Genomic DNA, 104,773 nt, shown 5'->3' on the forward strand with positions numbered 1-104,773 from the left:
GCCCGACGAGCTACCAGACTGCTCCATCCCGCGTCTGTGTGGCGGCATTCTACAGAGGTTCGCGAGTGTGTCAACCGTCGATCTGGATAAATCTGTTGAGGTTCAAGCGCTTAGCGTCTTTTCCGGGCGGGCGACCGGCGCGCAGGGCAGGTGGTGCAAGGCTTTCAGCTCTATTGCACCTTGATCTGTGATTGAAAAAATAAATTCAGCGGAAATCTCCTACGGTCAGAAAAGAACCTTCAACCACTGGTGCTATATACAGGTGCCAATGAGATACTGCCGCTCCGGCTTGCCACGTTGTCTTTTTCCGACATGACCCAGCGAAAAATCATCCACATCGACTGTGACTGTTTCTACGCCGCCATTGAGATGCGCGATGATCCGCGTCTGGCCGGCAAGCCGTTGGCGGTGGGTGGTTCGGCGGATCGGCGCGGGGTGATCGCCACCTGCAACTATGAAGCGCGCGCCTATGGTGTGCGCTCGGCCATGGCTTCCGGTCACGCGTTGAAATTGTGCCCGGACCTGACCATCGTCAAGCCGCGCATGGAGGCTTATCGCGAAGCTTCGAAAGAAATTCATACGATCTTCGCCGATTACACCGACCTGATCGAGCCGCTTTCGCTGGACGAGGCCTACCTCGATGTGTCGGACAGCGCGCATTTCGGCGGCAGCGCCACGCGCATCGCCCAGGACATTCGCCGCCGGGTCTCCAACCAATTGCACATCACCGTTTCCGCAGGCGTTGCGCCAAACAAGTTTCTGGCGAAGATCGCCAGCGACTGGAAAAAACCCAACGGTTTGTTCGTGATCACCCCGGATCAGGTCGAGGAGTTCGTCAGTGGTCTGCCCGTGAGCAAGCTGCACGGCGTCGGCAAGGTCACCGCCGACAAGCTCGGCAAGCTTGGCATCGTTGACTGCCAGCATCTGCGCGAGTGGGGCAGGCTGGCGCTGGTGCGCGAATTCGGCAGTTTCGGCGAGCGCTTGTGGAATCTGGCCCGTGGAATCGATGACCGGCTGGTGCACAACGACAGCCGGCGTCAGTCGATCAGCGTGGAAAACACCTACGACGTTGATCTGCCGGACTTGCGCAGCTGCCTGGACAAATTGCCCGAGCTGCTCGATACCCTGAAAACCCGCATGGCCCGAATCGACAGCAGTTATCGACCGGGCAAGCCGTTCGTCAAAGTCAAATTTCATGATTTCACCCAGACCACGCTGGAACAGGCGGGGGCAGGGCGGGACCTGGGCAGTTACCAGTTGATGCTGACGCAGGCGTTCAATCGCGGCGGCAAGCCGGTGCGGTTGTTGGGGGTAGGAGTGAGGCTGGAGGATCTGCGCGGCGGGTTTGAGCAGATGGAGTTGTTTGAGCGGTAGATTCGCGGCGTATTCAGATAGTCATCGCGGGCAAGCCCGCTCCCACATTGATCGATGGTGAAACACATATTGTGTGAACACCCATAAACCCTGTGGGAGCGGGCTTGCCCGCGATGCCTTTAGCTTTTAATTCGGTCCCGGATCAGCCACTAAACGCCCGGCATCCTTGGCCAGAGACTTGAGAAACTCAGTCTGCAACTCAGGATCATTGCGGGTCAGTTCGATCAGGCTTTGTTCCAGTTCGCTGGCTTCTTCTTCCAGGCCCAGCTCCGACAGGCGTTTGACCCGGTGTACCCACTGGCTCACCTCATCATCTTCCAGGTCGTCATAAATCAGCCCGTGCGCCTCAATCAACTTGCCGCGCAGGTGGCCGCTGAGCATCAGGGTCGAGTCGGAATGCACATCGTCCTTGGCGTCTTCGACACTGATCTGCAAGCGGCCAACATGGTTGAGGTCATGTTCGGCGAAAGGGCTGTCGAGCAGATTCAAGCGCAGCACACCGTTGCGGTCGGTGGTCATGTCGAATGTCTGCTTGCCGGCCTTGACCTGCACCGGTCGTTCGCTCCACGGCAGGCTCGAATACTCCGTGCGCTTGTCGCGCTGGACTTCGTCGATGCCCGCGAGGTTCTGCTGCGCGCGACCATTGGACTGCACGTTCATGAACGGGTTGAGCCCGGCAAAACCGTAGCTCAGCCAATCCTTGGTGACGCTGTCCGGCAGGTTGCCGAGGGCAAACACGTTGACCACGTTCGCACCGACACCACCGACCACGGCCACCGCGCCCAGCGGAATCTCGTAGACTTCGCGCCAGGGTTGGTAAGGCGTGTAGCGGTCGTAACGACGGGTGACCTCGAACTCGGTGACTTCGAAAGTCTTCTGCTCGTTGATCTTCACGCGTCGCTGCGGCAGCTCGAGCACCTTGGGCTCGCCGACATCGATCTGCAGGCTGTGATCGAGCAACTTTCGCTCGACCCGCTCTTCGTGCTCGCTGCGTTGCGACATGTGATTGGCGCAGCCGCTGACCAGCAGGGCGCCGCACAGGGCGGCGCTACCGAGGCCTAAGGTGTTTCGCTTGAACATGACGTCTCTATCTGGTTTCAGCGGCGGATACGGGCCTGAAGGAAGGACACAACATCGGCCACCGGCAGTGCTTGCGCCTCTGCTTCGGAACGACTCTTGTATTCCAGGTTGCCTTCGGCGAGGCCGCGGTCGCTGACCACGATCCGGTGTGGAATGCCGATCAGCTCCATGTCCGCAAACTTGATGCCCGGGCTGGTTTTCTTGTCGCGATCGTCCAGCAGCACTTCGAAGCCGGCCGCCGTCAGTTCGGCATAGAGCTTGTCGGTGGCTTCGCGCACCTGCTCGGTTTCATAGCGCAGCGGTACCAGCGCGATCTGGAATGGCGCCAGGGTGTCGCTCCAGATAATGCCGTTGGCGTCGTTGTTCTGCTCGATGGCAGCAGCCACCACGCGGGAAACGCCAATGCCGTAGCAGCCCATTTCCAGAGTCACTGGCTTGCCGTTTTCGCCCAGCACTTCGCACTTCATCGCCTTGCTGTACTTGTTGCCCAGCTGGAAGATGTGGCCGACTTCGATGCCGCGCTTGATTTCCAGCGTGCCTTTGCCGTCCGGGCTTGGGTCGCCGGCGACGACGTTGCGCAGGTCGGCAACGGTCGGAACCGGCAGATCGCGCTCCCAGTTCACGCCGAAGTAGTGCTTGTCGTCGATGTTCGCGCCAATACCGAAATCGCTCATCATCGCGACCGAGCGGTCGATGATGATCGGCAGTGGCAGGTTCAGCGGGCCGAGCGAACCAGCGCCGGCGCCGATCGCGTCACGCAGTTCGGCATCGGAGGCCATCACCAGCGGGCTGGCCACGCCAGGCTGGTTGGCAGCCTTGATTTCGTTCAGTTCGTGGTCGCCACGAATCACCAGCGCGATCAGCTTGCCTTCTTCTTCGGCGTGCACGATCAGGGTCTTGATGGTCTTTTCAATCGGCAGATTGAATTTTTCCACCAGAGCGGCGATGGTTTTGGTGTCTGGTGTATCGACCAGACGCAGTTCTTCGGTTGGCGCAGGGCGCGAGGTTTCCCGTGGCACCGCTTCGGCTTTTTCGATGTTCGCCGCGTAGTCGGAACCGTTGCTGAAGACGATATCGTCTTCGCCGGACTCGGCCAGCACGTGGAATTCGTGGGAACCGGCACCACCGATCGAACCGTTGTCGGCTTCTACCGGGCGGAATTTCAGACCCAGACGCGTGAAGATGTTGCAGTAGGCTTCATGCATGCGGTCGTAAGTGATCTGCAGCGACGCCTGATCAGCGTGGAAGGAGTAGGCGTCCTTCATGATGAATTCGCGACCGCGCATCAAACCGAAGCGCGGGCGGATTTCGTCGCGGAATTTGGTCTGGATCTGATACAGGTTGATTGGCAGCTGTTTGTAGCTGCTCAACTCGTTGCGCATCAGATCGGTGATCACTTCTTCGTGGGTCGGGCCCGCGCAGAAATCACGACCGTGGCGGTCTTTGATGCGCAGCAGCTCAGGGCCGTATTCTTCCCAGCGCCCCGATTCCTGCCACAGCTCGGCCGGTTGGGTGCTCGGCATCAACACTTCCAGAGAACCGGCAGCGTTCATCTCTTCGCGAACGATGGCTTCGACCTTGCGCATGACTCGCAGGCCCATCGGCAGCCAGGTGTACAGGCCCGAGGCAAGCTTGCGGATCATGCCGGCGCGCAGCATCAGCTGGTGGCTGATCACGACCGCGTCGGAAGGCGTTTCTTTCTGTGTGGCGAGCAAAAATTGACTGGTGCGCATGGTTGGCCGTTGTCGGTTGCTATGACTGGAAATGACGGAGCAGTGTACCGGCGAGTTTTGCTGACGTACAGAAGTGTGGCCGGCGGAAGGCGCCAGCGGCGGGATTCCTCCCGCCATTGGCGAAGCGTCCTACGATTCTTCGGTGACGGGCGTCGGTGCAGGCTCGGGCGTCGGTGTTTGTCCTTCGCGGCGGCGCTCCTGAAACCAGTGCAGCGCGATCAGTAGCAGCGTCGGCACGCCGAGCAGGGCAGTGATGAGGAAGAAGCTGTGATAGCCGAACTTCTCGACCAGCACGCCGGAATAGCCGCCCATCAGGCGCGGCAGCAGCAACATGATCGAGCTGAGCAGGGCATATTGCGTAGCGGAAAACTTCAGGTTGGTCAGGCTCGACAGGTAGGCAACGAACGCCGATGTCGCCAGGCCAGAGCTGAAGTTGTCGAGGGAAATGGTCACCACCAGCATCTGCAGGTTCGGGCCCATGTCCGCGAGCATGACGAACAGCAGGTTGGTCGCTGCCGAAGACACACCACCGATAAACAGGATCGGCAGAATGCCGAAACGCACGATCAACAGGCCACCCATGCCGGCACCGACGAGGGTCATGATCAGGCCGAAAATCTTGCTGACACTGGCGATCTGATCCTTGGTGAAACCCTGATCGATGTAGAACACGTTGGCCATCACGCCCATTACCGTGTCCGACATGCGATAGGTCGCGATCAGGCCCAGCAGTAACAGCGCCTGCCAGCGATAACGCAGGATGAAGTCATTCACCGGCGTGAGTACCGGCGCGAGTCCGCGCCGGCCCATGGCCGACAGACACATGCCGGTGAGCAATATATAGAGGATGGCGCGCAGAAAGGCGCGGTCTTCAAGCAGCAGATCGAGCGGGCTCATGTCACCGAACAGCACGCCAGCGAAATCGGTGTTGTACAGCTGGGTGAACATCGCCGGTACGGAAACCAGCAGAACGATCAGCACGAACACCGACATCAATTGATGCATGAACGTGTAGCGCCCGGCCTGCAACTGCGTGCGCAGCGGCACCGGTGGTTCGCGCATGAACAGCGTGGTCAGCAGCGCGGGCACCATCAATGCGCCAAACAGTACATAGGTGCCGGTCCATGCCGCGTGCTTATAGTTGAAGCCGGTTGAGCCGAAACCTTCGGCGAAGAACAGCGCGCCGGCGGTGGCGAGCAGGGCGGCAACGCGGTAGCCGGACATATAGCTGGCGGCGAGCGCGGCCTGGCGGCTGTCATCGGCGATTTCCAGGCGATAGGCGTCGACCGCGATATCTTGCGTGGCCGAGGCGAAGGCGACCACGACGGCAATGGCGATCAGCCAGGACAAATGCTTCTGCGGATCACAGAAACCCATGCCGATCAGCCCGAGAATCACCAGTGCCTGGGAGAGCACCAGCCAGGAACGGCGGCGGCCGAGCTTGCCCAGCAAGGGCAGGCGCCATTGGTCGAGCAGGGGCGACCAGACCCATTTGAACGCATACGCCAGGCCGATCAGGCTGGCATAGCCAATGGTTTCACGGGCCACGCCCGCTTCACGCAGCCATACGGAGAGCGTCGAGAACACCAGCATGTACGGCAGGCCGGCGGCAAAACCGAGCAACAACAGCACGAGCGTCGAAGGACTGGCATAGGCGGCGAGCGCGGCGCGCCAGGTTTTACGGGGCATGGGCTGAAGTCTGCCTCAAAATTGCGAAAACAAAGCGCGCACTCTAACCGCTGTGCTCTACCGGACGCCAGCCATGGCGCCGAATATCCACACGATTGTTCTGGACGGTGATGCCTTCCATGCGCAATCGCGCGCGCTGCTCGTCACCGGAAGGGCTGCCGACCGGCAGACTGATGCGCCCGCCGGCGCCGAGTACGCGGTGCCAAGGCAGCCTGGTGTCGCCGGGCAACTGGCTCAAAGTCCGCCCGACCCAGCGCGCGGCGCGGCCAAGCCCGGCAAGTTCGGCCAACTGGCCATAACTGACGACTTTGCCTTCGGGCACTTGCGCGAGTGTCGAGTAGAGTGCCGTGCGTCGGATTTGCGCATCGTTTTCGACGCTGTCGAGCGGGTCTTTCACGTACGCGGCTCCTGAGCATTGGCGTGACGATGGCGACAAGGGTAATCGCTCGTGGCGCAGTTGAGAAATGAACTCAATTGAAATAGTCCGGTCAGTCCTTGTCATGGGCAAAATCCTACGGATAATGCCGACCCTTTTCGCCAACTCCGAGCCCCCGATCTGCTTATGTTTCCCAGAACCCTGTTGTGCCTTGCTGTTTTCAGCGCGTCCACGCCCCTGCTTGCCGACACCGTCTGGTTGAAAAACGGCGACAAGCTGAGTGGCACTATCACGGTATTCGATGGCGGCAAGCTGTTGATCCAGACCAAATACGCCGGCGCAGTGGCGATTGACTGGAAAGAGGTCAAGACCCTCGACAGCGATCAGCATCTGCTGGTGAAGCAGGACGCCTATGCCGGTGAAGTATCGAAGTCGCTGACGGCGGCCGACGATGGCAAGGTCACCCTGGCCAACGGCGAGGCGCCGAAGACGGTCGAGCTGGCGAGCATTCAGCAGATCCTCAAGCCCAAGCCTATCGTCACCGACCTGGTATGGAAGGGCAACGTCGATCTGGCGCTGGACTATCAGCGCGCCGAAAAGGACACCGACGATTACGACGTTGCCTTCAAGACTTCGGCTCGCCATGGTCGCTGGCGGCATACCGGCGAGGGTGAGTACAACCGCGAAGTCCAGGATGCGGAAACCACCACCAACAACTGGCGCGCCGAATACTCCCTCGACCGCTTCCTCACCGATCAGTGGTTCTGGCAGGGGCGCATCAACTACAAGCGTGACCACATCGAAGAGCTGGCGCGTCAGCGCGTGGTCGGTACCGGTCCGGGCTACCAGTTCTGGGACGACGAACTCGGCGCGTTCTCGCTGGGCTCGTTGCTCAACCGCACCGACTATGAATACCGCGATGGCAGCAAGGACAACTTCTATTCCGTCGCGATGAAGTGGGACTACAACCGCTACCTGATCGGCAAGAAGGTCGAGTTCTTCACCAATGGCGAAGTCGGCAAGCCGCTCTCGGGCGTTGCCGATTACGCACTGGATGCCGAGCTGGGCCTGCGCTACAAGGTTACCGACTGGGCTTCGCTCAACCTCAAGGCCGAGCGCGACATCATCAGCGGCACCAACGATGCGGATCTGAACAAGACCCGTTATACCGCAGGGTTTGGCGTGGCTTGGTAAGCACAAACAAAAAATCGCAGCCTTTCGAGCTGCGATTTTTTTTGCCTGAACAAAACAGGCGCCCACAAAAAAGCCCCGCTTTTAAGGGCGGGGCTCTTTTCTAAAGAAGCTACAAGTTAGATAACTTGTACTTCTTCAGCTTGCATGCCTTTCTGACCGCGGGTAGCGATGAAAGAAACCTGTTGGCCTTCTTTCAGGCTTTTGAAGCCGTCGGATTGGATAGCTTTGAAGTGAACGAACAGGTCGTCACCGGATTGTGGAGTGATGAAGCCGAAGCCTTTTTCATCGTTGAACCACTTAACGGTACCGGTTTGGCGATTAGACATGGTGTAACTCCTTGAACAAAGATAACTGCGACTCAGGAAGAACCCTGGCCGAGACTGAGTGCAAAGAGCAGGAAAAATTCTTGTAGATGGTTGGATCGAAATTCAACATATCGTGTAGAGATTCTCAGTGACACAAGCAACACAGTGACGCCACCTTAACCCTTTTTCCGGAACGTGCCAATGTTTCTTGCAAAGGATTCTGTGTTTTAGGGATCGGCGGTGCGACGGTTCGTCGCCACAGCGCGTAAATACGGGGTGTTCGCCGAGAATTGCGTTGCGCACTTTGATCGCGGCGACGCGCCCGGTAAGATGCCGGACAGAATTTTTCCACCTCGCTATTCAGGACAAACCCGCCATGAGCATCAAATCGGACAAGTGGATTCGCCGCATGGCGCAGGAACACGGCATGATCGAACCGTTCGTCGAGCGCCAGATGCGCGGCAGCGACGACAGCCGGGTGATTTCCTACGGCGTGTCGAGCTACGGTTACGACGTGCGTTGCACCAACCACTTCAAGGTGTTCACCAACATCAACTCGGCCATTGTCGACCCGAAGAACTTCGACGCCGGCAGCTTCGTCGACATCCACAGCGACGTCTGCATCATTCCGCCGAACTCCTTCGCCCTGGCCAGCACCGTCGAGTACTTCCGCATTCCGCGCAACGTGCTGACCATCTGCCTGGGTAAAAGCACCTACGCGCGCTGCGGCATCATCGTCAACGTCACTCCGCTCGAGCCTGAGTGGGAAGGTCACGTGACGCTCGAATTTTCCAACACCACCAACCTGCCGGCGAAAATCTATGCCAACGAAGGTGTGGCGCAGATGCTCTTCCTCGAATCCGATGAAGAATGTGAAGTTTCCTACAAGGATCGTGGCGGCAAATATCAGGGCCAGCGTGGTGTGACGTTGCCGCGTACCTGATCGACCATCCGACGGATGTCGGGAATTCTTTGGCGGGCAGACACTCTATGGGGTGTACTGCCCGTTTTTGTTACACACAAATTCGGGCCTTCACTGAGGAGTGCCCTATGAAGATCGACCCGCGAATCAGCGCTGAACTGGCAAGGCTTGAGCCCAATCAGATAGGCATTCTGGCTTGGTCGTTATTGGCGCATCCGTCTTTGAGCCTGTCCGGCGGCGTGCCCGGCCAGCCCGATCCCGATACTCCCAATGAACAACCGACCGAACCAGGCGAACCGACCCTGCCGGACGAACCGCCTCCGGCACCTGTCGCCTGACCGACTGTCCTGAATATGGCCCGTCAGTCTGATCGATTTACGATCTAGCTGACGGGCCATATTTCGTTGTCGCCGATCACGAAGACTTTGCAACTGTCGTCGCGCTCGACCTGATAGCCGCCGGTAAACGCACCGAATGCCGGCATCAGGCTGATGCGCTCACCGAGTCTGAAACAAGCCAGGCGCAGACTCTGCCGACCTTTGCCGTGCAGCCGATAAACCGGGTGCACGTGGCCGGCGAGCACGTGCCGTTCCGGATGCGCATCGGGCTCGTGTTGTAAGGCGAACGGCCCGAGTAACAGCGGCTCTGGCACTACGCGGATATTCAGCGATGCCGGCGGGTCGCCCGCGCGTTTGTCATGGTTGCCGCGAATCAGCGTCATCGGCAGATCAGCGTGGCGCGCTCGCCACTCTGCCAGCGCATTCAGTGTGGTCGGGACATGTGAGCCAGGCCCATGCAGGAAATCCCCGAGAAAAATCAACTGGCGACACGGCAGCCGTGCCAGCAATGCGTCGATCACCTCGATGTTGCTCGCCGTCGTGCCATGCGGCACCGGCTGGCCGAGGCTGCGATAGGCCGCCGCCTTACCGAAATGCACATCGGCGATCAGCAATGCTTCCTGCGCTGGCCAGTACAGGGCTTTCTCCGGCAGCAGCCACAACTCCTCACCGGCCAAACGCACCGGGTAGGCACTCACGACGATTTTCCGTTATCAGCGGTTTTTTCCAGGTCACCGACCATTCTTCTGATCCTGTCAGCCAGCTTTTCCGAACTCATGCTCTCGCGCATCCGCTCCACCAGCAGTGGAAAGCCCAGCGGTGTAGGACGTTTAACCTGATGCACGTCCATTTTCATCTGATTGATGCGCTCCAATGTCTGTTCCAGACGACGAATATCCAGCTCTTCGCGCAGGACTTCTTCCCCAGCTTGGGCCAGCAGCAGGTTGTCGGCGTCGTATTGTTTGAACACTTGGAAAAACAAGCCACTCGACGCCTGCACCTGGCGGGTGCTTTTCGGTGCGCCCGGATACCCGGCGAAGACCAGCCCGGCGATCCGCGCGATTTCGCGGAAGCGGCGCAACGCCAGTTCACCGGCATTGAGACTGGCCAGCACATCCAGCAACAAGTCATCGGCGTTGAACAGGTTTGCATCGAGATGCGCGGCCCAATCCACCGGCGTGGCGCTGAGCAGTTCCAGGCCGTAATCATTCACGGCAATCGAGAAGGTCACCGGTTGCCGCTGACTGACGCGCCACGCCAACAGGCTCGCCAGTCCCAGATGCACTTGGCGCCCGGCGAACGGATAGAGGAAAAGATGCCAGCCTTCGCGGGATTTCAGTACCTCGACCAGCAGATTTTCCGTGGTGGGCAAGCCGGACCAGCGTATCTGCGTCTCCAGCAGCGGCCGCAGCGCGTGCATTTCCGGGCCGTTGAATTGACCTTGAGCAGCGGCGCTGAAGCGCGTCACCACTGCTTCGGCAAGTTCGTTGGATAACGGCATGCGCCCGCCATTCCAGCGCGGCACGGCGGCTTTTTTTGCGGTGCTGCGTTTGACGTAGGCGGTCATGTTTTCCACCCGCACCAGTTCCAGTAGGCGGCCGGCGAAGAGGAAACCATCGCCGTGTTTCAGCCGGGCGATGAAGCCTTCCTCGACGCTGCCCAGCTGTTTGCCGCCGCCGCCCTTGCTCCAGAATTTCAGGTTGATGCTCGCGTCGCTGACGATGGTGCCGATGCTCATGCGATGGCGCCGCGCCAGACGCGCATCCGGCACACGCCAGACGCCGTGTTCGTCCGGCTCGACCCGGCGGTAATCCGGATACGCTGTAAGAGACATCCCGCCATGGCGTACGAATGCCAGCGCCCAGGCCCAATCCGCCGCTGTCAGGTCGCGATAAGCCCAGGCACCACGGACTTCTTCGTACAAGTCTTCAGGAATAAACCCACCGCCAAGGGCCATGCTGACCAAATGCTGGACCAGCACATCCAGCGGCTTGTGCGGTGACAGGCGCGGCTCGATGCGCCGTTGCTCGACGGCATCGCGTGCGGCGACCGCTTCGATCAGTTCCAGGCTGTGGGTCGGCACCAGCGTCACCCGCGAGGTGCGCCCCGGTGCGTGACCGGAACGGCCGGCACGTTGCATCAAGCGCGCAACGCCTTTCGCCGAGCCGATCTGCAGCACGCGCTCGACCGGGAGGAAATCCACTCCCAAGTCCAGGCTCGAGGTGCACACCACCGCTTTCAATTGGCCATTCTTCAGCGCCTGTTCGACCCAGTCGCGGGTATCGCGGGACAGTGAGCTGTGATGCAGCGCGATCAACCCGGCCCAGTCCGGCCGCGCTTCCAGCAGCGCCTGATACCAGATCTCCGATTGTGCGCGGGTGTTGGTGAACACCAGGCTGCTGGCGCAGGCGTCGAGTTCGGCCACCACCTGCGGCAGCATCTTCAGGCCGATGTGGCCGGCCCAGGGAAAACGCTCGATGGCCGGTGGCAGCAGGGTGTCGACTTGCAGGGTTTTTTCGCTTTTGCCCTGAACACTGACGCCGCCGCCCTGTGGGATCAGCACTTGCTCGGCGTGGGATTGATTACCGAGGGTGGCGGAAACGCCCCAAACGATCAGATCGGGCTGCCAATGACGCAGGCGGGCGAGAGCCAGTTGCAGTTGCACGCCGCGTTTGTTGCCGAGCAATTCGTGCCATTCATCCACGACGATCATGCGCAGGCTCGACAACGCCGTGCGCGCATCGGCGCGGGCGAGCAACAGGGTCAGGCTTTCCGGTGTGGTGATCAGCGTCGTTGGCAGACGTCGGCCCTGGCGGGCGCGTTCGCTGCTGCTGGTGTCGCCGGTGCGCAGGCCGATGCTCCACGAAATCTGTAAATCATCCACCGGGCTTTGTAAAGCGCGGGCGGTATCTGCGGCGAGGGCGCGCATGGGCGTGATCCACAGCACTGTCAACGGCTCGGCCGGCGGTTTGCGTTTGCGCGGTGTAGCCACGGGCGGTTGCAGGCGGGCGAAGCGGTTGAGCGCAGCAAACCACACCGCATAGGTTTTACCGGCGCCGGTGCTGGCGTGGAGCAACCCGGATTCGCCGTTTTTCACCGCCGCCCACACCTGTTTCTGAAAGGCGAACGGCTTCCAGTCGCGGGCGCTGAACCAGGTTTTTGCAAAGTCGGGGGATTTCGCCATGCCGGCTGCGTGCGCTCTGGAGGTGTTGTTTCAGAGACAGCGAAGCGGGGCGACAAGTTTAACTTTGTCGGTCGGTGGATTCCCCCTGTGGGAGCGAGCCTGCTCGCGAATGCGATGTCACATTCAACATTGAGGTCGACTGATAAACCGCTTTCGCGAGCAGGCTCGCTCCCACACAGGGTTGGGTGCCAACCTTATTTAAGATTGCCGCTGAGGAACTGCTTCAGCCGTTCGCTTTTCGGATTGCCCAGCACGTCTTCAGGTGCGCCTTCTTCTTCCACCAGACCCTGATGCAGAAACAGCACCTGATTCGACACCTTGCGCGCAAAACTCATTTCGTGGGTGACCATGATCATCGTCCGGCCTTCCTCGGCCAGGCCCTGAATCACTTTCAGCACTTCGCCGACCAGTTCCGGGTCGAGTGCCGAGGTCGGTTCGTCGAACAGCATCACTTCCGGTTCCATCGCCAGTGCCCGGGCGATCGCCACGCGCTGTTGCTGACCGCCGGACAGAAACGCCGGGTATTGATCGGCGACCCGCGCCGGCAAGCCGACTTTGTCCAGATAACGTCGGGCGCGATCCTCGGCTTCCTGTTTGCTGCAACCGAGCACCCGGCGCGGGGCCATGGTGATGTTTTCCAGCACGGTCATGTGGCTCCACAGGTTGAAATGCTGGAACACCATCGCCAGCCGCGTGCGCAGGCGTTGCAGTTCATCGGCGTCGGCGACGTGCATGCCGTGGCGGTCGGTGACCATGCGGATCGCCTGGCCATCAAGGCTCATGGCGCCGTCATTAGGTTGTTCAAGGAAATTGATGCAGCGCAAAAAGGTGCTTTTGCCCGAGCCGCTGGCGCCGATCAAGCTGATCACGTCGCCGGTTTTGGCCTTGAGCGAAACGCCTTTGAGCACCTGATGATCGCCATAGCTTTTGTGCAGGCCTTCAACGGTCAGTTTGTACATGGACGAGCATCCTCAAGGCGAAAGTAGGTAGCCGCTGCGATAGGCCTGGGCGCCCGCGACGTGGGCGATGACCATGCCGGCAGTGGCCATGCGCCGCAGCGAGCGCGCATACAGCAGGCCGGCGGCGGTGCAATGAATGGGGGTGACCTTGTCATGGATCGGGTCGATGATTTCGGCGATCTGCTGGCCGGCCTCCAGGTATTGGCCGGGCGTGGCGCAGTACACCAGCAGGCCGCCGACTGGCGTGGTCACCGGTTCGACCCCGGCCAGTGGCGTGGCCGGGTACGGCAGTGGCGGTTGCGGCTTGGTCTCGCCGACGATGGCATCGAACTGGATCAGATAGTCGATCAGCGCCTGACAATCGCGGCTGGCCAGCGGGTGATTGACGTCGCCCTGGCCGCGCAATTCGACGGTCACCGAGAAGCTGCCCAGCGGAATCTCGAACTGCTCGCCGAAGCGCTCGCGCAGTTGCCACCAGAGCAGGGTGAAGCATTCGTCGAACGACTGCCCGCCGGAATCGGTAGCGAGCAGACTGGCCTGCGCTTCCATGTAGCGCGCCAAGGGCTCGACCTGTGGCCACGCCTCGGGCGTGGTGTACAGGTGCACCACCGATTCGAAGTCGCAGTGCAAGTCCAGCACCATGTCGGCATCGCAGGCCAGGCGTTGCAGGGTCAGACGCTGGGATTGCAGTTGTGTGGTCGGCTTCTGACGGTCGAGGGCACTGCGCAGGCTGGCACGGATCAGTTCGAGGTTGTGCTGCGCGTCGTCGTTGAGTTGGCCTTCGATGGCGTTGCCGATTTCTTCGCTGAGGTCGACGAACCAGCGATTGAAGTTCTGCCCACTCTCCAGGTCGTAACGGCCCAGCGGCACGTCCATCAGCACTTGTTCGAGGCCGACCGGGTTGGCCACCGGCACGAGGACGATTTCGCTGCGCAGGCGGCCGGCAGCTTCCAGCTCGGCCAGACGCTGCTTCAGGTGCCAGGCGACCAGCATGCCGGGCAGTTCGTCGGCATGCAGCGAGGCCTGAATGTACACCTTGCCCTTGGCCTGCTGTGGGCCGAAGTGGAAACTGTGAATCTGCCGTGCGGTCCCCGGCAGCGGGGCCAGCAAGTCATGAATCTGGTGGCGCATTGTTATCTCTTTATTTTCAAACCGGTGCTAGTGAGTCGGCCCGAGGAAGGCCAGCCAGCGGCGTTCGGCAAGGCGGAACAGACCGACCAGCGCAAAAGTAATGGTCAGGTAGATCAGCGCGGCGATGCCGAACGACTGGAAGGTCAGGAAGGTCGCCGAGTTGGCATCCCGCGCGACTTTCAGGATATCGGGAATGGTCGCGGTGAACGCCACGGTGGTCGAATGGAGCATCAGGATCACTTCGTTGCTGTAGTAAGGCAACGAACGGCGCAAGGCCGACGGCATGATCACGTAGGCGTACAGCTTCCAGCCGGTCAGGCCATAAGCCTTGGCCGCTTCGACTTCGCCATGATTCATGCTGCGAATCGCCCCGGCAAAAATCTCCGTGGTGTACGCACAGGTATTGAGCGCGAAAGCGAGGATCGTGCAGTTCATCGCGTCGCGAAAGAAACTGTCGAGGATCGGCTGTTCGCGCACGGCGGCGAGGCTGTAGATGCCGGTGTAGCAGATCAGCAACTGGATATACAGCGGCGTGCCACGGAACAGGTAGGTGTAGAACTGCACCGGCCAGCGAACGTAGAAGTGCGGCGAGACGCGGGCAATCGACAACGGAATCGAGACGATGAAGCCGATGCAGATCGAGGCGCTCAGCAGCCACATCGTCATCGCCAGCCCGGTGATGTTCTGGCCGTCGGTATAAAGGAAGGCGCGCCAATATTCCTGGAGAAGTTCGATCATCGTACGGCCTCCCGGGCACCGGCGGCGTAGCGGCGTTCGAGCCAGCGCAGGATGAAGTTCGAAGCACTGGTGATCAGCAGATAGATCAAGGCGGCGAGGACCAGAAAATAGAAAAGTTGATAGGTGCTTTTGCCGGCGTCCTGCGCTGCCTTGACCAGATCGGCTAGACCGATGATCGACACCAGCGCGGTGGCCTTGAGCATGACCATCCAGTTGTTGCCGATGCCGGGCAACGCGAAGCGCATCATTTGCGGAAACACCACAAAGCGAAAACGCTGGCCACGTTTGAGGCCATACGCGGTGGCGGCTTCGACCTGACCACGCGGCACCGCGAGGATGGCGCCACGGAAGGTCTCGGTGAAGTACGCGCCATAAATGAAGCCCAACGTCAGCACGCCGGCGCTGAACGGGTCGATTTCAATGTATTCCCATTCCATATAGTCGGTCAGTGACGTCAGCCAGGTTTGCAGGCTGTAGAAGATCAACAGCATCAGCACCAGATCCGGCACGCCGCGAATCAGCGTGGTGTAGAGCTGCGCGGGCAGGCGCACCAGTTTGACTTTCGACAGTTTGGCACTGGCGCCGAGCAGGCCGAGCAACACGGCCACCAGCAGCGACATCGCCGATAATTTGATGGTCATCCAGGTGCCTTGCAGCAGCAACGGGCCGAAGCCCTGCAGACTGAACGAGGCCAGCCCCAGATTTTGCAGGAGGGTTTCAAACATAAATCAGCAACCTGAGCGGATGGAAAAGGCGCCCATCGAGGATGGGCGCCGGGGCATTATTTGCCGCTGTACAGATTCAGGTCGCCAAAGTGTTTCTTTTGAATCTCGGCGTATTTGCCGTCGTCGTGTAACGCTTTGATACCTTTATCCAAAAGTGCTTTCAGCTCAGTGTTACCTTTCTTGATACCGACAGCGGTTTTGGCTGGCAGCAATTCGCTGTCGACCGGTTGGCTGATTTCATAATCAACGCCTTTTGGCGACTTCAGAAAGCCCAGTTCGGCTTGCAGCATGTCCTGGATACCGGCGTCGAGACGGCCAGAGGTCAGGTCGGAATACACCTGATCCTGGTTCTGATAGGCCTGGGTTTTCACGCCGGCCTTGTCCAGCACGGCTTTGGCATAGGCTTCCTGAATCGTGCCTTGCTCATAGCCAACGGTTTTGCCCTTGAGCGAAGCGACATCGGCGGTGATGCCGGAGCCTTTCTTGAACACGTAAGCGGTCGGGCCGGAAAACAGTTCGCTGGAGAAGTCGATGACCTTCTCGCGCGCCGGGGTCACGGTCATCGACGAGATCACGCCGTCGAATTTGTTAGCCTTGAGGCCCGGAATCATGCCGTCGAAATCGCTTTCGACCCATTTGCACTTGACCTTCAGTTCGGCGCAGATCGCGTTGCCCAGATCGATATCGAACCCGACCAGGCTGCCATCGGCCGCTTTCGACTCGAACGGTGCGTACGAAGGGTCAACGCCAAAGCGCAGCTCTTTGTATTCCTTGGCCAGCGCGGAGCCGGCGGCCATGCACAACGCCAGTGCAGAAAGGGTCAGCAATGCTTTTTTCATTATTCAATCCCTAAGAACCAATATGAGCGCTTGTGGCGCAGAATTATTGTTACTGCAACGCTTACGACCTATAGAAAGTAGCAATTTCCGAACCAGAGTGCCGAACAGGTGTTTTAAAAGGTCGAGTGCAGAGAGGCAAGGGTAGTTGAATGCACGGAAACGGGCATTGCTGTTTGCATGCACTGTTTCGGTTCAAGCGCGTGGCTGAGAGCAGGTAAAACTGTGGCAAGGGATTTGTCCCTGATGACTGATCGTTCCCACGCTCATGCGTGGGAATGCATCAACGGACGCTCCGCGTTCGGCTCTGGGGGGACGCAGAGCGTCCCGGGCTGCATTCCCACGCAGAGCGTGGGAACGATCAGTGAAAAGGGGTCAGGCCAACAGATCCTGAAGGGTAGCGAGGCTGTCGGCTTCTTCGACGGTCTTGTCCTTGCGCCAGCGCAGCATGCGCGGGAAGCGTACGGCGATGCCGCTCTTGTGTCGGCGCGACAGGGCGATGCCTTCGAAGCCCAGTTCGAACACCAGGCTCGGTTTCACGCTGCTCACCGGGCCGAATTTTTCCACCGTGGTTTTGCGCACGATGCTGTCGACCTGGCGCATCTCTTCGTCGGTCAGCCCCGAATACGCCTTGGCGAACGGTACCAGCGAGCGCTGGCTGGATTCCGGCGGACCGTCCCACACGGCGAAGGTGTAATCGCTGTACAGACTGGCGCGACGGCCGTGTCCACGCTGGGCATAAATCAGCACCGCGTCGACGCTGAACGGGTCGACCTTCCACTTCCACCACACGCCCATGTCCTTGGTCCGGCCGACGCCATACAGCGAATCGCGGGCCTTGAGCATCATGCCCTCGACGCCGAGTTTGCGTGACGCTTCGCGCTGGCGGCCAAGGTCGAACCAGTCCTCGCCGGTCAATACCGGGGAGGGCAGCAGTACCGGGTTGTTGCAGCGCGCGATCACCTCTTCGAGTTGCGCCCGTCGCTTGACCTGCGGCTGGTTGCGCCAGTCTTCGCCCTGCCATTCCAGCAGGTCGTAGGCCAGCACCACCACCGGCACTTCTTCGAGAATCTTCTTGTCGAGCGTCTTGCGACCGATGCGTTGTTGCAGCAGGGCGAACGGTTGCACGGCCGGCGGCTCATCGGATTGCGGATCGAAGGCATCTTCAGTAGTCGGATGGGTGCTCTTCCACACGACGATCTCGCCGTCTATCACCGTGCCGTCGGGCAAGCCGTGGACCAGCACATCGAACTCGGGGAAGCGCTCGGTCACCAGTTCCTCGCCGCGCGACCACACCCACAGCTTGCCGTCGCGCTTGACCACTTGCGCGCGGATACCATCCCACTTCCATTCCACCTGCCAATCGCTGGCCGGGCCGAGCAGGGCTTCAAATTCCTCGACCGGTTGCGACAACGCGTGGGCAAGAAAGAACGGGTAGGGCTGGCCGCCGCGCTGGGCATGTTCGTCGGCGGACTCCGGGGCGATGAGTTTCAGGTAACTCGCGGCGTTGGGCCGATTCGACAGATCGGTGTAACCGACCAGGCGCTGTGCCACGCGCTTGCTGTCGAGCCCGGCCATTGAGGCGAGGGCGCGGGTGACCAGCAGCTTCGACACGCCAACGCGGAAACTGCCGGTGATCAGCTTGATGCACAGCATCAGGCTCGGCCGGTCCAGTTGCGCCCACAACATCGGCAGCTGCCGCGCCAGATATTCCGGGGTTTCACCGCGAAGTGGCAGCAGCTTGTCTTCGATCCATTCGGCAAGACCGGCCTCGGAACTGTGGGGATTTTCCGGCAGCACAAGAGAAATGGTCTCGGCCAGATCGCCGACGGCTTGGTAGCTTTCTTCGAACAGCCATGGCTCCAGTCCCGAAACTGCGACCGCCAGCTCACGGAGGATGCGCACCGGTACCAGTTGCCGAGGCCGACCCCCGGAGAGGAAATACACCGCCCATGCGGCATCTTCCGGCGCGGCCTGCGCGAAGTAAGCCTGCATCGCCGCCAGCTTGGCGTTGCTCGACGTGGTGGCGTCGAGTTCGGCATATAACTCGGCGAAAGCTTTCATGGGGAAGTCTCGGCAACGGTGGGTTCGCTGGCGATGTTGTCGTCTTCGTCATCGCCGTATTCGGTGGTGAAGCCTTGTGCATCGAGGCCCTGTTCGCGCAGATGACGTACGAGCACGCCGATCGAGCCGTGGGTGACCATCACCCGCTCCGCGCCGGTCTGATTGATCGCCCACAGCAGGCCGGGCCAGTCGGCGTGATCGGAAAGGACGAAACCGCGATCGACGCCGCGCCGCCGCCGGGTCCCGCGCAGGCGCATCCAGCCGCTGGCAAAGGCATCGCTGAACTCGCCGAAACGACGCATCCAGGTACTGCCGCCTGCTGACGGCGGAGCAATGACCAGCGCCTGGCGCATGATCGGGTCGCTTTTTTTTACGTCGCCCGCATAGATCGTCGGCGGCAGGTACACGCCGGCATCGCGGTAGACGCGGTTCAGCGGTTCGACCGCGCCATGGCTGAGGATCGGCCCCAGGGTCTCGTCGATCCCGTGGAGAATCCGCTGCGCCTTGCCGAAGGAATAGCAGAACAGCACGCTGGCCTTGCCGGCGGCGATATTGGCCGCCCACCACTGATTGATCTCGGCGAAGATCTGCGCCTGCGGCTGCCAGCGATAGATCGGCAGGCCGAAGGTCGATTCGGTGATGAAGGTGTGGCAGCGCACCGGTTCGAATGGGGTGCAGGTGCCATCCGGCTCGACCTTGTAATCGCCCGATGCGACCCAGACTTCGCCGCCGTATTCCAGGCGCACCTGCGCCGAACCGAGGACATGCCCGGCGGGGTGAAAGCTCAGGGTCACGCCGTGGTGGGTCAGGCGCTGGCCGTAGTCGAGTGTTTGCAACTGGATGTCCTGACCCAGACGCGCGCGCAGAATCCCGGCGCTGGCGCTGCTCGACAGGTAGTGCTGATTACCGGTGCGCGCGTGATCGCCATGGGCATGGGTGATCACCGAACGCTCGACCGGCCGCCACGGATCGATATAGAAATCTCCGGCGGGGCAGTAGAGACCTTCAGGTCGGGCAATAACAAGATCCATGTCGTGACCGGAATGGGGGGCTTGTTAACTATGAGGCGGGCGTGAAGCTGGAAGTTCGATCGGCTTTAAAGCGCTACCCTCACCCCAGCCCTCTCCCAGAGGGAGAGGGGGCCGACCGAGGTGTCCGGTGAGGTACATCGACCTGGGGGACCGAGTTGAATATGGATCCGGCACAGCCTTGAGCCTGATCCAATATTGGATTCACCGTCTCTCTTTCAGGTCGGCGCAAGACCCAAGCATCCCCCAATCAGTCCCCTCTCCCTCCGGGAGAGGGCTAGGGTGAGGGGCTGTTGATCTTTGCTCTATTTCCCGGGGGTGAGGGTCAAGCGCGCCTTGCCATACACCCGATCAAAGTTCTGCGGCTGCATCGGCAAGCCGATGTACTGACCTTTCAGCCACGCATCGATCCCGTTCAGGTAATTCGGACTCAGTGGATTGCCCGACTGCCCCGTACCGTTCTGCGCCATCAATGGCTCGCTCTGGCCGAAGTCGACGATAAAGCGCATCGACGGCGCGCGCGTGGTGGCGAAGTCCTGGCCCCAGGCAAACGCCGAGCTGTTCAGCGTGGTGTGATCGCCACCGGCTGCCAGAGGCCCGCGCACAGTCTGACCGTTGCTGTTCTTCCACGCATAGCTGTGCAGTTTGCCCCACTGCCAGGCGCGGTGATCGCCGCCCAACTGGCTGTCGCCCGCTGTAATCGCTGCAGCGAGACTGCGGGCGAGAATCACCGCTTTGTCTTCCTTCTGCGGCGTGCGCAGGTCATCCCAGAACGGACTGTCCTCACGCCCCAAGAGATGATCGGCCTGCGCCGCGTATGACAGATCGCCATTGGCGACAAAGGCCTTCCACGCCGGGCTCGACTCAGGGCCCAGTTCATCGAGGAAGATCTGCTTCATGCTTTCCTGCAGAAACAGTTCGTAGATCGCCGCATCCGCCGAGGTCGGGCTGAGCTTTCCGTCGAACGCCATCAAGCGCATGAAGGCTTCGCGAGCCTTGCTGCGCTCGGCTTCCGGCAGGGCGTCGATCGCCTGTTTCAGCGGTTGCTTCATACCCGGTGCTTCAAAGACTTTTTTCAGCTTGGCGGCGAAGGTGGTGGTCTGGTCGTACTGCATGGCGATCACGCTGCGGCTGTCGTGCTTGCCGCTGCCAGCCATTTCCGCCAAGCGTTCGCCACGCTCCGGTGCCGCCCAGGATTTCGACAACTGCATGCCGTAGCCGTCGGGAATCACCCGCTGGTTGGCGGTGCCGAGCCAGCCTTGTGCCGGGTCCTGATCGTAGGGGTGCAGCATCGGGTCGGCGTAACCGTCCCAGTCGTAGCGACCGTCCCAGCCCGGCGAGGGCAGCAGGCCTTCGCCTTCGCGACGGTTGGGGAAGCGCCCGGTGACTTGCCAGCCGATATTGCTCGCATCGGCAAAGACCAGATTGAGGGTGATGGCGCGGATTTCGCGGCTGGCGTCCGAGGCGCGCTCGACGTTCTGCGCGCGGGTCAGATCGAAAAAGGCATCCAGGGTTTTGTCGTCGGTGAAGCTTGGCGTCTGCAGGGCGAGGCCGAAACCGCTGCCTTGCGCCGCTGCCTGGGCACTGTTGAGCAGCGCGCCGTGGCGGGTTTCGTACACGGCTTCACGAATCGGCCGCTGGCCTTTGACGAAGTAGGTTTCGTTGCGCACGCCCAGCGGCTGCCATTTGCCGTTGACCTCGTAGGTCAGGCTGCTGCCCTGACGGCGGATTTTCTCGAGGAACAGATCCTGGTTATCGCCGAGCACGCTGGTCATGCTCCACGCCACTTTGCCGTTGAAGCCGCCGAGCACCATCGGCAGACCGGCAACCGTGACGCCGGCGGCCTGATATTTCGGCGCACGTATCTGCACGAAACTCCACAGCGACGGCGCGGCCAGCGGCCCGTGCGCATCGCTGGCCAGCAGGCTCTTGCCGCTGCGGCTGCGTTGCGGGGCAATCGCCCAATTGTTCGCAGTCGGCGTGGCGAGCAGGTTCAGCGCCGACAGTTGCTGGCTGGCGCTGCTCAGTTCCGTCAGCCCCGGAATCTGCCCGTTGAGCTTGAGGCCTTGCATTTTGTCGGCTTCAGCCACTGGCAGGTTTTCATCAGGCGCCGACGGGCTCAGCCAGGCGAGTTTGTCAGTGGTGACGGTTTGCGCGAGCACCAGCGACTGGATTTCCTCCGGCAGGTTGGCCGACTGGCTGAAATTCAGCAGGGCAAAAATCAGCGCCGAATCTTCCGGTTTCCAGTATTCGGGCTTGTAACCGCTGGCGGCGAGATCGCCCGGCAACTTGTCGGCGTAGCGAAACAGGTAGGCGTTGACGCCCCGTGCATACACCTCGAAGAAGCGCTTGAGCCGTGGCGACGAGGCCTTGTACAGCTCGCCGGCGCTCTTCTTCAGATTGACCGCGCGCATGTAACGGTCGGCATCGAGCATCGACGCGCCGGACATTTCCGCCAACCGGCCCTGGGCCAACAGGCGCAGGGTGACCATCTGATTGATGCGGTCGCTGGCGTGGACGTAACCGAGACTGAACAGCGCGTCATGGAAGCTGTTGCTTTCGATCAGCGGCATGCCCATCGCATTGCGCCGCACCGAAACGTTCTGCGCCAGGCCCTTGAGCGGTTGCACGCCGGAGGTCGGCGGCAGGCTGTCCTGGGCGTTCCAGGTCTGGCAACCGGACAGGCCGAGAACACCGGCCACTGCTGCGGCAACGCCGAACCGGGGAAGAAAATGTGTAAGGGCTGGCGAGGCCATGGCGAAGCTCCTGCGGGGGTATAAGGCTGGGGGCGCAATAAAGCCGCTACGTTAGTGAGGGCGCGAGGGCCGCGCAAGCGGGGCGAGTGGTTATTTATGCAGTTGTCGGCTGATCGGTCAGAGGCGTGACAGTTGCTTGTGGGAAAGCGCTGATGTTGAACTGCGGAATGAGTCCGGAGACCTGTCAGGAGAAAGATCGCTATGGAGCTTCAAAGCAACGCTGCGCTGATCATCATCGACCAGCAGAAAGGCATTCTGCACCCGCGTCTGGGGCGGCGGAATAATCCTCAGGCCGAGGAAAGAATGCTTGAGCTACTTGCGCTGTGGCGCCTGCGCGGGCGTCCGGTGATCCACGTGCAGCACTTGTCGCGCTCACCTGATTCGGTTTTCTGGCCGGAGCAGGACGGAGTCGAGTTTCAAGAGCGTTTTGTCCCCCAGGGCGGAGAATGGCTGATCCAGAAACAGGTGCCCGATGCGTTTTGTGCGACGGGGCTGGAACGGCAGTTGCGCGAGGCGGGGATTGGTCAGGTGCTCATTGTCGGCGTGGCAACAAACAACTCGGTGGAATCATCGGCGCGCACTGCGGGTAACCTTGGTTTCGACACATGGGTGGCGGAGGATGCATGTTTTACCTTCGACAAGGCCGATTATTTCGGCACACCGCGTACCGCTGAAGAGGTGCACGGGATGTCGCTGGGCAATCTGCATGGGGAGTATGCGACGGTGGTCAGTAGTATGCAGTTGTTGGCGGCAGGCTGAAGTTTTTTGGTGAATGGACCGGCGCCTTCGCGAGCAGGCTCGCTCCCACAGTGACCATATTTCTTCAGATGAAACGCGATCCCTGTGGGAGCGAGCCTGCTCGCGAAAGCGGTGTGTCAGGCGAAGAAGACCTTCGCCAGTGACATCAAGCGCCGTGGCACTTCTTGAATTTCTTGCCGTTGCCGCATGGGCAAGGGTCGTTGCGGCCGACGTCTTTCAGGGCGTTTCGTACCGGTTCCTGGTGGGCGTGGCCGCAGTTCGGGCCGTGGACATGGCCATGGTCGTGATCGTGATGGTGGTCATGATCGTGGTTGCAGTCAGGGCCATGGACATGGGGTTGCTGGGTCATCGAGGTCACTCCGGAGTTAGATCGGCGGGGATTATCACGCCATTGCGCTCAAGGTGCACGTAGTGGGCGATGAATAAACCGGTTTCCATTTCCCCCTGCAATCGATAGGGAATCTGCTGGTTCGGATTTTTCAGCAGTTTCACCACCTGTTTGACCTTCGGCCACAGGTTGGTGCGGATCGGCACTTTGAAGTAAGCGCTGCGCTTGGGCCCCACGGTAAACCAGTGCTCATGCTCGCCTTCGGTGAGCAGCATGTCGGCCAAGTGAATCCGGTATTCGAGGCCGCGCACGGTCAGGTCGCTGTCGTTGGGATTGTCGACGCGAAAGTGCAGGATGAATTTCTGTTCGAGCAGTTTGGCCCGCACCACCTCGACTTTCACCAGATGCACGGCGGGCTCGACGCTGTCGTCGCTGAACCACGAGGCACAGCCGCCGAGGTTTACGATCAGCATCAACAGCAGAAAATGTAGTGTGCGCCGACGACCGAGCATGAAATTGACTCCCTTTGTGCCCAGTCTAGACCTTAAAAGATTTCAGCCTTCGGCTAATCCCGTGTAGGAGCGGCCGAAGGCTCGGGCCGCGATCGGACGATCTTTTGATCTTCAGCTCAAGCGCCGAAATAACCCGAACAACACTTCTTGAACTTCTGCCCGCTGCCACACGGGCAGCCGTCATTGCGCCCCAGCTTCATCTGCACCGTCGGATCGATGAAGTACCAGCGCCCGCCGTTCTGCACGAACGAGGAGCGCTCGCGATGGCTGTGCTCGCCTTGGCTGTCATGCCAGCGCGCGGTGAAGGTGACAAAGGCGTGTTCCGGCTGGCCGCCGAACACTTCCGAGCTTTCAACCTCAAGGCCGAGCCAAGTGCTTTGCGCACTCCAGTCGCTGATCGATTGTCGGTTCAGTCCCGCCTGCTGCGCGGGCAGGGTAGTCGCTACCAGATAGTCGACCAGCCCCAGCACATAAGCGCTGTAGCGCGAACGCATCAAGGCTTCGGCACACGGTGCCGGGTGGCCGTCGTGATAAGGGCCGCAGCAGGCGTCCAGCAGATTGCCGCTGCCGCAAGGGCAAATGGCTGTACTCATTGCATTACCACCAGTATTTCCCGAAGTTTTCCGGATTGGCCCAGAAGCGTGAATTGAGCCAGTCGGGGACTTGTTTGTAGTCAAGCAGATCGTAGGTGAACAGGGTCAGCACCTGCTCGTCGCGCTGGAAACGCTCGCTGGCCTGCAGGGCCAGCGAATAGAAATCGGTTTCCTGCCAGCCACTGGCCGCCAGATCCGCCAGCACCGCGATGCGACTGGCGTTGAGATTGCGGATGCCGCCCAACAGGTTCAGGCCATCGCGTTTGGGCAAATGTTCCAGGCAATCGACTACCAGCGCCAGATCGAAGCGTTGCGCAGCCAATTCGGCGGGCAACGCGCCGGGCGCGGCATGAGCGACTACGGTGTCTGGATGCGCGTCCTTGAAAGCGCTCAAGGCGGGAAATTCGCTGGCGCCAATCAGCAGCAGTCGGGCCGGGGCGTAGCGATCCAGCAAAGCGGCCAACGCCTGTTGCGGCGTGCGCGAAGAAATGGCGACGTTCATCGAAGCTCCTCAGTCAGACCGCCAAGACTAGCCTGCCAGACCGCGTCGGCAAAGCGCCCGGTGGCGGCGGTTTTCGCCAAAAGAGGCAAACCCCTGTGAACACGGTCGCAAACAGCGGTGGCCTATTGCTGGCGGAGATTAAAACTCCGGTCTTTACTCCCTGAATCGGTTTTAAGCCGATCCCTCAGGAGAAAACTAGATGAGCATAGTTCGGACAGCATTACCCTTGGTTCTGCTAACCAGTGTGTTGACTGGTTGTGCAGGTTTGCAGAAAACCGACTGGCCGACCTGTGCGGCGGTCGGCGGTGTGGTCGGTGCCGGTCTCGGCGCGACGGAAAGCGCATCGTGGGCTGGCTACGGTGCACTGATCGTCGGCGGTACGGCAGCGGCTTACTGCTGGGTGCATGGCGATGGCGATGAAGACGGCGATGGCGTGCCGGACAGTCGCGACAAGTGCCCGGGCACGCCAAAAGGCGTGCAGGTCGATGCTGACGGTTGCCCGCCACCGACGCCTGCGCCAGTGGTCGAAGAAGCGGTTGTGGTCAAGGAAGAAACCATCGTCATTCGTGATGTGCATTTCGAGTTCGACAAAGCCACGCTGACCGGCCCTGACAAGCAAGTGCTGGACAAGGTCGCCGATCGCTTGAAACAGGAATCTTCTACCGCGCAACTGACCGTGACCGGTCACACCGACAGTGTCGGCAGCGATGCCTACAACAAGAAACTGTCGGATCGTCGTGCGCACTCGGTGGTGGAATACCTGATCCAGCAGGGCGTGCCACGTGCCAGCTTCGTTTCGGTGTCGGGCCTTGGTGAAAGCCAGCCTGTGGCTGACAACAAGTCGGCTGATGGTCGTGCACAGAACCGTCGCACCGAAATCAAAATCGTCCGCTAGCCCCTCTCGCATCCGCGGCTTGTGCAGTCGCGGATGCGGGTCTTTACTCCTGTGTAACCGGTATGGGCCGGTACACAGGAGCGTTCACAAATGCGTCTTTTCTCAAGGTCCGTCTTGCCGGTGCTGCTGCTTGGCAGCTTGCTCACCGGTTGTGCCACTCACAGCGATGGCACCGCCCCCCTCAATCAACGTACGTGGCCGATCTGCAGCCTGCTTGGCGGTCTGGTCGGCGGCGGTCTTGGCGCCATTGAAAGCGCCGGCTGGGCCGGCGGCGGCGCGGCATTGGGTATCGTCACCGGCGGGCTGATCTGTTACGCCCAGGATGGCGACGAAGACAGCGACGGCGTCTTCGACCGCCGCGACCGCTGCCCCGACACCCCGGAAAACACCGAAGTCGATCACCGTGGCTGCCCGTTGCCGCAATATCCGGTGGCAGTCAAACCGGTCGAACCGGCGCCGCAAACCGAAGTGATCACCTTGAGCGATGCCGGCAACGTTCTGTTCGATTTCGACAAGTCTGATCTGACCCCGGCGGCAAAAGCCCAGCTCGATACCTTGATGGACAAACTGCGCAATGCCGATGTGGTGAGCATCAAAGTCATCGGGCACACCGACAGCAAAGGCTCCGATGCCTATAACCAGGCCTTGTCGGAACGGCGCGCGAGCAGTGTCGCGGCGTATCTGTTGAGTCAGGGCCTGGCGCCGAACAAGCTCACCAGCGAGGGTCGAGGCGAAAGTGAGCCGGTCGCCGATAACGCCACCGATGAAGGCCGCGCGGAAAATCGCCGGGTCGAGCTGCATATCAATCGTTAGGAAAGGTCTGTAGTCCGCCGGCTAGAGCTGCCGGGTCGAAATCATCGGCCCGGCAGCCATTTACCCGGCGTTTGTAGAAATTTCATTTTTCCCTCTGGCTTATCCCCCGCAGAAGCCGGTACTGTGCGTGCAAAGAATAATTCGCAACACGGGGGAGCGTATGAAGGTGTTCTGGGGGCTGGGGCGTTTGCTGACCCTGCTGTTCTGCTGCGTGGTACTGGCCAATCAACTGGTGCCGTTTGTCCATCCGCTGCATCTGCTGGTGAATCTGGCCGGCGCTCTGTTGTTGCTGATTCATCTACTCGAAATACTGCTGTGCAATCGCAGCCTCAAGGGGCGCCCGCACCCTTGGCGTGATCGTGGCCGCATCCTGTTGTTCGGCGTTTTTCACCTGCAAACCATCCCGGCCCCGGCCGCTCCGGAGGCTTCTTCCCATGCGTAAACTCTGCCTGCTCGCTGCATTCATCAGTCCACTGGCCTGCGCCCAGGTGGTCAACGTGCAAAGCAATTCGCTGATGCGCTTGCCCAACACCACCAGCACGCTGCAACTGGAGAAACTGGAAGTCGCCGATTACGGCACCTTGCTGATCCCGTCCAACGTGACTGAATTAAACATCGATGAACTGCGTCTTGGCCATGAAGCACGTATTGCTATCGTTCCGGCTGAACAAGCGCTGGAAGTGAAGGTCAAGCGCGCTGAATTGAGCGAGGGCAGCCAGATCACTGCGCGCGGCGCCCCCGGCACTTATGAGAAAGCAGCCCGGGCCGGGCGCAATCTGAATCTGCAATTTCAGGCCCTGAGCGCGCCGCAACTGACGGTCGATGCCCGTGGCGGTAGGGGCGCGCCGGGTTTCGTCGGCCTCGACGGCGGCAACGGTGAAGATCCGGGCTGCACCTATGGCTCGGCCGGCCACGGCGCCGATGGCAGTGACGGCAGCGATGGCCAGCCAGGCGCGCCGGGTGCGCTGGTGCGACTCGCCGTACCACGGGATTTCCCTGCCGAGCAGATCAAGGTCAACGTGGCTGGCGGTGCCGGTGGCCCGGCGGGTGTTGGCGGCAAGGCGGGCAAGGGTGGCAAGTCCAAGGGCTGCCTGGTGTACCGCGCTGACGGCGGCAAGAACGGCAAGGCCGGCGCGGATGGTCAGCCTGGGCCGGAGGGAGCGGCGGGTTCGGTTACCGTGCAACGCCTCTAAAACTGCGACCCACTCTCTGATCAATAAAATGCTTTGGTGAGTGAAGATCTTTGGTGAGTGAAATTATGTGGCGAGGGGATTTATCCCCGCTGGGTCGCGAAGCGGCCCCGCTCTAAAAATCAAAAGCGGGACTGCTACGCAGCCCAGCGGGGATAAATCCCCTCGCCACAACTGTGTTCACAGCAGAACAAGAGTGCGATTCAGAGCATCGGTCTCGCCGCCGCCACAGCCACCAACACCAACCCGACCAGCAGATTGAGCCCCACCACCCGGCGAATCCGCCCCAGCACCGCCGCACCCGCCGGCCAATCCTTCGCCTCAACCGCCTTGCGCAACTCTGGCAGCATCAACCCCTGAATGCGGATGAACAGTGCCGTCATCACCACATACAAACCGATCATCACCTGCACGTACTTCGGCGCGGTTTCAAATCCGACCTGCTGCAGATGCAGCATGCCCACGCCGCTGATCGGCAACAGGGTCACGGCGACCCAGACCCAACGGAAAAAACCTTGAAACACTTCCACCCACAGGGTCAGGCGAGCTGGGCCGTCCAGAGCCTTCACAGCCGCAGGGCGCAAGACCATCCAGGCGAAAAACATGCCGCCAACCCACACCAAAGCGGCAAGGACATGCAGGGGGTAAACGAGGCTAAAAGGTGTCATTCGGGCACTCCGTTCTGCGCAGGATCGATTAGGCAGGTATGATAGCCGCCGAACCAAACTACTGAAAATTTATCCAGCGTTTCCAGCGCCCGACACTCAATGATCAGCACTGAACTCAAAACCACGATCCAGGGCGCTTATTCGCGTTTTCTAGAGGCCAAGAGCCTCAAGCCGCGTTACGGCCAGCGCCTGATGATCGCCGAAATCGCCAAGGTCCTCGGGGATATCGACACCGATGACGAAGGCCGGCGCAGTGGCGACCCCGCGATTGTCGCGGTGGAAGCCGGCACCGGTACTGGCAAGACGGTGGCCTACAGCCTGGCGGCGATCCCTACGGCGAAACTGGCCGGCAAGCGTCTGGTGATTGCCACCGCGACCGTCGCCCTGCAAGAGCAGATCGTCTACAAGGATCTGCCCGACCTGATGCGCAACAGCGGGCTGAATTTCAGTTTCGCCCTGGCCAAGGGCCGTGGCCGCTACATGTGCCTGTCCAAGCTCGACATGCTCCTGCAGGAAGGCCACGCACAAACCGCCACCGCGCAGCTGTTCGAAGAAGAAGGCTTCAAGATCGAAGTCGACGAGGCCAGTCAGAAGCTGTTCACCAGCATGATCGAAAAGCTCGCCGGCAATAAATGGGACGGCGACCGCGACAGTTGGCCTAACGCGCTGGAAGACGCCGACTGGGCGCGCCTGACCACCGATCACAGCCAGTGCACCAACCGTCATTGCCCGAACTTCGGCCAGTGCGCCTTCTACAAGGCTCGCGAGGGCATGGGCAAGGTTGACGTGATCGTCACCAACCACGACATGGTCTTGGCGGATCTGGCACTGGGCGGCGGCGCCGTGTTGCCCGACCCGCGCGACACCATTTACGTGTTCGACGAAGGTCACCATTTGCCGGACAAGGCCATCGGCCACTTCGCTCACTACACGCGCCTGCGCTCCACCGCCGACTGGCTGGAAACCACCGCCAAGAACCTCACCAAGCTGCTGGCCCAGCATCCGTTGCCGGGCGATCTCGGCAAGCTGATCGAGCAGGTGCCCGAGCTGGCGCGGGAGATCAAGACCCAACAGCAGTTCATGTTCACCGCGTGCGAGCAGATCGCCGATTTCAAACCCGGCGAAGACGTCGAAGGCCGCGAGCGACCGCGTCATCGCTTTGTCGGCGGGGTGATTCCCGAGGACATGCGCGAGATGGGCATCGAGCTGAAAAAAGGCTATTCGCGCCTTAACGACCTGTTCCAGCGCCTGACCGACCTGCTCAAGGAAGGCATGGACGGTGAGGTCAATATCGGCATCGCCAGCAATCAGGCCGAAGAATGGTATCCGCTGTTCGGCAGCCTGCTGTCCCGCGCTTCCGGCAACTGGGAATTGTGGACCGCGTTCACCGCCGAAGACCCGGAAGACAGCCCGCCGATGGCGCGCTGGCTGACCCTGGCCGAAAGCGGTTCGCTGTTCGACATCGAGGTCAACGCCAGCCCGATTCTGGCGGCGGAAACCTTGCGTCGCAGTTTGTGGAATGTCGCTTACGGCTGCCTGGTGACCTCGGCGACGCTGACGGCGCTGGGCACTTTCGACCGTTTCCGCATGCGCGCCGGTCTGCCGAAAAAAGCTGTCACGGCGGTGGTGCCGAGCCCGTTCCATCATGCCGATGCCGGCGTGCTGCGCGTGCCGGATCTGAAGGCCGACCCGCGCGATGCCGCCGCCCACACGGCGGCGATCATTCGCGAACTGCCGGACCTGGTCGAAGGGTCGCGTGGCACGCTGGTGCTGTTCTCCTCGCGCAAGCAAATGCAGGACGTGTTCGACGGTCTCGACCGCGACTGGCGCAAGCAAGTGTTCATTCAGGGCAATCTGTCGAAACAGGAAACCCTCAACAAGCACAAGGCGCGGGTCGATGGCGGTGATTCCAGCGTGCTGTTCGGCCTTGCCAGTTTTGCCGAGGGTGTCGATTTGCCGGGTGCCTACTGTGAGCACGTGGTGATTGCCAAGATTCCGTTCTCGGTGCCCGATGATCCGGTCGAGGCCGCGTTGTCGGAGTGGATCGAGGCGCGTGGCGGCAATCCGTTCATGGAAATCTCCGTGCCCGATGCCTCGCTGAAACTGGTTCAGGCCTGCGGGCGTCTGCTGCGCACCGAAGAAGACCGCGGCACCATCACCTTGCTCGACCGGCGTCTGGTCACCCAGCGCTACGGCAAGGCGATCCTCAATGCGTTGCCTCCTTTCCGTCGTGAAATATCCTGAGACATGGGTGGGCCGATTGGCCCGCCGCGTTGTCTATCTCTCTGCCACCGCTTTTCCACTGGCCTTGACTGGTCGTTAGGGAGAACTCCGTTCTTATGATCCGCCGTTCGTTGCCCGCTGTTTTCGCCATGATCTTTGCCGCGCCGTTGCCGGCCGCGCCCGCCGGTCAGCAGACGCTGTTCAACTTCGTACGCCCGGCCGACGTGGTCAAGGTCGCCACGGAAAACGCCGACCTGCCCCAGGCCAATGCCGAACAGACCGCGGAAGGCGAAGTGCTGCGCCGGGTGACATTCAACCCGGTCGCGCGGCCGACCTTGCGCCTGACACCCCAAACCGGTGCCTGGGACTGGTCGCAGTCCGGCATGATGACTTTGCGTCTGCAGAGTGCGATGAACTGGGCGGTGACGGTTTATGTGCAGATCCAGAGCAACGATGGCCGCACCCTGGTCAGCCGCGTCGATCTGCCGGCCGGCCCCGCGCAGACCTTGCTGGTGCCGCTGGTGGCGTCGACGCCACTGAGCCAAGGCATGAAAGCCGGGCCACCGATGCCGATGACCGTCGATGGCCAACGCATCCTGCTGGCCAGCAGCACGGGCGAGATCGACCGCAGCCAAGTGGTTTCGGTGAGTCTGTCGCTGGATCAGCCGAAAGTTGCGCAGAGCCTGTTGCTCGAGCGGTTCGGCGTGCAGGACGGCGAATCGGTGACGCGGGCGGTGTACGGCAATCTGGTCGACGCCTACGGTCAGTCAACCCGTAGTAAATGGCCGGATAAAGTCAGCAGCGACGAACAACTGAAAAGCGCCGCCAGCAAAGAGCAGCAACAGCTGAATACGTGGCTGGCCGAGCGTGAAAAGGCTTCGCTGGACAAGTTCGGCGGCTGGAACAAAGGCCCGGCGTTCAAGGCCAGCGGCTTCTTCCGCACGGAAAAACGCGATGGCCGCTGGTATCTGGTGACCCCCGAAGGCCACCCGTTCTATTCGCTGGGCGTCAACACCGTCAGCCCGCAAGTCAACCAGACCTACGTCGCTGGTCGTGAGTACATGTTCGAATCGTTGCCGAAGAACGACGACCCGCTGGCCGCGCATTTTGGCGAGGGCGACAACCATGGCGGCAATGGTGCCGATCAGGGCCGTGGCTACGGCAACGGCCGCTGGTACGACTTCTATGGCGCCAATCTGCAACGCCTGTACGGCGAACCGTGCAAAGCGGACAGCGACAACAAGGCCGGGATTGCCGAAGCGGCGAAGGCGGGCGCGGCTGAGGCCGGCTCGGTGCAGGCTGCTGAGACTGCAGCGGTGCCTGCCGAGCCGAAATCCGGTATTGCCGAAGCGGCGCAGACCGATGCGGTGCAAGCGTCCAGCGAGGAAGCCGCCCCGTGCAAAGCCACAATTGACGAAGAACGCTGGACCCGCCATACCCTCGATCGGCTGCAAGCCTGGGGCTTCAACACGGTAGGCAACTGGAGCGCGCCGTCGCTGGCTGACGCTGAGCGCGTGCCGTACACCTTGCCCCTGTCGATCGTCGGCGATTACACCAGCATCAGCACCGGCAGCGATTGGTGGGGCGGCATGCCGGATCCGTTCGATCCGCGTTTCGCCATGGCCACCGAGCGCGCCGTGGCCATTGCCGCCCGCGATCACCGTGACGATCCGTGGCTGATCGGTTATTACGCCGACAACGAACTGGCCTGGGCTGGCCCTGGCGACGATCCGAAGGCTCGCTACGCGCTGGCCTACGGCACGTTGAAAATGACCACCGACGTGCCGGCCAAACGCGCCTTTCTCAAGCAATTGCGTGACAAGTACCGCAATCAGGCCGGACTGTCCAAGGCCTGGGGTATCGAGCTACCGGCGTGGGAGTTGATGGAAGATCCAGGCTTCGTGCCGCCACTGCCGAACCCGGAGCATCCGGAGATCGAAGCGGATTTCAAATACTTCCAGAAGGTCTTCGCCGATACCTATTTCAAGACCATTTCCGATTCGCTGAAATGGCACGCGCCGAACCAGATGCTGCTTGGCGGCCGCTTCGCTATCAGTACGCCTGAAGCCGTGGCGTCCTGCGCGCAGTACTGCGATGTGTTGAGCTTCAACATGTACACGCTCAAGCCGCAGGACGGTTACGACTTCGCCGCATTGGCGGCGCTGGACAAACCGGTGCTGATCACCGAATTCAACTTCGGCTCGGCTGACCGAGGGCCGTTCTGGGGCGGCGTGACGCAGTTGGCCAAGGAAGAAGAGCGCGGTCCGGCTTATGCCAACTTCCTCAAACAGGCGCTGAGCGAACCGTCGATTGTCGGCGTGCACTGGTTCCAGTATCTCGACCAACCGGTGACCGGGCGTTTGCTCGACGGCGAGAACGGCCATTTCGGTCTGGTCGGGGTCACTGACCTGCCGTATCAGGGCTTTGTCGAGGCGGTGCGTAAAAGCAATCTGCAGGCGCTGGAGCAGTTGGGCAAGGAGGCGCAGAAAACCCCGGCGGCGGAAGTGGAAGGCGGGCGCAAGGCCGAGGCTGGCAAAGCGCCGGGGGCTGCACAGGCGGGTGGGCATTCGGGGAATGGTCACTAGGTTTCAGACCGCGTTATCGTTCTTCGCGAGCAGGCTCGCTCCCACAGGGGAATTGCGCTGCTGTTGAGATCCAGTGTGGGAGCGAGCCTGCTCGCGAAGGGATCACCATAAATTGCCGATCAACCGTCTGGCCCGCGCCTGTTCCCAAATCCCTCAAGGGCTGGAACAATGCGGGCCACTTTGTAGAGCGTTTTCGCGGGGGAGTTGCGGGTGCAGATTCAGGGACATTACGAGCTTCAATTCGAAGCGGTGCGCGAGGCTTTCGCCGCACTGTTCGACGATCCCCAGGAACGCGGCGCAGCCCTGTGCATCAAGGTCGGTGGAGAAACCGTCCTCGACCTCTGGTCCGGTACTGCCGACAAGGACGGCGCCGAGGCTTGGCACAGCGACACCATCGCCAACCTGTTCTCCTGCACCAAGACATTCACCGCCGTTACCGCGCTGCAACTGGTCGCTGAAGGCAAGTTGCAACTCGATGCCCCGGTTGCCCGCTACTGGCCGGAATTCGCCGCCGCCGGCAAAGAATCCGTCACCCTGCGCCAATTGCTTTGCCATCAGGCCGGCCTGCCGGCGCTGCGCGAACTACTCGCGCCTGAAGCCCTTTACGACTGGCAAACCATGGTCGACGCCCTCGCGGCCGAAGCGCCATGGTGGACTCCGGGCACCGGTCACGGTTATGCCGCGATCACCTACGGCTGGCTGGTCGGCGAATTGCTGCGCCGCGCTGACGGGCGTGGGCCGGGCGAGTCGATCGTCGCTCGGGTCGCCAAACCGTTGGGCCTGGATTTCCACGTGGGCTTGGCCGACGAAGAGTTTCATCGCGTGGCGCATATTGCCCGTGGCAAGGGCAACGCCGGCGACGCTGCGGCGCAGCGCCTGCTGCAAGTGACCATGCGCGAACCGACTGCCATGACCACCCGCGCCTTCACCAATCCGCCGTCCGTGCTGACCAGCACTAACAAGCCGGAATGGCGCCGCATGCAGCAGCCTGCGGCTAACGGCCACGGCAATGCGCGCAGCCTCGCCGGGTTTTACGCCGGCCTGCTCGACGGCAGTCTGCTCGAAAGCGAGATGCTCGAAGAGCTGACCCGCGAGCACAGCCTTGGCGATGACAAGACCTTGCTCACCCGCACCCGTTTCGGCCTCGGCTGCATGCTCGATCAACCGGACGTGCCCAACGCCACCTACGGCCTCGGCCCACGCGCGTTCGGCCATCCGGGAGCAGGCGGCTCGATCGGTTTTGCTGATCCTGAGCACGATGTGGCTTTCGGTTTCGTGACAAATACCCTGGGGCCTTACGTTTTGATGGATCCGCGCGCGCAAAAGCTGGCGCGGGTGCTTGCCACTTGTCTGTAAAGCTTCAACAGAGGTTCCAGGGTCGGAACCTCAAAGGGATTTTCGTTTCAAAACGGCTGTTTATCCGGGCGAAAGTGCTCTGATTTTTCATTACTTCATTTTGTGGATTTTCAATGTCATCTAAAAAGACCCTCGCCCTGGCCCTGTGTGTAGCGATCACCGGTTGCGCACAGAACCCGAAAAACGATGCGGACGGCGGCAGTTGGTGGCCGTTCGGTTCTTCCGACAAAGTCGCGGCCAAAGATTCGGCCCCGGCTCCTGCTCCTTTGAAACCTGCGGCGACTGCGCCAGTGGCCAAGGCCGAAAGCAGCAACCCGTGGTACTGGCCGTTCGGTTCCAGCGATGAAGCGGTCAAGGCTGATCTGAAAGCCGAGGTCAAACCTGAAGCCAAACCGGTCGAGGTGGCCAAAGCCGAGGCGCAGTCCAATGGCAAATGGTGGTGGCCGTTCGGCGGCAAGGACCAGCCAACCGCCAAAGCCGTGCCGATGCCGGATCCGAAGGTGACTCAGGCCTGGCTGGATGACTACGAGCCGCGTCTGCGTGAAGCGGTGAAGGACAGCAATCTGCAACTCGAGCGTCGCGACAATGTGCTGGTAGTGACGGCGCCGGTCGAAGGCTCGTTCAATCCAGACCGCCCGGCGATGCTGCTGCCGGTCACCCTTGGCCCGTTCACTCGCGTAGCGAAAATCCTTGAAGCCGACCCGAAAACCGCAGTGCTGGTGCTCGGTCACAGTGACACCAGCGGTGCCGCACCGGCCAACGTCAAGCTGAGTCAGGAACGTGCGCAATCGGTGGCGGCGATCTTCCGCCTCAGCGGCTTGCAACGTGATCGCCTGATGCTGCGCGGCATGGGTTCCGAAGCGCCGCGTGCGGCCAACGACAGCGTTGAAGGCCGTGCCTTGAACCGTCGTGTCGAGCTGCTGGTGACTCCGCAGAACACCATGGTTGCACTGCTGAGCAAATACAACATGCCGGCGCCGAAGCCGGTGACGATGGTTGCTGCGCAAGACGTCAAGCCAGTCGCCAAACCGGTTACCCCGGCGCCTGCGGCGAAAAAAGCCGCTGTGCCGGCAGCGAAAAAGGCGCCAGCCAAGAAAACCGCCGCCAAGGCTCCGGCGAAGAAGGCCCCGGCCAAGGCTCCAGCGAAAAAGACTGCACCAGCCAAAGCCGCCGCGACCGAGAAGAAAGTCGCCGCAGCCGACGCTGCCAAGAAGTGATCCGCTAACGAAAAGGAATCCGCCATGACCCAGGCTCTGGCCGATATGCGTCGCGACTACACCCGTGACGGTTTGACCGAGGCGCAAGCCCCGGCCGAGCCGTTTGCGCTGTTTCACCAGTGGTTCGCCGATGCGGTGAAAACCGAGCAGGCGCCGGTAGAAGCCAATGCCATGACCCTGGCCACGGTTGATGCCGACGGTCGTCCGCATTGCCGCATTCTGTTGCTCAAGGGCCTGGACGAGCAGGGCTTCACCTTCTTCACCAACTACGACAGCGCCAAGGGCCAGCATCTGGCGGCCAACCCGTTTGCCGCCATGACCTTCTTCTGGCCAACCCTGGAGCGCCAGGTGCGCATCGAAGGGCGGGTGGTCAAGGTCACGCCGCAAGAGTCCGACGCGTATTATCAGGTGCGTCCGCTGGGTAGCCGCCTCGGCGCCTGGGCCTCGCCGCAGAGCCGGGTCATCAACGGTCGTGGCGAACTGGAGGATTTGCTCAAGGCCACCGAGCAACGCTTCAGCGACAGCCAGCCGCACTGCCCGGAACATTGGGGTGGTTACCGCTTGTTGCCCGAGCGCATCGAGTTCTGGCAGGGCCGTCCGAGCCGCCTGCATGATCGCCTCAACTACCGCCTGCAGGGCGCCGAGTGGATTCTTGAACGACTGGCACCCTGAGCAGTCTACCGAGCGAGATAAACGCGGATGGCGCAGGATCGCTGATTTGACGCTACTTTGAGTGGACGCTCGCGGGCATCTGTACCAGGCCTGAATGGAAGCCAATTTTATCCGGATGGTGTCGTGACAGGCGCCAGGCCACGGGGTTTAATGAACACATGTTCTTTTGGAGTTGATGCTATGCGTAAGTCTGTTCTGCTGGTTGCTTCTTTTTCGACGATGGCGATGTTGCTGACCGGCTGCCAATCGAGCCTCACCGGCGACTCCTACTCCCGTGACGAAGCGCGTCGTGTGCAGACGATTCGCATGGGCACCATCGAATCCCTGCGCCCGGTAAAAATCGAAGGCACCAAGACCCCGATCGGCGGCGCAGCAGGCGCAGTGGTCGGCGGCGTCGGCGGCAGTGCTATCGGCGGCGGCAAGGGCAGCATCGTTGCTGCGGTCATCGGCGCAGTGGCCGGCGGCCTGCTTGGCTCGGCCACCGAAGAAGGCCTGACCCGCACCCAAGGCGTGGAAATCACTGTCCGCGAAGACGACGGCAGCATGCGCGCCTATGTGCAGCAGGTTCAGGAGAATGAAGTATTCCGCGTTGGCGAGCGGGTACGGATCTCCACCGTTGGCGGAACCAGCCGCGTTTCGCACTAAGCGGGAAGCTGGGTAAAAGAAAACCCCGATCAGGTGACTGGTCGGGGTTTTTCTTTGTTTGTGAATTGCTCATTCAGTATGTGGAGCAGGTGCCCATGAAGTATTCGAGGCCCTTTGGAAAACTGACGTTGAGCAGGGTTTCCAATGCGGTTACCTGATCCTGAGTCAACAACAGCTCGCCGGGTTCCACCTCATCCAAGGGCTTGGATTCAATGAGCTGGGCCACTTTTTCATTCATCTCGCTGCCTGTGATATCCAGCTCGAATTGCAAGGAGTCGTCTTGGGCTTCGTCAGGGAAAAAACCGGTAATTAAAAGAAAGTGCATGGAGCTAATACTTCCGGGGCTGTTAGCCGTAGTCAAACGAAATTTGATAGTCGTGAACTCTCAAATCGATTTGATGTTGAAAATACGGCTGAATGGTGGCGAGCCAATTTTGAGCGACGTTGAAACTGCCATTGTTGATGTTGTCCGCGGCGGGAATCCCCAAGGCGTTTAACACTGACTCGTCACCACCCAGGTCTTTTGACGACTCTTCCCCCTGAAACTCCAAGGTTGCTGTGTCGTACCATTCCAATCTCAGTTCCAGTCCCATCTACCATTGATCCCGGTAAACGAACGATACCTGATAGTCGTAAGAAGAAAACTGAATGGAATGCTGGAAGTGGGGCTGGAGAGTCTTGATCCAATCGGCTTTTACATCAAATCCGCCGTTATTGAAGCTTTTCGACGGTAGGCCTAATGCTTCCATTAATGAGCCGTCCTCGCCAAAATCTTTCGACAGTTCCTCCCCCTCACCCAGTTCGGTTTGTTGGTCGTACCATTCGAGTCTGGCTTTGAGTCCCATGTAATCCTCATAAATATTTTTTAATACTACGGTTTTTTTTGGGTGGATCTATCTGTTCACCAGTTCTGTGGTCGTAAGAGCCTAAATGGCTGCCATCACTTGCGCGGTAGGCTTCAAGCTCGCCATGTAGATAGTCCCATTCATAGATTATTCGGCCTTTTGCGTTGATCCAGCGATCCCTAAGCCCACCGTTGAACGGTGTTTTCTTTTTCGCTCTTCTTAAATCGGGAAAGGCTGTGATATCCGACGTTTCGGGAGCGGGGTGATAGGTATGTCCCGCTTCAGCGGTGCCTTTCGCAGAGCTGACAACGATATAAATCGGTTTTACACCCGAGTCTGCGGGAAACACCAGAATCAAATCTTTGTACTCCGGCGGATAAACCGGATTCACCAGTATCCCGTCCGCCGCCTTCGTCGGTGGATACACCCAGATATGCGGTGCCTGCGGTGCGGCCTCCAGTGCTGGAATGCCGAGAATGTCCGAGCCATCCACCGCCGGGGTCCAGAGCAGTTCGACGCCTTCACCCAGATCGGCAACGAACCGGTCGCCGCGCGCAATGAACTGCACGACATCGACCATTTCCCAATCGCGGTTCTTACCGGTGTAGAAACCGTAACCCTTGAGGCTGCCATCGGCCTGTTGCTCGACGCGCAGGCGCACGCGGGTTCGAGCTTGTTTGAGTGTGTTCAGTTGCTCGTCGGTATAGAGCGCGCTGTCGCCCAGGCTTGACGGCATCAGCAGCGCAACCAGCCCCAGCAAGGGCGCAGCCACCGCACTGGAGACGAGCGCCGGTAGCACTTCAAAAGCCGAGCCTGCCAGGGCCAGACTGCCGAACCCGACCGGGATGGTGTTGGCGCTGATTTTCTTGAGAGGAATGCCGCCGCTTGGGTCGGCTTCGCGAGCGCCGAGCAGAATCAGCTCGCCGTAATCCTTCAGGCTGTCGGTCGGCACCATGGCGGAAGGATTGCTGTAATCGATAATCGCATCCGGCAACTTGCAGGACTTGGCGAATACACAGCCGGCACGCACGGCTTCAGGTTTTTTCGCCGCCACTTCACTGCTGCGCTCGAACGCCTCCTGCCGCGCCAGCATCGCGTCGTAAGCGTTTTGCCCGGCTTCGCGCTCGGCCAGTTCTGCGGCCGTCATATACCGCCAGGTAACGTGATGTCCGTCGCCCTCCGGCGGGTTTTGCACCCGGGGAATGTCCTTGTTCCGCGCCACTGATCGTCCCTTCGTTCATCATCGACAGCCCCTCGAGAAGGGGCCGCACGACGTTATCGAAGCGGGGAAAGTGTGGCTGTAGGACGGGTCGCTAATGACGTGGGGATTGTTCGCTGCGTAACTGTAAGGCTAGGAATCTGTGGCGAGGGGCAAGCTCCCTCGCCACAGGGGTTATTGCAGTTGTGAATTCTTGCGACTCGCCGCCGCCGTCACCGCATAACCAATCACCGCCGCGAGGATCGAGCCGGTGAGGATGCCCATGCGATCCATGCCGGCGTAATCACTCACGCCCGGTTCGAAGGCCAGCGAGCCGACGAACAGGCTCATGGTGAAGCCTATGCCGCAGAGGATCGCGACGCCGAGGACCTGGCCCCAGTTGGCGCCTTGGGGCAGGGCGGCGATGCCGATCTTGACCGCCAGCCAGGTCAGGCCGAACACGCCGATGGTCTTGCCCAGCAGCAGGCCGATGGCGATGCCCATCGGTACGTCGTGGGTGAAGCTTTCGACGGTGACGCCGCTCAGCGACAGGCCAGCGTTGGCGAAGGCGAACAGCGGCAGGATGCCGTAGGCGACCCAGGGGTGCAGCGCGTGTTCGAGGGTCAGCAGCGGCGACGACTCGGCGTTTTTCGTGCGCAGGGGAATGCAGAAAGCCAGGGTCACGCCGGCCAGTGTCGCGTGGACACCGCTCTTGAGTACGCAGACCCAGAGGATCAGGCCGATGATCATGTACGGGCCGAGCTTGACCACGCCGAGCCGGTTCATCGCCACCAGCGCGGCAATGCACGCAGCCGCCAGGCCAAGGGACAGGGTCGAGAGTTCGCCGGAATAGAAGATTGCGATGATGACGATGGCGCCGAGGTCATCGATGATCGCCAGGGTCATCAGGAACAGTTTCAGCGACACCGGCACGCGTTTGCCGAGCAGCGCCAGTACGCCGAGGGCGAAGGCGATGTCGGTGGCGGTCGGAATGGCCCAGCCACTCAGGGCGGCGGGGTTGTCGCGGTTGAGGAACCAGTAGATCAGCGCCGGCACCAGCATGCCGCCGATCGCCGCTGCGCCGGGCAGGACGATTTGCGAAGGCTTGGACAATTGGCCGTCGAGCACTTCGCGTTTCACTTCCAGACCGATCAGCAGGAAGAACATCGCCATCAGGCCGTCGTTGATCCACAGCAGCAGGGGTTTGGCGATTTTCAACGCACCGATCTGCGCCACCACAGGAGTGTCGAGCAGGCCGGTGTACAGCCACGACAGGGGTGAGTTGTTGATGATCAGCGCGAGAACGGCTGCGGCGATCAATAGCAGACCGCTGGCGGCTTCCAACTGAAAGAAACGCGTGAAAGTGCTACGCAGAGGCAAGGTCGCTCTCCATCGAATCAAGAAAAAGGTGAAACACCCTAACCCGTACCGTTAGTTGTTAAAACAAAAGTTATATTCTTTTTTGTTATATGTCGTTACAGGCTGTCTGGTACGGGCAGCACTGAGCCTAGCAGTTGCCTGACACATTGAGACTCAGCTGTATCTTTGCCGCCTGCGGGATTTTTTCTAAGCTTGCAGCAGACCTTTTTCAGAAGACCGATCTTCTGGCTGATTCAGCGAGAACCGAAACCATGAGCGACAACCGACAGTGGGCCCGCGAAGCCATCCGCATCATCGAGGCGGACTTCCAGCGCAGCGCCGACACCCACCTGATCCCTTTGCCGCTGCCCGGTTTTGCCGGCATCGAGTTGTATTTCAAGGACGAATCCAGCCACCCGACCGGCAGTCTCAAGCATCGCCTGGCCCGTTCGCTGTTCCTCTACGCGCTGTGCAACGGCTGGCTGAAGCCCGGCGCGCCGGTGATCGAGGCATCCAGCGGCTCGACGGCGATTTCCGAAGCGTATTTCGCGCGCATGCTCGGTTTGCCGTTTATCGCGGTGATGCCGGCGACCACTTCGAAAGAGAAGATTGCCCAGATTGCCTTCTACGGTGGCCAGAGCCATCTGGTGCAGGATCCGACGCAGATCTACGCCGAATCCGAGCGCCTGGCCCGCGAGCATGGCGGTCACTTCATCGATCAGTTCACTTACGCTGAACGCGCCACCGACTGGCGAGCGAACAACAACATCGCCGAGTCGATCTTCCAGCAGATGCGCTACGAAAAACACCCTGAACCGACCTGGCTGATTTCCAGCCCCGGCACCGGCGGCACCACCGCGACCCTCGGCCGCTACGTGCGCTATCGCCAGCACTGCACCCGCGTGTTGTGTGCCGATGCCGAGCGTTCGGTGTTCTTCGATTTTTACCAGACCGGAGATGCCAGCCTGCGCCTGGACTGCGGCTCGCGCATAGAAGGCATTGGCCGGCCTCGGGTGGAAGCGTCGTTCCTGCCCAAGGTGATCGATGCGATGGTCAAGGTGCCGGACGCCCTGTCCCTGGCGGCCATGCATTATCTGGCGCAGCGTTTGGGGCGGCATGTCGGTGGATCGAGCGGGACCAATCTGATCGGTGCGCTGATGGCGGCGCAGCAGATGAAAGCGGCGGGGCAGTCGGGGTCGATCGTGGCGATCCTGTGCGATGGCGGCGAGCGTTATGCCGACACTTATTACGACCAGGAATGGTTGAAAGCGCAGGGTTACGAACTGGGTGAGTTGATTGCAGCAGTGGCGGCGAGTGCCGAGCGCGGGGAGGCGCTGCCGACCTCGGTGCTGCGCGCGAATATCTAAAGCTGAACGCAGAAACCACTGTGGGAGCGAGCTTGCTCGCGAATGCGGAGTCACATTCAACATCTTCGTTGATTGACAGGCCGCTTTCGCGAGCAAGCTCGCTCCCACAGGGTTTGTGTTGTGTCAGCTTATGCGGATCAGGCTTCCAGGCCGAGGATATCGCGAGCCACTGCCTCGGCAATGCGAATCCCGTCGACACCCGCCGAGAGAATCCCGCCGGCATAGCCCGCGCCTTCTCCGGCCGGGAACAGGCCTTTGACGTTCATGCTCTGCAGCGACTCGTTGCGGGTGATGCGCAGCGGCGATGAAGTGCGGGTCTCGATTCCGGTCAGCACGGCGTCGTGCAGGGAATAACCGCGAATCTGCTTCTCGAACGCCGGCAAGGCTTCACGGATCGCCTCAATGGCAAAGTCGGGCAGCGCCAAGGCCAGATCGCCCAGCGCCACGCCCGGCTTGTACGACGGCTCGACTTCGCCCAGCTCGGTCGATGGAATGTCGTTGATAAAGTCGCCAACCAGTTGCGCCGGGGCCTTGTAGTCGCTGCCGCCCAGAATGAACGCGTGGGATTCCAGGCGCTCCTGCAACTCGATACCGGCGAGCGGGCCGCCCGGATAATCGACTTCCGGGGTGATGCCGACGACGATGCCGGAGTTGGCATTACGCTCGTTACGCGAGTACTGGCTCATGCCATTGGTGACCACGCGATTCGGTTCCGACGTCGCCGCGACCACAGTGCCGCCCGGGCACATGCAGAAGCTGTAGACCGAACGCCCGTTCTTGGCGTGGTGCACCAGCTTGTAATCGGCAGCACCGAGTTTCGGGTGGCCGGCGTATTTGCCCAGGCGCGCGCGGTCAATCAGCGATTGCGGATGTTCGATGCGGAAACCCACCGAGAACGGCTTGGCTTCCATGAACACGCCACGGCTGTGGAGCATGCGGAAGGTGTCGCGGGCGCTGTGGCCGAGGGCCAGAACCACATGCTTCGAATGCAGGGTTTCGCCGCTGGCCAGTTGCACGCCGACCAGTTGGCCGTCTTCGATCAGCACGTCGCTGACGCGCTCCTGGAAGCGCACTTCACCGCCCAGTTCGCGGATCTGCTCGCGCATGTTTTCGACCATACCGGTCAGGCGGAACGTACCGATGTGCGGCTTGCTGACGTAGAGGATTTCTTCCGGCGCGCCGGCCTTGACGAACTCGTGCAGGACTTTGCGGCCGAGGAATTTCGGGTCCTTGATCTGGCTGTACAGCTTGCCGTCGGAGAACGTGCCCGCGCCGCCTTCGCCAAACTGTACGTTGGACTCGGGATTGAGCACGCTTTTGCGCCACAGGCCCCAAGTGTCCTTGGTGCGCTGACGGACTTCGGTGCCGCGTTCGAGAATGATCGGTTTGAAGCCCATCTGCGCCAGCAGCAGGCCGGCGAAGATGCCGCACGGGCCGAAACCGACGACGATCGGCCGTTGGCCGAGATCGCTCGGTGCCTGGCCGACGAATTTGTAGCTGACATCCGGCGCCACGTTGACGTTACGGTCGTCGGCGAACTTGCCCAACACTCTGGCCTCGTCGCGTACGTTGAGGTCGATGGTGTAGATGAAGCACAGTTCGGAGGACTTTTTGCGCGCGTCATAGCTGCGCTTGAACAAGGTGAAATCGAGCAGATCATCACTGGCGATGCCCAGGCGTTGCACGATGGCGGTGCGCAGGTCTTCTTCGGGATGGTCGATTGGCAGCTTGAGTTCAGTGATTCGTAACATGGCGGGGATCCGGATTCGCGGGGCGCACAACTGCGCCAGGGCGTTTGAAGGCGGCGATTATAAGCCGCCGCGAGCGGATCCGTGGGGGAAAAACGATCAGTCGTTGCGTGCGCCGCCGAAATAGCCGCAGCCGCGCTGGACCTGACCGTCGATACGCAACTCGGCGCTCATGTGCTGCACGCTGCCGGTGCTGCTGTCGACGCAGCGCTGTGGCGCGACCCACAATTCGATGCGCTGGTTGTTGGCTTCGCTGCTGAGATTGAAGCGGCCGTCGCCCAGTTGCTCTTCCACATACGGCACGGCCAGTGGTGGCTGACCGTCGCGCTCGATGACCATGCCTTTGCCGCTGACCTTCACATTCCACTCCGGGCCATGGCCGGCGGCGCGCAGGATCAGCAGTTTGAAATTCGGATCGTCGCAGGCCGCGCCCGTGCGCTCGACGCGATACAACTGGCCGAGGTCGAGACGATCGCCGGAAACCTTGCCGCGCACATCGGCAAACAGCTTGCCCTGCTCGTCGGCGAGGGTGGCGGCTTCTTGCAGGACGCTGGTGCCGCCGATGTCGTTGACCACCAGTTGCCGCTGCTCCTGGCACGGCTGGAACACCAGTTTGCCGTCGGCTGCGGTCAGTTGCCCCTGCATCCGCGTCTGCCCGGCATGGGACACACTTTCACGCTGGCCGTCGAACAACTGGCAGGCGGCAAACATCGGCAGCAGGGCAACGAGGACGAACGAACGGGCAACACGCATCTTTGGCTCTCCAGACAAGTGCTGCCACGTTACGCAGCCTGACCGTTCATCACAAGGGCCTTAACCCACGTGAAAGGTCTGACCGGTTTGCAGGCCTTCGACACTTTTCGCGTAGGCCAATGCCACTTCCGCTGCAGCAACCGGCTTGAAGCCACGGAAGTAGGGCGCGTACTTGCCCAGGGCTTCGGTCAGCACGGTCGGGCTCACCGAGTTTACCCGCAGGCCACGCGGCAGTTCGATGGCGGCGGCGCGGACGAAGCTGTCGAGGGCGCCGTTGACCAGCGCTGCCGAAGCGCCGCTGCGAATCGGGTCGTGGCTGAGCACGCCGGTGGTGAAGGTGAACGAGGCGCCGTCATTGGCGAACTCGCGGCCGATCAGCAGCAGATTGACCTGGCCCATCAACTTGTCTTTCAGGCCGAGGGCGAAGCTGTCCCCAGTCATCTCGTCCAGCGCTGCAAACGTCACGTTGCCCGCCGCGCAGATTAAGGCATCGAACTTGCCGGTCTGTTCGAACAGCTTGCGGATCGACGCGCTGTCGCTGATATCCACCTGCAAGTCACCGCTGTTGCGACCGATACGAATGACCTCGTGGCGTTGCGACAACTCTTTGTCCACCGCCGAACCGATGGTGCCGCCTGCGCCTATCAACAGAATTTTCATCGAGCTGTACCTCATGTGTGAATGAGGTTTCAGTCTAGAGTGGTTTTTTCTGCGGATAAGCGCACTAATAGGCAACCTTTGGTTTTCAAATGGAAACAATCCATGAGCGAAATGGATGACCTTGCCGCGTTTGCCGTGCTGATCGAAGCCGGCAGTTTTACCCTGGCCGCGCAGCAGTTGGGCTGCAGCAAGGGCCAACTCTCCAAGCGCATCAGCCAGCTCGAAGCACAATTCAGTGTGGTGCTGCTGCAACGCACGACCCGGCGCTTGAGCCTGACGGCGGCAGGGGCGGCGCTGCTGCCGCAGGCGCAGGCGTTGGTGGTTCAGGTCGAACGCGCGCGGCAGGCGTTGGCGCGTTTGAAGGACGACATGGCCGGTCCCGTGCGCATGACGGTTCCAGTTTCGCTCGGCGAGACCTTCTTCGATGGCTTGTTGCTGGAGTTTTCCGGGCAATACCCCGAGGTGCAGATCGAGTTGGAGCTGAACAACAGCTATCGCGATCTGGCCCGCGATAGCTTTGATCTGGCGATTCGTGCCGAAGTGGCCAATGACGATCGGCTGGTGGCCAAGCCGCTGTTGGCGTGGCACGAAATGACCTGCGCCAGCCCGGCCTACCTCGAGCGCTTCGGCGAGCCGGCGACGCCGCATTCACTGGCTGAGCATCGTTGCCTGCTCAACAGCCATTACAGCGGCCGCGAAGAATGGCTGTATCACCAGCAGCACGAGTTGTTGCGGGTGCGGGTTTCGGGTCCGTTTGCCAGCAATCACTACAGCCTGTTGAAGAAAGCAGCGCTGTCTGGCGCCGGCATCGCGCGTTTGCCGTCGTATCTGCTGCAAGCGGAACTGGCGGACGGCCGCTTGCGCTGGCTGCTGCGCGATTACCAGACCCGACGCATGCCGATGTATCTGGTGCACCCGTATCAGGGTGGATTGCCCAAGCGCACGCAGGTGTTGGCGAATTATTTGATGGGCTGGTTCAAGCGCAGTGGCGAGGCGCTGGATCGACTCCAGCGCTGATGTGATTTCCCTGTGGGAGCGAGCCTGCTCGCGAATGCGTCAGTTCAGTCGATACCGATGTTGAATGACACACCGCTTTCGCGAGCAGGCTCGCTCCCACAGGGGGGATCTTATTTTGCGAAACGGCGGGCAATCAGCTGATCGATCGACAATTTGCCCGGCCCGGTCGCCATGAGGTACAGCAACACCGCCGCCCAGGTGCCGTGGGTCGAGTAGGCATCCGGGTAGACAAATAGTTGAATGGTCAGGGTCATGCCGAGAAGAGCCAGCGCCGAAAACCGCGTCGCCAGGCCGAGCAGGATCAGTAGCGGAAACACATGCTCGGCAAACGCCGCCAGATGCGCGGCAATTTCCGGCGACAACAGCGGCAGGTCGTACTCGCTCTGAAACAGCGGAATCGTCGAATCGGCCAAGCGTGGCCAGCCCAGTTCAAAGGTGCCGTCAATCAAATCCACGGCCAGTCCTTCGACCTTGGTTTGCCCGGATTTCCAGAACACCGCAGCGATGGAAAAGCGCGCGATGAAGGCAATCAGGCTGTGCGGGATTTTTTCCAACAGCGCGATGACGCGCAGGATAAAGGCGTTCATGGCAACTCCTTGTAATTCAGACGGGTAATCGCGTTATGCGCAATCAGTAAGGCGAGGGTTTGGGCGAGATCGAACGGCGGGCTGTTTTCTGCCGCCGCGAGCAGTGGCGAGCCCTGGATCAGATGACCAATGAACACGCTCGCACCCGGTTCAAGAGCAAACACCTCAACGTCGAGGCCATTGCGCAGCACCAGAGCGTGCTGGCCTTGATTGAGGCCAATGCCCGCCAGACTTTGCTCCTGCTGGTGCGCGGCCCAGATCGCGACAACGGCGTAGGCTGAGTCGAGCAGGTGCAGCGAGGGATGCAGTTCGAAACACAGTCCACTCAGCGACTGCGGATCGGCCAGTGCGGCACTGACTTGGTCAGGCCGGATCGGCTGCGCATCGGCGGCGTGGTAGGCGACAGTACGCAAATGCTCGAGTCGCGCGACATCAGCGACATAAGGCACGCCGGCAATGGGTTCGAATTGTGCGATGAAGTCGGCGAAGTCCTCGCCATAGCGGCTCATCAACGGACTGTGTGGCGGCTGACTCTGGACGAAAATCGCTGCCATGGCGCGGAAGAACTCCTCGCCGACCAATTGCAGCACCACCGGATAACTGTCGGCCAGGGCATTGATCAGCGAGCTCTGCACGTTGTTGCGATACACCGCGAAACGTCGCGACGGATCGGCGCCGTTGCGGCTGCACAGGCCCTTGGGATACGGCAGTTGCGCATTGAGCAGGGCGGCTGCGAAGTCCGCTTGCGTGCTCATGCCGCACGCTCCGCTTGGCGCAACAGCGTCTCGGCTTGCTGCGCTTCGGCGAGCAAAACAGCGAAGGCCGGCACCTGATTATCCCGTTCGATCAACGTCGCCACCGGGCCGATACGGCGCAGCACTTGCCGGTACAGATCCCAAACGGCCTGATCAACCGGCGCGCCGTGATCGTCGATCAGCAAGCGATCGCCGAGGTTGTCGCAATCTTCAGCGAAGCCGGCCAGATGAATCTCGCCGACTGCGTGCAGCGGTAACGCATCAAGGTAGGCCAAAGGATCGCGCTTATGATTGATGCACGACACGTAGACATTATTGACGTCGAGCAACAAGCCGCAGCCGCTGCGGCGGATCACTTCGCCGATGAACTCGGCTTCGTCGATCGTCGAGTGCTCAAATCCCAGATAGGTCGCCGGGTTCTCCAGCAGCATCGGTCGTTTCAGAGTGTTCTGCACCTGGTCAATGTGCGCACAGACGCGGTTCAGCGTCGGCGTGTCGTAAGCCAGTGGCAGCAGGTCATTGAGGAACACCGGGCCGTGGCTCGACCACGCCAGATGTTCGGAAAAGGCTTGCGGTTGATAGCGCTCGATCAGCTCGGCGAGGCGTTTGAGGTGCTGGCTGTCCAGCGCGCCTTCGCCACCGATCGACAGGCCCACGCCGTGCAATGACAGCGGGTACTGTTCGCGAATCAGACCGAGAAAATGATGAAAAGGGCCGCCGGCCACCATGTAGTTTTCGGCGTGGACTTCGAAGAAACCGAGGTCCGGTACGGAGCCGAGCACTTCGAGGAAGTGCCCGGTCTTGAGCCCCAGCCCGGCGCGGGCAGGGAGCTCGGTGCGAGCTGCCTGAGTGCGCGGCAGGGACGGTTCGTGATGACTGAACATGGGCGTCACTCAGGCAGGCCGTGGATCAGGACTTGGCTTTGAAGGCTTCGAGCTGACCGAAACCGGTCGGCGAGGTTTTGCTTTCGGTGGTGGCGCAGGTGCCTTTCGGAACGAGCTTCCAGGCGTTGGCCTGATAGTCCATTTTCGCCGTGCCGGCGCAGGTAGTCCCGGCACCTGCGGCGCAATCGTTCTTGCCCTTCATGGCCACGCCGAAGCATTTTTCCATGTTGGCATCGGCGGCCTGGGCGGTGGAGACAGTGGCGATGCTCAGAGCGGAACCGAGGGCCAGAACCAGGGCGGTAGCGGACAGGGTACGGGTAGTCGCAGTCATGATGTTTCTCCAGTTTTTATCAGGGTTTCTGCAAGCGGTTTGCGCTTGCTTGTCCCTCTAGAGAACGGGTGGGGGGATGCGTTACAGGCGGGGCGAGAAATTTATAAAAAAATTTCGGATTCAGCGGTATTCCTGTGGGAGCGAGCCTGCTCGCGAAGGCGGTGTGTCAGGCACCCATAATGTTGAATGACAGAGCGCTTTCGCGAGCAGGCTCGCTCCCACAGGGTTACCTTGGTGGTGCTCAGGAAATAAAAAACGGCCCGAAGGCCGTTTTGTTGTTCAGCGATAACACTCAACCGCCGAGGTACGCCTCGCGTACTTTCGGGTCGGTCAGCAGCGCTTCACCGGTGCCTTGCATGACCACGCGGCCGTTCTCCAGAACGTAGGCGCGGTCGGCGATTTTCAGCGCCTGGTTGGCGTTCTGCTCGACCAGGAACACCGTCACACCGTCCTTGCGCAGCTGTTCGATGATGTCGAAGATCTGCTGGATGATGATCGGCGCCAGGCCCAGCGATGGCTCGTCGAGCAGCAGCAGCTTGGGCTTGCTCATCAGCGCGCGGCCGATGGCGAGCATTTGCTGTTCGCCGCCGGACATGGTGCCGCCGCGCTGGTTGAAGCGCTCTTTCAAGCGTGGGAAAAGTCCGAGAACCTTGTCCATCTGTTCCTGATAGTCGCCCTTGTCGGTGAAAAATCCGCCCATCGACAGGTTTTCTTCAACGGTCAGACGGGCAAACACCCGACGCCCTTCCGGGACCACGGCGATGCTCTTGCGCATGATCTGCGACGAGTCCTGGCCGACCAGTTCCTCACCCATGTAGCGGATGCTGCCGCTGTGGGCCTGCGGCGAACCGCACAGCGTCATCAGCAGCGTGGATTTGCCGGCACCGTTGGCGCCGATCAGCGTCACGATTTCGCCCTGACGGACCTCGACGTTGACGCTGTGCAGGGCCTGGATCTTGCCATAGAAGGTGGAAACGTTTTCGAACTGCAGCATTTACGCTTCCCCCAGGTAGGCTTTGATCACTTCAGGATTGTCGCGGATCTGTTCCGGCGTGCCGTCGGCCAGGGGCGTGCCCTGGTTGATCACGACGATGTGGTCGGAAATGCTCATGACCAGTTTCATGTCATGTTCGATCAGCAGCACGGTGACGTTGTGCTCTTCGCGCAACACACCGATCAGCGCCTTGAGGTCTTCGGTTTCCTTCGGGTTCAGGCCGGCGGCCGGTTCGTCGAGCATGAGAATCCGCGGACGGGTCATCATGCAGCGGGCGATTTCCAGACGCCGTTGCTGGCCGTAGGCGAGGGTGCCGGCGGTGCGGTTGGCGAACTCTTTGAGGTTGACCTTTTCCAGCCAGTACTCGGCAAATTCCATGGCCTCGCGCTCGCTTTTGCGGAACGCCGGGGTCTTGAACAGGCCGGACAGGAAGTTGGTGTTCAAGTGACGGTGCTGGGCGATCAACAGGTTCTCGACCGCAGTCATGTCCTTGAACAAACGCACGTTCTGGAAGGTCCGCACCACGCCTTTGAGGGCGATCTTGTGGCCCGGCAGGCCCTGGATCGGCTCGCCGTCGAGCAGGATGCTGCCGCCGGTAGGCTGATAGAAACCGGTCAGGCAGTTGAACACGGTGGTCTTGCCGGCGCCGTTCGGGCCGATCAGGGCAACCACCTGCTTTTCCTTGACGGTCAGCGCCACGCCGTTGACCGCGAGCAAGCCGCCGAAGCGCATGCTCAGATTTTCGACTTTAAGGATCTCGCGGCTCATTTGCGCAACTCCATGTGTGGGCGTTGCATCGGCAGCAGACCTTGTGGACGCCAGATCATCATCAGCACCATCAGCGCACCGAACATCAACATGCGGTACTCGCTGAACTCACGCATCATTTCCGGCAACAGGATCATCACGATCGCCGCCAGAATCACGCCTAGTTGCGAGCCCATGCCGCCCAACACGACGATGGCGAGGATGATCGCCGACTCGATGAAGGTGAACGACTCGGGCGTCACCAGACCCTGACGCGCAGCGAAGAAGCTGCCGGCGAAACCGGCGAACGCAGCACCCAGGGTGAACGCGGAGAGCTTGATCACGGTCGGGTTCAGGCCCAACGCGCGGCAGGCGATTTCGTCTTCACGCAGCGCTTCCCACGCACGGCCGATGGGCATGCGCAGCAGACGGTTGATCACGAACAGCGCAGCCAGTGCGAGCAACAGCGCAACCAGGTAAAGGAAGATCACCTTGTTGATCGAGTTGTATTGCAGGCCGAAATACTCGTGGAACGTCTGCAGGCCTTCGGCGGCTTTGCGCTCGAAGGTCAGGCCGAAGAACGTCGGTTTTTCGATGTTGCTGATGCCGTTCGGGCCACCGGTGATGTCGGTCAGGTTACGCAGGAACAGACGGATGATCTCGCCGAAACCCAAGGTCACGATCGCCAGATAGTCGCCGCGCAGACGCAACACCGGGAAGCCCAGCAGGAAGCCGAACGTCGCCGCCATCAGGCCGGCAATCGGCAGGCAGATCCAGAAGCTCAAGCCGTAGTAATGCGACAGCAGCGCGTAGCTGTAGGCGCCGACGGCGTAGAAACCGACGTAACCCAGGTCAAGCAGACCGGCCAGACCGACCACGATGTTCAGGCCCAGGCCGAGCATCACGTAGATCAGGATCAGCGTTGCGATATCCACCGCGCCACGGGAGCCGAAGAACGGCCAGACCAGGGCGACCAGAATCAGCGCAATGATGAAATAGCGCTGGGTGGTTGGCAGGGTCAGGAAGTTGCTGGCCTTGGCCGGGATCAACGGCATGCCCGGCGAGGAGCGCCAGGCCTTGCTGATCTGCTGGTTGAACAGCACGCGCAGGAACATCAGCACCGAGCAGATCGCGATGGTCGCGAGTACCGCAGGGCTGGTGTTGTGCACTTCCAGATTGATGCCGACGATGGTCAGTTTCAGACCCAGTACCGGGTAGGCCACCGCCCACACCAGCAAGGCACTGAACAGTGCCTGTTTAAGATTCCTAGTCATACTTTCTCAACCTCCGGACGGCCCAGAATGCCGGTCGGACGGAACAACAGCACCAGAACCAGCAGGCCGAACGCAACGACGTCCTTGTACTGGTCGCCGAAGATATCGGCACCGAACGCTTCCGCTACACCGAGCACCAAGCCGCCGAGCATGGCCCCGGGGATGCTGCCGATGCCGCCCAGTACCGCAGCGGTGAAGGCCTTGAGGCCGACGAGGAAACCGGCGTTGGGGTTGATCACGCCGTATTGCATGCTCAGCAGCACCGCAGCGACCGCCGCCAGCGCAGCACCGATGACGAAGGTCAGGGCGATGATGTTGTTGGTGTTGATGCCGAGCAGGTTGGCCATCTTGATGTCCTCGGCACAGGCGCGGCAGGCGCGGCCCAAGCGGGAACGGGAGATGAACAGGGTCAGGCCGAGCATGGCGATCAGGGTCACCACGAACACCACGATCTGCATGTAGGAAATCAGCACTTCTTGTGCGCCACCCGGACCGAAGGCGAAGTTGCCCGGGATCAGGTTGGGGATAGCTTTGTCCTTGGAGTCTTGCGCCAGCAGAACGGTGTTCTGCAGGAAGATCGACATACCGATGGCAGAAATCAGCGGGATCAGACGGTTGCTGCCGCGCAGGGGACGGTAGGCGATCCGTTCGATGCTGTAACCGTAGGAACTGGTGACGACGATGCTGGCGATGAACGCCGCAGTCATCAACAGCGGGACACTGTCGAGTCCCATCATGGTCAGCCCGGCGATGGCGATGAAGGCCACGTAGGAACCGATCATGTACACCTCGCCGTGGGCGAAGTTGATCATTCCAATGATGCCGTAGACCATCGTGTAGCCGATGGCGATCAGGGCATACATGCTGCCAACGTTGAGGCCGTTAACCAGCTGTTGGAAGAAGTGATAGAGGTCAGGCATTACAGCGCTCCTAAAAACCTGTACGCATTTCACTGGTGGAGTCATTTTCCCGCCCGGCCCCGTGGATCTCTATCCACTTCGAATCCGGGTTTTGCCAGCGAACCGCTGATGACGGTTTTGAGATTTTCAGGTGGGCAGACTGGCGGATCACGCCAGCGCGGCCCATACATTCGCAAAACAAAGCCCACGGCACGCCGTGGGCTTTATTGGCAGTCAGTCGGGCAAGGCCTTACTGAGGCGAAACTTCGGTTTTAGGTTTGCCGTTGTGCCACTCGTACACGACAAATTTGAAGTCCTTCAGGTCGCCTTTGTCGTCGAAGCTCAGGTCGCCGGTCGGGGTCTTGAACGAACCGGCGTGGATCGCTTCAGCCACTTTGGTCGCGTCTTCGGACTTGGCCGCCTTGATGCCTTCGGCAATCACGGTCACTGCCGAGTAGGACGGGAACACGAACGGACCGCTCGGATCTTCCTTCTTGGCCTTGAACGCGTCAGCCAGGGCAACGTTGGCCGGATCCTGGTCGAAGGATTTCGGCAGGGTCACCAGCAGGCCTTCGGACGCGTCCTTGGCGATCTGGGTGATCGAGTCGTTACCCACGCCTTCCGGACCCATGAAGCGGGCTTTCAGGCCTTTTTCCTGAGCCTGACGCAGGATCAGACCCAGCTCCGGGTGGTAGCCGCCGTAGTAGACGAAGTCGACGCCGGCTTGCTTGAGCTTGGCGATGATGGCGGAGAAGTCTTTGTCGCCGGCGTTGACGCCTTCGAAGACGGCAACCTTGGTGCCTTTCTTCTCGAGGGTCGATTTCACCGCGGTGGCAATGCCTTCACCGTACTGCTGTTTGTCGTGCAATACGCCAACGACTTTCGGTTTCACGTGATCGGCGATGTAGTTGCCGGCGGCAGGGCCTTGGGCGCTGTCGAGACCGATGGTACGGAAGATCATTTTGTAGCCACGGGCGGTGATGTCCGGGCTGGTGGCAGCCGGGGTGATCATGATCACGCCTTCGTCTTCGTAGATGTCCGAAGCTGGCTGGGTGGAGCTGGAGCACAGGTGACCGACCACGAACTTGACGCCGTCGTTGACGACCTTGTTCGCTACCGCTACCGCTTGTTTCGGATCGCAGGCATCGTCGTATTCAACGGCTTCGAGTTTCTTGCCGTCGACGCCGCCCTTGGCGTTGATCTGCTCGATGGCCATTTTCGCGCCACTGAACTGCATGTCGCCGTACTGGGCTACTGGACCGGTTTTAGGACCGGCGATACCGATTTTGATGGTGTCAGCTGCGAACGAATGGCTGGCAACCCCGGCCAGAACCATAGTGGCAAACAGTTTGGAAATCTGCTTAGTAGCCTTAGTCATAGTGCTCCACTCTTACTGTTGTATTTTTTAGAGTTCTGGCGCCGTAGCAGCAGAACCGGGTCAGATATCTTTGCGATACCCTCCGGAAAATGCCCCGGCAACTGTACCGGTACAGTGTAGAGCGCCGCTTGATCAACTGGGAAGCGGGCGCCACGGGGCAAAACTTGGGGGTGTCGCATTTTTGAATGAAAGAGACAGAATTGCGGCGGGGCAATCGGGGGCATATATCCCAAAAGGCAGCATTCCCTGGCGTTCCTGCTCTTTTCGTTCGGTGCAGCGATTTGCAACCGGGTTTTTCTGACGGACCACCGACGTTATCATTCGCGTCGATTTCTTTTCCGGACAGCTCCCATGAATCAAGAACCTAGCACCCTCTATGCCAAGCTGCTTGGTGAAACGGCATCTATTACCTGGAAAGAGCTGGAGCCGTTCTTCGCCAAGGGTGCCCTATTGTGGGTCGACCCTGACCTCGATTTGATCGCCGCCGCCGAGGCCGTGGCCTCGGATGAAGGCGAGAAAGTCGCGGCCTGGCTGGCCGACGACAAGGTCGCCAAGCTGTCTGAAACGCGGGCGCTGGATATTTTCGAACGTGATCCGCAGCTGTGGGCCGTGGTGGTTTCGCCGTGGATTCTGATCCAGGAAAGGGCGGCCGTTTAATTGCCTGCACCCTTTTGGTGCCTCGATTGCCGCACCGCAAGTGTGTAGCGGAGTAGCGTGATAGCACCTTGCCGTGGAGAAATGCCACGCCTCACGGTGACGTAAACGTAACGGGAACAGTTTCTAGAGCGGCCTGAGGGCCGCTTAATTGTTTCTGGATGTTCGTAAGCTGAATTTGTCGGTGAGGTTGAGGGCGCCTTCGCGAGCAGGCTCGCTCCCACACCGGAATGCACTTTCCTGTGGGAGCGAGCCTGCTCGCGAATGGGGCGACTCGGTGCCAGATCAGACCGAGTAAGTCTTCCCGGTATGATTATTCAGCGAAATCACCTTGGTCTTGCCAATCCGGTGGCGGTAGATCTCGCGCAGGTACTTGATCGACTTCTTCACGCAATCACGTGACAGGCGAATGTCATTGATCGAGACGAACTTGTCCTTGTCGTTGATCAACTCACGGTATTTCTTCTCGTACATCGGTTTGATCGCGTACCAGTTGGTATCGAGGATCTTCGCCGGGTTCTCGAATTCGTTGAGCAGGTCGTCGATCCGCTCCTCGTCGAAGTCTTCCTGAATGATGAAGTCGAGAATCGAGTTATCCAGCGTCTCGTCGAAACGGTACGGATTCTTCGCGAAGCAGCGCTTGATGAACGCCACGATCAAGGTCAGAAAATCGTCCGACAGGCATGGGCTCTTGGCGATCAGGGTGGTCAGCGACAGGTTGGCCGAAGCGCCGATTACCAGCGCATAGCGCTTGAGGGTGGTGTTGGGGAACAGGCTGTTGAGGTGGGTCTTCAACCGGTTCAGATCCATGTACGACAGTTTGTAGTCTTTTGGCAGCGACACGATCGACACCACCGACGAGCAATTCTTGAAGAAGTGCAGGTCGTGCAGCGCGGCGGCGTCGTAGCCGGAATTCTTGTACTGCTCAAGCGAAGCGCGATAACGCTTGGATTCGATCGGCAGCAGGCTGATGCCTTCGATGGCCTGAGTGACCTTGTTGAAGTGCGGCAGGTCGATCGAACGGAAGAACAGGTCGTCGATGTTCAGGCGCTGCGGCTCTTTATCGAAGACCTTGAACTTGTCGCTGCTCGGCGGCGGGGTTTCCGGCACTACCGATTCGGCGTAGGCAATCGCCACCGGGCCGGCCAGACTCATGAACAGGTCGTTGGCATCCAGGCGGATGGTTTCGCCGATGTCGATGCCGGCGCGGCGGAAGTAGTTCTGGTCGTAGTCAGTGGTGACTGCCTGCGCCGTCAGAATATTGAAGATCTGCTGCGAGATGTACTGGTTGGCGTGCTTCTCCATGGCATTGACATCAATGTTCTGGATGTTGCCATCATCGCTTTCTTCGGCGTAACGCATGATGTCGTTGGAGATCAGCATCATCGCGTTCCACGGGCGGATACGTCCCATCACGCTGGCTTCGCTGCTGTCTTCATTGGCGAAGTTGTAGGAGAAATCCCATTCCTCCGACAGGTATTTGCACAGCAGGCGCCCGGCGTTGATGTGCAGCGCCTCGGACATTTCGCTGCGGTGGTCGGAAATGTTCGGCAGCACGCATATGCCGCTGGTGAAGATCGGCTCGAACACAAACGAATGGCCGCTCTTGCCGTCATGCTCGTCCATCGGCTTGGTGTCGAAGGTCTTGTTCATGTACGAGTGCTGCTGGGCCAGACCGAACTCCGAGGCCATGCCCGAACCGGTACCGCCGCCGGCACTGAAGATCGAGAAATACAGGCGCGACTGGTTGGCCTTGATCCCGCAGCTGTCGATCAGGTACGAGTGGATCATTTTCCAGTCGGGGCTGGAGAAGCGCTGGGTGTCCTTGTTGAGGATGATCTTCGCCAGGTACTGGCCGAGGATCGGCGCGTTACCGGCGCCACCGGCGTGGACTTCGGACAAGTCCATGATCTTCATTTTGCTGTAGTCGCGCAGGAAGCCGCTTTTCTCGCCCTTGCGCGAGAAACGGATGCGCCCGGCGATGTCCTTGTCGAGGTCGCCCAGCATCACCAGCGGTTCGACCAGAAACACCGGTTTGGTCGATTTGCTGGTGCCGATGCGCAGATTGTTCTTGATCCACTGCGCCGGGCTGTAGCCCTTGTCCGCCAGGCGCCGGTCGCTCGGGCGGTCTTCGTTGTTGAATTCGTTGAGGTAGAACTTGCGCGCGTTGTACACCAGCTCCGCCACGTCGAGGGCGATGTTGGAGCCGCAGCGACCGAGGCCGATCAGGCACACCGAGGGGAATTCCTGGTCGTTGTGCTGCTCGTTGTCGCCTTCCTGATGCGCCGGGCGCGGGAACACCGAATCGCGCAGGCCGTCGAGGTTATCGAGGATGCGGTCGGTGTTGGTTTCGGTGAAGTACAGGTATTGCTGGGTCGACAGCGGGCGCGCGGGCGGCGTCGGTCTGGATAATGACGCGCTGTTCGCGGCGGGGCTCAGGGTCAGATCGGCTGTTGCACTGGCGGGGTTGTTTTTAGAGGTCATGGTGCGCCATTTACCTGGACTGGGTTGGCCCGCCGAACAGTGCCGGCGAACCTCACGGAATAAGATCTCGCGTCTTGTGCGCGCGAATACGGCCCGGGCGTCGTAGTGCTGGCTGGTCTGATCGCCGGGCGGAATCCTTTCCTGATCGTTGATGAATCGGCCATGATTCGGTGATCTTTAATCGAAAAGAGGCGAAATGATGTCAACGCTACCTTCGTTGGGGTTTGCCGGAATCGGCCTGATGGGCCTGCCCATGTGCCGGCGTCTGCTGGCGGCGGGTTACCCGCTGACAGTGTGGAACCGCAACCCGGACAAGTGTGCACCGCTGGTTGCGGCCGGCGCCCGACAGGTATCGAGCCCGGCTGACCTGTGCGCACACGCCGACATCGTCATGCTGTGTCTGGCCGATACCGCCGTGGTGCGTGAAGTGGTGTTTGGCACTGGCGGCATCGCCGAAGGGGCGAAAAAAGGCCAGCTATTGGTGGATTTCTCCAGTCTTGAACCGACCGCGACTCGCGAGATGGCCGCAGCGCTGGCCGAGAAACGCGGCATGGGCTGGCTTGACTCCCCGGTGTCCGGCGGTGTGGCCGGCGCCGAGGCCGGCAGTCTGGCGATCATGGTCGGTGGTGCAGCGGCAGATCTTGAGCGCGTGCGCCCGGTGCTGCTCAGCCTCGGTCAGCGCGTCACGCACATGGGCGGCATTGGCGCCGGCCAGGTGACCAAGGCCTGCAACCAGATGATCGTCGCGTGTAATGCGCTGGTGATTGCCGAAGTGGTGGCATTGGCCGAGCAGGCGGGGGTCGATGCCAGTCTGATCGCCGAGGCGCTGGCCGGTGGCTTTGCCGATTCCAAGCCGTTGCAGATCCTTGCCCCGCAAATGGCCGAAAGCCGTTTCGAACCGATCAAGTGGCACGTGCGCACGCTGCTCAAGGATCTCGACGCGGCGGTGAAATTTTCCCGCGAGCAGGGCTCGGCGACGCCAATCAGCGGATTGGCCGCACAATTGATGCGCCTGCATGGGGCGCAAGGCTTTTTAGCGAAGGATCCAGCGACGCTGGTGCAAATGTATCGCGCGCCAGACTCAACGGATTGACCCCGAGGACGGGTTTGCGCTGGTTGATTTCATCGAGCACCGCGCGCAATTCGTCCAGCGGCACCGGGCGGCTGAGCAGATAACCCTGAATGAAGTCGCAGCCCGAACGCTCGAGAAACTCGTATTGCTCCAGGCTCTCGACGCCCTCGGTAACCACCTGCAGATGCAGGGTGTGGGCCATGACGATGATCGCCTGGACGATCTCCATGTCCGCCGTGGCGGTGGGGATGTCGAGGATGAACGAGCGGTCGATTTTCAGGGTGTTCAGCGGCAGGCGCTTGAGGTAGGCCAGCGACGAATAGCCGGTGCCGAAATCATCGATCGACAGCGACACACCGAGGGCGCGGATCTGCCGCAGCAGCACCAGAGTGTCGGCGATATTGCCCATCAAGGCGTTTTCGGTGACCTCCAGTTCCAGGCGTTCCGGGGCAACGCCCGCCGTGTGCAAGGCGTGCTCGATCTCCTCGGCCAGCTCTTCGCGCGCCAGATTCAGCGGCGAGCAGTTCCAGGCGATTTTCAATTCGGCACAACCATGCCGCGACAACTCGCCGAGATCCTTGCAGGCGCGGCGCAGCACCCAGTTGTCCAGTTCGGCGATCAGACCATTGTTCTCGGCGATACCGATGAAGCGATCCGGTGTGAGCAAACCGTGAACCGGATGCTGCCAGCGAATCAGCGCCTCGAGCTTGGTCACGCGTCCGGTTTTCACTTCGAAGATCGGCTGGTAGTAGAGCATCAGCGCGTGGTCTTGCCGTAGCGCACTGCGCAGTTCTTCTTCCAGTTGCAGCTCGAAACTGGCGCGGGTCTTCAGGCTGGAATTGAAGAAGTGCAAACCGTTGCGCCCGGCGCCCTTGGATTGGTACAAGGCCAGGTCGGCATGCTTGAGCAGCTCTTCGCAAGTGGTGCCGTCTTCGGGGAACAGGCTGATGCCGATGCTGGTGGTCATCACCATGCGCCGGCCGGCCAGTTCGATCGGCTCTTTCATCTTGTGCATGATGCGCTGCGCCATACCGCGCGCCTCTTCGCGGTCGCGCAGGCTGATGAGGATGCAGAACTCGTCGCCGCCAAATCGCGCGACCACGTCTTCGTGGCTGCGCACCGAGCTCTTGATGTGCTGGGCGATGACTTTGAGCAGCGCGTCACCGGCGTCATGGCCGAGGCTGTCGTTGATGCGCTTGAAGTGGTCGATGTCGAGAAACATCACCGCGAGCATGCCGCCCTCGCTGGTTTTCTGGCTGAGTTTTTCGGCGAACATCTGGTTGAATCCACGGCGGTTGATCAGATTGGTCAGCGCGTCGTAATTGGCCGCTTGCTGCAAAGACATGCGCGCCTGATCGAGTTGGCTGAGCAAGGCGTTGACCCGGCGCAGGTCGTTTTCCTTGTTCTGCAGCTTTTTGTCGGCGAGGGCGGCGCTGATCGCACTGCCGAGAATCAACAGGATGATCAGGGCTACGGTCAGGCCCAGTTGCAGATGGCCGGTGTCGCCGCCGCTCGCTGCCAGAGCGCCTTCGGGAAGCACCAGATCCAGCGCAGCCATGCCGGTGAAGTGCATGCTGATGATGCCGGCGCCGAGAATCAGCGCCGCGCTGTACTTGAGCAATTGATGCGCCACGCCACTGCCTTCGCTCAAATAGCGCGCCACCCACAGCGCGGCGAAACTGGCGCCGATGGCAATCAGCACCGACAGCGCGAACAGCCCCGGCTGGTAGTAGGCGGTGGCGCTCGACTTCATCGCTGCCATGCCGACGTAATGCATGCCAGCGATGCCCAAACCGATGACACATGCGGTCTTCAGGCAATGCAACGCGCTCGGCTGCACCTCACTGAGGGTATGCATGGCCAGCCACGAGGCGAGCAGGGCGATCAGCAACGACAAGAGGGTGATGCCGAGGTCGTACTGAATATCGATGGGGGTCTGGAAGGCCAGCATGCCGATGAAGTGCATGGCCCAGATGCCGCCGGCCAGGCAGGTCGCGCCGATCCAGCGCCAGATTCGCCGCGACCCCGGATCTTCGGCATGCACCAGGCGCTCTGCCATGTCCAGGGTGGCGAAACTCGCCGCGCAGGCGACCAGATAGGCCACCATCACCAACAAAGGGTTGTGGCTGCAATCGAGGAGAATCTGCCCGCTCGCCGGCAGCTCGGCAACAAAATGCAAACCAAGCCACTCCATAGCGTGCCCCGTCTCGGATTCATCTGGCCCTTGCGTCAATCAACGCAGGCGAATGAAAGCAGTATAGAGGCGGTTTTCCGGCTGCAAGCCGTAGTGGCACATTGGTGGTAATGATTTTGCCATTAGCCTCATAGCGATTCGCGCTAAGGCTCAGGCAATGCGCTCCAGCGGCAGGTCGTTCCAGTGTGGCGGCAAGGGCGGCAGGCCGTGGGCGGCGCGGGCCTTGTCGCAGTCGGGATTGTGCTCGCCGTTCTCCCACGACGCCTCGAACTCGCGGCAGGTGCTCGAACGTTTGTCATAGATCGTGCAGGCCACGGCGCTGCCGACTTCACCCGCCAGAGACATGCAACGCGCCGGTTTGCGATCGGTGCCGATCATTGCCACCCGGCTCGGGGTGATCTGCGCGACCAGTTCATCGGGCACCGTCCCGCCAGCGGATGAGCACTCACCCCAGAAAAAAGACACGCGAAAGTGGGAACAGCAGGCACCGCAATTCAGACACGGACTGGCTTCGGACATGGGCGGGGGTATCAAAGGGATTGATCGGAAGATCCGGACGGATCCGGCCGCCATTCTAGGCTTTGCCATGGCGTTGGGAAGGGGGGCGCGAAACTATTTTTTTGTCGCCGGATTTTGCCGCGAAAGCCCCGTATGGCGGGGGATTCCAGACTTATCAAGGGCTTACGTTTCGTTACAGTGCGATGGGTCGATATCAGGCTGACGAATGATGACAGACAGCCCCCGCGCGGCTGACTAGATTGCAGGTTCCGGGCTCGACGCGCTGGCAGTGAAGCCCTCATAACAATAAAGAGACGGACCCATGCAGAACTCGACCCAAGCGGCGAATGCCTGGCGCATTCTGTTCCTGCTGTTCCTCGCCAACCTGTTCAATTTCTTCGACCGCACCATCCCGGCGATCATCATCGAACCGATCCGCATGGAATGGCACCTCAGCGACTTTCAGCTGGGCATCATCGGCACCGCGTTCACCATCGTTTACGCGATTGCCGGCCTGCCACTCGGGCGCATGGCCGACACCGGTTCACGCAGCAAACTGATGGGCTGGGGCCTGGCCACCTGGAGTGCGCTGACTGCGGTCAACGGCATGGTCGGCAGTTTCTGGAGTTTCCTCATCGTGCGCATGGGCATTGGCATCGGCGAAGCCAGTTACGCACCAGCGGCCAACTCGCTGATCGGCGATCTGTTTCCGGCGCACCGTCGGGCGCGGGCGATGGGTATTTTCATGCTTGGCCTGCCGCTGGGGCTGCTGCTGGCGTTCTTCACCATCGGCGCGATGGTCAAGGCGTTCGACAGCTGGCGTGCGCCGTTCTTCATCGCCGCCGTGCCGGGGCTGATCCTCGCGGTGTTCATGTTCTTCATCAAAGAGCCGAAACGCGGCGCAGCGGAAACCGTGCAGGTCTCGCAAGAGAAAGTCGACAAACCGATCCGCCGCGTCCTTGCCGTGCCGACCTTCCTGTGGCTGGTGATGGCCGGGCTGTGCTTCAACTTCGCGACCTATGCCTGCAACTCGTTTCTGGTGCCGATGCTGCAGCGCTATTTCCTCATGCCGTTGCAGGAGGCGGCGGTGGCCACCGGCGTGATCGTCGGCGTCACCGGACTGGTCGGGCTGACCCTCGGCGGCTGGATTGCCGACAAGATTCATCAGCGTTTCGCCAGTGGGCGGCTGCTGTTTGCCGCGTTCAGTCTGATCATTTCGACCCTGTGTACGGCGTGGGCGCTGCATGCCGGGCGCATCGAGATCGGTGTGTTCGTCGCGGTGTTCAGCGTCGGCTGGCTGTTCGCCTACAACTTCTACACCTGCGTGTACACGGCGATTCAGGACGTCGTCGAACCACGCCTGCGGGCCACGGCGATGGCGTTGTTCTTCGCCGGTCTGTATCTGCTCGGCGGCGGGTTGGGGCCGGTGGTGGTGGGTGGGCTGTCGGATCACTTCGCGCATACGGCGATGCTGGCGGCGGGGGCTGAGCAGATGACCGAAGCGTTCAAGGCTGTCGGCCTGCATGACGCGATGTACCTGATCCCGGTGGCGCTGTTCCTGACGATGGTCTTTCTGTTTCTGGCATCGCGGTGTTTTGTTCGCGATGCGCAGCGGATGAAGGAGGGGTTGGTGGCGGTGGTTGAGCCAGAAATTTCTGCGGCGACTGCCTGACCGTTTTCGCGAGCAGGCTCGCTCCCACATGATCGTTCCCACGCAGAGCGTGGGAACGATCGGCCCGCATCACTGCGGGCCTCTTGGTTTTCAGCGGTGGAGCGGGGCGGTTAACCCGCTACCAGCACCCGAATCGCTTCCAGGCGCAGCGCCGCTTTGTCGAGCATCGCCAGACCTTGCTCACGCTGAGTGCGCAACGCCTCCAGTTCGCTGTCGCGCACGGTCGGGTTGACCGCTTGCAAGGCGGTCAGGCGCGCCAGTTCTTCGTCGGTGTCGGCGGCCAGACGACGGCGCGCTTCGGCCACACGTTCGGCGTGACGCGGGGCGATCTTTTCTTCGCCGGCGTTGATCCGTGGCGTCAGCTGATCGCGCTGGGCCTGGATGAACTTGTTGGCGCTGGCCCGTGGCACGCTTTCCAGCTGATCGTTGAGGGTTTCGAACGACACCCGTGGCGACAGGTCATTACCATTGGCATCGAGCAGGCAACGCAGCGCCGCCGGTGGCAGGTAGCGACCCAGTTGCAGCGAGCGCGGTGCAACCACTTCGCTGACGTAGAGCAATTCGAGCAACACAGTGCCCGGCTTCAACGCCTTGTTCTTGATCAGCGCGACGGCGGTGTTGCCCATCGAACCGGACAGCACCAGATCCATGCCGCCCTGCACCATCGGGTGTTCCCAAGTGATGAACTGCATGTCTTCGCGCGACAGCGCCTGATTGCGGTCGTAGGTGATGGTCACGCCTTCGTCGTCGCCCAGCGGGAAACTGGCGTCGAGCATCTTCTCGCTCGGCTTGAGGATCAGGGCGTTTTCCGAATGGTCTTCGCTGTCGATGCCGAAGGCGTCGAACAGGGTTTCCATGTAGATCGGCAGGGCGAACTGGTCGTCCTGCTCGAGGATCGCTTCTACCAGCGCTTCACCCTCGCCAGCGCCACCGGAGTTGAGTTCCAGCAGACGGTCGCGGCCAGTGTGCAGCTCGGCTTCGAGACGTTCACGCTCGGCGCGTGCTTCGTCGATCAGCGCTTGCCACTCGCCGTCATCGGCTTCTTCGAGCAGCGGCAGCAGGCGCGGGCCGAACTGATGCTGCAAGGCGTTGCCGGTCGGGCAGGTGTTGAGGAAGGCGTTGAGCGCTTCGTGGTACCACTGGAACAGGCGCTCTTGCGGGCTGGTTTCCAGGTACGGCACGTGCAGTTCGATGATGTGCTTCTGGCCGATCCGGTCAAGACGGCCGATGCGCTGCTCGAGCAGGTCCGGGTGCGACGGCAGATCGAACAGCACCAGGTGGTGAGCGAACTGGAAGTTGCGACCCTCACTGCCGATCTCCGAGCAGATCAGCACCTGCGCGCCGAATTCTTCGTCGGCGAAGTAGGCGGCGGCGCGGTCACGCTCGAGGATGTTCATGCCTTCGTGGAACACCGTGGCCGGGATGCCGGAACGCACGCGCAACGCGTCTTCCAGGTCCATCGCGGTTTCGGCGTGGGCGCAGATCACCAGCACTTTGGTGCGCTTGAGCATTTTCAGCTGATCGATCAGCCACTCGACGCGCGGATCGAATTTCCACCAGCGCTCTTCTTCACTGGCTTCCGGCTGCGCCTGGAAGCTGACTTCCGGGTACAGCTCGGCGTGTTCGCCCAGCGGCAGTTCGAGGTATTCGTCGGGGCACGGCAGTGGATACGGATGCAGTTTGCGCTCCGGGAAACCCTGCACGGCGGCGCGGGTGTTGCGGAACAGCACGCGGCCGGTGCCGTGGCGATCGAGCAGCTCACGCACGAGGCGGGCGCTGGCTTCAGTATCACCATCGTTGACGGCGGTGAGCAGGGCTTCGCCTTCGTTGCCGAGGAAACCGTGAATGGTCTTGTGCGCTTCGGCGGAGAGACGGCCCTTGTCGAGCAGTTCCTGCACCGCTTCGGCGACCGGGCGATAGTTATCGCTCTCGGCGCGGAACGCGGCCAGGTCGTGGAAACGGTTCGGGTCGAGCAGGCGCAGACGGGCGAAGTGGCTGTCCTGACCGAGTTGTTCCGGGGTGGCGGTGAGCAGCAGCACGCCGGGGATGACTTCGGCCAGTTGCTCGACCAGCGAATACTCCGCGCTGGCCTTGTCTTCATGCCAGACCAGGTGGTGCGCTTCGTCGACCACCATCAGGTCCCAACCGGCAGCGAACAAGGCGTCCTGTGCCTTCTCGTCGTCGACCAGCCACTCCAGCGCGACCAGCGCCAGTTGCGTGTCTTCGAACGGGTTGGTGGCATCGCTTTCGATAAAGCGTTCTTCGTCGAACAGCGCGACCTGCAGATTGAATCGGCGGCGCATCTCCACCAGCCACTGATGCTGAAGGTTTTCCGGGACCAGGATCAGCACGCGGTTGGCGCGGCCCGAGAGCAGTTGGCGATGGATGACCAGACCGGCTTCGATGGTTTTACCCAGACCTACTTCGTCCGCCAGCAATACGCGCGGGGCGATACGGTCGGCGACTTCGCGGGCGATGTGCAGCTGGTGCGCGATCGGTTGCGCACGCACGCCACCCAGGCCCCACAGCGAGGACTGCAACTGGCGGCTGGTGTGTTCAAGGGTGTTGTAGCGCAGGGAGAACCACGGCAGCGGGTCGATCTGTCCGGCGAACAGGCGGTCGCTGGCCAGACGGAACTGAATGAAGTTCGACAGCTGGGTTTCCGGCAGGGTGACGACTTCGTTCTGCCCGTTGAGGCCGTGATAGACCATCAGCCCGTCGACGTCGTCGACCTGCTGGACGGTCATCTTCCAGCCTTCGAAATGGGTGATGGAGTCGCCCGGCGAAAACCGCACGCGGGTCAGGGGCGCATTCCGTAGCGCGTACTGGCGGGTTTCGCCAGTGGCCGGGTAAAGCACGGTCAGCAAGCGGCCGTCCTGTGCCAGAACGGTGCCTAAACCAAGCTCTGCTTCGCTGTCACTGATCCAGCGTTGCCCCGGTTGATACTGCTGCGCCATGCTGCCTGACTCCCACCTTGAAAAAGCGGGCTATCTTAACGGAATGCGGGCTTCAGGCCAAAGAAATACTGGGGTAGGAGCTGCCGCAGGCTGCGATCTTTTGATCTGTGGGAACACTTCGGTTTTGCGTTGTCCCATAAGAGATCGCAGCCTTCGGCAGCTCCAACAGGTGCCAAGCGCATCACAAGTTTGCGACAGGCGGCTCAAGGCGCCTGCGCCCCAGCCGATAGCCTGCAGACAGGAGACCTTTATATGTTGCCACCGATGCTCCCCTTGAGCGCCGTGCCGATCACTTCCCAGCAGGATCCGATCCGCCAGCGGCCGGACATCCCGCCGGTGGTGCCGGTGCAGGAAAGCTCCAACGAAAGCACGATCGATCTGCAGAAGCGTGATCCGGAAGAGGATCGTCTGCTGGCGCGCGAAGAACAGCGTCGTCAACAGGAACGTGACCGCCGACGCCGCGAGGCGGATGAAGATCCTGAAGAGCATCTGGCCGTGCCGGGTACCGAGTTGAATGCCGACAACACCGTGCCGGTGGTGCCGTTGATAGACGATCAGCCGCGTCAGGGGCTGTGGGTCGATATCGAGATTTGAGCAGTGACTGGTCAGCGCCTGCGCCAAGCGGCATGATTGGCGCAATCCTGCCGGTGACGGCAGCTGTGATCTCTTCTGCGATGTGCCGGACGCCATGAGCCAAGACGACAAACTGATCGACCTCAGCACTGAACGCGCCAAGCGTGTGCATGACCTCAACGAGAAGCGCCTGAACGAAGTGCGCCAGGCTTTCGAGCAGGCGATGCCGTTGGGAAAAGCCAAGAAAAAGTCGAAGAACAAGCCGAAAAAGCGTTGATCTCCCGCTGCATTGGTTGATGCAGATCAGTTATTTCCCCTCCTTTATTTCCCAACGTTGCGGATATTGATCCTGGTCAATATGTGCGCCTGTGTGTTTGTTAATTTGAATCCATCGCAGCAAAGCAAAGCAAAGCAAAGCAGGGCCGGGAGGTCAGTCATGTTTTTCGATAACGTGGTGTTTGCCGGAGTTCTCACGGTGGGGCTCATGGTGCTGTTTTTTGCAGGGTTTGGATTTTTTATCTGGAAGGATGCGCATAAGCGGCGCAAGTGAGTTCTTCTGGATTGATGGGCACGCAAGGCATTTTGGGGCGACTTCGGTTGCCCCTTTTTTTTGCCTTGGCGGCCTTGGCGGCCTTTGGGCCGACCAGGCTGTTGGGGTTTTGGGTGAATATCCGTTGCTTCGGGTGTGGCGGCTGGCGGTTTCGCCCTTACGGCGAGTCACTTTTTCAGACGCCAAAAAGTAACCAAAACGCTAGCTCCTGCGTTCGGCCCTCGCAGGCTCGGGTCCCTTCGCTCCGGGACTGATCCGGGCGCAGCGGCTCCGGTTTGCTTCGCTGCACCTCCTTCCGCTGTGTCTGGCTGCGCCAGACGGTCGCTGCGCTCCCACGCCCGGATCAATCCCTCCACTCAGCCTTCCGACGTCGCCGGTGGATCAAGATCAAGAGCAGGCGAGCTGACACTCGGCCTATTGAGTGGTGAAAAGCGTGGGTGTTCGGCTTTTGATTTGCATTGTTGCTGCCCCTCACCCCAGCCCTCTCCCGAGGGAGAGGGGGCCGATTTGTGTGGTGTTCAAAACCTGCATCGACTCGGTATCTCAGGTCGGCGTACTTCGATTAAACACCTCGGTCAGTTCCCTCTCCCTCCGGGAGAGGGCTAGGGTGAGGGGCTCTTGATCTGGCTTTTGCTTTGGCTTTGATCTTTTGCCCCTTCGGCAGACTTTTTTGCCCCAATAACAAAAAAGGCGTGATCCTCACGAATCACGCCTTTTCCAATCAACAGCTAACGATCAACTACCCAATGCCTTCGAGGCCAACCAGAACAACCCGGCCGACAGCGCCACAGTCGCCGGCAGGGTCAACACCCAGGCCAGCAGAATAGTCTTCACCGTACCACCTTGCAGGCCGCTTTTGTTGGCAACCATGGTCCCGGCAACACCCGAAGACAACACATGAGTGGTCGACACTGGCAGGCTGAAGATGTTGGCCATGCCGATCAAACTGGCGGTGGTGATCTGCGCCGACATGCCCTGGGAATAGGTCATGCCCTGCTTGCCGATCTTCTCGCCAATGGTTAGCACTACGCGCTTCCAGCCGACCATGGTGCCCAGGCCCAGTGCCAGGGCGACCGCCAGAATCACCCAGAACGGCGCGTATTCAGTGGTGGTGGTCAGGTCTTTGCGCAGCTTGTCGAGGTCAGCCTTTTCACGGGCTTCAAGGCCAGGCAATTTGCCGACTTTCTTCGCCGTGTCGTCCAGGCAGAGCAGGTAGCGACGCACTTCGATGCGGCTGTCCGACGACAGCGAATGGTAGTCCGCTACACCTTTAAGGGTGTGCAGCAGGGCGGTGATGGTCGGTTCGGTCTGCTGCGGGTTGCAGCGGAATTTCTCCGGCAGGTCGCCTTCCACGCTCTTGCCCAAGGCCAGGAATTCACCCAGCGAATCGGCGTTGCGCTGGTAGAACTGGCTCAAGTGCAAGGTTGCGTCGCGGGTGCGTTCGATCTGGTAGGTGGTGCTGTTCAGATCGAGTACGAACTGCGCCGGGACGATACCGATCAGCACCAGCATGATCAGGCCGATGCCTTTCTGGCCGTCGTTGGAACCGTGCACGAAGCTTACGGCCATGGCCGAGATCACCAAGACCAGACGGTTCCAGAACGGTGGGTGCTTTTTGTCGTCGATCTTGCGGCGCTGTTCCGGTGTCTTGTGCATCTTCGACAGCGGGCGCCACCATTTCAGGCCGATCAGCACCAGTGCGGCGATGAGGAAGCCGGCCATCGGCGAGAACACCAGCGAGGCGCCGATGTCGATCGCTTTCTGCCAGTTCACGCCATCTCTCAACGGAATGTCGTTGATCAGCGCGTTGGCCAGGCCGACACCGAGGATCGAGCCGATCAGGGTGTGCGAGCTGGAAGCCGGGATACCGAAGTACCAGGTGCCCAGGTTCCAGGCGATTGCCGCGGCGAGCAACGAGAACACCATCGCCAGGCCATGGCCGGTGTTCACATTGATCAGCAGCTCAACCGGCAGCAAGTGGACGATGGCATACGCCACGCCAACGCCGCCAAGCAGCACGCCGAGGAAATTGAACACACCGGAAAAGAACACCGCCAGGTGTGGCGGCATGGCTTTGGTGTAGATAACAGTGGCTACCGCGTTAGCGGTGTCATGAAATCCATTGATGAACTCGAAGGCGAGGACAAACGTCAGGGCGAGCAAGAGGCTCACAAGCACCCAAGCATCCAGTCCGCTGAATAAATCGATCATGAAGGTTTTCTGACCCGGTCGTAAGGGGGCGCGATTATGCCAGAAAAGACAGGAAATCGATGCCCCGTCTGCTCACTGGTCACACCCTTCTTCGATTTAATTTGTTGCAGGGCGTGAAAACCAAGCAGCACGCAGGGTTTTTCAACTACTTGATTTTATTGAATAAACTATATTTTCGAGGCGTTTTTTCAGACATCGCAAAGGCTCAAACGCTTGTCTGAAATATCTCTGAAACCTGTGGGACGCTCGTTCATAAGCCGCAAAACAGCGATGCAGCCGCTGCCCGCGGTTAACGGGCGCGCGAGGTGTCGTCTTCCACCGCGCTGTGGCTCAGGCGGACGCCGACTTTCGAATGCTCAACCGCCGTGGCTCATGGCTCTTCGGCTTTGAGTTCCTTTTCGATCTTTTCGATTTCCTGCTTGAACACCTGATCCTGAACAGTAGGGCGCTTGCGCCATGCCTTGCGTTCCGGTTCCGGCTGAGCGGCGTAGGTGGTGACTTCCCCGCCGTAAACTTCCTTGTAACGTTGTTCCTGGCGCTCTAGTTCCGCGCGCAGTTCGTCTTTTGTCACGGTGCTACCTGTATGAGTTGAATTGAATATCCGGTGAAACACACTGCAACGAGTCAATTGCGCGCCCCCGCCAGTCATCCACAGCCCGATCGGGCGCGGAGACATTGCAGAGGCGATCAAGACTTCCGTGTTACAGGCGGCTACGGCACCAGATAAAAACTGACGCAGCATCAGTTTCCTGTTTCAGCGAGCGCTGGCGTTGCATGTGTGATGGGCGGCGGGCGCTGGCCGGAGCTGAGACGAAGGACCTCGTTTCAGCAAGTCGCGGGCTTTTGATTAAAGCGCCGCGACTAGGGTGCATTATAGCGGCCGATTCGGGAATGACTATCTTTGCCAAGTTAAAAACGGTTCTGAATGTGTGATGGTTTTGTTGCTGGCAACTTTTGCCGCTAGTTAGGTGTAAAGACAGCGTTATAGAACAGGCGTTCTGTTTTTGGCGCCATTAACTAGAACAACTAAGTTGCGAGCAGAATCGCTAAAGCTGCCTCAAGGATGAAGAGGAGGGCGGGGCACTGGATTGCGATTATCGGTCGGCGGTTCGATAATCGCCCAATGTTGGCGCCCCGGTGCTTGTGCATCGCGCGGCGAGCCGTTTGACTAGGCATCGATGCGTGCCGGACAAGGACAAGAAATGAACGATCAAATGCGCAACTCCTTCACCTCGGTGGCGCCGCCCATCGTCGCCTCGCCGGCCAAGCGCATTCAGGCGCTGACCGGTGATCCTGATTTCATGACTTCCCTGGCCCGCGGTCTGGCGGTGGTGCAAGCGTTTCAGGAACGCAAACGCCACCTGACCATCGCGCAGATAAGTCATCGCACGGAAATCCCCCGCGCCGCCGTGCGCCGTTGCCTGCATACGTTGATCAAGCTCGGCTACGCCACCACCGACGGGCGCACCTATTCGCTGCTGCCGAAAGTGCTGACCCTCGGCCACGCCTATCTGTCCTCGACACCGCTGGCCGTCTCCGCCCAACCGTATCTCGACCGAATGAGCGAGCAACTGCACGAAGCCTGCAACATGGCGACGCTGGAGGGCGATGACATTCTCTATATCGCGCGTTCGGCGACCACTCAGCGATTGATCTCGGTCGACCTTTCCGTCGGCGGGCGTCTCCCTGCCTATTGCACGTCGATGGGGCGCATTCTATTGGCCGCGCTGGACGACACCTCCCTTGGCGAATACCTCGACCATGCAGAACTCGTGGCCAAGACCAGCCGCACCATTCATACCCCGGACGCGTTGCTCGAATGTTTGCAGCAGGTGCGGCAGCAGGGCTGGTGCATTGTCGATCAGGAACTGGAACAGGGGCTGCGCTCGATCGCTGTGCCGGTGTACGACGCCTCCGGGCAAGTGGTCGCCGCGCTAAATGTCAGCACCCATGCCGGGCGGGTCAGTCGCGCCGAGCTGGAGCAGCGCTTCTTGCCCGGCCTGCTCAGCGCCAGTCGCGACCTCAGTGCGCAGTTGTTCGCCTGAGGAAGCTGTTCGATAAACGCACAGTGTTGCGTTTATCGAATTGACGCTAAAACCCTCGGATCATTAATGTCGCGGCAGCGTCATCCGGCGCTGATGTAAATGAGCTCGCCGGACTGTCGACCCCATAATAATGACAAGAGGCAACTCACCATGCGCTCGCTCCCCGACTGTCTGTATCCCGCCCGTTGTTGCCGGGTTCACCGCAACGCCTGATTACAACCTTCTATTCTTGTGACCGTGCCTTCCTTTGGCCGGCCGCCGTTCGACTGCGTTTTTTGCGTGGAATAAAAATAATGAACCAGCCTCAGTCCGCTGTGGGTAACTGCCTCGATGTGCAGACCTTCATCAACGCCCAACCGATCTCGCGCTATCAGTGGCGGGTGGTGATCCTGTGTTTCCTGATCGTATTTCTCGACGGCCTCGACACCGCCGCCATGGGCTTCATCGCCCCGGCGCTGTCGCAAGACTGGGGCATTGATCGCGCCAGCCTAGGCCCGGTGATGAGTGCTGCGCTGATCGGCATGGTCTTCGGCGCGCTCGGATCCGGCCCTTTGGCTGACCGCTTCGGGCGCAAAGTCGTACTCGTCGGCGCGGTGATTCTGTTCGGCGGCTTCAGCCTGGCCTCGGCGTACAGCACCAACGTCGAACAACTGCTGGTGTTGCGCTTCCTGACCGGCCTCGGTCTCGGTGCGGGCATGCCCAACGCCACGACGCTGCTGTCGGAATACACACCCGAGCGCAAGAAGTCGCTGCTGGTGACCAGCATGTTCTGCGGCTTCAACCTCGGCATGGCCGGCGGCGGTTTCATCTCGGCAAAACTGATCCCGGCGTTCGGCTGGCACGCGCTGTTGATGATCGGCGGGATCCTGCCGTTGATCCTCGCCGTGGTATTGGTGTTCTGGCTGCCGGAATCGGCGCGCTACCTGGTGGTGCGCAACCGTGGCACCGACAAAGTACGCAAGACCCTGGCACCGATAGATCCGGTTACCGTTGCCCAGGCTAGGAGCTTCAGCGTGCCGGAACAGAAAACCGTCAAGGCGCGTAATGTCTTTGCGGTGATCTTCTCCGGCACTTACAGCACCGGCACGCTGCTGTTGTGGCTGACTTATTTCATGGGCCTGGTGATCGTCTACCTGCTGACCAGTTGGCTGCCGACGCTGATGCGCGACAGCGGCGCGAGTATGGAACAGGCCGCGTTCATCGGTGCGTTGTTCCAGTTTGGCGGCGTGTTGAGCGCGGTCGGGGTGGGCTGGGCGATGGACCGCTTCAATCCGCACAAGGTCATCGGCATTTTCTACCTGCTGGCCGGGGTGTTTGCCTACGCCGTGGGGCAGAGCCTGGGCAACATCACCTTGCTGGCGACGTTGGTGCTGGTGGCAGGCATGTGCGTCAACGGCGCGCAATCGGCGATGCCGTCATTGGCGGCACGCTTCTACCCGACTCAAGGCCGCGCGACCGGTGTGTCGTGGATGCTCGGCATCGGCCGCTTCGGCGCGATTCTTGGCGCGTGGATGGGCGCAACCTTGCTCGGCCTGGGCTGGAATTTCGAGCAAGTGCTGACCGCACTGGTGATCCCGGCGGGGTTGGCGACGGCGGCGGTGCTGATCAAAGGCATGGTCAGTCATGCGGATGCGACCTGAGGCAGACCCACGATCGTTCCCACGCTCCGCGTGGGAATGCCTCAACGGACGCTCTGCGTTCGGCTGTACAGGGACGCGGAGCGTCCCCGGCTGCATTCCCAAGCGGAGCGTGGGAACGATCATTAGGGAAGCAACAATCCGTTCGATAAACGAACACTCAGTCGATTATCGGATTGTTTGGCGAATTTCCCGAGCTTAATCTTCAGTGACTCCGGCGCTGAACCTCGCGCCTTTTTATCACTGGCGATTCCTTACAAGAACAGGAGCCCGCTCCATGGCTGAGATCCTTTCGCTGCACGACGCGGTGAAGCAATTCGTCAACGACGGCGACACCGTCGCCCTCGAAGGCTTCACTCACCTGATCCCTACGGCAGCGGGTCATGAAATCATTCGTCAAGGCAAGAAAGATCTGACGCTGGTGCGGATGACGCCTGACCTGATCTACGACCAACTGATCGGCGCCGGTTGCGCGCGCAAACTGATTTTCTCCTGGGGCGGCAACCCGGGCGTGGGCTCGCTGCACCGTTTGCGTGACGCGGTCGAAAAGCAGTGGCCGCATCCGCTGGAAATCGAAGAACACAGCCACGCCGACCTCGCCAACGCCTACGTCGCCGGCGCGTCCGGCCTGCCGTTCGCGGTGCTGCGTGCCTACGCCGGCTCCGACCTGCCGAAGGTCAATCCGCTGATCAAAACCGTGACCTGCCCGTTCACCGGCGAAATGCTGGCGGCAGTGCCATCGGTGCGCCCGGACGTCACCGTGATTCACGCGCAGAAGGCCGACCGCAAAGGCAACGTGTTGCTCTGGGGCATTCTCGGTGTGCAGAAAGAAGCCGCGCTGGCGGCCAAGCGCTGCATCGTCACCGTGGAAGAAATCGTCGACGATCTCAACGCACCGATGAACGCTTGCGTACTGCCGACCTGGGCCTTGAGCGCGGTCTGCCATGTGCCGGGTGGTGCGCATCCGTCCTACGCTCACGGTTACACCGAGCGTGACAATCGTTTCTATCAGGCGTGGGACCCGATCGCTCGCGACCGTGAGACGTTTACCGCGTGGATCAACGAATACATCCATGGCTGCGCTGACTTCAGCGAATTCCAGGCCAAATTGGCCGCTGCTTCGGAGGCCAAGTAATGACTTACACCACCAATGAAATGATGACCGTCGCGGCGGCCCGGCGCCTGAAGAACGGCTCGGTATGTTTCGTCGGCATCGGCCTGCCATCGAAAGCCGCCAACCTCGCGCGGCTGACTTCATCGCCAGACGTAGTGCTGATCTACGAATCCGGCCCGATTGGCGCCAAGCCGAGCGTACTGCCTCTGTCGATCGGTGACGGCGAGTTGGCCGAGACCGCCGACACCGTGGTGCCGACCGGTGAGATTTTTCGCTATTGGTTGCAGGGCGGGCGCATTGACGTCGGTTTCCTCGGCGCCGCGCAGGTTGACCGTTTCGGCAACATCAACACCACCGTGGTCGGCGACTACCACGCGCCAAAAGTGCGCCTGCCGGGTGCTGGTGGCGCGCCGGAGATCGCCGGTTCGGCGAAAAGCGTGCTGATCATCCTTAAACAGTCGGCGCGGTCGTTTGTCGACAAACTCGACTTCATCACCTCGGTCGGTCACGGCGAAGGTGGCGATTCGCGTAAACGTCTGGGCCTGCCGGGCGCCGGGCCGGTGGGCATCATCACCGACCTGTGCATCATGGAACCGGAGGAGGGCACCCACGAATTCGTGGTCACTGCGCTGCATCCGGGCGTGAGCCGCGAGCAAGTGGTTGCCGCCACCGGTTGGGCGATTCGTTTTGCCGACTCCGTTGAAACCACCGCTGAGCCGACCGAAGTCGAGCTGACGGCGCTGCGTGATCTTGAAGCGCGCACCGCTGCCGCCCACGGTCAGGCACCGGGAGAAGCATGATGCGTGATGTGTATATCTGCGACGCAATTCGCACCCCCATTGGCCGCTTCGGTGGCGCACTGTCCGCCGTGCGCGCCGATGACCTGGCCGCCGTGCCGATCAAGGCCCTGATGGAGCGCAATCCATCGGTGGACTGGAACGTCGTCGATGAAGTGTTCCTCGGCTGCGCCAACCAGGCCGGCGAAGACAACCGCAACGTTGCGCGCATGGCGCTGCTGCTGGCGGGGCTGCCGGACAGCGTGCCGGGCGTTACGCTCAATCGTCTCTGCGCTTCGGGCATGGACGCGATTGGCACCGCATTCCGTGCGATCGCCAGCGGCGAAATGGAGCTGGCGATTGCCGGCGGCGTCGAGTCGATGTCCCGCGCGCCGTTCGTGATGGGCAAGGCCGACGCGGCGTTCTCGCGCAACATGAAGCTGGAAGACACCACCATCGGCTGGCGTTTCATCAACCCGCTGATGAAAGCGCAGTACGGCGTCGATGCCATGCCGCAGACTGCTGACAACGTTGCCGACGACTACAAGGTTTCGCGCGCAGATCAGGACGCCTTTGCTCTGCGCAGTCAGCAACGTACCGCCGCCGCGCAGGCTGCCGGTTACTTCGCTGAAGAAATCGTCGAAGTGCGCATCGCCCACAAAAAGGGCGAAACCGTGGTCAGCGAGGACGAACATCCGCGCGCCGACACCACGATCGAAGCACTGGCCAAGCTGAAACCGGTCAACGGCGCGGACAAAACCGTTACTGCCGGCAATGCCTCCGGGGTCAACGATGGTGCTGCTGCGCTGATTCTGGCTTCGGCCGAAGCGGTGAAAAAACACGGCCTGACCGCCCGCGCAAAAGTGCTCGGCATGGCCAGCGCCGGTGTCGCGCCGCGAGTGATGGGCATCGGCCCGGTGCCGGCGGTGCGCAAACTGACCGAGCGCCTCGGCGTGGCGGTCAGCGATTTCGACGTGATCGAACTCAACGAAGCGTTTGCCAGCCAGGGCCTCGCGGTATTGCGCGAGTTGGGCCTGGCCGACGATGCGCCGCAGGTCAACCCGAATGGCGGCGCGATTGCCCTCGGTCACCCGTTGGGCATGAGCGGTGCGCGGCTGGTGCTGACCGCCCTGCATCATCTGGAAAAGACTGGCGGCAAGAAAGGTCTGGCGACCATGTGCGTCGGTGTTGGCCAGGGTCTGGCCCTGGCCATCGAACGTGTCTGACGCACTGCGGCACTTACAAGAACTGAGGAAAGCGAAATGACTGACAAGCCTGGTTACCGTCGCCCACAGGCAGGCACTCAGCCTGACTACCTGCACCCGACGTATCAATCCACCAACCTGCGCTCGCCGTCCAAGCCGTTGGTGCACCTGCCGCACTCGCTGTCGGAAATCACCGGGCCGACCATCGGCGCCGAACACGTTGCCGAGAAGGACAATGACCTGACCGCCCAGCACGACGGCGAGCCGTTGGGCGAGCGCATCATCATTCACGGCCGCGTGCTCGACGAAGACGGCCTGCCGGTGCCGGGGATTCTGGTGGAGATCTGGCAGGCCAACGCCGCCGGCCGCTACAACCATGCCCGCGACCTGCACGACGCGCCGCTGGACCCGAACTTTACCGGCACCGGCCGCACCGTCACCGATGCCGATGGCTGGTACCAGTTCCAGACCATCAAGCCCGGCGCCTATCCGTGGGGCAACCACCACAACGCCTGGCGCCCGGCGCATATCCATTTTTCGCTGTTCGGGCCGAGCATCCTTACGCGTCTGGTCACGCAGATGTACTTTCCCGGCGACCCGCTGCTGGCGTATGACCCGATCTACAACTGCGTGCCGGACACGTCGGCCAAGGAACGCCTGATCGCTGCTTTCGATCTGGAAAAAACCATTCCGTCCTACGCCCTCGGTTACCGCTGGGACATCGTGCTGCGCGGCCGTGAAGCCACGCCGATGGAGAAATAAGATGACGCTCTATGCGACCACGTCCCACACCGTCGGGCCGTATTACCACATCGGCCTGACCTGGCTGAACCGCGAAACCCTGGCCAACGAGCTGACCCTCGGCGAGCGCGTGGCAATCACCGGCCAAGTGGTGGACGGCAATGGCGATGTCGTCAACGACGCCATGCTCGAAGTCTGGCAGGCCAACGCCGCCGGCAAGTACGACCACCCGGAAGATCAGCAGGACAAGCCACTCGACCCGAATTTTGAAGGTTTCGGTCGGGTGCCGGTCGACGCCGAAGGGCGCTTCCGTTTCACCACGATCAAACCGGGCTCTGTGCCGGGGTTGAAAGGCTCGACCCAGGCGCCGCATCTGGTGGTGCTGGTGTTTGCTCGTGGTCTGGTCAAGCATTTGCTGACGCGGATTTATTTTGAAGGCGAACCGGCGAACGTTGCTGACCCGTTGCTCGAGTGCGTGCCGGCGGAGCGTCGCCAGACGTTGCTGGCCAAGGCGGATGCGTCGGGTGTGTACCAGTGGAATGTAGTTCTGCAGGGCACCGATGCCGAGACGGTGTTCTTCGATTATTGAGAGAACACCCCAAATCCCCTGCAGGACAGAGTCCCTGTGGTGAGGGGATTTATCCCCGCTGGGCTGCGAAGCAGCCCCAAAAACCAGTCGGCGCGGTATTCAGATGAACCGCGTGTATCTGATTTGCGAGTGCTTCGCACTCGAGCGGGGATAAATCCCCTCGCCACAAAGGCTGATCCAGACGTGGGTGATGATCCGATGCGGAACGGGACTGTTGCAAAGTATGTCTAGACTGTGACTGTCCCTATCGAGTGAAAAAACAATGACAACCACCACCTCCCACTACACCGGCGAAGAGCGCAGTAAGCGCATCTTTGCCATCGTCGGCGCTTCCTCCGGCAATCTAGTCGAGTGGTTCGACTTCTACGTCTACGCCTTCTGCGCGATCTATTTCGCCCCGGCGTTTTTCCCCTCCGATAACCCCACCGTGCAACTGGTCAACACCGCTGGCGTGTTCGCTGCCGGGTTCCTGATGCGGCCGATTGGTGGCTGGATTTTCGGCCGCGTTGCCGACAAGCACGGGCGCAAGAACTCGATGCTCATCTCGATTCTGATGATGTGCTTCGGCTCGCTGCTGATTGCCTGCCTGCCGACCTACAAGGACATCGGCGTCTGGGCGCCAGTGCTGTTGCTGTTCGCGCGTTTGCTGCAAGGTCTGTCGGTGGGCGGCGAGTACGGCACCACCGCGACTTACATGAGCGAAGTCGCGCTCAAGGGCCAGCGCGGATTCTTCGCCTCGTTCCAGTACGTGACGCTGATTGGCGGGCAATTGCTGGCGGTGTCGCTGGTGGTGGTGCTGCAACAGTTCCTCACTGAAGAAGATCTGCGTGCCTACGGCTGGCGGATTCCATTCGTGGTCGGTGCGGTGGCGGCGCTGATTTCGCTGTTCCTGCGTCGTTCGCTGAAGGAAACCACCAATAAGGAAACCCGTGCGCACAAAGACGCCGGCAGCATCACTGCACTGTTTCGCGATCACAAAGCGGCGTTCATCACCGTCCTCGGTTACACCGCCGGCGGCTCGCTGATTTTCTACACCTTCACCACCTACATGCAGAAATACCTGGTGAACACCGCCGGCATGCACGCCAAGACCGCCAGCTACATCATGACCGGTGCGCTGTTCCTGTATATGTGCATGCAGCCGTTGTTCGGCATGCTCGCCGACAAGATCGGCCGACGTAACTCGATGCTCTGGTTCGGCGCCCTCGGCACGCTGTTCACCGTGCCGATTCTGCTCAGCCTGAAAAGCATCAGCAGCCCGTTCCTCGCCTTCGTGCTGATCACCCTGGCGCTGGCGATTGTCAGCTTCTACACCTCGATCAGCGGTCTGGTAAAAGCCGAGATGTTCCCGCCGGAAGTGCGCGCCCTCGGTGTCGGCCTGGCTTACGCGGTGGCCAATGCAATCTTCGGCGGCTCGGCAGAGTTTGTGGCCCTGAGCCTCAAGGCCGGCGGCATGGAAAACGCCTTCTACTGGTACGTCACGGCGATGATGGCGGTGGCTTTCCTGTTCAGCCTGCGTTTGCCCAAGCAGGCGAAGTATTTGCACCACGATCTGTAAACCCATGTGCGCGGGCTGCGAGGCCCGCGCCGGCAAGGACTGTTTATGACTCAGCGACCGGGCAATCAATTGTTCGATGCCTACTTCACCGCCCACGATATGCGCGAAGTGTTCTGCGATCAGGGCCGGGTGCAGGCGATGCTCGATTTCGAAGCGGCGCTGGCCCGGGCCGAGGCGCGGGTCGGGCTGATTCCTTCATCGGCCGTGGCACCGATTGCCGCAGCGTGCGAGGCGGGCCTGTATGACTTTGCGGCGCTGGGCGAGGCGATTGCTACGGCCGGCAATTCAGCGATTCCGCTGGTCAAGGCCTTGGGCAAGCAGATCGCCTCGAGCGATGCCGAAGCCGAGCGCTATGTCCATCTGGGCGCGACCAGTCAGGACGTGATGGATTCCGGGCTGGTCCTGCAATTGCGCCAGGCGCTGACGCTGATCGAAAACCAACTGGCACAACTGGCCGACTCGCTCGCCACTCAGGCACAACGTTTCGCTACCACGCCACTGGCCGGGCGCACCTGGCTGCAACATGCCACGCCAGTGACCCTCGGTATGAAAATCGCTGGATGGCTCGGCGCCGTCACGCGCAGCCGTCAGCGTCTGCAACAACTGAAAACGCGTCTGCTGGTGCTGCAATTCGGTGGCGCCTCCGGCACGCTCGCGGCGCTGGGGGCACAGGCGTTGCCGATCGCCAAAGCATTGGCCGAAGAGCTGCAACTGACCCTGCCCGAGCAACCGTGGCACACCCAGCGTGATCGCATCGTTGAATTCGGCGCCGTGCTTGGCCTGATCGCCGGCAGCCTCGGCAAATTCGGCCGCGACATCAGCCTGTTGATGCAGACCGAAGCAGCGGAGGTTTTTGAGCCTGCGGCACCGGGCAAGGGTGGGTCGTCGACCATGCCGCACAAGCGCAACCCGGTTGGCGCGGCGGTGCTGATCGGCGCGGCCACGCGGGTGCCGGGGCTGGTGTCGACACTGTTCAGCGCGATGCCGCAGGAGCACGAACGCAGCCTCGGTTTGTGGCATGCCGAATGGGAAACCCTGCCGGAAATCTGCTGCCTGGTGTCCGGTTCGCTGCAACAGGCGCGCTTGCTGGCCGACGGTCTGGAAGTCGACGCGGCGCGCATGGCCCGCAACCTCGAATTGACCCAAGGCCTGGTGCTGGCCGAAGCGGTGAGCATCGTCCTCGCCCGACGCGTCGGCCGCGACACCGCGCATCATCTGCTCGAACAATGCTGCAAACGCGCCGTGGCCGAGCAACGCCATTTGCGTGCGGTGCTCGCTGACGAGCCGCAAGTCACCGCCGAACTCAGTGGCGCTGAACTCGATGATCTTCTGAACCCCGCGCATTACCTCGGCCAGGCGCAAGTCTGGGTCGAGCGCGCGGTGGCTGAACACAACGCTTTGACTGTCTGAAGGAGAGGGCTGTGGCTTTCGTTCAACTCGCCGATGGCGAACTGCACTATGAAATTGAGGGCCCGGCGGAGGCGCCGGTGCTGGTGCTGTCCAACTCGCTGGGCACCGACCTGCACATGTGGGACGCGCAGATGCCGGCGTTCACCGAGCATTTCCGCGTGCTGCGTTTCGACACGCGCGGCCATGGGCAATCGCTGGTCACCGAGGGGCCGTACAGCATCGAACAACTCGGTCGCGACGTGCTCGGTCTGCTCGATGCGCTGCATATCGAGCGCGCGCATTTCTGCGGGCTGTCGATGGGCGGGCTGATCGGTCAGTGGCTGGGGATCAACGCCGGGCATCGTCTGCACAAACTGATCGTGTGCAACACGGCGGCGAAAATCGGCGATCCGTCGGTATGGAATCCACGCATCGAAACCGTATTGCGCGACGGCCCGGCGGCGATGGTCGCACTGCGTGATGCCTCGATTGCGCGCTGGTTCACCCCGGACTTTTCCGCAGCGCATCCCGAGGCGGCGAAGAAGATTACCGACATGCTTGCCGCAACCAATCCACAAGGCTATGCGGCCAACTGCGCGGCCGTGCGCGATGCCGATTTCCGTGAACAACTGGCTTCGATCAACGTGCCGTTGCTGGTGATTGCCGGCAGCGAAGATGCGGTGACGCCGCCGTCCGGCGGGCACTTCATCCGCGACCACGTGCGCGGTGCCGAGTACGCCGAGTTCCATGCGGCGCATTTGTCCAACGTGCAGGCCGGCGCCGCTTTCAGCGACCGTGTGCTGGCGTTTTTGCAGGCTCAGTGAGGAAGAATTTGTGGACGAGAAACAACGTTACGACGAAGGCATGCAAGTACGCCGCGCGGTGCTGGGCGATGCCCACGTCGATCGCAGCCTGACCACGCTGACCGAGTTCAACTCGGAATTCCAGGAGATGATCACCCGCCACGCCTGGGGCGACATCTGGACCCGCCCGGGCCTGCCCCGCCATACCCGCAGCCTGATCACCATCGCCATGCTGATCGGCATGAACCGCGAGGGCGAACTGAAACTGCACCTGCGCGCGGCGGCCAACAACGGCGTGAGCCGTGGCGAGATCAAGGAAGTGATCATGCAGAGCGCGATCTACTGCGGCATCCCGGCGGCGAATGCGACGTTTCATTTGGCGGAGTCGGTGTGGGATGAGCTAGGAGTCGAATCCCGGGATTGATGGCGCCCGAAATTACGCCTTCGCGAGCAAGCTCGCTCCCACATTGGAGTTGTGTCGATCACAAAACAAATGTGGGAGCGAGCTTGCTCGCGAAAGCGGCAGACGCCGTGATGTGTTAATCAGCACATGCACTCAAACCCTGGCGACAATGAATATCCGCTTGAACGCAAACAACGTATGCCCATCCTCCTCTTGCGGATAATGCTCATGCACCCGCATCAGGTAGTGATAGATAAACCGCGCCTGCTGCGCTGAATCCAGCGCCTGCATCACTGGCCTTAACGCCGAGACCTTGACCCAGTCATACACCGGCGATTTGCCGTCGACCACTTGCAGTTGTTCGGTCTCCCAAATGTCCAGCGACGCGGTCATTGGCGCGAGCAGACGGTAGTAGTCCTCCAGCGTCAGTAGCGGCCGCGCGGCCATGCGCCGGCGCAGTTCCGGCGTGCCCAATGGTGCGCCCCCGGGGCCGGCGTCCTCCAACGTTTGCAGCATCAACCGATACCACAACGCATCGCGCCAATCCGGCATGTGCGCTGCGAGGCAGCCGCCAGGATTCAAATAGCCGAGCAGGCGCGGCAGCAAGGTTTCGTGGTCATCGAGAAAATGCAGCACAGCGGCGGCGAACAGCAGATCCGCCGGTTGCTCAGGCTGCCAGTCCAGCAGATCAGATTGTTTCCACAAGGCCTTGATCGGCAGGCTTCGGGCCTCGTTGAGCATCTGCGCCGAGCTGTCGATGCCCTGCAATCGCGCACGCGGCCAACGCTTGGCCAGCAACTGCGTAGCGATGCCGGTGCCGCAGCCCAGATCGTAAATGCGTTGGGGGTTTTGCAGTTCGATACGGTCGAGCAATTCGTTGACCGGACGTTGTCTGAGACGGGAAAACTGTTGGTACGCCTTGGCGTCCCAATCGGTGGTGCGGCGCGTGATCATGAGGTGATCCTCCGGTGATCAAATGGTGTCTTCCGATGACAACCTGGTGCACAGCTGGAGACCGACTACGAAACGGAAGCGTGAAGGGGTGGAGCAGCTGAGTCCTTCAGGTTTGCTCACTGTAACTGTCGCCCGCAAAAGCGCTACATGGCCTGACCAATGGCATGCATCTGTGACGGGAATCAAATGTGGGAGCGAGCCTGCTCGCGAAGGCCATTTCACATTCGACAGAGATGTCGACTGAAGCAGCGCTTTCGCGAGCAGGCTCACTCCCACAGTGGAGCATGGTTGGTTACAGCAGGCTGATCGGGTAGCTGACAATCAAACGATTCTCATCGAACTCGTTGTTGCTGAAGTCGCGGCGCATGGTCGAATTGCGCCATCTGACGTTCAAATCCTTCAAAGTGCCGCTCTGCACCGTGTAACCGAGTTCCGATTCGCGACCCCATTCCTTGCCGTCGGTGATCGTCCCGGTGTGCACGTTGTCGCCGCTGATGTAGCGGTTCATCAGGGTCAGGCCGGGGATGCCCATGGCGGCGAAGTTGTAGTCGTGGCGCAGCTGCCAGGAGCGTTCCTGAGCGTTGTCATAACTGGCGTTGTAGCTGTCGTTGGCCAAGGTGCCGCCGCTGGTGCCGTTGACGCGCATCCAGGCGCTGTCGCCGGTCAGTTTCTGCAGGCCGAGGTAGAACGTGTTGCCGCCGTACTTGGCCGAAAACATGCCGTACCAGGTCTTGTTGTCCAGGTCGCCGGCACGCGCGCTGCCATCTTCCTTGCCGTAGAAAAAGCCGAGGTTGGCGCCCAGCGTCCAGTCGCCGAGCGGCTGACTGTGCAGCACATTGAGGTACTGCTGGCTGTAGATGTCCTTGAGTTGCGCGTTCCACAGGCCGATCTGTGTGCGCTTGTCGTTGAACAGGTATTCGCCGCCCTGGAAGTTGAAACGATCAGAGGTGAACGCGGCTTTGCCGGTCATCGACATGTCGCTCATGCTGCTGTCGTCGCGCGGGCTGTTGGCGCGGAACTGGCCGCCATAGAGGGTCAGGCCGGCGATTTCCTTGGAGGTGATCTGGCCGCCACGGAAGGTTTGCGGCAGCGAGCGACCGTCGTCCGAACGCAGAATCGGCAATACCGGCATCCACTCGCCGACCTTCACCTCGGTCTGGGACAGTTTGGCTTTGAAAGCGACGTTGGTGCGACCGAAGTTGTCCGCCGGGCGGCCGTCATGGTCCAGCGGCAACAACTGCGTGCCGCCCGTGCCTTTACCGCCATCGAGCTTGATCGAATACAGCCCGAGTACGTCCATGCCGAAACCGACCGTGCCTTGGGTAAAGCCGGATTTGGCGTCGAGGATGAAACTCTGCGTCCACTCTTCAGCCTTGCCTTGGGCCTTGGTCGGGTTGGTGAAGTTGCGGTTGATATAGAAGTTGCGCAGGTTGAGGTTGACCTTGGCGCCTTCAACGAAGCCGCCTTCTTCGGCGCTGGCTGGCAGGGCCAGACCGGCGATGGCCAGGGCGATCACAGCGGGCAATGTGTAGGGCACAGGGAAAACTGTCATGGACTTGGGTCTCTCTTGTTTTTTTAGGGCGAACGGGTGCGCTGCGGCCGGTTTTCGGGGTGCAGACTTGGAAAGTATTCAGGGGTGAAACGATGGCAATCAGCCGGACGGGGCAGGGCGCGGGAGCATGGTGTCGAACCTGTTGTTATTGGTTTTGTGGAGCGAATGGTGCGGGGGGCGGATGTTGGGATTCAATTGGGAAAAGCGGGTTTTGGGCGATTATCGAACAGCATTGAAGATCAAAAGATCGCAGCCTTCGGCAGCTCCTACAGGGCAACGCATTTCAAATGTAGGAGCTGCCGAAGGCTGCGATCTTTTGATTCTCAGGCAACAAAAAGCCCACCAATCGGTGGGCTCCTTGTATTCAGCCGATGATGATCAGAACAGCTTCATCTTCGGCGCTTCTTCTTTCAGCGCTTCGTTCTGCGCGGTCTGCGCATTCCAGCCACCGCCCAGGGCCTTGTACAGGTTGACCGCACTGGTCAGCTGCGCGAGGCGGTCGGTGATCAGCGCTTGTTGCGCGCTGAACAACTGACGCTGGGCATCGAGGAAGGTCAGGTTGCTGTCGACGCCGATGCGGTAGCGACGTTCGGCCAGGCGGTAGTAATCCTGGTTGGCCTGAACGAAGTCACGCTGCGCTTGCAGCTGCTCGGTGTAGGTCTGGCGGGCGGCGAGGCCGTCGGCGACTTCCTGGAAGGCCGTTTGAATCGACTTCTCGTAGTTCGCCACGCCAATGTCCTTCTGGATCTTGGCGTAGTCGAGGCTGGCGCGCAGGCTGCCGGCGTTGAAGATCGGCAGGTTGATCTGCGGCTGGAACAGCCACGTCCCCGAGCCACCCTTGAACAGACCGGACAGATCCGGGCTCAGGCTGCCCGCGTTGGCGGTCAGGCTGATGCTCGGGAAGAACGCTGCACGGGCCGCACCGATGTTGGCGTTGGCCGCCTTCAGGTTGTACTCGGCCTGGAGGATGTCCGGACGACGTTGCAGCAGGTCCGAAGGCAGACCGGCCGGCACGTCGCTGAGCAGATCATCGGACAGCGGTTTGGCCGTTTGCAGGTTGGCCGGAATACCGGTGCCGAGCAGCAGGGTCAGGCTGTTTTCGTCCTGTGCGACCTGGCGGGTATAGCGCGCCAGTTGTGCCCGGGCGTTTTCCACGGAAGTGCGCGACTGCGCCAGATCCAGCGCCGAAGCCACACCGACTTCGTTGCTGCGGCTGGTCAGCTTGTAGCTTTCTTCGAAGGCACCGAGGGTGTCCTGCGTCAGCTTGAGCAGTTCCTTGTCCGCCTGCCAGGTCAGGTAGGCATTGGCGACGTTGGCGACCAGACTGATCTGCGTACTGCGGCGTGCTTCTTCAGTAGCGAAGTACTGTTGCAACGCTTGTTCGCTCAGGCTGCGCACCCGACCGAACAGGTCGAGTTCGTAGGCGCTGACGCCGACGGTGGCGGAATACGAACTGCTGATCATCGACTCGCCGGTCTGCGAGGCACGGGCCGGCAGACGCTGGCGGCTGCCGGCGGCATTGGCCGACACCGCCGGGAACAGGTCGGCGCGCTGGATGCGGTACTGCGCCGCGTAAGCGTCGATGTTCAGCGCCGCGACACGCAGGTCACGGTTGTTTTCCAGGGCGACCTGGATCAGCTGTTGCAGGGCCGGGTCATGGAAAAACTGCTTCCAGCCTTGTTCGGCAGCGGCTTGCGCCGGAGCCTGGGCCGGCGAGTACGCCGGCCCCTGCGGGTACTGGCCTGCGACCGGAGCCTCAGGCTGCTGATAGTCAGGTATCAGCGAGCAACCGCTCAGCACGAAGGCGGCGACTGCGATGGAGAGTAGCGACTTGCTCATTGGCCAGCCTCTTTAGGAGTTTCAGTAGTCTCATCCGCGTCGGTCTTTTTGCGCTGACCGATGGACGACACAGTAACGAAGAACAGTGGGACCCAGAAGATCGCCAGGATCGTGGCCGTGAGCATACCGCCAATCACGCCGGTACCGATCGCGTGCTGACTGCCTGAACCGGCGCCGGTGGAGATCGCCAGCGGTACCACACCGAGGACGAAGGCCAGCGAGGTCATGATGATCGGGCGCAGACGCATCCGGCAGGCTTCGATTGCCGCTTCACGCAGGCTGCGTCCCTGTTCATGCAGTTCCTTGGCGAATTCGACGATCAGAATGGCGTTTTTAGCCGCCAGACCGATGGTCGTCAACAAGCCCACCTGGAAGTACACGTCGTTGGACAGACCGCGCAGGCTGGTAGCCATCAGTGCACCGATGATCCCCAGCGGTACCACGAGCATGACCGCGATCGGAATCGACCAGCTTTCATACAGCGCCGCCAGACACAGGAACACCATCAGCAGCGACAGGGCGTACAGCGCTGGCGCTTGCGAGCCGGACAGACGTTCCTCGTAGGACAGACCGGTCCAGGAGATACCGACACCGGACGGCAGCTTCTTGGCAATCGCTTCGACTTCAGCCATCGCTTCACCGGTGGAGTAGCCCGGCGCCGGAGCCCCGAGGACCTCGACCGCTTCCACACCGTTGTAGCGCGCCAGCTTCGGCGAACCGTAGACCCACTCGCCCTTGGCGAACGCCGAGAACGGAACCATGGTGCCTTCGGCGTTACGCACGTACCACTTCTTCAGGTCTTCGGGGCTCATGCGCGAGTCCGGTTGGCCCTGCACGTAGACTTTCTTCACCCGACCACGGTCGATGAAGTCGTTGACGTAGCTACTGCCCAGCGCGATCGACAGGGTGTTGTTGATGTCGCTGATGGTGATGCCGAGGGCACTGGCCTTCTCGTCGTCGATTTCCAGCTGGAACTGCGGCTCATCGTTCAGGCCGTTCGGACGCACCTGGGTCAGCACCTTGCTTTGCGCCGCCATGCCGAGGAACTGGTTGCGCGCTTCCATCAGTTTTTCGTGACCGATACCGGCGCGGTCCTGCAGGAACACGTCGAAACCTGTGGCGTTACCCAATTCCAGAACCGCTGGCGGGGCGAAGGCAAACACCATCGCGTCGCGGAAGCTGAAGAAGTGTTGCTGGGCACGCGCAGCGAGGTTGAACACGCTGTTGTCGGCGTTACGTTCGCCCCACGGCTTGAGCATGATGAACGCCATACCCGAGCTCTGCCCACGGCCGGCGAAGTTGAAGCCGGTCACGGTGAACACCGAAGCCACCGCGTCCGCCTCACCGCCGTCCTTGTTCGGACGCAGCAGGTACTCACGCATTTCGTCCACGACCACTTGCGTACGCTGGGCACTGGAACCGGCCGGGGTCTGCACCTGAGCGAACAGAACGCCCTGGTCTTCTTCCGGGAGGAACGCGGTCGGGATGCGGGTGAACAGCCAGATCATGCCCACCACGATCAGCAGATACGCCAGCAGATACGGCGCCTTGCGGGTCAGCATGTTGCCGACGCCGCGCTCGTAGCTGCGTACGCCACGGTCGAAATTGCGGTTGAACCAGCCGAAGAAACCTTTCTTCGGGGTGCCGTGCTCGCCTTTCGGAATCGGCTTGAGCATGGTTGCGCAAAGCGCCGGGGTGAAGATCAGGGCAACCAGTACCGACAGGGCCATGGCCGACACGATGGTGATCGAGAACTGCTTGTAGATCACACCCGTGGAACCACTGAAGAACGCCATCGGCAGCAGTACCGCCGAGAGCACGAGGGCGATACCGACCAGTGCGCCCTGGATCTGGCCCATGGACTTCTTCGTCGCTTCCTTCGGTGACAAGCCTTCTTCGCTCATCACCCGCTCGACGTTTTCCACCACGACGATGGCGTCGTCCACCAGCAGACCGATGGCCAGCACCATGCCGAACATGGTCAGGGTGTTGATGCTGAAACCGGCGGCGGCGAGGATGCCGAATGTACCGAGCAGTACCACTGGCACGGTCATCGTGGTGATGACGGTGGCGCGGAAGTTCTGCAGGAACAGGAACATCACCAGGAACACCAGCGCGATCGCTTCGACCAGGGTGTGCACCACGCCTTTGATCGACTCGGTCACCACCGGGGTGGTGTCGTACGGGAACACCACTTCCATGCCTTGCGGGAAGAACGGCTTGAGGCTGTCGATGGTGTTGCGCAGCGCTTTGGCGGTATCGAGGGCGTTGGCGCCGTTGGCCAGTTTCACCGCCAGACCGGACGCCGGGCTGCCGTTGAACTGGGCACTGATCGCGTAGTTCTCGCCGCCGAGGCCGACTTCAGCCACGTCTTTGAGGCGAACCTGCGAACCGTCCTTGTTGACCTTGAGCAGGATTTCCTTGAACTGCTCAGCAGTCTGCAGACGGGTCTTGCCGATGATCGTCGCGTTCAGTTGCTGGCCCTGCACGGCAGGCAAGCCACCGAGCTGACCGGACGACACCTGGACGTTCTGCGCAGCAATGGCGTTCTTCACGTCGACCGGGGTCAGGTTGAAGTTGTTCAACTTGGCCGGGTCGAGCCAGATGCGCATCGCGTACTGCGCACCGAAGACCTGGAAGTCACCGACACCGGCGGTCCGCGAGATCGGGTCCTGCATGTTCGACACGATGTAGTTGGACAGGTCGTCCTTGGTCATGCTGCCGTCACGCGACACCACGCCGATCACCAGCAGGAAGTTCTTCACTGCCTTGGTCACGCGGATACCCTGCTGCTGCACTTCTTGCGGCAGCAGCGGGGTGGCCAGGTTCAGCTTGTTCTGGACCTGGACCTGCGCGGTGTCGGAGTTGGTGCCTTGCTCGAAGGTCGCGGTGATGGTCATGCTGCCGTCGGAGTTACTTTCCGAAGACACATAACGCAGGTTGTCGATACCGTTGAGCTGTTGCTCGATGACCTGCACCACGGTGTCCTGCACGGTTTGTGCGGACGCGCCCGGGTAGGTCACCTGGATCGCAATGGCCGGTGGCGCAATGCTCGGGTATTGGTTGATCGGCAATTTCAGGATCGAAAGTGCCCCGACCAGCATGATCACCAGGGCGATTACCCAGGCGAAAATCGGACGGTCGATGAAGAATTTTGACATGGGTTACTCCCCTTTGCCGCCGGCGGCTTTGTCAGCTGCCTGTGCGGGGGCCGGGTTCTTGGTGCCGACGTTAGTCGCTTCGGTCGCTTTGACCTCGACGCCCGGTTTGACGTACTGCAGCCCTTCGGTGATCAGACGATCGCCGGCTTTCAGGCCGTCTTCGATCAGCCACTGGCTGCCGACGGTGCGGCTGGCCTTGAGCTGACGCAGTTCGACCTTGTTGTCGGCGCCGACGACCAGTGCGGTCGGGGTGCCTTTGAGGTCGCGGGTCACGCCTTGCTGTGGCGCGAGGATCGCTGCGCTGTTGACGCCGGCCTGCAACTGGGCGTGGACGAACATGCCTGGCAGCAGGGTGTGATCGGGGTTCGGGAACACTGCGCGCAGGGTCACCGAGCCGGTGGTCTGGTCAACCGAGACTTCGGAGAATTCCAGCTTGCCGTCGAGCTTGTACTGGCTGCCGTCTTCCAGGGTCAGCTTGACCGCAGCGGCGTTGTCGCCAGCCTTCTGCAAACGGCCGCTTTCCAGCTCGCGGCGCAGTTCCAGCAGTTCCACCGACGATTGGGTCACGTCGACGTAGATCGGGTCGAGCTGCTGAATCACTGCCATTGCATCGGCCTGGCCATTGCTGACCAGTGCGCCTTCGGTCACCGAAGAGCGGCCGATCCGGCCGGAAATCGGCGCGTAGACCTTGGTGTAGCGCACGTTGATCTGCGCGCTCTGCAACGATGCTTCCGATTGCAGGCGGTTGGCCAGTGCGGTGTCGTATTCCTGACGGCTCACGGCTTGTTCGTCGACCAGTTGCTTGTAGCGGTCGGAAATCGACTTGGTCGAACGCAGCTCGGCTTCGGCGCTTTTCAGCGTCGCTTCATAGACCGACGGATCGATCTGATACAGCTGCTGGCCGGCTTTGACGTCGGCACCTTCCTTGAACAGGCGCTTGAGAATGATGCCGTTGACCTGCGGGCGAACTTCCGCGATGCGGAACGCACTGGTGCGGCCCGGAAGTTCCGAGGTCAGGGTAAAGGCTTGTGGTTGCAGGGTGACGACGCCGACCTGAGGAGGCGGAGCGGCTGGGGCCGCTTCTTCCTTTTTACATCCGCTGAGCAGCGATGCCAGGGCGACGGCAGTGACCAGAGCGGTAACAGCTGGCTTGAATTGCATGAAGATCCTCGGGTCAGGCGCGCAAGAAGCGCACAAGAAGTGTGAAAGAGTAAAAATCGGGCACCGGGTGGATAAGTAGCTTGCTAAGTAATATACTTACGTTCATGGTTGTTTGTAAACACCTGCGCCGCGTACCCACCCTGATACAAAAGTCGTCGCAAGGTTTGAAATTGTAGGCCGGGGAGTCGATTCACGAGAGATCGCCCCCTCTTTATTCAGCGGATATTCAGCCATCCCTGAAACATCCTGTTTGAGGTTTTACTGCCATGGTCCGTCGTACCAAAGAGGAAGCTCAGGAAACCCGCAGCCAGATTCTGGAAGCGGCCGAGAAAGCCTTCTATGAAAGGGGGGTTGCCCGCACCACCCTGGCGGACATCGCGACCCTCGCCGGCGTGACGCGTGGCGCCATCTACTGGCATTTCAGCAACAAAGCCGATCTGGTCCAGGCCATGCTCGACAGCCTGCACGAACCGCTGGATGAACTGGCCAAGGCCAGCGAAAGCGAGGACGAACCGGACCCGCTGGGCTGCATGCGGCAGTTGCTGATTCATTTGTTTCATCAAGTTGCACTGGACCCGAAAACCCGGCGCATCAACGAAATTCTGTTTCATAAGTGCGAGTTCACCGATGAAATGTGCGATCTGCGCCAGCAGCGCCGGACGGCCAGTCTCGATTGCAATCTGCGCATCGGCCTGACCTTGCGTAATGCGGTGAATCGCGGCCAGTTGCCGGAAGATCTCGACACCGCCCGCGCGGCGATCAGCATTCATGCCTACATCGACGGCCTGCTGTACGGCTGGCTGCTGGCCCCGGACAGCTTCGAACTGCATGCCGAGGCTGAACGCTGGGTCGACACCGGGCTGGACATGCTGCGCCTGAGCCCAAGCCTGCGCAAATGAAACAAAATGCGCAATTGCCCGGCAGGATGTCAATCAGCCGCCATGGCTGATGATCGCGGCGGGGAGTTTAAACGTAGCGAGTCGTGGATTTTGTAGGGAAATTGTGTCGCTCTTGTGAAACCGTGTTTCGCCGCTTTCCCCTCACCCTAGCCCTCTCCCACAGGGAGAGGGGACCGACCGGGTTGTTTGGCCAAGCTGGGCCGACCTGAAATATCCCGCCGAACTCAAAGTTTGAAAAACACACCAATCGGCTCCCTCTCCCTCGGGAGAGGGCTGGGGTGAGGGGCTACGTCGGGTGCCACGCAACAAGTCTGAAGCCGAACAACGAAAAGCCCCGGACTCTCACAAGTCCGGGGCTTTCTCATTTCTGCGCTACAGCGTGATTACAAGGTCGGATAGTCGATATAACCGACCGGACCCTTGCCGTAGAAAGTCTCCGGATGCGGCTCGTTCAACGGCGCATCGGCCTGCAAACGGGCCGGCAGGTCCGGGTTGGCAATGAACGGCACGCCGAACGCTACGGCGTCTGCCTTGCCGCTGGCCAGCCACTCGTTGGCGCTTTCCTTGGTGAACTTCTCGTTGGCGATGTACGGGCCACCGAACGCTTCTTTCAGTTGCGGGCCGAGGCTGTCGGCGCCTTCTTTTTCGCGCGAGCAGATGAACGCGATGCCACGCTTGCCCAGTTCACGGGCGACGTAGGTGAAGGTCTCGGCAAGGTTGTCATCGCCCATGTCATGGGAATCGGCACGCGGTGCCAGGTGCACACCAACGCGACCAGCGCCCCAGACTTCGATCGCGGCGTCGGTCACTTCCAGCAGCAGGCGCGCACGGTTTTCCAGCGAGCCGCCGTACTGGTCGGTGCGCTGGTTGGTGCTGCTTTGCAGGAACTGGTCGAGCAGGTAGCCGTTGGCGCCGTGGATTTCCACGCCGTCGAAACCGGCGGCCTTGGCGTTCTCGGCACCAGTGCGGTAGGCGTCGACGATGTCGGCGATTTCAGCGGTTTCCAGAGCGCGCGGGGTTGGGTAGTCGGCCAGTGGGCGGACCAGGCTGACGTGGCCCTTTGGCTGGATGGCGCTTGGCGCGACCGGTGCTTCACCGTTCAGGTACGAAGGGTGAGAAATGCGGCCAACGTGCCACAGTTGCAGGAAGATCTTGCCGCCGGCGCCGTGAATCGCCTTGGTCACGTTGGCCCAGCCACGCACTTGATCGTTGGACCAGATGCCCGGGGTGTCCGGGTAGCCGACGCCCATTGGCGTTACCGACGTGGCTTCGCTGAGGATCAGGCCGGCCGAGGCGCGTTGTACGTAGTATTCGGCCATCAGCGCGTTCGGCACACGACCTTCGTCGGCGCGGCAGCGGGTCAGCGGGGCCATGATGATGCGGTTGTTCAGCTCGATGTCGCCGAGTTTGATCGGGTCGAAAATAGTCGCCATGTCTAAAAGCCTCTTTTAATAAGGAAGTTGATCAGTTGGAAGCAGGCGCCAGCTCGGCATTGCCGTTCTGACGGAAAGTAATCAGGGTCACCAGCAGGGCGAGCACTGCCAGTGCGGCGGCAGCCAGTGGCACGCTGGTCAGGCCGTAGCCGTGGGCGATGACGCTGCCGCCGACCCAGGCGCCAAGCGCGTTGCCGACGTTGAAGGCGCCGATGTTCAGGGTCGAAACCAGGTTCGGCGCAGCCTTGCCGAAGGTCACCACGTTGACTTGCAGCGCCGGCACAGCGGCGAAACACGCGGTGGCCCAGAGGAACAGGGTGATTTCAGTCGGGATCAGCGCGACGCTGGTCCAGCTCAGCACCGTGGAAACCACGGCCATGGCGATGAACACGCCGATCAGCGTGGCGGCCATGCCTTTATCGGCGAGTTTGCCGCCGATGATGTTGCCGACCGTCAGACCGAGGCCGATGAGCATCAGCGTCCAGGTCACGCCACGCGGCGACACACCGGTGACTTCCCCAAGCAGTGGGGCAACGTAGGTGAACAGGGTGAAGACCGAGGCGGCGAACAGCGCGGTCATGCTCAGCGACAGCCAGATACCGGCACCCTTGAGGGCAGCGAGTTCGGCGCGCATGTCGAGTTTCTCTTCGTCACGCTTGGCCGGCAGAAAGCGGATCAGGCCGATCAGCGCGATCACACCGATGACGGTCACCGCCCAGAAGGTCGAACGCCAGCCGGCTTCCTGACCCAATGCGGTACCCAGCGGTACGCCGAGCACGTTGGCCAGGGTCAGACCGGTGAACATCAGGGCGACCGCGGAGGCACGTTTGTTGGGCGCGACCAGATTGGCCGCCACCACCGAGCCGATGCCGAAGAATGCACCGTGGCACAAAGCGGTGACGACCCGGGCAAACATCAGCACGTTGTAGTCGCTGGCGATGGCGCAGAGCAGGTTGCCGACAATAAAGATGCCCATCAACGCCACCAGCGCGGCCTTGCGCGGCAGCTTCGCGGTGGCCAGCGCCATGAACGGCGCACCGATGGCCACGCCCAGGGCGTAACCGGTGACCAGCCAGCCGGCGCCGGGAATCGACACGCCGAGGTCCGCCGCCACGTCGGGCAGCAGGCCCATGATGACGAACTCGGTGGTGCCGATGGCGAAGGCGCTCAGGGCGAGGATCAGAAGCGAAAGGGGCATGCAGGTTTCCTTGTCGGCTGGCTGACGTTAAGGGTCAGAGCTCTTTACTGAGGGTGCTGAGAAACGCCTGGATGACGTCCTCGTTACGTTTGAAAAAATGCCACTGCCCGGCCTTCTGGCTGCTGATCAGCCCGGCCCGTTGCAACGTCGCCAGATGCGCGGAAACGGTCGATTGCGACAGGCCGCAACGCTGATCTATCTGCCCGGCGCAAATACCGTATTCATGGTTGTGCAACTGCTCGGGGAATTCGCCTTTCGGGTCTTTCAGCCAGTTGAGGATGTCTCGCCGTACTGGGTGCGCCAGGGCTTTTATTATTTCGTCGAGGTCGAGGTTCATGGCTTGGGCTCGTGGTGGCAGTAGCGATATATCGCGATGGAGCGAACTTTAAATCGTTGGATCGCGATATACCAATATGAATTCGGTCTGACGAACGCATAAATCGCTATATCGGGTTATAACGATACGAGGGTGCTGAATGTCCGAACCCAGTGCTAAGCTGCGCCCATGAACTATCTCGCGCATTTGCATCTCGGCGGCCAGCGCCCCGGTCAATTACTCGGCAGCCTGTATGGCGACTTCGTCAAAGGTCGTCTGCAAGGCCAGTTCGACCCGGAAGTGGAGGCGGCGATTGCGCTGCATCGGCGCATCGACGTCTTCACCGATCGCCATCCACTGGTCGATATTGCTTTGGGGCGCTTTACCGAGACGCGGCGGCGCTATGCGGGGATCGTCCTTGATGTGTTTTTCGATCATTGCCTGGCGCGGGACTGGACGCTGTATGCCGACCGACCGCTGGAGCAGTTCACCGCAGACGTCTATCAGGTGCTGTCCCGCGAACGGCAACTGCCGGAGCGGCTGGCAAAGATCGCCCCGCACATGGTCGCCAACGACTGGCTGGGCTCGTATCGCGAGTTTGAGGTGCTGGAACAGGTGCTGCGCGGGATCTCGCGACGGCTGACCAGGCCGGAGGAATTGGCCGGGGCCATGGTGGAGTTGCGGCGATTGTATGAGCCGCTGAGTGAAGACTTCAGCCTGTTTTATCCGCAACTGCAGGATTTCGCACAAAACTCTGATCCACTGAAGATCTGAATGTGGGAGCGAGCCTGCTCGCGAATGCGGTGTCTCAGCCAATATAGATGCTGAATGGCACGACGCCTTCGCGAGCAGGCTCGCTCCCACAGGGGATTTGTATTTTCAGGCGGCTATCAAATCGCCTGCGCGACGCGGTTCGGCAGGTTTCGCCACCTCACCAAACAGCACCTTCTGCACCGCCTGCTGCGCTTCGAACGCCAGCGCCGCACGCTCGCGGCCCTGACACTCTATTGGCTTGAGCAGATGCACCTCGACATCGCCGCAGTCATGGCTGAACAGGCGCATCAGGTGCGAGAGCAGGTCATCGTCACCAATGAACGGTGCGAGCGTGTCGATTTCGCCGTCACGCAGATAACGGATCGCCACCGGTTGCAGCATCACCTCGGAATCGATCGCCGCCGACAGCAGGCGACCATGAAAGGTGCGCAGCGAACGGCCATCGGTGGTGGTGCCTTCGGGGAACATCAGCAGCGCATGTTCGGTTTGCAGATGGCGGGTCATTTGCTTGCGGATCAACTGGCTGTCGCCCGATCCACGGCGGATGAACAGGCTGCCGGCCTTGGCTGCGAGCCAGCCGGCCACCGGCCAGGTGCGCACTTCGGCTTTGGACAGAAACGACAGCGGCGTGAGCATGCCCAGCAGCGGAATGTCGGTCCACGACACGTGATTGCTGACCCACAGCATCGGCTGTTTTGGCAGCTCGCCATGGACGCTCACGCGAAACGGCAGGGCATTGCTCAGCCGCGCCATGAAGAAGCGCGACCAGCGCTGGCGCCGCTCCATCGAGTGGGCCAGACCAATGCGTTCGAACACGCCGAAGACGCTGGCCATGGTCAGGCCCAGCGTCACCACCAGCAGCACTCGCGCGATTCGCGCGTACACCCGCAACCGGCTCATTACACGGCCGCCTTGAAGTGCTTGGCGTAGCGCGGGCAAAGTTCGTCGCGCTTGAGCAGGATGAACACGTCGGCGACCTGGAAGTCTTCGTCCCAGCACGGCTCGCCGCAGATCTTCGCCCCGAGGCGCATGTAGGCCTTGAGCAGCGGTGGCATTTCGGCGATGACGTTGGACGGGATATCCAGCGTCGGCAGCGGATTTTTCGGCTCGGCGCGCAGGTGTTCGGTGCACAGATAACGTTCGCGCAGACGCTGCATGATCGCGTGGGCCTGAATGCCGCCGTCCTGCATCGGGATGCTCGCGCAACCCATCAGGTAGCTGTAGCCGCCCTGATTGAGCACTTCGGCCAATTCGCCCCAGAGCACGGCGATGGTGCCGCCGTTGCGGTACGCCGGATCGACGCAGGTGCGGCCGATTTCCAGGATCGGGCCTTGCAGATGGGCGAGGCCGTGCAGGCTGAATTCTTCTTCGCTGTAGAACTTGCCGAGGCTGCTGGCGGCAGTGTGATCGAGCAGACGCGTGGTGGCGACCAGGCGCCCGGTATTCAGATCACGCACGCCGATGTGGCTGCAGTGAACATCATAATCATCCATGTCCAGACCCAGTTCGGCACCTTTCAGTTTGGCGTTGAACTCGCCACTGAAGACTGCGAAGCGCAGGGCCTGGGCTTGCTGCAAGGCTTCGGCGCCGATCAGGCGTTCGGCTTGCAGGCGGCGTTCATTGCCGGTGTCGCTGATGCGGGCGATTTGCGTCATGTGAATCTCCGTACGGGCCTTTAACCCGTCGTGGGTTGCAGCCGATCGACTTTCTTTATGCAGCCGTGTTGTGCAAAGTCAGGCTATGTAGCCCCGGTGTCATCGCCATGAACGTTCGGTGATGCTTATATGACAGCCCACAAGGAGGCGCCCATGCCCTGGACAGATCTGTTGTACCGCCGTGAACGCTTGCCCGCCGTTGCTGATCTGGCCGAGGGCTTTGCAACGTTGTTGCAGGCGCTGGGCAACGTCACGCCGTTCGAATTGGCGGTGGCCGGCGGGCGGCGGATGGCCACGCCGGGGCTGGCGTTTCTGGTGGGTTATCAGGCGGCGCTGCGCATGTTGTGGCCGAGCGCGCCGCTGAGCCTCGGCGCCTTGTGCGCGACCGAACAACGCAGCCTGCGTCCGGCCGATATGCAAACGCGGCTGAAAGATTTGCGCCTGAGCGGACGCAAGGATTTCGTCACCGCAGGCGACGCCGCCGACTGGCTGTTGGTGGCGGCACGCAGTGAAGAGCCTGGCGAAACACCGCGCCTGAGTCTGGCGGTGGTCTATCCCGGCGAGCCCGGCGTGAAGGTGGAAAAACTGCCGGCGTTGCCGTTGATGCCGGACATCAGCCACGGTCGCCTGCATCTGGACGGCGCCCTGTGCGAACTGCTCGCCGGCGATGGCTGGGACGCCTACGTCAAACCGTTTCGCAGTCTTGAAGATGTCTACGTGCTCAGCGCCATGACCGCGTGGCTGTACGGCGTCGGCCAGGACAGCGACTGGCCGCAGGCCCTGCAACTGCGTTTGCTGGCGCTGCTGGCCGGGTGCGCCGAGGCCAGCCGGCAAGCGCAGAACAATCCGGCGGGGCATGTAGTGCTGGGCGGATTGTTTGCGCAGTTTGAATCACTCAAGACCGAGGTAGATCAGGCGTTGGTGCAGGGTGATCCTGCGTGGGCGGCGATGTGGCAGCGTGATCAAGGCGTGATGCAATTGGCTGCAGGGGCCCGGGCCAAGCGCTTGGCCAAGGCTCTTGCGTTGGCCTGACTGGCCTCATCGCGGGCAAGCCCGCTCCCACAGGTTTCAAAGGTGTTCATGAAATGTGTGTTCACTTGGGACCCCTGTGGGAGCTGGCTTGCCAGCGATGGCAATTTCATGGACGACCAACATCTAAAATTTGTCATAAACCCCGACTAGTCTCGACAGGTTCATTCCCAGAGCGCCCACCATGTTCAAAGGCCTGTCGCTGTTCCTGCTGCTGATCAGCCTCACCGTCCGCGCCGAACAATGGCCCGGCGAGCAATGGCCCATCGCCCCGCAGATCACCGGCCCGGCTGTCGAAGCACTGGAAAGCTACGCCTTCGCGCCCCGCAACGACGCCACCCGCGAAGGCATCCGCACCGACGCCTTGCTGATCATCCACGACGGCCAGATCATCTACGAACGCTACGCCGCTCCGACCACTGCACAGACCCCACATCTGACCTGGTCAATCAGCAAAAGTCTGCTGGCAACCGTTCTCGGTGTGGCCTACGGCGAAGGCCGGTTCAAACTCGATGATCCAGCGCTGAAGTTCTACCCGGCGCTGGACAAACACCCGGCGATCACCCTCGGCCATCTGCTGAACTGGGCCTCCGGTCTGGATTGGCAGGAGGACTACGAATACGCCCCGCTGAAGTCCTCGGTGGTGGCAATGCTCTACACGCGAGGCCATCGCGACATGGCCGCGTTCACCGCCGCACACGACAGTTACGCCGCAGCGGGTCAGGCTTTCCGTTACTCCAGCGGTGACAGCAATCTGCTCGCCGCCGCCCTGAAAACCATGGTCGGCCCAGAGCGTTACGCCGATTACCCGTGGACAGCGTTGTTCGAGCCGTTGGGCATTCGCCACGCCGTGTGGGAAAGCGATGCCAGCGGTACCTTTGTCGCCTCGTCCTATGCCTATCTCACCGCGCGTGATCTGGCGCGGGTCGGTCTGTTGATGGCGCGCGGCGGGCGCTGGAATGATCGGCAGTTGCTGCCCGAGGATTGGGTGGCATTCAATCTCAAGCCCTTTGCCGTTTATAAGGCGCAGCAGGACGAAGCCGTGCCCGGCGGACATTGGTGGCTCAATCGCCCTGTCGATGGCGCACCATCACCATGGCCCGACGCGCCACCCGACACCTTCGCCGCCCTCGGCCACTGGGGCCAGGCGCTGTACGTGATGCCCAGCGAGAAACTGGTGATCGTGCGTTACGGCGATGATCGTGATGGCAGCTATAAGCACAACGAATTGCTCAAACGCGTGTTGCAGGCGGTGCGGCCATGAGGCGGTTTCTATTGTTGCTGTTGGTCGTGCTGCTCGGTTGGGGTTGGTATGAACGGGAAAACCTCTGGGCTTTCCCGGACATCATCAGCGCCTACACCGCCAAGGAATATTGCTCGTGTCGTTATGTGATGAACAACGATGCTGGGTATTGCCGTGGCTATGTGAAGCAATGGCTGCCAACCAGCGGTTTTACCGATGACGCTTCGAGCAAAACCATCACCGTCAGCGGCTTGGGCCGCAGCCACAGCGCGCAGTGGCTGAGCGAACGCCAGGGCTGTCGCCTGAATCCCTGAATTATCTGGTCTCCCCTGTGGGAGCGAGCCTGCTCGCGAAATCGTCGCAAGCCGCAATACATGCTGTGCGGGGAGCATTGCATTCGCGAGCAGGCTCGCTCCCACAGGGCTTGCAATAACTTGGCGGGCGGTTAAGGTTCGTGCAGGTTTATCGCCCCCACGAGTGTTCAATGTTCAACCGCTCCCTCTATACAACCTTCGCCAGTCTGCTGTTGACCGCCGCTGCGCTGCCGGCCCAGGCCAATTGGTACCTGGACGGCGAGTCGTCGCGGCTGTCGTTCGTCAGCACCAAAAATGCCAGCGTGTCGGAAGTGCAGCGTTTTCTGGTGCTGCACGGCAAGGTCGACCCCAACGGTCGTGCCGAGGTCGAAGTCGAGCTCGAATCGATCAACAGCGGCATCCCGCTGCGCGATGAGCGCATGCGCAAGGAGCTGTTCCAGATCGAGCAATTTCCGGCAGCGACCATCACCACCCAGATCGATCTGCGCCCGATTAACGATCTGGCCCCCGGCGCGCAGTTGGAATTGCGCCTGCCGCTGACCGTCAGCCTGCACGGCAAGCAGCACGAATACCCGGCCGAGTTGCTCGCCACGCGTCTGGATGATCGGCGTTTTCAGGTGGTGACACTGGAGCCGCTGGTGATCAACGCCGAGGATTTCGATCTGGCGCCGGGCCTGGAAAACCTGCGCAAACTCGCCGATCTGTCGGCGATCAGTCTGTCGGTGCCGGTGGGTGCGGTGCTGATTTTCACGGCGCGCTGACATGCGCGGTGCGGTGTTCCCCTGGCGTGACGGCAACCGTTTCGAACTGTTGATCGACGGCCCGCAGTTCTTTCCCCGGATGCTCGAGCACATTGCCGGGGCAAAAGAGCAAATCGAACTGGAGCTGTACCTGGTCGAGGCCGGCGCCTGCGCCGAAGCCATCGTCCAGGCGCTGGTCGCGGCGGCCGAGCGCGGCGTGCGCGTGCGTTGCCTGTTCGATGATTACGGCAGCCTCGCGTTCACGCTGCACCTGCGCCAGCGCCTGACTCAGGCCGGGGTCGAGCTGCGTTTCTACAATCGCCTGAGCTGGCGGCGCTGGGTCGGCAACTTCTATCGTGACCACCGCAAATTGCTGCTGGTCGACCAATGCCTGGCCGTGGTCGGCGGCACCGGCGTGACCGATGAATTCTGGACGCCGGGCCATGATGTCAGCGAGTGGCACGAAGTGATGGTCGAGATCAGCGGCCCGTTGGTGATCGATTGGCAATTGCTGTTTGATCGGCAGTGGATCGCCAACCGCTACCGCCGCGCCTGGCGCCCGGCCGCGCATTTTGGTCTGCCGCGTTTGCCGCGCGTACCGGACAAGGGCGAAGGCATGGGCCGTGTGGCGTATGCCGACGCCCGCCAACATCGCGACATTTTGCAGTCGTTGTTCCGTGCGTTGAACAGCGGGCAAAAACGCATCTGGATGGCCACGCCGTACTTCCTGCCGACCTGGAAAATCCGCCGCTCCCTGCGCAAGGCTGCCGCGCGCGGCGTCGATGTGCGCTTGCTGCTGACCGGGCCGCGCACCGATCACCCGTCAGTGCGCTACGCCGGGCACCGCTACTACCCGCGCCTGCTCAAGGCCGGGGTGCAGATCTTCGAATACCAGCCGTGCTTCCTGCACCTGAAAATGGTTCTGGTGGACGAATGGGTAAGCATCGGTTCGTGCAACTTCGATCACTGGAATCTGCGTTTCAATCTGGAGGCGAACCTGGAGGCGCTGGACCCGGCGTTGACGGCAGCGGTGGAGGCGAGCTTTGTGAAGGACTTCGGCTTGAGTCAGCTGGTGAGTCTGGAGGAATGGCAGCGCCGACCGTTGTGGCGGCGGGTCAAGCAGCGGGTGTGGGGCTGGGTGGATCGGTTGGTGGTGAATATTCTCGACCGTCGCGGATAACCACGATTTTGAATACACCTTGAATCCAATGTGGAAGCGAGCCTGCTCTCAAAAGCGGTGTGTCAATTGATCGTTCCCACGCTCCGCGTGGGAATGCCTCCAGGGACGCTCCGCGTCCAGTGACGCGGAGCGTCACGGGCTGCATTCCCACGCAGAGCGTGGGAACGATCAGTGCAGGGGGGCGGTGTGCTTGCTGTTACAGCAATTCAAAACTCTGCTGCGTCACCGCCTGCGAATCCAGGCCGATCTGCACGTTGAACTTGCCAGGCTCGGCCGCGTATTTGAGCTGGGCGTTGTAGAACTTCAGGTCTTCCTCGGTGATGGTGAAGTGCACGACTTTCTGTTCGCCGGCCTTGAGCATGATCTTCTGGAAGTTCTTCAGTTCTTTCACCGGGCGGATCATCGAACCGGTGACGTCCTGGAGGTACAACTGCACCACGGTTTCGCCGTCACGCTTGCCGGTGTTCTTGACCATGACGCTGGCGTCGAGCTTGCCGCTGGCGTTGAGGGTGGTCGATGACAGCGCCATATCGCTCAGGGCGAAGGTGGTGTAGCTCAGGCCATAACCGAACGGAAACAGCGGGCCGGTGGTGTCATCGAAATACTGCGAGGTGTAGTTGCCTGGTTTGCCCGGCGTGAACGGCCGGCCGATGCTCAGGTGGTTGTAGTAGGTCGGGATCTGGCCCACGGAACGCGGGAAGGTCACCGGCAGTTTGCCCGACGGGTTGTAGTCGCCGAACAGCACGTCGGCGATGGCGTTGCCGCCTTCGGTGCCGCTGAACCAGGTTTCCAGGATCGCATCGGCCGACTGGTTCTCTTCGAGAATCGTCAGCGGACGGCCGTTCATCAACACCAGCACCAGCGGTTTGCCAGTGGCTTTCAGCGCACGGATCAATTCGCGCTGGGTTTCCGGGATGTTCAGGTCAGTGCGACTCGAGGATTCGTGGGACATGCCACGGGACTCGCCGACAGCGGCGACGATCACGTCAGCATCCTTCGCCGCTTTCACCGCTTCGTCGATCAGCACGCTGGCCGGGCGCGGGTCATCGACCACTTCCGGAGCATCGAAGTTGAGGAAGTTCAGGTAGTCGAGGACCTTCTTGTCGCCCGTGATGTTGGCGCCACGGGCGTAGATCAGGTTGGCCTTGTTGCCGATCACCGAACTCATGCCATCGAACAAAGTGACCGATTGTGCCGGGCGCCCGGCGGCGGCCCAGCTGCCCATCATGTCGATCGGCGCTTTCGCCAATGGACCGACCAGCGCGATTTTCGCGTCTTTCTTCAGCGGCAGGGTTTCGTTCTGATTTTTCAGCAGCACCAGACTGCGACGCGCGACTTCGCGGGCCTCGGCGCGGTGCAGGCGACTCTCGGCGTAGGTATCGGCCGGGTCATCCTCGGCCTTGCCGATGCGCAGGTACGGGTCCTTGAACAGGCCCATGTCGTACTTGGCCGCGAGCACTTCGCGCACGGCGTTATCGATGTCTTTCTGTTCGATCTCGCCGGACTTGAGCAGCCCCGGCAGTTCTTTGCCGTAGAGGGTGTCGTTCATGCTCATGTCGATGCCGGCCTTGATTGCCAGCTTCGCCGCTTCGCGACCGTCGCGAGCGACACCGTGCTTGATCAGTTCGAAAATCGCGCCGTGATCGCTGACCGCCAGGCCTTTGAAGCCCCAGTCCTTGCGCAGCAGATCGTTCATCAGCCAAGTGTTGGCCGTGGCCGGAATGCCGTTGATCGAGTTCAACGCCACCATTACACCGCCAGCGCCGGCATCGATCGCGGCGCGGTACGGCGGCAGGTAATCCTGGTACATCTTCACCGGGCTCATGTCGACGGTGTTGTAGTCGCGACCGCCCTCGACCGCGCCGTACAGGGCGAAATGCTTGACGCTGGCCATGATGCTGTCGGCGGCGCTCGGGGTCTCGCCCTGATAGGCCTTGACCATGACTTTGGCGATGCGCGAGGTCAGGTAGGTGTCTTCGCCGAAACCTTCGGAACTGCGGCCCCAGCGTGGATCGCGGGAGATATCCACCATCGGCGCGAAGGTGATGTCGAGGCTGTCGGCAGCGGCTTCTTTCGCCGCAACGCGGCCGGACTGGCCAATGGCGTCCATGTCCCAGCTCGACGCGAGGGCCAGCGGAATCGGGAAAATCGTACGGTGACCGTGGATCACGTCGTACGCGAAAAACATCGGAATCTTCAGGCGACTGCGCATGGCAGCGTCCTGCATCGGACGGTTTTCCGCGCGGGTGATCGAGTTGAACGTGCCGCCGATGTTGCCGCCAGCGATTTCCTTGCGGATCAGCTCGCGGGGCATTTCCGGGCCGATGCTGATCAGGCGCAACTGGCCGATCTTCTCGTCGAGGGTCATTTGTTTCATCAGGTTGCTGATGAAAGCGTCCTTGTTTTCCAAAGGTACCGGGGTCGTGGCGGCCAGTACCTGATGACTGGCCAGGCTGACGAACAGACCCAGCAAACACAGCTTCTTCATGAATTTTTTCTCTAGAGCCCAAACGGTGATGCAACACCGGCCAGCCAAAATGTAGGGAGCGACTATTGTTGTTCGGGTGCCGGCGCAAAATCCTGAGCCGGAAAACCGCAGCCGACAGCGGCAACGTGAACGCGAAGGGCACTTTTTAGCCGATTAACCCGTCGCATGCCAGTGGCGGCGCCGATTATGCCCCAACCGCTGGCCGGGAATGCCCAGCGCTCGGTTTTTAAATCAAATGTGTCATGGAGCATCACTGCAATGAATATCAGCTCAACCTCCCGTTCACGGTTACAGATCGCCACGTTGCTGGTGTTCGCCACGCTGTTGACCGCGTGCGGCATCAACAATATCCCGACGCTCGACGAACAGGCCAAAGCCGCCTGGGGCCAGGTGCAGAACCAGTACCAGCGCCGTGCCGACCTGATCCCCAATCTGGTGGAAACCGTGAAGGGCTATGCCGCCCATGAGCAGGAAACCCTGACCGCCGTGATTGAAGCGCGGGCCAAGGCCACCTCGATTCAGGTCGATGCCAGCACCCTCGACAACCCCGAGAAACTCAAGCAGTTCCAGCAGGCGCAGGATCAATTGACCGGCGCATTGAGCCGCTTGATGGTGGTCTCCGAGCGCTACCCGGATCTGAAGGCCAACCAGAACTTCCTCGCCCTGCAATCGCAACTCGAAGGCACGGAAAACCGCATTGCCGTGGCGCGTCGCGATTTCATCCTGGCGGTGCAGAAATACAACACCGAGATCCGCACCTTCCCCGGTCGCCTGTGGCACAGCGTGATGTACAGCGATCTGCCAATGCGCGAAACCTTCGAAGCCACCACGCCCGGCGCGGAGAAGGCCCCGGAAGTGAAATTCTGATTCGAGGTTGCCCATGCGTGTGTTGAAACTGGGCCTGGTGCTGATGCTCTGGCTGTTCGCCGTCAGCGCCCGGGCCGAATTGACGTTTCCGCCGCTGAGCGGGCGCGTGGTCGATCAGGCGCAAATGCTCGAGCCATCGATTCGCGCGCAACTGAGCCAGCAATTGCAGGCGCACGAGCAGGCCACCGGCGAGCAATTGGTGGTGGTCACGCTGCCGGATCTGCAGGGCACCACCATCGAGGATTTCGGCGTTCAGCTCGGTCGGCACTGGGGCATCGGCCAGAAGGACAAGAACAACGGCGCATTGCTGATCGTCGCCCGTGACGAGCGCAAACTGCGCATCGAAGTCGGCTATGGCCTGGAGGATCGCCTGACCGATGCGCAGTCGTCGGTGATCATTCATCAGGTCATCACGCCGGCGTTCAAGGCCGGCAACTTCAGCAAAGGCATCAGCGATGGCGTTGCGGCGATGTTGGTGGTGCTCGGTGGCAATCCGCTCGATGAGCCGTCCACCGTGTACGAATCCAGCGGCGACCCGGCGGATGATTTCATCTCGCGGCACCCGGCGCTGTTCATGTTTCTGGTGATGTTGTTCATCGTGACGGTGTTTGTCTGCCAGATGCTCGGTATCCTGCCTGCCGGCCGGGGCGGCTCCGGAG

At 61.0% G+C, this 104,773-nt stretch carries 97 protein-coding genes; 43 read left to right on the forward strand and 54 right to left on the reverse strand.

Annotated features, from left to right (window positions below; all coding sequences use genetic code 11):
- Positions 1 to 312 precede the first annotated feature (312 nt).
- On the forward strand, positions 313 to 1,374 hold the full coding sequence (dinB, locus tag D8U70_RS18640; RefSeq protein ID WP_076567795.1) for a DNA polymerase IV: 1,062 nt from the start codon (positions 313 to 315) through the stop codon (positions 1,372 to 1,374).
- A gap of 126 nt (positions 1,375 to 1,500) precedes the next feature.
- On the opposite strand, the gene D8U70_RS18645 is transcribed toward dinB, so the two are convergent.
- The 4 genes from D8U70_RS18645 to D8U70_RS18660 all read right to left on the reverse strand — a co-directional run bounded on the left by D8U70_RS18645 (position 1,501) and on the right by D8U70_RS18660 (position 6,273).
- Positions 1,501 to 2,454, reverse strand: a complete 954-nt coding sequence (locus D8U70_RS18645; RefSeq protein ID WP_130929482.1) for a hypothetical protein — start codon at positions 2,452 to 2,454, stop codon at positions 1,501 to 1,503.
- A gap of 17 nt (positions 2,455 to 2,471) precedes the next feature.
- Positions 2,472 to 4,187: a proline--tRNA ligase gene (locus tag D8U70_RS18650; RefSeq protein ID WP_024011894.1), complete on the reverse strand. Its 1,716-nt coding sequence runs from the start codon at positions 4,185 to 4,187 to the stop codon at positions 2,472 to 2,474.
- Positions 4,188 to 4,316: 129 nt separating this feature from the next.
- Entirely contained in the window at positions 4,317 to 5,876 is a 1,560-nt protein-coding gene (locus tag D8U70_RS18655; protein WP_122505741.1) for an AmpG family muropeptide MFS transporter, read from the reverse strand.
- A gap of 43 nt (positions 5,877 to 5,919) precedes the next feature.
- Positions 5,920 to 6,273 (reverse strand): MGMT family protein, encoded by a 354-nt coding sequence (locus D8U70_RS18660; protein ID WP_071174585.1) that lies wholly within the window; start codon positions 6,271 to 6,273, stop codon positions 5,920 to 5,922.
- A gap of 165 nt (positions 6,274 to 6,438) precedes the next feature.
- On the opposite strand from D8U70_RS18660, the gene D8U70_RS18665 reads away from it, so the two are divergent.
- A complete protein-coding gene (locus D8U70_RS18665; RefSeq protein WP_024011896.1) occupies positions 6,439 to 7,446 on the forward strand; it encodes a DUF481 domain-containing protein in 1,008 nt (335 codons plus the stop codon).
- A 116-nt stretch (positions 7,447 to 7,562) separates the two neighbouring features.
- Here the strand turns inward: D8U70_RS18665 and D8U70_RS18670 are convergent, their stop codons facing one another.
- A complete protein-coding gene (locus tag D8U70_RS18670; RefSeq protein ID WP_002554837.1) occupies positions 7,563 to 7,772 on the reverse strand; it encodes a cold-shock protein in 210 nt (69 codons plus the stop codon).
- Positions 7,773 to 8,127: 355 nt separating this feature from the next.
- On the opposite strand from D8U70_RS18670, the gene dcd reads away from it, so the two are divergent.
- Both dcd and D8U70_RS18680 read left to right on the forward strand, forming a co-directional pair.
- The gene (gene dcd / locus D8U70_RS18675; protein ID WP_007940589.1) at positions 8,128 to 8,694 is read left to right on the forward strand and encodes a dCTP deaminase; all 567 of its coding nucleotides are present in this window, start codon (positions 8,128 to 8,130) and stop codon (positions 8,692 to 8,694) included.
- A gap of 107 nt (positions 8,695 to 8,801) precedes the next feature.
- A complete protein-coding gene (locus tag D8U70_RS18680; protein ID WP_071174586.1) occupies positions 8,802 to 9,011 on the forward strand; it encodes a hypothetical protein in 210 nt (69 codons plus the stop codon).
- A 44-nt stretch (positions 9,012 to 9,055) separates the two neighbouring features.
- Here D8U70_RS18680 and pdeM read toward each other — a convergent pair whose 3' ends face one another.
- The 10 genes from pdeM to D8U70_RS18735 all read right to left on the reverse strand — a co-directional run bounded on the left by pdeM (position 9,056) and on the right by D8U70_RS18735 (position 22,432).
- Positions 9,056 to 9,715, reverse strand: coding sequence for a ligase-associated DNA damage response endonuclease PdeM (pdeM, locus tag D8U70_RS18685; protein ID WP_038860576.1), 660 nt, complete (start codon positions 9,713 to 9,715; stop codon positions 9,056 to 9,058).
- Positions 9,706 to 12,195: a ligase-associated DNA damage response DEXH box helicase gene (locus tag D8U70_RS18690; protein WP_130929483.1), complete on the reverse strand. Its 2,490-nt coding sequence runs from the start codon at positions 12,193 to 12,195 to the stop codon at positions 9,706 to 9,708. The genes pdeM and D8U70_RS18690 overlap by 10 nt, the downstream gene beginning before the upstream one ends.
- Positions 12,196 to 12,389: 194 nt before the next feature.
- Positions 12,390 to 13,154, reverse strand: a complete 765-nt coding sequence (locus D8U70_RS18695) for an ATP-binding cassette domain-containing protein (RefSeq protein ID WP_041478066.1) — start codon at positions 13,152 to 13,154, stop codon at positions 12,390 to 12,392.
- 12 nt (positions 13,155 to 13,166) lie between these two features.
- The gene (locus tag D8U70_RS18700; protein WP_130929484.1) at positions 13,167 to 14,285 is read right to left on the reverse strand and encodes a succinylglutamate desuccinylase/aspartoacylase family protein; all 1,119 of its coding nucleotides are present in this window, start codon (positions 14,283 to 14,285) and stop codon (positions 13,167 to 13,169) included.
- A 27-nt stretch (positions 14,286 to 14,312) separates the two neighbouring features.
- Entirely contained in the window at positions 14,313 to 15,023 is a 711-nt protein-coding gene (locus D8U70_RS18705) for an ABC transporter permease (protein ID WP_130929485.1), read from the reverse strand.
- The gene (locus D8U70_RS18710) at positions 15,020 to 15,748 is read right to left on the reverse strand and encodes an ABC transporter permease (RefSeq protein WP_016771383.1); all 729 of its coding nucleotides are present in this window, start codon (positions 15,746 to 15,748) and stop codon (positions 15,020 to 15,022) included. The genes D8U70_RS18705 and D8U70_RS18710 overlap by 4 nt, the downstream gene beginning before the upstream one ends.
- A 56-nt stretch (positions 15,749 to 15,804) precedes the next feature.
- Positions 15,805 to 16,587 (reverse strand): transporter substrate-binding domain-containing protein, encoded by a 783-nt coding sequence (locus tag D8U70_RS18715; RefSeq protein WP_130929486.1) that lies wholly within the window; start codon positions 16,585 to 16,587, stop codon positions 15,805 to 15,807.
- Between the two features lie 372 nt (positions 16,588 to 16,959).
- Positions 16,960 to 18,648 carry an ATP-dependent DNA ligase gene (locus D8U70_RS18725; protein WP_130929487.1) on the reverse strand — a complete coding sequence of 563 codons (1,689 nt, stop codon included), beginning with the start codon at positions 18,646 to 18,648 and terminating at the stop codon, positions 16,960 to 16,962.
- Positions 18,645 to 19,679, reverse strand: coding sequence for a ligase-associated DNA damage response exonuclease (locus tag D8U70_RS18730; protein ID WP_071174591.1), 1,035 nt, complete (start codon positions 19,677 to 19,679; stop codon positions 18,645 to 18,647). The genes D8U70_RS18725 and D8U70_RS18730 overlap by 4 nt, the downstream gene beginning before the upstream one ends.
- Before the next feature lie 302 nt (positions 19,680 to 19,981).
- A complete protein-coding gene (locus D8U70_RS18735) occupies positions 19,982 to 22,432 on the reverse strand; it encodes a penicillin acylase family protein (RefSeq protein WP_130929488.1) in 2,451 nt (816 codons plus the stop codon).
- A gap of 201 nt (positions 22,433 to 22,633) precedes the next feature.
- On the opposite strand from D8U70_RS18735, the gene D8U70_RS18740 reads away from it, so the two are divergent.
- Entirely contained in the window at positions 22,634 to 23,191 is a 558-nt protein-coding gene (locus D8U70_RS18740; protein ID WP_130929489.1) for a cysteine hydrolase family protein, read from the forward strand.
- A gap of 145 nt (positions 23,192 to 23,336) precedes the next feature.
- On the opposite strand, the gene D8U70_RS18745 is transcribed toward D8U70_RS18740, so the two are convergent.
- The 4 genes from D8U70_RS18745 to D8U70_RS18760 form a co-directional block, all read right to left on the reverse strand.
- Entirely contained in the window at positions 23,337 to 23,540 is a 204-nt protein-coding gene (locus tag D8U70_RS18745) for an SEC-C metal-binding domain-containing protein (RefSeq protein WP_003198420.1), read from the reverse strand.
- 5 nt (positions 23,541 to 23,545) lie between these two features.
- The gene (locus tag D8U70_RS18750) at positions 23,546 to 24,031 is read right to left on the reverse strand and encodes an LEA type 2 family protein (RefSeq protein ID WP_024011906.1); all 486 of its coding nucleotides are present in this window, start codon (positions 24,029 to 24,031) and stop codon (positions 23,546 to 23,548) included.
- A 116-nt stretch (positions 24,032 to 24,147) separates the two neighbouring features.
- A complete protein-coding gene (locus D8U70_RS18755) occupies positions 24,148 to 24,624 on the reverse strand; it encodes a YchJ family protein (RefSeq protein WP_071174594.1) in 477 nt (158 codons plus the stop codon).
- A gap of 4 nt (positions 24,625 to 24,628) precedes the next feature.
- Positions 24,629 to 25,126: a DUF6231 family protein gene (locus D8U70_RS18760; protein WP_130911271.1), complete on the reverse strand. Its 498-nt coding sequence runs from the start codon at positions 25,124 to 25,126 to the stop codon at positions 24,629 to 24,631.
- 199 nt (positions 25,127 to 25,325) lie between these two features.
- On the opposite strand from D8U70_RS18760, the gene D8U70_RS18765 reads away from it, so the two are divergent.
- The 4 genes from D8U70_RS18765 to D8U70_RS18780 all read left to right on the forward strand — a co-directional run bounded on the left by D8U70_RS18765 (position 25,326) and on the right by D8U70_RS18780 (position 28,027).
- A complete protein-coding gene (locus tag D8U70_RS18765; protein ID WP_016770616.1) occupies positions 25,326 to 26,021 on the forward strand; it encodes an OmpA family protein in 696 nt (231 codons plus the stop codon).
- A gap of 90 nt (positions 26,022 to 26,111) precedes the next feature.
- Complete coding sequence (locus D8U70_RS18770; RefSeq protein ID WP_071174596.1) at positions 26,112 to 26,834, forward strand: OmpA family protein; 723 nt, start codon at positions 26,112 to 26,114, stop codon at positions 26,832 to 26,834.
- Positions 26,835 to 26,994: 160 nt separating this feature from the next.
- Complete coding sequence (locus D8U70_RS18775; RefSeq protein WP_071174597.1) at positions 26,995 to 27,276, forward strand: DUF1145 domain-containing protein; 282 nt, start codon at positions 26,995 to 26,997, stop codon at positions 27,274 to 27,276.
- Positions 27,269 to 28,027 (forward strand): collagen-like protein, encoded by a 759-nt coding sequence (locus D8U70_RS18780; protein ID WP_130929490.1) that lies wholly within the window; start codon positions 27,269 to 27,271, stop codon positions 28,025 to 28,027. The genes D8U70_RS18775 and D8U70_RS18780 overlap by 8 nt, the downstream gene beginning before the upstream one ends.
- A 200-nt stretch (positions 28,028 to 28,227) precedes the next feature.
- Here D8U70_RS18780 and D8U70_RS18785 read toward each other — a convergent pair whose 3' ends face one another.
- A complete protein-coding gene (locus tag D8U70_RS18785; protein ID WP_130929491.1) occupies positions 28,228 to 28,692 on the reverse strand; it encodes a DUF2269 family protein in 465 nt (154 codons plus the stop codon).
- A 99-nt stretch (positions 28,693 to 28,791) separates the two neighbouring features.
- On the opposite strand from D8U70_RS18785, the gene dinG reads away from it, so the two are divergent.
- From dinG to D8U70_RS18815, 6 genes are all read left to right on the forward strand, one after another.
- Positions 28,792 to 30,936, forward strand: a complete 2,145-nt coding sequence (dinG, locus tag D8U70_RS18790) for an ATP-dependent DNA helicase DinG (protein ID WP_024011911.1) — start codon at positions 28,792 to 28,794, stop codon at positions 30,934 to 30,936.
- 95 nt (positions 30,937 to 31,031) lie between these two features.
- Positions 31,032 to 33,500, forward strand: coding sequence for a beta-galactosidase (locus tag D8U70_RS18795; protein WP_130929492.1), 2,469 nt, complete (start codon positions 31,032 to 31,034; stop codon positions 33,498 to 33,500).
- A 210-nt stretch (positions 33,501 to 33,710) separates the two neighbouring features.
- Positions 33,711 to 34,856, forward strand: a complete 1,146-nt coding sequence (locus tag D8U70_RS18800) for a serine hydrolase domain-containing protein (RefSeq protein WP_056783360.1) — start codon at positions 33,711 to 33,713, stop codon at positions 34,854 to 34,856.
- A 113-nt stretch (positions 34,857 to 34,969) separates the two neighbouring features.
- Positions 34,970 to 36,073 (forward strand): OmpA family protein, encoded by a 1,104-nt coding sequence (locus D8U70_RS18805; protein WP_130929493.1) that lies wholly within the window; start codon positions 34,970 to 34,972, stop codon positions 36,071 to 36,073.
- A gap of 24 nt (positions 36,074 to 36,097) precedes the next feature.
- Complete coding sequence (gene pdxH, locus D8U70_RS18810) at positions 36,098 to 36,745, forward strand: pyridoxamine 5'-phosphate oxidase (protein ID WP_041478043.1); 648 nt, start codon at positions 36,098 to 36,100, stop codon at positions 36,743 to 36,745.
- 180 nt (positions 36,746 to 36,925) lie between these two features.
- On the forward strand, positions 36,926 to 37,390 hold the full coding sequence (locus tag D8U70_RS18815) for a glycine zipper 2TM domain-containing protein (protein WP_016771369.1): 465 nt from the start codon (positions 36,926 to 36,928) through the stop codon (positions 37,388 to 37,390).
- A gap of 73 nt (positions 37,391 to 37,463) precedes the next feature.
- On the opposite strand, the gene D8U70_RS18820 is transcribed toward D8U70_RS18815, so the two are convergent.
- The 5 genes from D8U70_RS18820 to nhaA all read right to left on the reverse strand — a co-directional run bounded on the left by D8U70_RS18820 (position 37,464) and on the right by nhaA (position 40,813).
- Positions 37,464 to 37,715 (reverse strand): pyocin S6 family toxin immunity protein, encoded by a 252-nt coding sequence (locus D8U70_RS18820; protein ID WP_130929494.1) that lies wholly within the window; start codon positions 37,713 to 37,715, stop codon positions 37,464 to 37,466.
- Positions 37,716 to 37,737: 22 nt separating this feature from the next.
- The gene (locus tag D8U70_RS18825; protein ID WP_095180547.1) at positions 37,738 to 37,983 is read right to left on the reverse strand and encodes a colicin E3-like toxin immunity protein; all 246 of its coding nucleotides are present in this window, start codon (positions 37,981 to 37,983) and stop codon (positions 37,738 to 37,740) included.
- Positions 37,984 to 38,235, reverse strand: a complete 252-nt coding sequence (locus D8U70_RS18830; protein WP_095180548.1) for a colicin E3-like toxin immunity protein — start codon at positions 38,233 to 38,235, stop codon at positions 37,984 to 37,986.
- Between the two features lie 7 nt (positions 38,236 to 38,242).
- Positions 38,243 to 39,457 (reverse strand): S-type pyocin domain-containing protein, encoded by a 1,215-nt coding sequence (locus tag D8U70_RS18835; protein ID WP_130929495.1) that lies wholly within the window; start codon positions 39,455 to 39,457, stop codon positions 38,243 to 38,245.
- A gap of 171 nt (positions 39,458 to 39,628) precedes the next feature.
- The gene (gene nhaA, locus D8U70_RS18840; RefSeq protein WP_041478038.1) at positions 39,629 to 40,813 is read right to left on the reverse strand and encodes a Na+/H+ antiporter NhaA; all 1,185 of its coding nucleotides are present in this window, start codon (positions 40,811 to 40,813) and stop codon (positions 39,629 to 39,631) included.
- 251 nt (positions 40,814 to 41,064) lie between these two features.
- On the opposite strand from nhaA, the gene D8U70_RS18845 reads away from it, so the two are divergent.
- On the forward strand, positions 41,065 to 42,159 hold the full coding sequence (locus D8U70_RS18845) for a PLP-dependent cysteine synthase family protein (protein WP_073475880.1): 1,095 nt from the start codon (positions 41,065 to 41,067) through the stop codon (positions 42,157 to 42,159).
- A 137-nt stretch (positions 42,160 to 42,296) separates the two neighbouring features.
- Here D8U70_RS18845 and D8U70_RS18855 read toward each other — a convergent pair whose 3' ends face one another.
- From D8U70_RS18855 to D8U70_RS18865, 3 genes are all read right to left on the reverse strand, one after another.
- Positions 42,297 to 43,910 carry an NAD(P)/FAD-dependent oxidoreductase gene (locus D8U70_RS18855; RefSeq protein WP_122747590.1) on the reverse strand — a complete coding sequence of 538 codons (1,614 nt, stop codon included), beginning with the start codon at positions 43,908 to 43,910 and terminating at the stop codon, positions 42,297 to 42,299.
- A 96-nt stretch (positions 43,911 to 44,006) separates the two neighbouring features.
- Positions 44,007 to 44,660: a hypothetical protein gene (locus D8U70_RS18860; RefSeq protein ID WP_130929496.1), complete on the reverse strand. Its 654-nt coding sequence runs from the start codon at positions 44,658 to 44,660 to the stop codon at positions 44,007 to 44,009.
- 60 nt (positions 44,661 to 44,720) lie between these two features.
- On the reverse strand, positions 44,721 to 45,320 hold the full coding sequence (locus D8U70_RS18865; RefSeq protein WP_110600024.1) for a short chain dehydrogenase: 600 nt from the start codon (positions 45,318 to 45,320) through the stop codon (positions 44,721 to 44,723).
- A 102-nt stretch (positions 45,321 to 45,422) separates the two neighbouring features.
- Here D8U70_RS18865 and D8U70_RS18870 point away from each other — a divergent pair, with 102 nt between their 5' ends.
- The gene (locus D8U70_RS18870) at positions 45,423 to 46,337 is read left to right on the forward strand and encodes a LysR family transcriptional regulator (protein ID WP_130929497.1); all 915 of its coding nucleotides are present in this window, start codon (positions 45,423 to 45,425) and stop codon (positions 46,335 to 46,337) included.
- A gap of 110 nt (positions 46,338 to 46,447) precedes the next feature.
- Here D8U70_RS18870 and D8U70_RS18875 read toward each other — a convergent pair whose 3' ends face one another.
- The 9 genes from D8U70_RS18875 to D8U70_RS18920 all read right to left on the reverse strand — a co-directional run bounded on the left by D8U70_RS18875 (position 46,448) and on the right by D8U70_RS18920 (position 54,186).
- Complete coding sequence (locus tag D8U70_RS18875; protein WP_130929498.1) at positions 46,448 to 46,924, reverse strand: DoxX family protein; 477 nt, start codon at positions 46,922 to 46,924, stop codon at positions 46,448 to 46,450.
- The gene (locus D8U70_RS18880; RefSeq protein ID WP_130929499.1) at positions 46,921 to 47,679 is read right to left on the reverse strand and encodes a DNA-binding domain-containing protein; all 759 of its coding nucleotides are present in this window, start codon (positions 47,677 to 47,679) and stop codon (positions 46,921 to 46,923) included. The genes D8U70_RS18875 and D8U70_RS18880 overlap by 4 nt, the downstream gene beginning before the upstream one ends.
- Positions 47,676 to 48,563: a DUF692 domain-containing protein gene (locus D8U70_RS18885; protein WP_130929500.1), complete on the reverse strand. Its 888-nt coding sequence runs from the start codon at positions 48,561 to 48,563 to the stop codon at positions 47,676 to 47,678. Before D8U70_RS18885 ends, D8U70_RS18880 begins: the two co-directional genes overlap by 4 nt.
- A gap of 25 nt (positions 48,564 to 48,588) precedes the next feature.
- On the reverse strand, positions 48,589 to 48,894 hold the full coding sequence (locus D8U70_RS18890) for a DUF2282 domain-containing protein (protein WP_016771358.1): 306 nt from the start codon (positions 48,892 to 48,894) through the stop codon (positions 48,589 to 48,591).
- A 292-nt stretch (positions 48,895 to 49,186) separates the two neighbouring features.
- A complete protein-coding gene (locus tag D8U70_RS18900) occupies positions 49,187 to 49,888 on the reverse strand; it encodes an ABC transporter ATP-binding protein (protein ID WP_003222380.1) in 702 nt (233 codons plus the stop codon).
- Positions 49,889 to 50,656, reverse strand: coding sequence for a high-affinity branched-chain amino acid ABC transporter ATP-binding protein LivG (gene livG, locus D8U70_RS18905; protein WP_016771357.1), 768 nt, complete (start codon positions 50,654 to 50,656; stop codon positions 49,889 to 49,891).
- Complete coding sequence (locus D8U70_RS18910; RefSeq protein WP_110645955.1) at positions 50,653 to 51,909, reverse strand: high-affinity branched-chain amino acid ABC transporter permease LivM; 1,257 nt, start codon at positions 51,907 to 51,909, stop codon at positions 50,653 to 50,655. The genes livG and D8U70_RS18910 overlap by 4 nt, the downstream gene beginning before the upstream one ends.
- Positions 51,906 to 52,829: a high-affinity branched-chain amino acid ABC transporter permease LivH gene (gene livH, locus D8U70_RS18915; RefSeq protein ID WP_016771355.1), complete on the reverse strand. Its 924-nt coding sequence runs from the start codon at positions 52,827 to 52,829 to the stop codon at positions 51,906 to 51,908. The genes D8U70_RS18910 and livH overlap by 4 nt, the downstream gene beginning before the upstream one ends.
- A gap of 229 nt (positions 52,830 to 53,058) precedes the next feature.
- A complete protein-coding gene (locus D8U70_RS18920; protein WP_130929502.1) occupies positions 53,059 to 54,186 on the reverse strand; it encodes a branched-chain amino acid ABC transporter substrate-binding protein in 1,128 nt (375 codons plus the stop codon).
- A gap of 351 nt (positions 54,187 to 54,537) precedes the next feature.
- Here D8U70_RS18920 and D8U70_RS18925 point away from each other — a divergent pair, with 351 nt between their 5' ends.
- Positions 54,538 to 54,843 (forward strand): DUF2288 domain-containing protein, encoded by a 306-nt coding sequence (locus tag D8U70_RS18925; protein WP_016771353.1) that lies wholly within the window; start codon positions 54,538 to 54,540, stop codon positions 54,841 to 54,843.
- 282 nt (positions 54,844 to 55,125) lie between these two features.
- On the opposite strand, the gene D8U70_RS18930 is transcribed toward D8U70_RS18925, so the two are convergent.
- Complete coding sequence (locus tag D8U70_RS18930) at positions 55,126 to 57,324, reverse strand: hypothetical protein (RefSeq protein WP_110645957.1); 2,199 nt, start codon at positions 57,322 to 57,324, stop codon at positions 55,126 to 55,128.
- A 196-nt stretch (positions 57,325 to 57,520) separates the two neighbouring features.
- Between D8U70_RS18930 and D8U70_RS18935 the strand changes: the two genes are divergently transcribed.
- Positions 57,521 to 58,417 carry an NAD(P)-dependent oxidoreductase gene (locus D8U70_RS18935; RefSeq protein ID WP_177433982.1) on the forward strand — a complete coding sequence of 299 codons (897 nt, stop codon included), beginning with the start codon at positions 57,521 to 57,523 and terminating at the stop codon, positions 58,415 to 58,417.
- Here the strand turns inward: D8U70_RS18935 and D8U70_RS18940 are convergent.
- Both D8U70_RS18940 and D8U70_RS18945 read right to left on the reverse strand, forming a co-directional pair.
- Complete coding sequence (locus tag D8U70_RS18940) at positions 58,308 to 60,590, reverse strand: EAL domain-containing protein (protein ID WP_130929503.1); 2,283 nt, start codon at positions 60,588 to 60,590, stop codon at positions 58,308 to 58,310. The genes D8U70_RS18935 and D8U70_RS18940 overlap by 110 nt on opposite strands.
- Positions 60,591 to 60,740: 150 nt before the next feature.
- Positions 60,741 to 61,109 (reverse strand): YkgJ family cysteine cluster protein, encoded by a 369-nt coding sequence (locus D8U70_RS18945; RefSeq protein ID WP_125925258.1) that lies wholly within the window; start codon positions 61,107 to 61,109, stop codon positions 60,741 to 60,743.
- 301 nt (positions 61,110 to 61,410) lie between these two features.
- Here D8U70_RS18945 and D8U70_RS18950 point away from each other — a divergent pair, with 301 nt between their 5' ends.
- A complete protein-coding gene (locus D8U70_RS18950; protein ID WP_073475856.1) occupies positions 61,411 to 62,760 on the forward strand; it encodes an MFS transporter in 1,350 nt (449 codons plus the stop codon).
- Between the two features lie 110 nt (positions 62,761 to 62,870).
- On the opposite strand, the gene rapA is transcribed toward D8U70_RS18950, so the two are convergent.
- Entirely contained in the window at positions 62,871 to 65,717 is a 2,847-nt protein-coding gene (rapA, locus tag D8U70_RS18955; RefSeq protein ID WP_041478023.1) for an RNA polymerase-associated protein RapA, read from the reverse strand.
- A 252-nt stretch (positions 65,718 to 65,969) separates the two neighbouring features.
- Here rapA and D8U70_RS18960 point away from each other — a divergent pair, with 252 nt between their 5' ends.
- The 3 genes from D8U70_RS18960 to ccoM all read left to right on the forward strand — a co-directional run bounded on the left by D8U70_RS18960 (position 65,970) and on the right by ccoM (position 66,840).
- Entirely contained in the window at positions 65,970 to 66,311 is a 342-nt protein-coding gene (locus tag D8U70_RS18960; protein WP_024011931.1) for a hypothetical protein, read from the forward strand.
- 94 nt (positions 66,312 to 66,405) lie between these two features.
- Positions 66,406 to 66,567, forward strand: coding sequence for a hypothetical protein (locus D8U70_RS27760; RefSeq protein ID WP_016771347.1), 162 nt, complete (start codon positions 66,406 to 66,408; stop codon positions 66,565 to 66,567).
- A 159-nt stretch (positions 66,568 to 66,726) separates the two neighbouring features.
- Positions 66,727 to 66,840: a cytochrome c oxidase subunit CcoM gene (gene ccoM / locus D8U70_RS28125; protein WP_016771346.1), complete on the forward strand. Its 114-nt coding sequence runs from the start codon at positions 66,727 to 66,729 to the stop codon at positions 66,838 to 66,840.
- Positions 66,841 to 67,575: 735 nt separating this feature from the next.
- On the opposite strand, the gene D8U70_RS18965 is transcribed toward ccoM, so the two are convergent.
- Together D8U70_RS18965 and D8U70_RS18970 are read right to left on the reverse strand one after the other, a co-directional pair.
- Positions 67,576 to 69,051: an inorganic phosphate transporter gene (locus D8U70_RS18965; RefSeq protein WP_016771345.1), complete on the reverse strand. Its 1,476-nt coding sequence runs from the start codon at positions 69,049 to 69,051 to the stop codon at positions 67,576 to 67,578.
- A gap of 370 nt (positions 69,052 to 69,421) precedes the next feature.
- Positions 69,422 to 69,622, reverse strand: a complete 201-nt coding sequence (locus D8U70_RS18970) for a hypothetical protein (RefSeq protein ID WP_008080067.1) — start codon at positions 69,620 to 69,622, stop codon at positions 69,422 to 69,424.
- A 631-nt stretch (positions 69,623 to 70,253) separates the two neighbouring features.
- Here D8U70_RS18970 and pcaR point away from each other — a divergent pair.
- The 11 genes from pcaR (at position 70,254) to pcaC (ending at position 81,332) form a co-directional block, all read left to right on the forward strand.
- Positions 70,254 to 71,096, forward strand: coding sequence for a pca regulon transcriptional regulator PcaR (pcaR, locus tag D8U70_RS18975; protein WP_016771343.1), 843 nt, complete (start codon positions 70,254 to 70,256; stop codon positions 71,094 to 71,096).
- 293 nt (positions 71,097 to 71,389) lie between these two features.
- Positions 71,390 to 72,736 (forward strand): MFS transporter, encoded by a 1,347-nt coding sequence (locus D8U70_RS18980; RefSeq protein WP_130929504.1) that lies wholly within the window; start codon positions 71,390 to 71,392, stop codon positions 72,734 to 72,736.
- 274 nt (positions 72,737 to 73,010) lie between these two features.
- The gene (locus D8U70_RS18985; protein ID WP_130929505.1) at positions 73,011 to 73,868 is read left to right on the forward strand and encodes a CoA transferase subunit A; all 858 of its coding nucleotides are present in this window, start codon (positions 73,011 to 73,013) and stop codon (positions 73,866 to 73,868) included.
- Positions 73,868 to 74,647 carry a CoA-transferase subunit beta gene (locus tag D8U70_RS18990; RefSeq protein ID WP_071174622.1) on the forward strand — a complete coding sequence of 260 codons (780 nt, stop codon included), beginning with the start codon at positions 73,868 to 73,870 and terminating at the stop codon, positions 74,645 to 74,647. Before D8U70_RS18985 ends, D8U70_RS18990 begins: the two co-directional genes overlap by 1 nt.
- On the forward strand, positions 74,644 to 75,849 hold the full coding sequence (gene pcaF, locus D8U70_RS18995) for a 3-oxoadipyl-CoA thiolase (RefSeq protein ID WP_177433983.1): 1,206 nt from the start codon (positions 74,644 to 74,646) through the stop codon (positions 75,847 to 75,849). The genes D8U70_RS18990 and pcaF overlap by 4 nt, the downstream gene beginning before the upstream one ends.
- 36 nt (positions 75,850 to 75,885) lie before the next feature.
- The gene (gene pcaH / locus D8U70_RS19000; RefSeq protein ID WP_076566301.1) at positions 75,886 to 76,590 is read left to right on the forward strand and encodes a protocatechuate 3,4-dioxygenase subunit beta; all 705 of its coding nucleotides are present in this window, start codon (positions 75,886 to 75,888) and stop codon (positions 76,588 to 76,590) included.
- A 1-nt stretch (position 76,591) separates the two neighbouring features.
- The gene (pcaG, locus tag D8U70_RS19005) at positions 76,592 to 77,158 is read left to right on the forward strand and encodes a protocatechuate 3,4-dioxygenase subunit alpha (RefSeq protein ID WP_095180561.1); all 567 of its coding nucleotides are present in this window, start codon (positions 76,592 to 76,594) and stop codon (positions 77,156 to 77,158) included.
- Between the two features lie 262 nt (positions 77,159 to 77,420).
- Positions 77,421 to 78,716, forward strand: a complete 1,296-nt coding sequence (locus D8U70_RS19010; RefSeq protein WP_041478914.1) for an MFS family transporter — start codon at positions 77,421 to 77,423, stop codon at positions 78,714 to 78,716.
- A gap of 45 nt (positions 78,717 to 78,761) precedes the next feature.
- The gene (locus D8U70_RS19015) at positions 78,762 to 80,126 is read left to right on the forward strand and encodes a 3-carboxy-cis,cis-muconate cycloisomerase (protein ID WP_130929507.1); all 1,365 of its coding nucleotides are present in this window, start codon (positions 78,762 to 78,764) and stop codon (positions 80,124 to 80,126) included.
- An 11-nt stretch (positions 80,127 to 80,137) separates the two neighbouring features.
- Entirely contained in the window at positions 80,138 to 80,929 is a 792-nt protein-coding gene (gene pcaD, locus D8U70_RS19020) for a 3-oxoadipate enol-lactonase (RefSeq protein ID WP_016771335.1), read from the forward strand.
- Positions 80,930 to 80,939: 10 nt separating this feature from the next.
- On the forward strand, positions 80,940 to 81,332 hold the full coding sequence (pcaC, locus tag D8U70_RS19025) for a 4-carboxymuconolactone decarboxylase (protein WP_024011942.1): 393 nt from the start codon (positions 80,940 to 80,942) through the stop codon (positions 81,330 to 81,332).
- A gap of 132 nt (positions 81,333 to 81,464) precedes the next feature.
- On the opposite strand, the gene D8U70_RS19030 is transcribed toward pcaC, so the two are convergent.
- The 5 genes from D8U70_RS19030 to emhA all read right to left on the reverse strand — a co-directional run bounded on the left by D8U70_RS19030 (position 81,465) and on the right by emhA (position 89,978).
- A complete protein-coding gene (locus D8U70_RS19030) occupies positions 81,465 to 82,265 on the reverse strand; it encodes a methyltransferase domain-containing protein (protein WP_130929508.1) in 801 nt (266 codons plus the stop codon).
- Between the two features lie 292 nt (positions 82,266 to 82,557).
- On the reverse strand, positions 82,558 to 83,817 hold the full coding sequence (locus D8U70_RS19035) for an OprD family porin (protein WP_122602149.1): 1,260 nt from the start codon (positions 83,815 to 83,817) through the stop codon (positions 82,558 to 82,560).
- A 378-nt stretch (positions 83,818 to 84,195) separates the two neighbouring features.
- On the reverse strand, positions 84,196 to 85,656 hold the full coding sequence (gene emhC, locus D8U70_RS19040; protein WP_016771333.1) for an efflux RND transporter outer membrane subunit EmhC: 1,461 nt from the start codon (positions 85,654 to 85,656) through the stop codon (positions 84,196 to 84,198).
- The gene (emhB, locus tag D8U70_RS19045; RefSeq protein ID WP_024011946.1) at positions 85,653 to 88,817 is read right to left on the reverse strand and encodes an efflux RND transporter permease subunit EmhB; all 3,165 of its coding nucleotides are present in this window, start codon (positions 88,815 to 88,817) and stop codon (positions 85,653 to 85,655) included. Before emhB ends, emhC begins: the two co-directional genes overlap by 4 nt.
- A gap of 3 nt (positions 88,818 to 88,820) precedes the next feature.
- Positions 88,821 to 89,978, reverse strand: coding sequence for an efflux RND transporter periplasmic adaptor subunit EmhA (emhA, locus tag D8U70_RS19050; protein ID WP_016771331.1), 1,158 nt, complete (start codon positions 89,976 to 89,978; stop codon positions 88,821 to 88,823).
- A 266-nt stretch (positions 89,979 to 90,244) separates the two neighbouring features.
- On the opposite strand from emhA, the gene emhR reads away from it, so the two are divergent.
- The gene (gene emhR, locus D8U70_RS19055; protein ID WP_016771330.1) at positions 90,245 to 90,877 is read left to right on the forward strand and encodes an efflux system transcriptional repressor EmhR; all 633 of its coding nucleotides are present in this window, start codon (positions 90,245 to 90,247) and stop codon (positions 90,875 to 90,877) included.
- Positions 90,878 to 91,260: 383 nt separating this feature from the next.
- On the opposite strand, the gene D8U70_RS19060 is transcribed toward emhR, so the two are convergent.
- From D8U70_RS19060 to D8U70_RS19070, 3 genes are read right to left on the reverse strand one after another with little or no spacing between them, the layout of a single operon-like run.
- Complete coding sequence (locus D8U70_RS19060; protein ID WP_016771329.1) at positions 91,261 to 92,310, reverse strand: alkene reductase; 1,050 nt, start codon at positions 92,308 to 92,310, stop codon at positions 91,261 to 91,263.
- Between the two features lie 31 nt (positions 92,311 to 92,341).
- Entirely contained in the window at positions 92,342 to 93,508 is a 1,167-nt protein-coding gene (locus D8U70_RS19065; RefSeq protein ID WP_016771328.1) for an MFS transporter, read from the reverse strand.
- A gap of 34 nt (positions 93,509 to 93,542) precedes the next feature.
- Positions 93,543 to 93,845: a metalloregulator ArsR/SmtB family transcription factor gene (locus D8U70_RS19070; RefSeq protein ID WP_016771327.1), complete on the reverse strand. Its 303-nt coding sequence runs from the start codon at positions 93,843 to 93,845 to the stop codon at positions 93,543 to 93,545.
- Positions 93,846 to 94,013: 168 nt separating this feature from the next.
- On the opposite strand from D8U70_RS19070, the gene D8U70_RS19075 reads away from it, so the two are divergent.
- The gene (locus D8U70_RS19075; protein ID WP_130929509.1) at positions 94,014 to 94,598 is read left to right on the forward strand and encodes an ACP phosphodiesterase; all 585 of its coding nucleotides are present in this window, start codon (positions 94,014 to 94,016) and stop codon (positions 94,596 to 94,598) included.
- Positions 94,599 to 94,703: 105 nt separating this feature from the next.
- Here the strand turns inward: D8U70_RS19075 and D8U70_RS19085 are convergent, their stop codons facing one another.
- Together D8U70_RS19085 and olsB are read right to left on the reverse strand one after the other, a co-directional pair.
- Entirely contained in the window at positions 94,704 to 95,498 is a 795-nt protein-coding gene (locus D8U70_RS19085) for a lysophospholipid acyltransferase family protein (RefSeq protein ID WP_016771325.1), read from the reverse strand.
- Positions 95,498 to 96,253 (reverse strand): L-ornithine N(alpha)-acyltransferase, encoded by a 756-nt coding sequence (gene olsB, locus D8U70_RS19090; protein ID WP_016771324.1) that lies wholly within the window; start codon positions 96,251 to 96,253, stop codon positions 95,498 to 95,500. Before olsB ends, D8U70_RS19085 begins: the two co-directional genes overlap by 1 nt.
- A gap of 153 nt (positions 96,254 to 96,406) precedes the next feature.
- On the opposite strand from olsB, the gene D8U70_RS19095 reads away from it, so the two are divergent.
- The 5 genes from D8U70_RS19095 (at position 96,407) to D8U70_RS19115 (ending at position 100,759) form a co-directional block, all read left to right on the forward strand.
- The gene (locus tag D8U70_RS19095) at positions 96,407 to 97,285 is read left to right on the forward strand and encodes an acyl-CoA dehydrogenase family protein (RefSeq protein ID WP_130929510.1); all 879 of its coding nucleotides are present in this window, start codon (positions 96,407 to 96,409) and stop codon (positions 97,283 to 97,285) included.
- Positions 97,286 to 97,466: 181 nt separating this feature from the next.
- Positions 97,467 to 98,546: a serine hydrolase gene (locus tag D8U70_RS19100; RefSeq protein ID WP_130929511.1), complete on the forward strand. Its 1,080-nt coding sequence runs from the start codon at positions 97,467 to 97,469 to the stop codon at positions 98,544 to 98,546.
- Positions 98,543 to 98,839: an amidase gene (locus D8U70_RS19105; RefSeq protein ID WP_130929512.1), complete on the forward strand. Its 297-nt coding sequence runs from the start codon at positions 98,543 to 98,545 to the stop codon at positions 98,837 to 98,839. Before D8U70_RS19100 ends, D8U70_RS19105 begins: the two co-directional genes overlap by 4 nt.
- Before the next feature lie 170 nt (positions 98,840 to 99,009).
- A complete protein-coding gene (locus D8U70_RS19110) occupies positions 99,010 to 99,600 on the forward strand; it encodes a YceI family protein (protein WP_039762684.1) in 591 nt (196 codons plus the stop codon).
- A gap of 1 nt (position 99,601) precedes the next feature.
- Entirely contained in the window at positions 99,602 to 100,759 is a 1,158-nt protein-coding gene (locus tag D8U70_RS19115) for a phosphatidylserine/phosphatidylglycerophosphate/cardiolipin synthase family protein (RefSeq protein WP_122505781.1), read from the forward strand.
- A 196-nt stretch (positions 100,760 to 100,955) separates the two neighbouring features.
- Here the strand turns inward: D8U70_RS19115 and bglX are convergent, their stop codons facing one another.
- Positions 100,956 to 103,247, reverse strand: a complete 2,292-nt coding sequence (bglX, locus tag D8U70_RS19120) for a beta-glucosidase BglX (protein ID WP_130929513.1) — start codon at positions 103,245 to 103,247, stop codon at positions 100,956 to 100,958.
- A 258-nt stretch (positions 103,248 to 103,505) separates the two neighbouring features.
- Between bglX and D8U70_RS19125 the strand changes: the two genes are divergently transcribed.
- Both D8U70_RS19125 and D8U70_RS19130 read left to right on the forward strand, forming a co-directional pair.
- Positions 103,506 to 104,114, forward strand: coding sequence for a LemA family protein (locus D8U70_RS19125; RefSeq protein WP_024011957.1), 609 nt, complete (start codon positions 103,506 to 103,508; stop codon positions 104,112 to 104,114).
- Between the two features lie 13 nt (positions 104,115 to 104,127).
- Positions 104,128 to 104,773, forward strand: a 646-nt coding sequence (locus D8U70_RS19130) for a TPM domain-containing protein (protein WP_130929514.1), incomplete at its 3' end; no start/stop codon positions are given.

This window comes from Pseudomonas sp. Sample_20, from assembly GCF_004307585.1.
In the GTDB taxonomy this organism is placed as follows: Bacteria; Pseudomonadota; Gammaproteobacteria; order Pseudomonadales; family Pseudomonadaceae; genus Aquipseudomonas; species Aquipseudomonas atacamensis.

Bases quoted from the DNA above. Each gene is read 5' to 3' on its own strand.
- dinB (WP_076567795.1), top strand. From the start codon at position 313: ATGACCCAGCGAAAAATCATCCACATCGACTGTGACTGTTTCTACGCC.
- D8U70_RS18645 (WP_130929482.1), bottom strand. From the start codon at position 2,454: ATGTTCAAGCGAAACACCTTAGGCCTCGGTAGCGCCGCCCTGTGCGGC.
- D8U70_RS18650 (WP_024011894.1), bottom strand. From the start codon at position 4,187: ATGCGCACCAGTCAATTTTTGCTCGCCACACAGAAAGAAACGCCTTCC.
- D8U70_RS18655 (WP_122505741.1), bottom strand. From the start codon at position 5,876: ATGCCCCGTAAAACCTGGCGCGCCGCGCTCGCCGCCTATGCCAGTCCT.
- D8U70_RS18665 (WP_024011896.1), top strand. From the start codon at position 6,439: ATGTTTCCCAGAACCCTGTTGTGCCTTGCTGTTTTCAGCGCGTCCACG.
- D8U70_RS18670 (WP_002554837.1), bottom strand. From the start codon at position 7,772: ATGTCTAATCGCCAAACCGGTACCGTTAAGTGGTTCAACGATGAAAAA.
- dcd (WP_007940589.1), top strand. From the start codon at position 8,128: ATGAGCATCAAATCGGACAAGTGGATTCGCCGCATGGCGCAGGAACAC.
- D8U70_RS18680 (WP_071174586.1), top strand. From the start codon at position 8,802: ATGAAGATCGACCCGCGAATCAGCGCTGAACTGGCAAGGCTTGAGCCC.
- D8U70_RS18690 (WP_130929483.1), bottom strand. From the start codon at position 12,195: ATGGCGAAATCCCCCGACTTTGCAAAAACCTGGTTCAGCGCCCGCGAC.
- D8U70_RS18695 (WP_041478066.1), bottom strand. From the start codon at position 13,154: ATGTACAAACTGACCGTTGAAGGCCTGCACAAAAGCTATGGCGATCAT.
- D8U70_RS18700 (WP_130929484.1), bottom strand. From the start codon at position 14,285: ATGCGCCACCAGATTCATGACTTGCTGGCCCCGCTGCCGGGGACCGCA.
- D8U70_RS18705 (WP_130929485.1), bottom strand. From the start codon at position 15,023: ATGATCGAACTTCTCCAGGAATATTGGCGCGCCTTCCTTTATACCGAC.
- D8U70_RS18710 (WP_016771383.1), bottom strand. From the start codon at position 15,748: ATGTTTGAAACCCTCCTGCAAAATCTGGGGCTGGCCTCGTTCAGTCTG.
- D8U70_RS18715 (WP_130929486.1), bottom strand. From the start codon at position 16,587: ATGAAAAAAGCATTGCTGACCCTTTCTGCACTGGCGTTGTGCATGGCC.
- D8U70_RS18725 (WP_130929487.1), bottom strand. From the start codon at position 18,648: ATGAAAGCTTTCGCCGAGTTATATGCCGAACTCGACGCCACCACGTCG.
- D8U70_RS18730 (WP_071174591.1), bottom strand. From the start codon at position 19,679: ATGGATCTTGTTATTGCCCGACCTGAAGGTCTCTACTGCCCCGCCGGA.
- D8U70_RS18735 (WP_130929488.1), bottom strand. From the start codon at position 22,432: ATGGCCTCGCCAGCCCTTACACATTTTCTTCCCCGGTTCGGCGTTGCC.
- D8U70_RS18740 (WP_130929489.1), top strand. From the start codon at position 22,634: ATGGAGCTTCAAAGCAACGCTGCGCTGATCATCATCGACCAGCAGAAA.
- D8U70_RS18745 (WP_003198420.1), bottom strand. From the start codon at position 23,540: ATGACCCAGCAACCCCATGTCCATGGCCCTGACTGCAACCACGATCAT.
- D8U70_RS18750 (WP_024011906.1), bottom strand. From the start codon at position 24,031: ATGCTCGGTCGTCGGCGCACACTACATTTTCTGCTGTTGATGCTGATC.
- D8U70_RS18755 (WP_071174594.1), bottom strand. From the start codon at position 24,624: ATGAGTACAGCCATTTGCCCTTGCGGCAGCGGCAATCTGCTGGACGCC.
- D8U70_RS18760 (WP_130911271.1), bottom strand. From the start codon at position 25,126: ATGAACGTCGCCATTTCTTCGCGCACGCCGCAACAGGCGTTGGCCGCT.
- D8U70_RS18765 (WP_016770616.1), top strand. From the start codon at position 25,326: ATGAGCATAGTTCGGACAGCATTACCCTTGGTTCTGCTAACCAGTGTG.
- D8U70_RS18770 (WP_071174596.1), top strand. From the start codon at position 26,112: ATGCGTCTTTTCTCAAGGTCCGTCTTGCCGGTGCTGCTGCTTGGCAGC.
- D8U70_RS18775 (WP_071174597.1), top strand. From the start codon at position 26,995: ATGAAGGTGTTCTGGGGGCTGGGGCGTTTGCTGACCCTGCTGTTCTGC.
- D8U70_RS18780 (WP_130929490.1), top strand. From the start codon at position 27,269: ATGCGTAAACTCTGCCTGCTCGCTGCATTCATCAGTCCACTGGCCTGC.
- D8U70_RS18785 (WP_130929491.1), bottom strand. From the start codon at position 28,692: ATGACACCTTTTAGCCTCGTTTACCCCCTGCATGTCCTTGCCGCTTTG.
- dinG (WP_024011911.1), top strand. From the start codon at position 28,792: ATGATCAGCACTGAACTCAAAACCACGATCCAGGGCGCTTATTCGCGT.
- D8U70_RS18795 (WP_130929492.1), top strand. From the start codon at position 31,032: ATGATCCGCCGTTCGTTGCCCGCTGTTTTCGCCATGATCTTTGCCGCG.
- D8U70_RS18805 (WP_130929493.1), top strand. From the start codon at position 34,970: ATGTCATCTAAAAAGACCCTCGCCCTGGCCCTGTGTGTAGCGATCACC.
- pdxH (WP_041478043.1), top strand. From the start codon at position 36,098: ATGACCCAGGCTCTGGCCGATATGCGTCGCGACTACACCCGTGACGGT.
- D8U70_RS18815 (WP_016771369.1), top strand. From the start codon at position 36,926: ATGCGTAAGTCTGTTCTGCTGGTTGCTTCTTTTTCGACGATGGCGATG.
- D8U70_RS18820 (WP_130929494.1), bottom strand. From the start codon at position 37,715: ATGCACTTTCTTTTAATTACCGGTTTTTTCCCTGACGAAGCCCAAGAC.
- D8U70_RS18825 (WP_095180547.1), bottom strand. From the start codon at position 37,983: ATGGGACTGGAACTGAGATTGGAATGGTACGACACAGCAACCTTGGAG.
- D8U70_RS18830 (WP_095180548.1), bottom strand. From the start codon at position 38,235: ATGGGACTCAAAGCCAGACTCGAATGGTACGACCAACAAACCGAACTG.
- D8U70_RS18845 (WP_073475880.1), top strand. From the start codon at position 41,065: ATGAGCGACAACCGACAGTGGGCCCGCGAAGCCATCCGCATCATCGAG.
- D8U70_RS18855 (WP_122747590.1), bottom strand. From the start codon at position 43,910: ATGTTACGAATCACTGAACTCAAGCTGCCAATCGACCATCCCGAAGAA.
- D8U70_RS18860 (WP_130929496.1), bottom strand. From the start codon at position 44,660: ATGCGTGTTGCCCGTTCGTTCGTCCTCGTTGCCCTGCTGCCGATGTTT.
- D8U70_RS18865 (WP_110600024.1), bottom strand. From the start codon at position 45,320: ATGAAAATTCTGTTGATAGGCGCAGGCGGCACCATCGGTTCGGCGGTG.
- D8U70_RS18870 (WP_130929497.1), top strand. From the start codon at position 45,423: ATGAGCGAAATGGATGACCTTGCCGCGTTTGCCGTGCTGATCGAAGCC.
- D8U70_RS18875 (WP_130929498.1), bottom strand. From the start codon at position 46,924: ATGAACGCCTTTATCCTGCGCGTCATCGCGCTGTTGGAAAAAATCCCG.
- D8U70_RS18880 (WP_130929499.1), bottom strand. From the start codon at position 47,679: ATGAGCACGCAAGCGGACTTCGCAGCCGCCCTGCTCAATGCGCAACTG.
- D8U70_RS18885 (WP_130929500.1), bottom strand. From the start codon at position 48,563: ATGTTCAGTCATCACGAACCGTCCCTGCCGCGCACTCAGGCAGCTCGC.
- D8U70_RS18890 (WP_016771358.1), bottom strand. From the start codon at position 48,894: ATGACTGCGACTACCCGTACCCTGTCCGCTACCGCCCTGGTTCTGGCC.
- D8U70_RS18900 (WP_003222380.1), bottom strand. From the start codon at position 49,888: ATGCTGCAGTTCGAAAACGTTTCCACCTTCTATGGCAAGATCCAGGCC.
- livG (WP_016771357.1), bottom strand. From the start codon at position 50,656: ATGAGCCGCGAGATCCTTAAAGTCGAAAATCTGAGCATGCGCTTCGGC.
- D8U70_RS18910 (WP_110645955.1), bottom strand. From the start codon at position 51,909: ATGACTAGGAATCTTAAACAGGCACTGTTCAGTGCCTTGCTGGTGTGG.
- livH (WP_016771355.1), bottom strand. From the start codon at position 52,829: ATGCCTGACCTCTATCACTTCTTCCAACAGCTGGTTAACGGCCTCAAC.
- D8U70_RS18920 (WP_130929502.1), bottom strand. From the start codon at position 54,186: ATGACTAAGGCTACTAAGCAGATTTCCAAACTGTTTGCCACTATGGTT.
- D8U70_RS18925 (WP_016771353.1), top strand. From the start codon at position 54,538: ATGAATCAAGAACCTAGCACCCTCTATGCCAAGCTGCTTGGTGAAACG.
- D8U70_RS18930 (WP_110645957.1), bottom strand. From the start codon at position 57,324: ATGACCTCTAAAAACAACCCCGCCAGTGCAACAGCCGATCTGACCCTG.
- D8U70_RS18935 (WP_177433982.1), top strand. From the start codon at position 57,521: ATGATGTCAACGCTACCTTCGTTGGGGTTTGCCGGAATCGGCCTGATG.
- D8U70_RS18940 (WP_130929503.1), bottom strand. From the start codon at position 60,590: ATGGAGTGGCTTGGTTTGCATTTTGTTGCCGAGCTGCCGGCGAGCGGG.
- D8U70_RS18945 (WP_125925258.1), bottom strand. From the start codon at position 61,109: ATGTCCGAAGCCAGTCCGTGTCTGAATTGCGGTGCCTGCTGTTCCCAC.
- D8U70_RS18950 (WP_073475856.1), top strand. From the start codon at position 61,411: ATGCAGAACTCGACCCAAGCGGCGAATGCCTGGCGCATTCTGTTCCTG.
- rapA (WP_041478023.1), bottom strand. From the start codon at position 65,717: ATGGCGCAGCAGTATCAACCGGGGCAACGCTGGATCAGTGACAGCGAA.
- D8U70_RS18960 (WP_024011931.1), top strand. From the start codon at position 65,970: ATGTTGCCACCGATGCTCCCCTTGAGCGCCGTGCCGATCACTTCCCAG.
- D8U70_RS27760 (WP_016771347.1), top strand. From the start codon at position 66,406: ATGAGCCAAGACGACAAACTGATCGACCTCAGCACTGAACGCGCCAAG.
- ccoM (WP_016771346.1), top strand. From the start codon at position 66,727: ATGTTTTTCGATAACGTGGTGTTTGCCGGAGTTCTCACGGTGGGGCTC.
- D8U70_RS18965 (WP_016771345.1), bottom strand. From the start codon at position 69,051: ATGATCGATTTATTCAGCGGACTGGATGCTTGGGTGCTTGTGAGCCTC.
- pcaR (WP_016771343.1), top strand. From the start codon at position 70,254: ATGAACGATCAAATGCGCAACTCCTTCACCTCGGTGGCGCCGCCCATC.
- D8U70_RS18980 (WP_130929504.1), top strand. From the start codon at position 71,390: ATGAACCAGCCTCAGTCCGCTGTGGGTAACTGCCTCGATGTGCAGACC.
- D8U70_RS18985 (WP_130929505.1), top strand. From the start codon at position 73,011: ATGGCTGAGATCCTTTCGCTGCACGACGCGGTGAAGCAATTCGTCAAC.
- D8U70_RS18990 (WP_071174622.1), top strand. From the start codon at position 73,868: ATGACTTACACCACCAATGAAATGATGACCGTCGCGGCGGCCCGGCGC.
- pcaF (WP_177433983.1), top strand. From the start codon at position 74,644: ATGATGCGTGATGTGTATATCTGCGACGCAATTCGCACCCCCATTGGC.
- pcaH (WP_076566301.1), top strand. From the start codon at position 75,886: ATGACTGACAAGCCTGGTTACCGTCGCCCACAGGCAGGCACTCAGCCT.
- pcaG (WP_095180561.1), top strand. From the start codon at position 76,592: ATGACGCTCTATGCGACCACGTCCCACACCGTCGGGCCGTATTACCAC.
- D8U70_RS19010 (WP_041478914.1), top strand. From the start codon at position 77,421: ATGACAACCACCACCTCCCACTACACCGGCGAAGAGCGCAGTAAGCGC.
- D8U70_RS19015 (WP_130929507.1), top strand. From the start codon at position 78,762: ATGACTCAGCGACCGGGCAATCAATTGTTCGATGCCTACTTCACCGCC.
- D8U70_RS19030 (WP_130929508.1), bottom strand. From the start codon at position 82,265: ATGATCACGCGCCGCACCACCGATTGGGACGCCAAGGCGTACCAACAG.
- D8U70_RS19035 (WP_122602149.1), bottom strand. From the start codon at position 83,817: ATGACAGTTTTCCCTGTGCCCTACACATTGCCCGCTGTGATCGCCCTG.
- emhC (WP_016771333.1), bottom strand. From the start codon at position 85,656: ATGAGCAAGTCGCTACTCTCCATCGCAGTCGCCGCCTTCGTGCTGAGC.
- emhB (WP_024011946.1), bottom strand. From the start codon at position 88,817: ATGTCAAAATTCTTCATCGACCGTCCGATTTTCGCCTGGGTAATCGCC.
- emhA (WP_016771331.1), bottom strand. From the start codon at position 89,978: ATGCAATTCAAGCCAGCTGTTACCGCTCTGGTCACTGCCGTCGCCCTG.
- emhR (WP_016771330.1), top strand. From the start codon at position 90,245: ATGGTCCGTCGTACCAAAGAGGAAGCTCAGGAAACCCGCAGCCAGATT.
- D8U70_RS19060 (WP_016771329.1), bottom strand. From the start codon at position 92,310: ATGGCGACTATTTTCGACCCGATCAAACTCGGCGACATCGAGCTGAAC.
- D8U70_RS19065 (WP_016771328.1), bottom strand. From the start codon at position 93,508: ATGCCCCTTTCGCTTCTGATCCTCGCCCTGAGCGCCTTCGCCATCGGC.
- D8U70_RS19070 (WP_016771327.1), bottom strand. From the start codon at position 93,845: ATGAACCTCGACCTCGACGAAATAATAAAAGCCCTGGCGCACCCAGTA.
- D8U70_RS19075 (WP_130929509.1), top strand. From the start codon at position 94,014: ATGAACTATCTCGCGCATTTGCATCTCGGCGGCCAGCGCCCCGGTCAA.
- D8U70_RS19085 (WP_016771325.1), bottom strand. From the start codon at position 95,498: ATGAGCCGGTTGCGGGTGTACGCGCGAATCGCGCGAGTGCTGCTGGTG.
- olsB (WP_016771324.1), bottom strand. From the start codon at position 96,253: ATGACGCAAATCGCCCGCATCAGCGACACCGGCAATGAACGCCGCCTG.
- D8U70_RS19095 (WP_130929510.1), top strand. From the start codon at position 96,407: ATGCCCTGGACAGATCTGTTGTACCGCCGTGAACGCTTGCCCGCCGTT.
- D8U70_RS19100 (WP_130929511.1), top strand. From the start codon at position 97,467: ATGTTCAAAGGCCTGTCGCTGTTCCTGCTGCTGATCAGCCTCACCGTC.
- D8U70_RS19105 (WP_130929512.1), top strand. From the start codon at position 98,543: ATGAGGCGGTTTCTATTGTTGCTGTTGGTCGTGCTGCTCGGTTGGGGT.
- D8U70_RS19110 (WP_039762684.1), top strand. From the start codon at position 99,010: ATGTTCAACCGCTCCCTCTATACAACCTTCGCCAGTCTGCTGTTGACC.
- D8U70_RS19115 (WP_122505781.1), top strand. From the start codon at position 99,602: ATGCGCGGTGCGGTGTTCCCCTGGCGTGACGGCAACCGTTTCGAACTG.
- bglX (WP_130929513.1), bottom strand. From the start codon at position 103,247: ATGAAGAAGCTGTGTTTGCTGGGTCTGTTCGTCAGCCTGGCCAGTCAT.
- D8U70_RS19125 (WP_024011957.1), top strand. From the start codon at position 103,506: ATGAATATCAGCTCAACCTCCCGTTCACGGTTACAGATCGCCACGTTG.